The sequence below is a fragment of the Pseudomonas sp. TH07 genome, from assembly GCF_016651285.1.
Taxonomy (GTDB): Bacteria; Pseudomonadota; Gammaproteobacteria; order Pseudomonadales; family Pseudomonadaceae; genus Aquipseudomonas.
The window spans coordinates 2,551,143-2,666,485 of the sequence record NZ_JAEKED010000001.1; the positions used below are offsets into that span (position 1 = coordinate 2,551,143).

A 115,343-nucleotide genomic window follows, 5' to 3' on the forward strand; every position below is an offset into this window, starting at 1 on the left:
GAGGTGTGCAGCGCGACCTTGATCGGCTCGCCGCTGTCCTTGAGTTGCACCTTGCACACAAACAGCAGGAACTCCGCCAGCTCGTAGGTCCGCGCCGCGAGGGCCTGAACCTGTATCAGCATCTGCGGCTCATCCTTGAACAAGTCGGCGTAATGCTCGCGCAACATCCCGGCGCAGGAGCCGGACGGCACCACCACCGGATAGTCCCCGGCAAACAGCGCCAGTTGCGAGCGCGCCACGGCCCGTGCCTGCTCGGTATAGCCCGAGGTGTAGGCCGGTTGTCCGCAGCAGCTTTGTCCTTGCGGGTACTCGACGCGAATGCCTTCGCGCTCCAGCAGATGAATCGCGTCCATCCCCGCTTCGGGATAGAACAGGTCGACCACGCAGGTTCCGAACAGATAGACCTGCTGCGGTTTTTCGCTGGGGTACTGGCGTGGTTCGGCCAGCGGCGGTGCGACGCGGGTCGCATTGGGCACGGCGTTGTAAAAAAGCTCGCTCATCAGGCGTGTCTCCGGGTGGTCCCGGTTATCCGTCCGCTGAGGCTGCTGATAGTAAAGAGGCAAACTTTCAGCAGCCTTGCAGACCCGGTTGTGAATTGCTTGCGCCGGGGGCTGGCCCGGCGCAGGTTCTTGCGTCTACGTGTCGCGCTTAGTGCACCAGCATGCCGGTAAACCAGTAAGCCTGGGCCAGGGTGATGAGACCGACAATAGTGGCAAAAAACAGACTGTGCTTGAGGGTAAAGCGGAACAGGTCGGATTCCTTGCCCACCAGGCCGGTCGCGGCGCAGGCCACGGCGATCGATTGCGGGGAGATCATCTTGCCGGTGACGCCGCCACTGGTGTTGGCCGCCACCAGCAGGGTGTCATTGACCCCGATCTGGTGCGCGGTGGTGGCTTGCAGCGAGCTGAACAGGGCATTGGACGAGGTGTCCGAGCCAGTCAGGAACACACCGAGCCAGCCGAGGAACGGCGAGAAGAACGGGAAGGCCGCGCCGGTGCCGGCCAGGACCAGGGCCATGGTCGAGGACATGCCGGAATAGTTGGTGACAAAGGCGAAGGCCAGCACCATGCCGATCGACAGAATCGGCCAGCGCAGCTCGTAGAAGGTCTCTTTCAAAGTGGTAAGACCAGTTTTGAAATCGATCTTCAGCACCAGCATCGAGATCAGCGCCGAGAAGAAAATCGCGGTGCCGGTCGCGGAAATTGGGTCGAGCTTGAACACCGCCGGAATCGCGGTCGGGTTGGTGACGATCGGTGCGACCTTGATCACCATCTGATCCAGGTGCGGAATCGCGAAGTTGAACACCCAGCTGTACATCGAGCCACCCGCGGCGAACATGGCCTTGAAGGGCTTGAGGGTCCAGATGGTCACCAGCACGGTCAGGATCAGGAACGGCGACCAGGCCTTGAAGATTTCACCCAGGCTGTAAGGCGAGGCCACGGTGCTGCGCGGCAGGCCGAAGCCGCCGGCGCTGGCAGTGATTGCGGTGCCTGAGGTCGCGCCGGCGATTTGTGCGCCCGCGCTGCGTTTTGGCTGCCAGACCTTGAGGAACAGGGTCAGGGAAATCAGGCTGGCCAGGGCCGAGGTGATGTCCGGCAGTTCCGGGCCGATGAAGTTCGAAGTGAAGTACTGGGTGATGGCAAAGCTCAGGCCGGCGACCAGCGCGGCAGGCCAGGTTTCTTTGACCCCGCGCATGCCGTCCATCATGAATACCAGCCAGAACGGCACGAACAGCGACAGCAGCGGCAGCTGGCGACCGGTCATGGCGCCGATCTTGAACGCGTCGATACCCGTCACCTGGCCAGCGACGATGATCGGAATCCCCAAGGCACCGAAGGCCACGGGCGCGGTGTTGGCAATCAGGCACAAACCGGCGGCATACAGCGGGTTGAAGCCCAGGCCTACCAGCAGCGCGGCGGTGATCGCCACCGGCGCGCCGAAGCCGGCGGCACCTTCGAGGAAGGCACCGAAGCAGAAGCCGATCAGCAACACTTGTAGGCGCTGGTCGTCGGTGATCGACAGCACCGAGCTGCGGATGACTTCGAATTGGCCGCTTTTTACGGTCAGTTTGTAGAGGAAGACAGCGGCGACAATGATCCAGGCGATAGGCCACAGACCGTAGGCAAATCCATAGCCAGCGGCAGCGAGGGCCATGTCGACAGGCATCTGGAAGGCAAAGATTGCCACCAGAATCGACAAGGCCAGGGTAATGCTCCCGGCGACGTGTCCTTTGAGGCGGAACACGGCCAAAGCCAGGAAGAAGAACACGATCGGGATAACGGCGGCGAGGGCGGACAGGCCGAGGCTGCCAAGCGGACTATAGAGCTGTTGCCAGGTTTGCATATGGGGTGGCCCCTAATTGTTGTTGGTCAGGCACTTCGATGTGATGCGGTAAATTGGTAAGACCAATTTACAATCACTGTTGGCTAGGGTAAAAGCCTTGTGTGGGATGTGTCAATTTGCCGCCCTAAAACTTTTGTCGAATGCGCTATGTGGCGAGCATCTGATCGGTTCAATCGAGCAGCGTCTGGTAGGTGTCGGCCCGGCCTCAATAGGCCAGAATAGAGAGCCCGGCACATGGTCGGGATGGTGGAGAGTGGGTTATGGGGTTTGATCAGATACGTCAGCGCCGTTTGTCTGACGATATTGTCGAGCGGCTCGAGGGCATGATCCTTGAGGGCACTTTGACGTCAGGTGAACGCTTGCCGGCCGAGCGGGCCTTGGCCGAACAATTTGGCGTGTCACGTCCGTCATTGCGCGAGGCGATCCAGAAACTGACGGCCAAGGGCTTGCTGATCAGTCGCCAGGGGGGCGGTAACTATGTGGTCGATTCCCTCGGCTCGACCTTTAGCGATCCGCTACTACACCTGCTGGAAAGCAACCCTGAAGCCCAGCGCGATCTGCTGGAGTTTCGCCACACCCTGGAAGCCTCTTGCGCTTATTACGCGGCCTTGCGCGCCACCGAGGTGGACCGCGAGCGGCTGACGGCAGCGTTTGAGGAACTGCAGGACTGTTACAGCCGCCCAGGCGATACCAGCCGGATCGAAGAGGGCGCCGCCGATGCCAGGTTTCACCTGGCCATCGCCGAAGCCAGCCATAACGCGGTGTTGCTGCACACCATTCGCGGGCTGTTCGACCTGCTCAAGCGCAACGTTGTGACCAACATCGGTGGCATGTACAAGCAGCGCACGGAAACCCGCGACATGCTGATCAGCCAACACCGTGATTTGTATCTGGCGATTATCGAAGGGCGCGCGGAACAGGCGCGGGAAGTCTCCAGTCGCCACATTCTGTATGTGCAGGAAGTGCTGGAGGAAGTGCGTCAGGAAGTGCAGCGCATGGCGCGCGCGGAGCGGCGCAAGGGGATGTAGGCGGGGTAAACGCCGGCAGCCAGCTCCTGGATCAGGAGCCGGCATGCCGGTGGCAAGGGGTACAGGTCGAGGTCTTACTCTTCCTTGCCCTTGTTGCGCACGGCGCGATGCAGCTCACGATTGGAGTCGCGTTCGCGCTCAGTGTCACGCTTGTCGTATTCCTTCTTGCCCTTGCCCAGAGCGATCTCGCATTTGATCAAATGCTTGCTCCAGTACAGCGACAGGCAGACACACGCGTAACCCTTCTGCTGCACCGCGGCAAACAGCTTGGCCAGCTCGCGCTGGTTGAGCAGCAGCTTGCGCGTGCGTACCGGGTCGGCAATGACGTGGGTGCTGGCGGTGGTCAGTGGCGTGATATGGCTACCCAGCAGCCAGGCCTCGCCATCCTTGAGCAGCACGTAACTGTCGACCAGTTGCGCCTTGCCCGCCCGCAGACTTTTTACTTCCCAGCCGGCCAGGACCAGACCAGCCTCGAACCGATGTTCGATGAAGTAATCGTGTCGCGCCTTTTTGTTTTGCGCGATGGTCCCTGTTGGGTGTTTCTTCTGATTAGCCATAGGGGCGGCATTATAGGGAGTTGCAAGGCTGTCGGCTACGGTGAAGCTGCGTGCTTGAGCCCTATGAGTGAATCCCGGACAATGCGCCCTCTTTTTTATCGGTTGGGCGCGTTAACGATGTCGTCAGACAAGGTTTCTGTCCACGGCGGCTGGGCTAGCCGTTGGGTCTTCATACTCGCCGCGACGGGTTCTGCCGTGGGCTTGGGCAGTATCTGGAAGTTTCCCTACATGGTCGGCGTCTACGGTGGCGGTGCCTTTGTCCTGATGTTTCTGCTGTGCATTGCCCTGATCGGTATCCCGGTGATGCTGGCAGAAACCCTGATCGGCCGGCGCGCCCGACAAAGCCCGGCCAATGCCCTCAAAGTGCTGGCGACCGAAGCCGGGCACTCCGCCAAATGGTCCTGGGGTGCCTTTGCCGGGATGATCACGGCGCTGCTGATTCTTTCTTTTTATAGCGTGGTCGGTGGTTGGTCGCTGGACTACATCATTGATATGGGGCGCGGCGATTTCCAGGGCGTGACGCCTGACCAGGTCGGTGCCTACTTCGCCTCGGTCACGGCCGACCCCTGGCGCCTGACGCTCTGGCACAGCTTGTTTATGCTGCTGTCGGCCCTGGTGATCGCCAAGGGTGTGGTCGCGGGGCTGGAGCGCAGCCTGCGGATCATGATGCCGCTGCTGTTCGTGATGCTCCTGGTGCTGCTGGGCTACAGCATGACTACGGGGCATTTCATGCAGGGTGTGCACTTCATGTTCGACTTCAACCCGGAAAAGGTACTCGACGGGTTGCTGCCGGCCATGGGGCACGCGTTCTTTTCCCTGAGCGTGGGTGTCGGTTCGATCATGATCTATGGCGCCTACATGCCGAAGAATGCATCGCTGTCCGGTACTGTAGTGGGCGTCGCGCTGCTCGATACTTTTGTGTCGCTGGTGGCTGGGCTGGCGCTGTTTCCGATTGTGTTTGCCGCCGGGCTCAACCCCAGCGAGGGGCCGGGGCTGATGTTCGTCAGCCTGCCATTTGCCTTCGGTAATGTGGCGTTAGGCCAGTTGATGGGCGTAGTGTTTTTTGTCCTGGTGGCCATTGCTGCCTGGAGTTCGGCGATTTCCTTGCTCGAGCCCATGGTGGCTTATCTGGTTGAGAGGACTAAAATCCGCCGCGCCTGGGTAACATTCTGGCTGGCCTTTAGCTGTTGGTTCGTGGGATTGGGGACGGTTTTCTCCTTTAACATCTGGCAGCAGGCCAAATTTTTCGTGAACGAAGGCGGGGTTTTTCATCTCTACCAGTGGGGGGCGGCCAGCGGCCTGGACCTCTTTGGAGTGATCGACTTCTTCACCTCGCGGATCATGCTGCCTCTGGGTGGTTTGTGTTTCGTGGTGTTTGCTGGCTGGGTGATGGGGCGCGATGCGGTTCGTGATGAACTGTCGATGCGCAGCCCTGTGTTGTTCGCCTTGACCTTGTTTTTGATGCGCTATGTAGCGCCCATCGGCATTCTTGTAGTGTTTGCCGCCCAGCTGTGGAAATGACGCTGACATGACGACCCATATTCAACGCTCGGCCCTTTTGCCTTATCCGGCGCAGTTTCTCTATCAGCTGGTCAATGACGTGGCGCGTTATCCGGAATTCCTGCCCTGGTGCTCATCTGCCGAAGTGCTGGAAAGCAGTGATGAGCATATGCGCGCCAGCCTGGCGGTGGCCAAGGGCGGGCTCAGCCAGCATTTTGTAACGCGCAATATCCTGGTCCCGGGGCAGTCGATCGAGATGAACCTGGAGGAGGGGCCGTTCAATCAGTTGCACGGGGTCTGGGTTTTCAAACCGTTGGGGGAGAAGGCCTGCAAGATCAGTCTGGACCTGTCGTTCGACTATGCCGGGCCGCTGGTACGGGCCACCCTGGGCCCCTTGTTCAACCAGGCGGCGAATACCCTGGTTGATGCGTTCTGTCAGCGCGCAAAACAGTTGCATGCTTGAGTCAACCATCGAGATCGAGGTGGTGTATGCCGCCGTCGACCGCCAAGTGTTGCTCAAGGTATCGCTGCCAGCCGGCTCGACCCTTCGTGCGGGGCTGATGGCTTCCGGCATTGCTGCGCAGTTTCCCGAGCTGGATGTGCAGTCTTGCCCCGTGGGGATTTTTGGCAAAGTGATTGCCGATCCTGATCGGCACGTGCTGCAGGCGGGTGAGCGGATTGAAATTTATCGTTCGTTGCTGGCGGATCCGAAGGAGGTCAGGCGCCTGCGCGCGGCCAAGGCAGCACAGGCCCGCCTGCAGGATTAGCGCTCCAGGCCAGAAAACACGCAATAAAAAGCCCGGACATGCCGGGCTTTTTTATTTCGACACAACTTATTGTGGCGAAGTGTCCAGTGGCTCCGGTGTCGGAACCGGGACGGCTTTTACCCCATCCACGTCTTTCTGGATCTGATCCAGCAGAGAGCCAGGCTTGACTGGTTTCTCTGGTTTTGGCTTCTCGGTGTTCTCGGCCGGCGCGGTCACGGTGGTGCCGCTGTCCTTGCCCAGCAGGGCTTCGTCGCGGCTTACGCCAGGCATGAAGTCGCCCGAAAGGCTGACGAGTTGGTCATTGCCATTGAAGATAACGCTGACGCGTTCCTGTTGGCGCTCACCGCCCCCTGGTTGCAGGCTATACAAATAATCCCAGCGATCGGCATGGAACGTGTCGGTCAGCAGAGGGTTGCCCATAATAAACCGTACTTGCCGGCGGGTCATTCCCGGGCGTAACTGGTCTATCATGTCCTGCGTGACGACATTGCCCTGCTGGATGTCGATTTTGTAAACCCCGGGGAATGAACAACCGGCGAGTGCGAGCAGTCCCACGAAGGTGAAACTGGTTAGCAAGAGCTTGGTGTTTTGCATCGGTGGGCGACTTCCACTATCTTGGCTGGGACAACGTAAACCCCGATCATACCCGCATTAAGAGAAGCTGCGAAGCAGCATCCGCGAGAAAGCTGACCATGGTTGAAAATAGCGAACTACGTAAAGCCGGCCTTAAAGTGACTCTGCCACGGGTCAAAATTCTACAAATGCTCGATTCCGCCGAGCAGCGACACATGAGCGCCGAAGATGTTTACAAGGCGCTGATGGAAGCTGGCGAGGATGTCGGTCTGGCCACGGTTTACCGTGTACTGACTCAGTTCGAAGCTGCAGGCCTTGTGGTTCGCCACAATTTTGATGGCGGCCACGCTGTATTCGAACTGGCCGACGGCGGCCACCACGACCATATGGTCAACGTGGAGTCTGGCGAAGTGATCGAATTCTTCGACGAAGAAATCGAAAAACTGCAAAAGGCGATCGTCGAGAAGCATGGCTTCGAGTTGGTGGATCACAACTTGGTGCTGTACGTACGCCACAAGAAAAAGTAAGCATGTCGCGCGGGCCATGTCCGCGAAACGAACGAAGGCGACCCTAGGGTCGCCTTCGTGCTTTCTGGCTTTCGAGTAACGAGCGCTTAGATTTTTGCGGTCACCACCATCTTTTTCGCATGGGCCAGCGACTCTTTAGTCAGGTCGATGCCGCCCAGCATGCGAGCGACCTCTTCGACCCGCTCGGTCTTACCCAGTTTGGACACCGCCGTATGGGTGGCGTCGCTACCGCGCACCTTATGCACGAATAGATGCTGATGGCCCTGGGCAGCCACTTGCGGCAAGTGAGTGACGGTGAGTACCTGGCCTCGTTCGCCCAGCCGACGCAATAATTGGCCAACAATCTCTGCGGTCGGGCCACCGATACCCACATCCACTTCGTCGAATACCAAAGTCGGTACTCGGGAAGTTTGCGCGGTGATCACCTGGATCGCCAGGCTGATACGTGACAGTTCGCCCCCGGACGCGACCTTGGCCAGGGCCTTGAGCGGTTGCCCAGGGTTGGCGCTGACCAGCAATTCCACCTGTTCCAGGCCATAGGGCAGCAACTCATCGCTGGTGTTGGCGTGCAGCTCGATGGTGAAGCGCCCGCCGGGCATGCCCAGGCGCTGTATCTCCTGCTCGACCGCACTGGCCAGGGTGGTGGCGGCTTGCTGGCGCAGGCGGCTCAGTTCCTTGGCTTTCTCCTGGTAATGCCGGGCATATGACTTCAGCTCGTCACCAAGGCGCTCGATGGACTCGTCATTGGCGTCCAGCGCTTCGATTTCATCCAGCAGCTGTTGCTGCATGGCTGCCAGTTCGGTTGGCTGGATTCGGTGCTTGCGGGCCAGGGTATAGATAGCGTCGAGGCGCTCCTCCAGTTGTTGCAGGCGTGCTGGATCGGCATCGAAGTGGTCGAGAAAGCGATTCAGCTCGCCCACGGCTTCCTCGACCTGGATCTGAGCGCTGGCCAGCAGATTGGTGGCCTCACCCAGGGCGGTCGGCGAGTTGCCGACGCTCGACAGGCGATTGAGGCTGGCGGTCAGGGCATTGAGGACATTGCCGGAATCGCTTTCACTGCATTGCTCGACCACCTGTCGGCAAATGCCGAGCAGGGTTTCGGCGTTGGTCAGGTTTTTGTGTTCCTGTTCCAGTTGCTCCAGTTCGTTGTCGCCCAGGCCCAGGTTTTCCAGCTCTTCCATTTGATAGCTGAGCAGTTGATGGCGGGCGCGTTGCTCGTCGCCGGAGTTGGACAGGCGTTCAAGCTCCTGGCGCGTCTGGCGCCAGCGTTGCGCGGCAAGCTGTACCTGGCGCGACAGGTCGGTAGCGCCGGCGTACTCGTCGAGCAGGCGCCGATGGGTCTCGGCTTTCAGTAGCGACTGATGTTCGTGCTGGCTGTGGATATCGATCAACAGTTCGCCGAGGGCCTTGAGATCACCCAGCGGGCAGGGCGAGCCATTGATATAGCCGCGCGAGCGCCCCTCGGCCGTAATGACCCGGCGTAAAATGCACGGGCTCTCGCTGTCCAGGTCGCGTTCGGCCAGCCAGGTACGGGCTTCAGGGATATCCACAAGGTCGAACGTCGCGAGGATGTCGGCCTTGTCTGCGCCCGGACGCACCACGCCACTGTCGGCGCGATCCCCCAGGGTCAAGCCCAGGGCGTCGAGCATGATCGACTTGCCGGCGCCGGTTTCGCCCGTGATGACGCTCATCCCGCGATCCAGTTCCAGATCGAGATGTTCAACGATGGCGTAGTTGTGTACGGACAGGTGCACCAGCATGACGGCCGCTCCCAGGCTTTAAGTCTGGTTATTTATACAGTGTTTTGTTTCTGGCTGACAATGCCCTCCCTTAGCTCGATTTGCTTGGGTGGAAAACTTTTTTAGCGCAACCAGGAATGTCGAACCCAGGTGTGTTTCCAGTCTTGAAAGGTTTTGCCATGGGTCGAGCCCTTGAACCTGAGAAATGCGACCCCATATACCGGGACAGAAGCGTGAGTTGAGCTCACGGACGTTATTGAAAGGAGAATTTCATGGCTGACGAACAGACGCTGGATACGCAAAATCTAGACGCCAATCAGGCTCCCGAGACCTCGGGCGAAGACCTGGTGGCTCGTGTAAAAGTGCTCGAAGAGCAGCTGGCCGGCGCTCAGGATCAGGCTTTGCGTGTTGCTGCCGATCTGCAGAACGTCCGCCGCCGTGCCGAGCAGGACGTGGAAAAAGCGCACAAATTCGCGTTGGAACGCTTTGCTGGCGACCTGTTGCCAGTGATCGACAGCCTCGAGCGTGGCCTGGAGCTGTCCAGCGCGGATGACGAAAGCATTCGTCCGATGCGTGAAGGGATCGAGCTGACCCTGAAGATGTTCCACGACACCCTCAAGCGCTATCAGCTGGAAGCCATCGACCCGCACGGCGAACCGTTCAACGCCGAGCATCATCAGGCGATGGCCATGCAGGAAAGCGCCGATATGGAACCCAACAGCGTGCTCAAGGTGTTCCAGAAGGGCTATCAGCTCAATGGCCGCCTGCTGCGCCCGGCCATGGTCGTGGTCAGCAAGGCTCCGGCTCCGGTTTCGCCTTCTATTGATGAGAAGGCTTGAAATCAGCCGTAAGGCCCCCATTTAGAAGTCAAGCGTTTAAGTGCTACCGCAGTTGGCCACCACCGCTGCGGCAACAAAATCCAAAGTTTCGGGAGAGTTAACATGGGCAAAATTATCGGTATCGACCTGGGGACTACCAACTCCTGCGTCTCTATTCTTGAAAACGGCAACGTTAAAGTTATCGAAAACGCCGAAGGCGCGCGTACCACGCCGTCGATCGTTGCGTATGCCAACGATGGCGAAATCCTGGTTGGTCAGTCGGCCAAGCGTCAGGCAGTGACCAATCCGCATAACACCCTGTACGCGGTGAAGCGTCTGATCGGTCGTCGCTTCGAAGAAGAAGTGGTACAGAAAGACATCCAGATGGTCCCTTACAAGATCGTCAAGGCTGACAACGCTGACGCCTGGGTTGAAGTGAACGGCCAGAAAATGTCGCCGCCACAGATTTCGGCTGAAATCTTGAAAAAGATGAAGAAGACTGCCGAAGACTACCTTGGCGAGCCAGTGACCGAAGCGGTGATCACCGTTCCGGCCTACTTCAACGACAGCCAGCGTCAAGCCACCAAAGACGCCGGTCGTATTGCTGGCCTGGACGTAAAACGCATCATCAACGAACCAACCGCGGCCGCTCTGGCTTACGGTATGGACAAGGCCAAGGGCGATCACACCGTGATCGTTTATGACCTGGGTGGCGGTACCTTCGACGTTTCGGTGATCGAGATTGCCGAAGTTGATGGTGAGCACCAGTTTGAAGTGTTGGCCACCAACGGTGACACCTTCCTGGGTGGTGAAGACTTTGACATTCGTCTGATCGACTACCTCGTCGACGAATTCAAGAAAGAAAGCGGCATGAACCTCAAGGGTGACCCGCTGGCCATGCAGCGCCTGAAAGAAGCTGCCGAAAAAGCCAAGATCGAGCTGTCCTCGAGCCTGCAGACCGACGTCAACCTGCCGTACATCACTGCAGATGCCACCGGTCCTAAGCACTTGAACGTGAAGATTTCTCGCGCCAAGTTGGAAGCTCTGGTTGAAGACCTGGTTCAGCGCACCATCGAGCCTTGCCGCATCGCTCTGAAAGACTCGGGCATCGAAGTTGGCGCGATCAACGACGTGATCCTGGTCGGTGGTCAGACCCGTATGCCGCTGGTGCAGAAGCTGGTGACCGAGTTCTTCGGTAAAGAAGCACGTAAAGACGTCAACCCGGACGAAGCGGTTGCCATGGGTGCTGCTATCCAGGGTGCGGTACTGGCCGGTGACGTGAAAGACGTCCTGCTGCTCGACGTCAGCCCGCTGACCCTGGGTATCGAAACCATGGGTGGCGTGATGACCGCGCTGATCGAGAAAAACACCACGATTCCTACCAAGAAATCGCAAGTGTTCTCGACTGCCGACGACAACCAGGGCGCTGTGACCATTCACGTGCTGCAAGGTGAGCGTAAGCAAGCGGCCCAGAACAAGTCCCTGGGCAAGTTCGATCTGGCCGAGATTCCACCAGCACCACGTGGCGTGCCACAAATTGAAGTGACCTTCGACATCGACGCCAACGGCATTCTGCACGTAGGCGCCAAAGACAAGGCCACCGGCAAGACTCAGTCGATCGTGATCAAGGCCAACTCCGGTCTGTCCGAGGAAGAGATTCAGCAGATGATTCGCGATGCTGAAACCAACGCCGACGAAGACCGCAAGTTCGAAGAGCTGGCCAGCGCGCGTAACCAAGGTGACGCCCTGGTTCACTCGACTCGCAAAATGATCGCTGATGCTGGCGACAAAGTGACCGCTGAAGAGAAAACCGCAATCGAAGCGGCTGTGGTTGCCCTTGAAGCCGCCGTCAAAGGCGACGACAAAGCAGCCATTGACGCGAAGGTTGAAGAGCTGTCCAAAGTCTCGGCGCCGGTTGCTCAGAAGATGTACGCCGAACAGGCCCAGCCTGCAGAAGGCGCGGCTCAGCCAGGCGAGTCGGCTGAAAAAGCTGACGATGTAGTCGACGCTGAGTTCGAAGAAGTAAAAGACCACAAGTAAGACTGCTTGTTGGTCGGCCAGTTGACTGCCTTTGTGCGGTGGCTGGTAGGATGTCGCCGCGCGGGAGCTTGCTCCCGCGTTGGCGTGTCTGGAGCAAGCGAAATTTTTTACTCGGCGTGACCTGTCACGCGGGGTGGCGGTATGGCCGGAAATGCTCCTGCTTTCCGAGCGGGATTACCGCAATGGCCGGCCACTGCTGGCTGGTTTTTTCAAAGACCAGGATCGTTGAATTGACGTGAGTTGGGTCCGGGCCTGTATTGGGGCTCAACGAGTTTGGCGAGGCTCAGGAGAGCTTGGCCGGACGTCCTTAAGAGTGCAAAGACTTATGGCAAAGCGTGACTATTACGAAGTATTGGGTGTTGAGCGAGGCACCAGCGAGGCCGACCTGAAGAAGGCTTACCGGCGCCTGGCGATGAAGCATCACCCGGACCGTAATCCTGACGACAAAGCGTCGGAAGAACTGTTCAAAGAGGCCAACGAGGCCTACGAAGTACTCTCTGATTCGAGCAAGCGCGCCGCCTATGACCAATACGGTCATGCCGGTGTTGATCCGAGCATGGGTGGCGGCGGTGCTGGCTTCGGTGGTCAGAACTTCTCCGACATCTTCGGTGATGTCTTCAGTGATTTCTTCGGGGGCGGTCGTGGCGGTTCCCGTGGCGGCGCTCAGCGCGGCAGCGATTTGCGCTACACCCTGGAGTTGAACCTGGAAGAGGCGGTGCGCGGTACTACCGTGAATATCCGCGTTCCGACGCTGGTCAATTGCAAGCCGTGCGATGGTTCGGGTGCCAAGAAAGGCTCCTCGCCTATCACTTGCCCGACCTGTGGCGGTATTGGCCAAGTGCGCATGCAGCAGGGCTTCTTCTCGGTGCAGCAGACCTGCCCGCGCTGCCATGGCCAGGGCAAGATCATTTCCGATCCGTGCGACTCCTGCCACGGCGAAGGCCGTGTCGAAGAGTACAAGACGCTGTCGGTCAAAGTGCCGGCGGGTGTCGATACCGGCGACCGTATCCGTCTGTCGGGTGAAGGTGAGGCGGGTGCGCAGGGTGGGCCTACCGGCGACCTGTACGTGGTGATCAATGTGCGTGAGCACGCGATCTTCCAGCGCGACGGCAAGCACCTGTTCTGTGAAGTGCCAATCAGCTTTGTTGATGCGGCGCTGGGCGGCGAGCTGGAGATTCCGACCCTCGATGGTCGGGTCAAGTTGAAGATTCCCGAGGGGACTCAGACCGGCAAGCAGTTCCGCGTGCGTGGCAAGGGTGTGGCGCCGGTGCGTGGTGGCGGTGCGGGTGATTTGATGTGCCGCGTTGCGGTGGAGACTCCGGTCAATCTGGGGCGTCGTCAGCGTGAATTGCTGGAAGAGCTGCGCAGCTCCCTGGCCGATGACAATACCCATTCACCGAAAACCACTGGTTGGTTTGAAGGCGTGAAGCGCTTCTTCGGCGATCTGTAAGGAGCGACACATGCGACGTATAGCTGTGATGGGCGCCGCTGGGCGCATGGGCAAGATCCTGGTCGAGGCGGTGCAGCAACGTGCGCCGCTGACCGGCCTTACTGCTGCCATTGTGCGTCCTGGCAGCACGTTGATCGGGGTCGATGCCGGCGAGCTGGCTTCCCTGGGTCGTATCGGCGTGCCGCTATCGGGCAATCTCGAGGGTGTCGCCGATGAATTCGATGTCTTGATCGACTTCACCTTGCCGGAAGTGATGCTGAAAAACCTGGCCTTCTGCCGCAAGGCGGGCAAGGCGATGGTGATCGGCACGACTGGGCTTGATGCTGCGCAGAAGCAGGTGCTGGTCGAGGCGGGCAAGGATATTCCAATCGTGTTCGCGGCCAACTTCAGTGTCGGCGTCAACCTGTCGCTGAAGCTGCTGGACATGGCGGCGCGGGTGCTGGGTGATGATGCGGACATTGAAATCATCGAAGCCCATCACCGGAACAAGATCGATGCCCCTTCGGGCACGGCCCTGCGTATGGGCGAGGTTATTGCCGATGCGCTGGGGCGTGATCTGCAGAAAGTGGCGGTCTATGGCCGTGAAGGCCATACCGGTGTGCGTGATCGTGAAACCATCGGTTTCGCCACGGTTCGTGGTGGTGATGTGGTGGGCGATCACACGGTCCTGTTCGCTGCAGAGGGTGAGCGTCTTGAGATCACTCACAAGGCCTCCAGCCGCATGACCTTTGCCAAGGGTGCGGTGCGTGCGGCGTTGTGGCTGGACGGTCGCGAGCCAGGTCTTTACGATATGCAGGATGTACTCGACCTGCGCTGATGATGCACTCAAAACAGGGTTCAGCCATGTGCCTGAGCCCTGTTTTATCCCGCTAAGCGATGTTCTGTCGCATTCCTCTGCCTTTTAGGCTCATTAGCGGTGGACCAAAAAAGCCTTTTTCTGTAAGCTACAGCTTTAGTGTGTTCACTAAAAGCGCGCAGAATAATTCAGTGAATGAGCGGGGTGACGTGTCCATACGTCACTCCGCTTTTTTACACCTGCGATCGCCCTTTCAGGCTTTACTTACGGGAGGTCTTCTTGACTAAGCCAGCCATACTCGCCCTTGCTGATGGCAGCATTTTTCGCGGCGAAGCAATTGGAGCCGACGGTCAAACCGTTGGTGAGGTGGTATTTAACACCGCCATGACCGGCTATCAGGAAATCCTTACCGATCCTTCCTACGCCCAGCAGATCGTTACCCTGACTTACCCGCACATTGGCAACACCGGCACCACACCGGAAGACGCCGAATCCGACCGCGTCTGGTCCGCCGGCCTGGTCATTCGTGACCTGCCACTGGTTGCGAGCAACTGGCGTAACACAATGTCCCTGTCCGATTACCTGAAAGCCAACAATGTTGTGGCAATCGCCGGTATCGACACCCGTCGCCTGACCCGCATCCTGCGTGAGAAAGGCGCACAGAACGGCTGCATCATGGCCGGTGACAACATCTCCGAAGAAGCCGCCATCGCCGCCGCCCAGGGCTTCCCTGGCCTCAAGGGCATGGACCTGGCGAAAGTCGTCAGCACCCAGAAGCAATACGAGTGGCGCTCGACTGTCTGGGACCTGAAAACCGACAGCCACGCGACCATCGAGGCCTCCGAGCTACCGTACCACGTGGTGGCCTACGACTACGGCGTCAAGGTGAACATCCTGCGCATGCTGGTCGAGCGCGGCTGCCGCGTAACCGTGGTCCCTGCACAGACCCCGGCTGCCGATGTCCTGGCCCTGAAGCCGGATGGTGTATTCCTGTCCAACGGTCCTGGCGATCCGGAACCTTGCGACTACGCCATCAAGGCCATCAAGGAAGTGCTGGAAACCGAGATTCCGGTATTCGGTATCTGCCTCGGTCACCAACTGCTGGCCCTGGCCTCCGGTGCCAAGACTCTGAAAATGGGTCACGGTCACCATGGCGCCAACCACCCGGTCCAGGACCTGGATACCGGTGTGGTGATGATCACCAGCCAGAACCACGGTTTTGCGGTAGATGAAGCGACCCTGCCAGCCAACGTCCGGGCGATTCACAAGTCGCTGTTCGACGGCACCCTGCAGGGTATCGAGCGTACCGACAAGAGCGCCTTCAGCTTCCAGGGTCACCCTGAAGCCAGCCCAGGCCCGAACGATGTGGCGCCGCTGTTCGACCGCTTCATCAACGAGATGGCCAAGCGACGCTAAGCGCTCGCCTTGAGAATGTAGCGAGAAGTCGTCCGAGGGCGGCCCCGATCAACCCGGTGGCCCCCTTGGAGCTTCAGAAATTGATCAAGACGGCTTGCCGACTGACCTGCGGATTTGAGTGACAAACCCATGCCAAAACGTACAGACATTAAAAGCATCCTGATTCTCGGCGCTGGCCCGATCGTGATCGGCCAGGCCTGCGAATTCGACTACTCCGGCGCCCAGGCCTGTAAAGCCCTGCGCGAGGAGGGGTACCGCGTCATCCTGGTGAACTCCAACCCGGCCACCATCATGACCGACCCGGACATGGCCGACGCCACCTACATCGAGCCGATCAAGTGGCAGACCGTTGCCAAGATCATCGAGAAGGAGCGTCCAGATGCCCTGTTGCCGACCATGGGTGGCCAGACCGCTCTGAACTGCGCTCTGGACCTGGAGCGCGAAGGCGTTCTGGAGAAGTTCGGCGTAGAAATGATCGGCGCCAACGCTGACACCATCGACAAGGCCGAAGACCGTTCGCGCTTTGACAAGGCGATGAAATCCATCGGCCTGGACTGCCCGCGTTCGGGTATTGCCCACAGCATGGAAGAGGCCAATGCGGTCCTCGAAAAACTCGGCTTCCCGTGCATCATCCGTCCGTCCTTCACCATGGGCGGCACCGGTGGTGGTATCGCGTACAACCGTGAAGAGTTCGAAGAAATCTGCGCTCGCGGCCTGGACCTGTCGCCGACCAAAGAGCTGCTGATCGACGAATCCCTGATCGGCTGGAAAGAGTACGAGATGGAGGTTGTCCGCGATAAGAAGGACAACTGCATCATTGTCTGCTCCATCGAAAACTTTGACCCGATGGGCGTGCACACCGGTGACTCGATCACTGTTGCGCCAGCACAGACCCTGACGGACAAGGAATACCAGATCATGCGCAACGCCTCGTTGGCGGTACTGCGTGAGATCGGCGTTGAAACCGGCGGTTCCAACGTTCAGTTCGGTATTTGCCCGGACACCGGCCGCATGGTCGTGATCGAGATGAACCCGCGTGTATCGCGTTCGTCGGCACTGGCATCGAAAGCTACCGGCTTCCCGATTGCGCGCATCGCCGCCAAGCTGGCGATCGGTTACACCCTGGACGAGCTGCAAAACGAAATCACTGGCGGCGCTACGCCGGCGTCCTTCGAACCGTCAATCGACTATGTCGTGACCAAGCTGCCACGTTTTGCTTTCGAGAAATTCCCGAAGGCCGACGCTCGCCTGACCACCCAGATGAAGTCTGTCGGTGAAGTCATGGCCATCGGCCGGACCTTTCAGGAGTCTCTGCAGAAAGCCCTGCGTGGCCTGGAAGTGGGCGTTTGCGGTCTGGACGAGAAGCTCGACCTGAGCAACCCGGAAAGCATGAGCGTGCTCAAGCGCGAGCTGACCGTGCCGGGCGCTGAGCGTATCTGGTACGTGGCTGATGCTTTCCGCGCCGGCATGACCGTCGAAGACATCTTCGGCATGAACATGATCGATCCGTGGTTCCTGGTGCAGATTGAAGATCTGATCAAGGAAGAAGAGAAGGTCAAGACCCTCGGTCTGTCCTCCATCGACCGCGACCTGATGTTCCGCCTCAAGCGCAAGGGTTTCTCCGATCAGCGTCTGGCCAAGCTGCTGGGTGTGACCGAGAAGAACCTGCGCACGCATCGCCACAAGCTGGATATCTTCCCGGTCTACAAGCGCGTTGACACCTGTGCCGCCGAGTTTGCCACCGACACCGCGTACCTGTACTCCACCTACGAGGAGGAGTGCGAAGCTGCGCCGTCGGGCCGCGACAAGATCATTATCCTGGGCGGTGGTCCAAACCGTATCGGCCAGGGCATCGAGTTCGATTACTGCTGCGTACACGCCGCCCTCGCGCTGCGCGAAGACGGGTACGAGACCATCATGGTCAACTGCAACCCGGAAACCGTTTCCACTGACTACGACACTTCCGACCGTCTGTATTTCGAGCCGGTAACGCTGGAAGACGTGCTGGAAATCTGCCGCGTCGAGAAGCCTAAAGGCGTGATCGTCCAGTACGGCGGCCAAACCCCGCTGAAACTGGCGCGTGCCCTGGAAGCTGCTGGCGTGCCGATCATCGGCACCAGCCCTGATGCGATTGACCGTGCCGAAGACCGCGAGCGCTTCCAGCAAATGGTGGAGCGCCTGAACCTGCGTCAGCCACCAAACGCTACCGTGCGCAGCGAAGATGAAGCCATCCGTGCAGCCAGCAAGATCGGCTACCCGCTGGTGGTGCGTCCTTCCTACGTGCTGGGCGGTCGGGCGATGGAAATCGTCTACGAAGAAGAAGAGCTCAAGCGCTACCTGCGTGACGCGGTGAAAGTGTCCAACGACAGCCCGGTGCTGCTCGACCACTTCCTCAACTGCGCCATCGAAATGGACGTGGATGCGGTTTGCGACGGCACCGATGTGGTGATTGGCGCAATCATGCAGCACATCGAACAGGCCGGTGTTCACTCCGGTGACTCTGCCTGCTCCCTGCCGCCATACTCGCTGCCTGTGCATATCCAGGACGAGATGCGCGAACAGGTCAAGAAAATGGCCCTGGAGCTAGGTGTTGTCGGCCTGATGAACGTGCAGTTGGCGCTGCAAGGCGAGGACATCTACGTCATCGAAGTCAACCCGCGCGCTTCCCGTACCGTACCGTTCGTATCCAAGTGCATCGGTGTGTCCCTGGCCATGATCGCGGCTCGCGTGATGGCGGGTAAAACCCTGAAGGAAATCGGTTTCACCAAGGAAATCATTCCGAACTTCTACAGTGTGAAAGAGGCGGTGTTCCCGTTCGCCAAGTTCCCTGGCGTGGACCCGATCCTCGGCCCAGAGATGAAGTCCACCGGTGAAGTGATGGGTGTCGGTGACACCTTCGGCGAAGCCTTCGCCAAGGCCCAGATGGGTGCCAGCGAAGTGTTGCCGACTGGCGGTACCGCGTTCATCAGCGTGCGTGACGATGACAAGCCGCTGGTTGCAGGTGTGGCCCGTGATCTGATCAACTTGGGTTTCGAAGTGGTTGCCACTGCCGGGACTGCCAAGCTGATTGAAGCTGCCGGCCTGAAAGTGCGTCGTGTGAACAAGGTGACCGAAGGTCGTCCGCACGTGGTCGACATGATCAAGAATGACGAAGTCACCCTGATCATCAACACTACGGAAGGTCGCCAGTCGATCGCTGATTCCTACTCCATTCGTCGTAATGCCTTGCAGCACAAGATCTACTGCACCACGACCATTGCTGCTGGCGAAGCCATCTGCGAAGCGTTGAAGTTCGGTCCCGAGAAGACCGTGCGCCGCTTGCAGGATCTACACGCAGGATTGAAGGCATGATCAAATACCCGATGACTGTCCAGGGCGCTAAAGCCCTGGAAGAAGAGCACGCTCACCTGACCAAGGTCGTTCGTCCTAAGCTTAGCCAGGATATCGGAACGGCCCGCGAGTTGGGTGACCTTAAAGAGAACGCCGAATACCATGCTGCCCGCGAGCAGCAAGGTATGGTCGAGGCGCGGATTCGCGATATTGAAGGCCGCATGCAGAATGCGGTGATCATCGATGTCACGACCATTCCTCACACCGGTAAAGTGATTTTCGGTACCACGGTCGAGATCGCCAACGTCGAAACTGACGAAAGCGTGACCTATCAAATCGTGGGAGAGGATGAAGCGGACTTCAAGCTCGGCAAGATCTCCGTCGGTTCGCCACTGGCCCGTGCCTTGATTGCCAAGGAAGAGGGTGATGTGGTCGCCGTCAAAACGCCAGGTGGCGTTATCGAGTACGAGATTGTCGAAGTTCGTCACATCTGAGAGACGGCACCCGCTTCGCGCGGGTGCCATGCTTTGGCAACTGGCCCAGATGCTCTGGGTCGGTGGCTTGTGGCTTCTGCACATCGGTTTGCTGCCGGTGCTCGAGCAAATAGGCTTGGCACCGCTGCTGATCGACGATATCGGCAAAATGCTGGGTGCGTTGCTGGTGGGCTTTTCGGCGGCGTGCCTGGTGTTGCAGGTGCTGATATTGATTCGGTCCGAAGGACTGGCAAGCGTGTGGCGGGATATTCGCGGGCAGCTGCTGCTGATGGGGCTTTATGCGTGTGCGATGTATTTCGTGGTGCGCATGCTGTTGCCTGAGGCGCAACGCTGGCAATTGTTCAGCTATCTTGTGCTTGGGTTTTCCGGCCTGGTGCTGGTGCTGCAGCCAGTCCCTGGATGGGGTGGCAGGGTACGCGAAGCGCACCCTTGACCCTTGTCGACGTCAGTGGAAGCGATGGACGTTCGACAGTTGCTTGTTTACCTTGGCGTTTTTGCGGTAAATCAACGCCATTTTGCCGATGACTTGCACCAAGTCAGCCTTGCCCGCCTTGCACAGCTCGGCGATGACCGCCAGGCGAGACTCGCGCTCGAGGATGTTGAGTTTGATCTTGATCAGCTCATGATCGCTCAAGGCGCGTTCAAGTTCGGCTAATACACCTTCGGTCAAACCGTTGTCAGCCACAGTCAATACTGGTTTCAGATGGTGGCCAATGGATTTGTACTGTTTCTTCTGCTCTTGAGTGAGCGGCATAATCTGACCCCTGCGTCTGATCTTGTAAAAAGCGGCGGCCAGTTTACCCGAGCGAGTCCGGGACCGCCCAGTTAATCACTACCCGTTTTATTTGAGGTGGCCCGTGGCCCGTTCCAAGACAAGCCTTAAGTGGCTGCAAAGACATGTCAATGATCCCTATGTGAAGCAGGCGCAGAAGGATGGTTACCGCTCGCGTGCGAGTTACAAGCTTCTGGAGGTCCAGGAGAAATACAAACTGATCCGTCCAGGTATGAGTGTTGTCGACCTGGGAGCGGCGCCCGGTGGCTGGTCGCAGGTTACTAGTCGGCTGATCGGTGGTCAGGGGCGACTGATCGCCTCGGACATCCTGGAAATGGACAGCATTCCGGACGTGACTTTCATCCAGGGTGACTTCACCCGGGACGACGTGCTCGCTCAGATCCTTGAAGCTGTTGGTAATTCGCAGGTGGACCTTGTGATTTCGGATATGGCCCCCAATATGAGTGGTACGCCTGAGGTGGACATGCCGAAAGCCATGTTTTTATGTGAGCTGGCTCTTGATCTGGCGGCTCGGATACTCAAGCCGGGTGGTAATTTCGTGATCAAGGTGTTTCAGGGCGAAGGGTTTGATGCTTACGTGAAGGACGCTCGTCAGAAATTCGACAAGGTCCAGATGATAAAGCCGGACTCTTCCCGTGGCAGTTCCCGCGAGCAATACATGCTGGCTTGGGGCTACCGCGGCCGTAGTGAGTAAATCGAGGTTTTTTGGCGGGTCGATAGGTTTTTCGTATTTCGCCCCGTGAGCATTAGCGAATATTGTGTAGAAAGTGTTTCACAAAGGGTTACAGACGGCGCCTGCCAGAGCCGTAGGTAATGTAGTAAGTTAGGCCGGTGAATATCATGCGAAGCGCGCGCCAGTAGCGGAGCTTGCTTCAGAGGGTAGTTAATTGAACGATATGGCAAAGAATCTGATCCTGTGGTTGATCATTGCGGCTGTCCTGGTGACGGTAATGAACAACTTCTCCAGCCCTAACGAGCCGCAGACCCTCAACTATTCCGACTTCATCCAGCAAGTTAAGGATGGCAAGGTCGAGCGCGTAGCGGTAGACGGCTACGTGATCACCGGCAAACGCAACGATGGCGACAGCTTCAAGACCATCCGTCCTGCTATCCAGGACAATGGCCTGATCGGTGACCTGGTGGACAACCACGTGGTTGTCGAAGGCAAGCAGCCTGAGCAGCAAAGCATCTGGACCCAGCTTCTGGTCGCCAGCTTCCCGATTTTGGTCATCATTGCCGTGTTCATGTTCTTCATGCGGCAGATGCAGGGCGGTGCAGGCGGCAAGGGCGGACCCATGAGCTTCGGCAAGAGCAAGGCGCGCCTGCTCTCTGAAGATCAGGTGAAGACCACCCTGGGTGACGTTGCAGGTTGCGACGAAGCCAAGGAAGAAGTGGGCGAGCTGGTCGAGTTCCTGCGTGACCCGGGCAAGTTCCAGCGTCTGGGTGGCCGCATTCCTCGTGGTGTGCTGATGGTTGGCCCTCCAGGTACCGGTAAAACCCTGCTGGCCAAGGCTATTGCCGGCGAAGCAAAAGTCCCGTTCTTCACCATTTCCGGTTCCGATTTCGTCGAAATGTTCGTCGGCGTGGGCGCCAGTCGTGTTCGCGACATGTTCGAACAAGCCAAGAAGCACGCGCCGTGCATCATCTTCATCGATGAAATCGACGCCGTCGGTCGTCACCGTGGCGCCGGCATGGGCGGCGGTCATGACGAGCGCGAGCAGACGCTTAACCAGTTGCTGGTTGAGATGGATGGCTTTGAAATGAACGACGGCATCATCGTGATCGCTGCGACCAACCGTCCGGACGTACTGGATCCTGCGTTGCTGCGTCCGGGCCGTTTCGACCGTCAGGTTGTCGTCGGTTTGCCGGACATTCGTGGGCGTGAGCAGATTCTCAAGGTTCACATGCGCAAAGTGCCTATGGGTGAGGACGTCGCTCCGGCCGTGATCGCTCGTGGTACCCCTGGCTTCTCGGGCGCCGACCTGGCCAACCTGGTGAACGAAGCATCTTTGTTTGCAGCTCGTACCGGCAAACGCATCGTTGAAATGAAAGAGTTTGAGCTGGCCAAAGACAAGATCATGATGGGCGCCGAGCGCAAATCCATGGTCATGTCCGAGAAAGAAAAGCAGAACACCGCTTATCACGAGGCGGGCCACGCTATCGTCGGCCGTGTTGTGCCTGAGCATGACCCGGTTTACAAAGTGTCGATCATTCCGCGCGGTCGTGCGCTGGGTGTGACCATGTTCCTGCCGGAAGAAGATCGCTACAGCTTGTCCAAGCGTGCCCTTATCAGCCAGATCTGCTCCCTGTACGGCGGCCGCATTGCTGAAGAGATGACCTTGGGTTTCGACGGTGTGACCACTGGCGCCTCCAACGACATCATGCGGGCGAGTCAGATAGCACGGAACATGGTGACCAAGTGGGGTCTGTCCGAGAAGCTTGGTCCGTTGATGTATGCCGAAGAAGAGGGTGAAGTATTCCTCGGTCGCGGCGGTGGCGGTCAAAGCGCAAGTTTCTCAGGTGAGACGGCCAAGTTGATCGACTCCGAAGTGCGCAGCATCATTGATCAATGTTATGGCACGGCGAAGCAAATCCTGACGGATAACCGTGACAAGCTGGATGCCATGGCAGATGCGTTGATGAAGTACGAAACCATTGATGCCGAGCAGATCGACGACATCATGGCGGGTCGTACTCCGCGTGAGCCGCGGGATTGGGAAGGTGGCTCGGGCACTACTCCACCTGTTGTGCAGAATGAACGTCCAGAAACCCCGATCGGCGGCCCAGCTGCTGACCATTAAGGTTTGAAATGACTTCTGTGTCGTCCTCAACCCGGTTGCCTTGCGGCAACCGGGTTCTTGATTTGGCCCATACGCATGTTATGGGCATTCTTAATGTCACTCCTGACTCCTTCTCCGATGGCGGTCGTTTCAGCCAGCTTGACGCTGCCTTGCGGCATGCCGAGGCAATGGTTGCGGCCGGTGCTACGCTGATCGATGTTGGCGGTGAGTCGACTAGGCCAGGCGCACGAGCGGTTTCTCCCCTGGAGGAGCTGGAGCGAGTGGCGCCGATTGTCGAGCGGATTCATCGCGAACTGGATGTGATCATCTCTGTGGACACTTCCACGCCTGCGGTCATGCGAGAGACTGCGCGCCTGGGGGCTGGCCTCATCAACGATGTGCGCTCCCTTCAGCGTGATGGTGCGCTGGACGCGGCTGCAGCTACCGGCTTGCCGGTATGTCTGATGCACATGTTGGGTGAGCCTGGCGATATGCAGAATGATCCGCACTATCGCAACGTGACTGAAGAAGTGTGTGAGTTTTTGGCTGGGCGCATGGCTCAATGTGCGGCGGTCGGCATCGCAGCTGAGCGGATCGTGCTTGATCCGGGTTTTGGTTTCGCCAAGACCCTGCAGCATAACTTGAGCCTGTTCAAGCATATGGAGGCCTTGAATGTCTTCGGACGCCCCCTGCTGGTAGGGGTTTCCCGCAAGAGCATGATAGGTCACGCCCTGAATCGTCCGGTGGGAGAGCGCCTCTATGGTGGCCTGGCTCTCGCTGCGCTGGCCATGGGCAAGGGCGCGCGGATTTTGCGCGTCCATGATGTGGCGGAGACGGTGGATGTGGTGCGGATGATCACGGCAGTGGAAATGGCCGAATAAGAATGATGGAGCACTTATGACTAAAAAATACTTTGGCACCGACGGCATTCGCGGTCGTGTGGGCGTGTACCCGATTACCCCCGATTTCATGCTCAAGCTCGGTTGGGCCGCTGGTATGGCCTTCCGTAGCATGGGCGCTTGTCGTGTTCTGGTGGGTAAGGACACGCGAATTTCCGGGTACATGTTCGAATCTGCACTGGAGGCCGGTCTTTCCGCCGCAGGTGCCGATGTTTTGCTGCTGGGGCCTATGCCGACGCCGGCCATTGCTTATCTGACGCGGACGTTCCATGCCGAGGCCGGGATTGTGATCAGTGCGTCGCACAATCCGCATGATGATAATGGCATCAAGTTCTTCTCCGGTGAGGGCACCAAGCTTCCGGATGAAGTGGAATTGATGATCGAAGAGCTGCTGGACGCCCCCATGACCGTGGTGGAGTCGAGCAAGCTGGGCAAAGTGTCGCGGATCAATGACGCCTCTGGGCGTTACATTGAATTTTGCAAAAGCAGCGTACCTTCCAGCACCAGTTTTGCGGGTCTGAAAATCGTCCTCGATTGTGCTCATGGCGCTACTTACAAGGTGGCTCCAAGCGTGTTTCGCGAGTTGGGTGCCGACGTCACTGTCCTGTCGGCGCAGCCCAACGGCTTGAACATCAACGACAATTGCGGTTCGACCCATATGTCGCAGTTGCAGGCCGCGGTATTGGCTGAGCATGCCGACCTTGGGATTGCCTTCGATGGCGACGGCGACCGGGTGCTGATGGTCGATCACACCGGAGCGATTGTCGACGGCGACGAGCTGCTGTTTATCATTTCCCGTGATCTGCATGAACGTGATCGCCTGCAGGGCGGCGTTGTAGGGACTTTGATGAGCAATCTTGGGCTCGAGCTGGCCCTGGCTGATCTGGGGATTCCCTTCGTGCGCGCCAATGTCGGCGACCGCTACGTGATTGCCGAGCTGATCGAGCGTAAATGGCAGGTGGGCGGCGAGAATTCGGGGCATATCGTGTGTTTCCGGCATGCCACCACGGGTGACGCAATCATCGCTGCACTACAGGTGTTGATGGCGCTCAAGACGCGTAACGAGAGCTTGGCTCAGTCCCGTCAGGCACTGCGCAAGTGCCCGCAAGTCCTGGTCAACGTGCGTTTTTCCGGTGGCAAGAACCCGGTCGAGCATCCGGCGGTCAAGGAAGCGTGTGAGCGTGTTACGGCTGCCATGGCGGGGCGCGGTCGCGTGTTGCTGCGCAAGTCGGGTACCGAGCCTTTGGTGCGCGTCATGGTCGAAGGTGACGACGAGGCTGTGGTTCGTGGCTACGCCGATGAGCTGGCAAAACTGGTTGCTGAAGTTTCTGCCTGATTTCGGCTTGCCAGTGTTAACGCGGTTGGGTAACATCTGCGCCCACTTTGACCGACGAGGTACAGCATGCGTCGCCCTATGGTAGCTGGTAACTGGAAGATGCACGGTACCCGCGCCAGCGTCGCTGAGCTGATCAATGGCCTTCGTCATCTGGCCTTGCCTAGCGGTGTTGATGTCGCGGTATTCCCTCCTTGCCTGTATATCAATCAAGTGATTGATGGCCTGAAAGGAAAGTCGATTTCGGTCGGCGCGCAGAATTCTGCGGTGGAATCCATGCAAGGTGCGCTGACGGGTGAGATTGCTCCCAGTCAGTTGGTGGACGCAGGTTGTTCCCTGGTGCTGGTTGGGCACTCTGAACGCCGCCTGATCATGGGCGAGCGTGATGTGACTCTCAACCGCAAGTTCGCAGCAGCACAGGCATGTGGCTTGAAGCCGATCCTGTGTGTGGGGGAGACCCTGGAGCAGCGCGAAGCCGGTAAGACCCTGGAAGTTGTCGGGCGTCAACTGGGCAGCATCATCGAAGAGCTGGGTGTTGGCGCTTTCGCCAATGCGGTCATCGCTTACGAGCCGGTCTGGGCCATTGGCACCGGGCTGACTGCTTCACCGCAACAGGCGCAGGATGTGCACGCAGCCATTCGCGCGCAGTTGGCGGCAGAGAATTCTGAGGTCGCACGAGGTGTGCGGCTTCTATACGGCGGCAGCGTGAAGGCGGCCAATGCGGTCGAACTGTTCGGCATGCCGGATATCGATGGGGGGCTCATTGGTGGAGCTTCCCTGAATGCAGATGAGTTCGGTGCGATTTGTCGCGCCGCGGGAAACTGAAAAAATGCTGGAAACAGTCGTAGTCGTTTTTCATCTGCTGGGCGCTCTGGGCGTAGTTGCTCTGGTTTTGCTGCAGCAGGGTAAAGGTGCGGATGCTGGTGCGTCTTTCGGTGCAGGTGCTTCAAATACTGTGTTCGGAAGCCAAGGTTCCTCTACCTTTCTTAGTAAGTTTACTGCTATACTTGCCGCAGGTTTCTTCATAACCAGCTTGGGGTTAGGTTACTTTGCTAAAGAGAAAGCTCATGAGCTGACTCAAGTAGGTTTGCCAAACCCAGCGGTGTTAGAAGTTCCAAAGCAAAAGCCGGCTTCTGATGATGTACCGGTGCTTCAAGAGCAAAAGTCGGCTAACACTGCGACTGACGTACCTCCAGCTCAAGAGCAAAAGTAAGAAGGGTTTCACGCAGTAACGCAGTATTTGCCGAGGTGGTGGAATTGGTAGACACGCAACCTTGAGGTGGTTGTGCCCATAGGGTGTAGGGGTTCGAGTCCCCTTCTCGGTACCAATTATCAGGAGAGCCCGCTGTTGCGGGCTTTCTTGTAGGTGGAAGGTTACATTGACCCTTAAGGGGATCGGTCGTATACTTCCGCCCCAGCTTTGTCGCGGGGTGGAGCAGTCTGGTAGCTCGTCGGGCTCATAACCCGAAGGTCGTCGGTTCAAATCCGGCCCCCGCAACCAGTTTTAGCGGAGCCCCTTTTCAGGGGCTTTTTGTTAGCTGGACACTTTATAACGCCGCTATTCAACGGCGTTTCCGGGATGGGCGCTTCGCCCATTTTTTATTTGCACAAGCATGCACGAGGGGGTTCAGGTGTCGAGCAAGCTAGAACAGTTGCAGGCCTTGTTGGCCCCGGTGGTCGTGGCCCTTGGCTATGAATGCTGGGGTATCGAGTTTTCAGCTCAAGGCCGCCACTCACTGTTGCGCGTTTATATTGATAAAGAAGGCGGTGTGCTGGTGGACGATTGCGCCATCGTCAGCCGTCAGATCAGCGGTGTTCTGGATGTCGAAGATCCAATCACTGTTGAGTACACCCTTGAAGTTTCCTCTCCTGGCATGGAACGCCCGCTGTTCACTCTTGAACAGTTTGCCAAGTATGTCGGTGAACAAGTGAAGATCAAGCTGCGCTCGCCTTTCGAAGGTCGGCGTAATTTTCAGGGCCTTCTCCGCGGGATAGAGGAGCAGGACATCGTGGTGCAGGTAGAAGACCATGAGTTCCTGTTGCCGATCGATATGATCGACAAGGCCAACATAATTCCCAGTTTTGACTGAGACGCGGATCCCGCGGATCCAATGGCTTGCGAAAGGCGAGGCGTACGATGAGCAAAGAAGTACTGCTGGTTGTTGAGTCGGTATCCAATGAAAAGGGTGTACCGGCAAGCGTGATTTTTGAAGCGCTGGAGCTGGCTTTGGCCACGGCTACCAAAAAGCGTTTTGAAGACGAAGTTGACCTGCGTGTGGAAATCAACCGCCACACCGGTGCCTACGAGACTTTCCGTCGCTGGACTGTCGTCGAGGAAGCCGACCTGGACGATCCTGCGATCGAAACCTGGCCGAGCAAGGTTGCTGAAACGCATCCTGGCGCCAAGGTTGGCGACATCGTTGAAGAAAAGATCGACTCCATCGAGTTCGGCCGCATCGCTGCACAGACTGCCAAGCAAGTCATCGTGCAGAAGGTTCGCGAAGCTGAGCGTGCTCAAGTCGTCGATGCCTATCGCGAGCGCCTGGGTGAAATCATCTCCGGCACCGTGAAAAAAGTAACCCGCGACAATGTGATCGTCGACCTGGGTAACAACGCAGAAGCGTTGCTGGCCCGTGAAGACATCATTTCTCGCGAAACTTTCCGGGTTGGCGTGCGCCTGCGTGCGCTGCTCAAGGAAATCCGCACCGAGAACCGCGGCCCTCAGCTGATCCTGTCGCGTACCGCGCCGGAAATGCTGATCGAGCTGTTCCGTATTGAAGTGCCGGAAATCGCTGAAGGCCTGATCGAAGTAATGGCTGCCTCCCGTGACCCGGGTTCGCGCGCCAAGATCGCGGTCCGCTCCAAAGACAAGCGCATCGACCCGCAGGGCGCGTGCATTGGTATGCGCGGTTCGCGCGTCCAGGCCGTTTCCGGTGAGTTGGGTGGCGAGCGTGTGGATATCGTCCTGTGGGATGACAACCCGGCGCAGTTCGTGATCAACGCCATGTCCCCGGCTGAGGTTGCGGCAATTATCGTTGACGAAGATGCCCATGCCATGGACATCGCCGTTGGCGCAGACAATCTGGCCCAGGCCATCGGTCGCGGTGGTCAGAACGTGCGTCTGGCCAGCCAGTTGACTGGCTGGACCCTGAACGTCATGACCGAATCGGACATCCAGGCTAAGCAGCAAGCAGAAACCGGCGACATCCTGCGCAACTTCATTGACGAGCTGGAAGTCGACGAAGACCTGGCGCAGGTGCTGGTAGATGAAGGCTTTACCAGCCTGGAAGAGATTGCCTACGTACCGTTGGAAGAAATGCTCAACATCGACGGCTTTGACGAAGACACCGTCAACGAGCTTCGCGCTCGGGCCAAGGATCGCTTGTTGACTAAAGCCATCGCTACTGAGGAAAAGCTGGCAGACGCCCATCCGGCCGAAGACCTGCTCTCGCTTGAGGGTATGGACAAGGATTTGGCGATGGAACTGGCGGTGCGCGGCGTAATTACCCGCGAAGACCTGGCCGAGCAGTCTATTGACGACCTGCTCGACATCGACGGCATTGACGATGATCGTGCCGGCAAGTTGATCATGGCCGCCCGAGCCCATTGGTTCGAGTAATTAGGCGCGGCCTGAGGAGAGAAGTGCATGACGCAAGTCACGGTGAAACAACTGGCCGATGAGGTCAAAACACCGGTAGAGCGCCTGTTGCAGCAGATGCGTGAGGCAGGTCTGCCGCACACCGCCGCCGAGGAACATGTGAGCGACAGTGAGAAGCAGTCGTTGCTGACTCACTTGAAAAGCAGCCACAAGGCGAAAGTGGAAGAACCGCGCAAGATCACTTTGCAGCGTAAAACCACCAGCACCCTGCGTGTTGCTGGCAGCAAAAGCATCAGCGTTGAAGTACGCAAGAAGAAAGTCTTCGTACAGCGCAGCCCGGAAGAAATCGAAGCCGAGCGCAAACGCGAACTGGAAGAACGTCGCGCAGTAGAAAATGCTGCACGTCAGAAGGCTGAAGAAGAAGCCAAGCGTCGCGCCGAAGAAGAAGCGCGTCGCCAGCCTGCTGCTGCGCAAACCACGACTACCGAAGTTGCTGCAGCTCCTGCCGCAGTTGCCGAGCCTGTGCGTGAAAGCGCGCCGGTCGTGGCCGCTGCTCCAGCCCCTGCTGTCGACACTCGCAAGCGTGAAGAACAGCGCCGTCCTGACAAACCACGTGCCGACGATAACAATCGTCGTGGCAGTGGCGATGGTGAGCGCAAAAACGCTCCGCATCGTGCTTCGGTCAAGGAAAAGGCACCAGCACCTCGCGTTGCCCCACGTACTACCGACGAAGAAAGCGATGGCTTCCGTCGTGGTGGTCGCGGCAAGGCCAAGCTGAAAAAACGCAACGCCCACGGTTTCCAGAGCCCAACCGGCCCTGTCGTGCGCGAAGTGAAGATCGGCGAGACCATCACTGTGGGCGATCTCGCTCAACAGATGTCGGTCAAGGCAGCTGAAATCATCAAGTTCATGTTCAAGCTGGGCACTCCGGCCACCATCAACCAGGTACTGGATCAGGAAACTGCCCAACTGGTTGCTGAAGAGCTGGGCCACAAAGTGACCCTGGTCAGCGACACTGCCCTGGAAGATTCCCTGGCCGAGTCCCTGAAGTTTGAAGGCGAGACCTTCTCCCGTGCACCAGTCGTGACCGTAATGGGCCACGTTGACCACGGTAAGACCTCGCTGCTCGACTACATCCGTCGTGCCAAGGTAGCGGCCGGCGAAGCCGGTGGTATCACCCAGCACATCGGTGCATACCACGTTGAAACCGAACGCGGCATGGTCACCTTCCTCGACACCCCAGGTCACGCCGCGTTTACCGCCATGCGTGCCCGTGGTGCCAAGGCGACTGACATCGTGATCCTGGTAGTTGCAGCGGACGACGGCGTGATGCCGCAGACCATTGAAGCTGTCCAGCACGCCAAGGCCGCTGGTGTTCCACTGGTTGTTGCAGTGAACAAAATCGACAAGCCGGGCGCCGATCTCGATCGCATCCGTAGCGAGCTGTCGGTTCACGGCGTGACCTCGGAAGAGTGGGGCGGCGACACCCCGTTCGTATCGGTTTCGGCGAAAGTCGGTACTGGTGTGGACGAGTTGCTCGAAGCTGTTCTGTTGCAGGCTGAAGTCCTGGAACTGAAAGCGACTCCTTCGGCTCCTGGCCGTGGCGTCGTGGTTGAATCGCGTCTCGACAAAGGTCGTGGCCCGGTTGCTACCGTTCTGGTTCAAGACGGTACCCTGCGCCAAGGCGACATGGTGCTGGTCGGTTCGAACTATGGCCGCGTTCGCGCCATGCTCGACGAGAACGGCAAGCCAATCAAGGAAGCCGGTCCTTCCATCCCTGTCGAGATCCTCGGCCTGGACGGTACCCCGGACGCTGGCGACGAGATGAGTGTGGTTGCCGACGAGAAGAAAGCCCGTGAAGTGGCTCTGTTCCGTCAAGGCAAGTTCCGCGAAGTCAAGCTGGCCCGTGCTCACGCCGGCAAGCTTGAAAATATCTTCGAGAACATGGGTCAGGAAGAGAAGAAGACGCTCAACATCGTCCTCAAATCCGATGTCCGTGGTTCGCTGGAAGCGTTGAACGGTGCCTTGAACGGCCTGGGTAACGACGAAGTGCAAGTGCGTGTTGTGGGTGGCGGTGTCGGTGGTATCACCGAGTCCGACGCCAACCTGGCGCTGGCCTCCAACGCTGTACTGTTCGGCTTCAACGTGCGTGCCGATGCTGGCGCTCGCAAGATCGTCGAGCAGGAAGGTCTGGATATGCGTTACTACAACGTGATCTACGACATCATCGAAGACGTCAAGAAAGCCCTCACCGGTATGCTTGGCAGCGACGTGCGGGAGAACATCCTGGGTGTTGCTGAAGTCCGCGACGTGTTCCGTTCGCCGAAGTTTGGCGCGATCGCCGGTTGCATGGTTATCGAAGGTGTTGTGCACCGTAACCGTCCAATCCGTGTACTGCGTGAAGACATCGTTATCTTCGAAGGCGAGCTGGAATCCCTGCGCCGCTTCAAGGATGACGCTTCCGAAGTACGTGCCGGCATGGAATGCGGTATCGGCGTGAAGAGCTACAACGACGTCAAAGTCGGTGACAAGATCGAAGTCTTCGAGAAGGTTCAGGTTGCTCGCAGCCTCTAACTCGCGCACTTCAAGGGCCGCCATGGACTGCAGCATGAAACATGCTCGGACCATGGCAGGACTCTAAACGCAACGCCCGGTCTGGCTTCTGTCAGGCCGGGCGTTTGCCGCTTTCAGACCATGCGGGTTTCACCGCAGGGCAGTAACAGGTAACAAGACATGGCAAAAGAATATAGCCGTACCCAACGTATCGGCGATCAGATGCAGCGTGAGCTGGCACAGCTGATCCGTCGTGAAGTGAAAGACCCGCGCGTCGGCCTGGTGACCATCACCGCCGTGGAAGTCAGCCGTGACGTCGGTCACGCCAAGATTTTCATCACCGTGATGGGCCAGGACAGCGCTGAAGACATCGCTCAAAGCATCAAGGTGTTGAACTCGGCGGCAGGCTTCCTGCGCATGCAGTTGGCTCGTGAGATGAAGTTGCGCAGCGTTCCGCAGTTGCACTTCCACTACGACGAAAGCGTCGTGCGTGGTGCCCACCTGTCGGCCCTGATCGAACGTGCCGTGGCTGAGGACAATCAGCACCCGGTTGCGGCAGAACCCGAAGACACCAAGGAGTAATCGGTGGCTCAGGTCAAACGTATCCGTCGTAACGTCAGCGGCATCATCCTGCTCGACAAGCCGCTGGGGTTCACCTCCAACGCTGCCTTGCAGAAGGTGCGCTGGCTGCTGAATGCTGAAAAGGCCGGGCATACCGGTAGCCTCGACCCGCTGGCCACTGGCGTATTGCCGCTGTGCTTCGGTGAGGCAACCAAGTTCTCCCAGTACCTGCTCGACTCCGACAAGAGTTACGAAACCCTGGCACAACTGGGCAAGACCACTACTACGGCGGACGCCGAGGGCGAGGTTTTGCAGGAGCGCCCGGTGACCGTTGGTCGCACCGATGTCGAGGCGGCGTTGCCGAGATTTCGCGGGCAAATCAGTCAGATACCGCCGATGTACTCGGCCCTCAAACGTGATGGCCAGCCGCTGTACAAGCTGGCTCGTGCAGGCGAAGTAGTGGAGCGCGAAGCGCGTTCTGTTACTATTGCGCGCTTGGAATTACTGGCCTTCGAAAGCGATACTGCGCGGCTTGCGGTGGATTGCAGCAAAGGCACCTATATCCGCACCCTGGTGGAGGATATTGGTGAAGAGCTCGGCTGTGGCGCTTACGTTGCTGAACTGCGACGTACCCAGGCCGGACCTTTTACCCTGGCGCAGACGGTCACGCTGGAAGAGTTGGAAGCGGTACATGCCGAAGGCGGCAACGAAGCGGTCGACCGTTTCCTGATGCCATCGGACAGCGGCCTGCTGGATTGGCCGCTGTTGCAGTTCTCGGAGCACAGCTCGTTCTACTGGCTCAACGGCCAGCCGGTACGAGCCCCGGATGCCCCGAAGTTCGGCATGGTACGGGTACAGGATCACAACGGTCGTTTCATCGGTATCGGTGAAGTGAGCGAAGACGGGCGCATCGCGCCGCGTCGATTGATTCGGTCAGAATGACCGGACGAGGGTGGCTGTTAATAGGCATGGTCACTTCTCATTTTAAAATACGAGGGTTTGCCCTCGGCCTATTGAAGCGGTTCTCGCGAATCGTTTCCTGATAAAAGGATTGCCTCATGGCTCTCGACGTTCAAGAAAAAGCTCAAATCGTAGCTGACTACCAGCAAGCTGTTGGTGACACTGGTTCGCCAGAAGTGCAAGTTGCACTGCTGACCCACAACATCAACAAACTGCAAGGTCACTTCAAGGCCAACGGTAAAGATCACCACTCCCGTCGTGGTCTGATCCGCATGGTAAACCAGCGCCGTAAGCTGCTGGACTACCTGAAAGGCAAGGACGTGAGCCGTTACAGCTCGCTGATCGCTCGCCTGGGTCTGCGTCGCTAATAAGCGATTGCGCTAGAGGTTGGTTGTTTGCTGTGCGTCAGCGGGTTTCCCGCAGGCGCATGGCAGGCTCCCAGCCTCAAGTTTTATCTGGACAATAGTTTTACCTGGACAATGACAGCTGGGCCGATTCCCGGCGTTGCCCAAGAATTTCGCAAGAAGACAAGTTCCCCAAGAGCCACAAAGAAGGTAGGACACCGTGAACCCGGTAATCAAAAAATTCCAGTTCGGTCAGTCGACCGTTACCCTCGAGACTGGCCGTATCGCCCGTCAGGCCTCCGGCGCAGTATTGGTCACCGTTGACGACGACGTCAGCGTATTGGTGACCGTAGTCGGTGCCAAGCAAGCCGATCCAGGCAAGGGCTTTTTCCCTCTGTCCGTTCACTACCAGGAAAAGACTTACGCTGCCGGTAAGATCCCTGGCGGTTTCTTCAAGCGTGAAGGCCGTCCTTCCGAGAAAGAAACCCTGACCTCGCGTCTGATCGACCGTCCTATCCGCCCTCTGTTCCCAGAAGGCTTCATGAACGAAGTGCAGGTTGTCTGCACCGTGCTGTCCACCAGCAAGAAAACCGATCCGGACGTCGCTGCGATGATCGGTACCTCGGCTGCGCTGGCGATCTCCGGTATTCCATTCGACGGCCCGATCGGCGCCGCTCGCGTTGCTTTCCATGAAAGCACCGGCTACCTGCTGAACCCGACTTACGAGCAACTGAAAGCATCGAGCCTGGACATGGTCGTTGCCGGTACTTCGGAAGCCGTGTTGATGGTTGAGTCGGAAGCCAAAGAGCTGACCGAAGACCAGATGCTGGGCGCCGTACTGTTCGCCCACGACGAGTTCCAGGTGGTGATCAACGCCGTCAAGGAACTGGCCGCCGAAGCAGCCAAGCCAACCTGGACCTGGGCTCCACAGCCAGAAGCCACCGCACTGCTGGGCGCTATCCGCTCCGAGTTCGGCGAAGCCATCTCCCAGGCTTACACCATCACCATCAAGGCTGACCGCTATGCGCGCCTGGGTGAGCTGAAAGACCAGGTCGTCGCCAAGCTGTCCGGTGAAGAAGGCCAGCCGACTTCCAGCGAAGTCAAAGCTGCCTTCGGCGAAATCGAATACCGCACCGTTCGCGAAAACATCGTCAACGGCAAGCCACGTATCGACGGCCGCGACACCAAGACCGTACGTCCGCTGAACATCGAAGTCGGCGTTCTGCCAAAGACCCACGGTTCGGCTTTGTTCACCCGTGGCGAAACCCAGGCCCTGGTGGTTGCAACTCTGGGCACCGCCCGTGACGCACAGCTGCTGGACACCCTGGAAGGCGAGAAAAAAGACCCGTTCATGCTGCACTACAACTTCCCACCGTTCTCGGTAGGTGAGTGTGGTCGCATGGGTGGTGCCGGTCGCCGCGAAATCGGTCACGGTCGTCTGGCTCGTCGTTCGGTTCAGGCCATGCTGCCTGCTGCCGACGTGTTCCCGTACACCATCCGCGTGGTATCGGAAATCACCGAGTCCAACGGTTCCAGCTCCATGGCTTCGGTCTGCGGCGCTTCCCTGGCTCTGATGGACGCTGGTGTGCCGATGAAGGCACCGGTTGCCGGTATCGCCATGGGTCTGGTTAAAGAAGGCGAGAAGTTCGCCATCCTGACCGACATCCTGGGTGACGAAGACCACCTGGGCGACATGGACTTCAAAGTAGCCGGTACCGCCAAAGGTGTGACCGCGCTGCAGATGGACATCAAGATCAAAGGCATCACCGAAGAAATCATGGAGATCGCCCTGGGCCAAGCCCTGGACGCGCGCCTGAACATCCTCGGTCAGATGAACCAGATCATTGGTCAGTCGCGTAACGAGCTGTCGGAAAACGCTCCGACCATGATCGCGATGAAAATCGACACCGACAAAATCCGTGATGTCATCGGTAAAGGCGGCGCGACCATCCGTGCGATCTGCGAAGAGACCAAGGCTTCGATCGACATCGAAGACGACGGCTCGATCAAGATCTTCGGCGAAACCAAGGAAGCCGCAGAAGCCGCGCGTCAGCGCGTTCTGGGCATCACCGCGGAAGCCGAGATCGGCAAGATCTACGTCGGCAAGGTTGAGCGCATCGTCGACTTCGGCGCATTCGTCAACATCCTGCCTGGCAAAGACGGTCTGGTTCACATCTCGATGCTGAGCGACGCTCGCGTAGAGAAAGTGACCGACATCCTGAAAGAAGGCCAGGAAGTGGAAGTACTGGTACTGGACGTGGACAACCGCGGCCGTATCAAGCTGTCCATCAAAGACGTGGCAGCGGCCAAGGCTTCGGGCGTTTAATCGCACCCACGCCTGACGCTTCAGCGTTATGAAAATGCCCCGCAGTGAAAGCTGCGGGGCATTTTTTTGTCCGCCCGTTACCGAGACGGTGACGACGGTGGACGCGGATCAAAGCTGTGCTAGGTTTAGCTCACTGCCCGTGTAGCTCAGTCGGTAGAGCAGCGCACTCGTAACGCGAAGGTCGCAGGTTCGATTCCTGTCTCGGGCACCAGCGCCCCCCATCACTTCACTTTTCTGCTCAACTCCTCGACCGTGCGCTTGAGATCGTCCAGTTGTTTGCCGAGGTTCTTCAGGTCGCTTTCCTGCTCACGAACGGTGCGCTTGAGGTCGGACAGTTCACTCGCGTTCGAACTGGAACTCGAGCCGTTGTTGCGCTTGAGCTCTTCGATAAGGCGCGCCTGGTCCTTGATGGTTTTCTTCAGGGTTTCGATTTCAACCAAGTTGCTCTTGACCGTGCTCTGCAGCTTTTCCATCCCATCAATACTGAAGTCGCTTCGGACCACGACGTCCTTGCCGAACGAGTTGTGCACGGCAGCCAGTTTGTCCGAATACGAAGGGTGGTCAGAACTGAGTTCAACCCCTGCCTGAGCCGTGTTGGGCAGCACCATACTGCCAAGCAGCAGGGCAGCCATGCCGGTTGCAAACAGGGTGGCCGGGAGCTTCGAAAAATTGCGCATCACCTGAATTCCTTGTGAAGTGCCTAGATGGCACATCGCTATGACTTTGTGCTGTGGAACTTGTTCCTGGGCGCCTGCATAAATGGTCGACACCTGATGGCGTCGGCTTATTTGTAGATTTGATGTAACGACTCGTATAAATCGTCAGCCAAAGGTCCTATATTCGGACTTTGCACGAACACCCCCGTAGCAGTTTTCAGATGATCCCCGAATGGTTCTGAAGGCCAGACAAACCGGGCTTGTCACGGTTTTTTGCGTCAGAGAGATCCTTGATGATCCAGATCCATCTTCCATTCCCCAGATCAACGAGAACGACATGACCGCTAAAGCATTGACCCAAGAAGCCAGACACGAAGAAGCACTCAAGCAGTACCTGCTGGACTCGCCGCAGTTGGCGGAAGAGATCAAGGACCTGAGTGCCGACGATCAGAAAGACCAGATCCAATGGGCGTTTGAGGATGAGGCAGAAGCCCAGGGCTTGCAGCCGTGGGAACTGACGCTGAAGTACACCTCGACCCCGGAAGAGTTCGAGGCGGCGCGCCTGGTTCTGCACAAGGAGGCGGCAGAGGTATTGGGCGTGGATTGGGAAGAGTACTGCGAGATGAACAATCTGGTGGTTTAAAAGCAGCTACAAGCTGCAAGCCAAAGCAGATCAGCTTGCGGCTTGCAGCTTGTGCCTTGTCACTTAGATGCTGAGCCGCATCGACAGATCCACCGCTTTTACATCCTTGGTCATGGCACCAATCGAAATGTAATCAACACCCGTCTCGGCGATGGTGCGCAAGGTGCTTTCGTTGATCCCGCCGCTGGCTTCGAGCTTGGCCTTGCCGGCATTCAGACGCACCGCTTCGCGCATGTCATCCAGGCTCAACTCGTCGAGCATGATGATGTCCGCCCCGGCTGCCAGGGCTTCCTGCAGCTCTGCCAGGCTTTCCACTTCGATTTCGACCGGCTTGCCCGGGGCGATCTTGTGGGCGGCCTTGATGGCTTCAGGGATGCCCCCGCAGGCGGCGATATGGTTTTCCTTGATCAGGAAGGCGTCGTACAGGCCAATGCGGTGGTTATGGCAGCTGCCGCAGGTCACGGCGTACTTTTGTGCCAGGCGCAGCCCTGGAAGCGTTTTACGCGTATCCAGCAGCTTGACCTGGGTGTCGGCGACGAAGTCGGCATAGTACTGCGCGCGGGTGGCGACGCCGGACAACAGTTGCAGGAAGTTCAGCGCGCAGCGCTCGCCGCTGAGCAGGGAGCGTGCCGGGCCTTCGAGGTGGAACAGCGCCTGGTTGGGGCTGACCCGATCGCCATCGCGAACCTGCCAATGCACGGCAACCCGCGGATCCAACTGCCGAAACACCGCATCGACCCAGGCCGTGCCGCTGATGACCGCCGCCTCACGGGTAATGATGGTGGCTTTGGCCAGGCGCTCGGCCGGGATCAGTTGCGCGGTGATGTCGCCGCTGCCGATGTCTTCGAGCAACGCACGGCGCACGTTGGCTTCGATTTCGGCGGTCAAATCGGCGAGACGTAGATTCGGCATAACGGGCTCCACTAACAAAGTGGGGCCGATTATAGGGCCATGCCGTGAGTGAACCCAAGGCGCGCGCACGGCACTTATCGCGTGTGTCGTCGCCTTTTGTCGCATCAATCGAGTCATTTGCCGTTATTGACGGTCATAAATTGCGGGCTATTTCAAAGGATCAGCAGAGTCTGCTGGCACTCGGAACGCTTTTTGCCAGATAATCCGCCTTGTAATTGGCGTCATGGCTTTGACGTCCTCTTGTTTCCCCTGAAAATCCCCATGCAGTGAGTGCCTGCAGGTACTCGACTGTGAGCGGTCGGCGCCCGCCATTTTCACCTTGAAGCACAGCGACACCTTTCTGGAGGCTTGGATGCACAACGACGGGAATGTAGTGCCTTTGCACAAGGCGGCTACCGATCAGGCGACCGCGTCGCCGCTCGCCCGCCTGCCTGTGATTCTGCTCCAGGTGCGTGACAAGGCCGCACAGCAGCTGCGCCATGGCTTGCAGGAATTGTTCGATAACGCGGACGACACGCTGTTTGAAATGGCCGACAGGGCGCAAAACAATGTCGACCAGAACACCTTCTTCGAGGCCATGCGCGACTTGCGCCTCAAGCGCAAAAGCATCGAACGCGGCTTTCTCGAAATGTTCTTCGAGGCCTTTGTCGGCCTTGTGCAGTACGATCCGACTGCGGCGGCACACCAGGCGGTGAGCTACGACCCCGCAGCGCAGTCGAGCCGTGACGATCTGGAGCGGACCGTGGCCGTCGACGCCATGGTGGCCAAGGTGCTCAATCGCGATGGCCTGGCGTTGGGCCAGTTGCATGCACGCCTGGCTGCGCTGCTTGGCAAACGCCTGGATCAACGCAGCAATCCCCTGGGGCCGACTCTGCTCTGCGAGTACTTTATGCAGGCGGGGCGCAACCTGGGGGTGGAGATCAAGGTCAAGCTGATCATCCTCAAGCTGTTCGAGCGTTACGTGCTCAGCGAAGTCCACCAGCTGTACGCCGAAGCCAACCAGCTGTTGATTGCCACCGGCGTCCTGCCTGAGCTGATGCCCGCGCCGGCCCGTCGCAGCACCGATCGCACCGCCCCCGACACCCATGCCAGTGCCAGCGAGGCCGCAGTCAAATCGGGCGGGCCGCAGATCGACGACAGTGTCCAGGAAGTGTTTGCCGCCTTGCAGGAGCTGTTATTCCACGTGCGTGGCAGCGTTGCCCCGACCCTCGAGGCCAGCGCCGAAACCCAGCCAATCTCGACCCGCGACTTGCTGCGCCTGCTTTCGCACCTGCAGCAATATGTGCCGGCCGGCGCCCAGGATGACTTCGACCTGCGTAATCAGCTTGAGCAATTGCTCACTCGGGTCAGCGTCAAGAGTGGTAAATCCCGGGTGGTCGGGGTGGCCGATGAGGATGTGATCAACCTGATTGCCATGCTTTTCGAATTCATTCTCGATGACCGCACCGTGCCGGACTCGCTCAAGGCATTGATCGGCCGCCTGCAGATCCCGATGCTCAAGGTCGCGGTGCTGGATAAAAGCTTCTTCAGCCGTGGCTCCCACCCGGCCCGGCGCCTGCTCAATGAAATTGCTGCGGCCGCCCTGGGCTGGGGCGCCTGCGACGATCACCAGCGCGACAGCCTGTACCTGCGGATCGAGCAGGTGGTGCAACGGCTGCTGAATGATTTTGTCGATGATCCGGCGATTTTCTCCGAGTTGCTCGCGGACTTCCTGGCCTTTACCGCCGATGAGCGGCGCCGCAGCGAACTGCTCGAACAGCGTACCCGCGATGCGGAAGAAGGGCGGGCCAAGGCCGAGCTGGCGCGTCGGCGCGTTGAGCAGGTGCTGAACCACGGCTTGCTGGGCAAGGTATTGCCCCAGGTGGTGGTGGAGTTTGTGCAGCAGGCCTGGAGCAAGGTGCTGTTGCTGACCTGCCTCAAGCACGGCGAGCAGTCGTCGGAGTGGCAAGCCGCCGTGCAGACCATGGAAGAGCTGGTGTGGAGCGTTGAGCGCCACGATGAGCCCGATGCCGCCCTGCAACTGCTGAACCTGGTGCCGGGGTTGCTCAAGGGGCTGCGAGACGGACTGAGCAGCGCCGCATTCGATCCTTTTGCCACCAGTGAGTTTTTCAGCCAGCTGGAAGTCTTGCACCTTCAGGTTTTCGAGCGCCTGACCCCAAACCCCGAGCCCCGGGTTGTCGCCCTCGAAACCCAGGCACCAGCGATGGTTGCGGTGGAGCAGGAAATAGTCCTGGCGTCGGCCGAAGAGGGCCCCCTGGAAGCCGCGCCCGTGGCCCTGGCCGCCAACGACACCAGCCTGCTGCTGGTGGACCAGTTGCGCCTGGGCGCCTGGGTCGAGTTTCAAGAAGACGAGGAAAACACTGTGCGCTGCAAATTGGCGGCCATCGTCCAGCCCGGCGCCAAGTACATCTTCGTCAATCGCACCGGGATGAAGGTCCTGGAACGCACCCGCATGGGCCTGGCCCTGGAGTTTCACCGCGCCGCCGTGCGCACCCTCGACGATACCTTGCTGTTCGACCGGGCCCTGGAATCGGTGATCGACAACCTGCAGCGCCTCAATCGCGGCAAGTGATCGCAACCTGGGCCTGGATCGCGGCATACTGAGCCACCCAAGGCTCTAGTTGAAGGAATCTGTATGCAGTTGGACCCTGCCAGTGGTTGGTGTCACGGCGTGCGCCATTGCCCGTCGCCCAACTTCAATTTGCGCCCTTGCGATGAAATTTCCCTGCTGGTGATTCACAACATCAGCCTGCCTCCAGGGCAGTTTGCTACCGGCAAAGTGCAGGAATTCTTTCAAAACCGTCTGGATGTCACCGAACACCCTTATTTTTCCGGGATCGCCGAGCTGCGGGTGTCTGCGCATTTCCTGATCGAGCGTGATGGCAGCGTGACCCAGTTTGTCTCGTGCCTGGATCGCGCCTGGCATGCCGGAGTGTCCTGTTTCGAGGGGCGCGAGACCTGCAACGACTTTTCCCTGGGCATTGAACTGGAGGGCACCGACGAGTTGCCGTTCACCGATGCCCAGTACCACTCGCTGATTGCCCTGACCCGGCAGTTACAGGCTGTATACAGCGCTATCACCGTGCAGCGGATTTGCGGTCATAGCGATATCGCCCCGGGCCGCAAGACCGACCCGGGACCAGGTTTTGACTGGGCGCGCTATCGCGCAGCCCTGGAAAGGGGGGACGCACAATGAGTTTTCTGGTGTTGCTGCTGGCTGTCTGGGTCGAGAAGTTTTCCGCCCTGCGTCATCGCGTGCAGCGCGACGGTGCCTGGCTCGGGGAACTTGCCCGGTTGCAAGCCAGCCCGCGGTTGGGCAATCGACCCTGGTTGATCCTCACGTTGCTGGTGCTGTTGCCGGCAATCCTGCTGGGCATGCTGCTGTGGGTACTGGAGCCGGTGGCCTATGGCTTGCTGGCGCTGCCGGTGCATTTGCTGGTGGTGATCTACAGCCTGGGGCGTGGCGATCTGCTGGGGGGGCTCGGACCGTTTCGCGATGCCTGGCGCCGCGAAGACCTGCAGGCCGCGGCCCATGTCGCCCAGCGTGACTTGGGGATCTGCGCCGACAGCGGTGAGCAGTTGCTGGAGCGGGTGCAAGGGCATTTGCTGTGGCAGGCCTATCAAAGCTTCTTCGCGGTGATTTTTTGGTACTTCCTGCTGGGGCCGGTGGCGGCCTTGAGTTATCGCCTGCTGGCCCTGGCCGCCGAGCACGGCACGGCGCCAGCCCTGGTGGAGCGCGCCGGGCAATTGCGGCATGCCTTCGACTGGCTTCCGGTGCGTTTGCTGGCGGCGAGCTTTGCCCTGGTCGGCAACTTTGTCGCGGTCAGCCGGGTGATGCTGCATGAACTGCTGAACTGGAACATCAGCGCCGCACAGTTGGTGGAAAAGGTCGGCCTGGTGGCCGGCGAAATTCCCGCTCCGGTGGCGGGCGCCGATGGCGTCAATAGCCTGGACCAGCTCTGGGAGTTGCTGCTGCGCGCGGCGCTGTTGTGGTACGCAGGCTTTGCCCTGTGGACCGTGCTGGGCTGACTGACCCGGGTCGGGGCTGCCCGCCAGCCCTGACCCGATCCCCGCCTCAAACCCTTCTCGCATCCCCCAGTACCCGCGCCGGTTTCCCGCGTGCGGTTAACTTTAAGTTACAAACCCTTTCGCCGATTTGAGCTATACAGACGTGACGCTCAATAGTGGCACTCTGACCCTTTTGCGCGGCTGCCCATAACAATAAAAAGCCCGAAGGGAGACTACTTTTGAAGAGTTTGCTCTATCCCGCCGTCGCACTGATGAACCGCCTGAGCTTCGGCATGAAGTTCAGCCTGATCAGCGTGTTGTTCTTCCTGCCGATGCTGGTCACCAACTTCTACCTGGTGCGCGATTCCTATCGAGAGTTCCAGGGCACCCAGGTCGAGCTGCAAAGCCTCGACCTGCTGGGCAGCAGCCTGACCTTGCGGCGCGACCTGGAAACCCTGAACAACCTGGTGCAGATCAACGCCACCCTCGGCCAGTCCGCCAAGGGCGGCGATACCGAGAGCAAGATCAGCGCCCTGGAGCGCACCGTGCTCGAACGCCTGCAAGGCTTGCGTGCGGTGGCGGTCGATCCGGAGCAGATCGGGGTATTCGACGCCAAGCGCGATGAAATGATCGCGGCCTTCAAGGTCCAGCAAAGCGAGAGCTCGCTGCAGAGTAAAAGTGCGTTGATCGGCAAGCTGCTGGGCAGCGCGCAAATCTTCAGCCAGATCATCGCCAGCCAATCGGGCCTGAGCCGGGATGGGCAGAGTGATATCCGCCAATTGAGTGAACTGGTGACCAGCGTCACCCCGCAGATCACCCAGACCCTGGGCGAGGGGCGGGCGATGGGCGCCTACTCCCTGGGCCAGGGCTTTCTCAACTCCTCGGCCAGCACCCGCTTCGACGAGTTGCTGGTGCAGATTGAAAAACTCCAGGCCGAGTACGGCCTCAAGCTGCAAGACGCCCTGGGGTCGAGCAAGGCCGCCCACAGCGCACTGGACGGCCTGGCCAGCGCCAGTAAAAGCAGCCTGAAACAGGCCAGTGAGCTGTTCGAGGAAAAGGTGGTGATGGCCGACACCCTCGACACGCCGTGGCAGGGCTTTTACGACCAGGTCAGCGGCCTGATGGATCAGACCTACCAGCTCAACGAAGCGACCCTGAAGTTTCTCGGCGTCGAACTGCAACAGCGCCTGGGACAGAACCGCAGCCACATGGTGCTGCTGGTGGCGGCCCTGGCCGGGGTATTTTTGCTGATTGTCTACCTGTACGGCGGTTTCTACGCCTCGACCCGGACCACCCTCAGGCGCCTGGGGGCGGTGATGGACAAGGTCGCGGCGGGGGACATGACGGTCAGTTTCACCGCCCACAGCCGCGATGAGCTGGGGGAGCTGGGCAAAGTGTTCAACGGCACCGTGGCCAAGATCCACGACCTGATCGAGCTGGTGGGGCAGACCGTGGGCGAAGTCGAGCGCCAGGCCGGGCAAGTCGAGAGCGTGTCGGCGCAAAGCAACCAGGCGGTGGCCGGGCAGCGCAGCCAGATCGAACAGGTGGCCACGGCGATGAACCAGATGTCGGCCACCGCCCAGGAAGTGGCCCGCAGCGCAGCGGCGGCGGTCAGCAGTGCCCACAGCGTCAACGACGAGACCATCAATGGTCGAGGCCTGGTGGAATCGCAGCAGGACAGCATCGCCCTGCTTGCGGGGGAGATCGACCAGTCGGTGCGGGTGATCAACCAGCTGGCCAGTGACAGCCAGTCCATCAGCCGGGTCCTGGAAGTGATCAAGAGCATCGCCGAACAGACCAATCTGCTGGCGCTCAATGCCGCCATCGAGGCTGCTCGGGCCGGCGAGCAGGGGCGTGGTTTTGCGGTGGTGGCCGACGAGGTGCGGACCCTGGCCAAGCGCACCCAGCAATCCACCGAGGAAATCGACCAGATGATCGCCAAGCTGCATGGCGGCGTGGGCGCAGCGGTCAAGGCCATGGGCGTCAGCCATGAGATGGCCAGCGGCACCGTGGGGCAGTCGGAAAAGGTCCAGCAGGCCCTGGAGAACATTCTTGGCGCGGTGGGTATGATCGTCGACCAGAACCAGCAGATTGCCGCGGCGGTTGAGCAGCAGACCGCCGTGGCCCACGACATCGATCAGAACATTGTCGAGATCAACCGGGCCGGAGAGCGCACCGCCGAGGGCGCGCACCAGACCGAAGACGCCAGCCGCCGGTTGTCGGCGCAGGTGGTGCAGCTAAAGCAGCTGATCAGCGCGTTTCGCGTCTGACGGCCGCTACCGCCGGCCACTTCAGGCGGGTGGCCAGTTGAACAGCTCGCAGGCGTTGGCCGTGCTCGCAGCGGCCAGTTGTTCGGCGCTCAGGCCCATGATCTGCGCCAGGGCGGCGCAAATGGCCGGCAGGTGTTGCGGGCTGTTGCGCTGGCCGGGGTACATGGCCGGCGCCATGTCCGGTGAGTCGGTCTCCAGCACCAGCGCTTCCAGCGGCAAATCGGCCAGCACCTTGTGCATGCGCAGGGCCTGGGGCCAGGTCGCGGCGCCGCCGAGGCCCAACTTGAACCCCAGCTTGATGTATTCCCGGGCTTCCTCGCGGCTGCCGGCGAACGCGTGGATGATCCCCGCGCGCTTGAGCTTGAAGCGCTTGAGCGTGGCGATCACCGCGGCATGGCTGCGCCGTACATGGAGCAGGGCCGGGAGCTGGAAGTCGGCCGCCAGTTGCAGTTGCGCCTCGAACAGCTGCTGCTGACGCGGGCGGTCCAGGTGTTCAAGAAAGTAATCCAGGCCGATCTCACCCACCGCACACACCTGCCGATGGCCGGCCAGGCGTGTGAGCCAGTCGCCGAGTTCGGTGAGGTCGGCGGGCTGGTGCTGATCGAGGTACACCGGGTGCAGGCCGAAGGCGGCGTACAGCTCGCGGTCGCCTTGCACCAGGTCCCAGATCCGCTGCCAGTTGTCCCGGTACACCCCCAGCAGCACCATGCGCCGCACCCCGAGGGCGCGGCTGTCGGCGAGCAACGCCGTACGGTCGGGGTCGAAGTCCGGGAAGTCGAGGTGGGTGTGGGTGTCGATCAGCTCCACGTTCAGGCCTCGTGAATACGCTGCTTGAAGGTCCGGGGGATGGCGTGCACGCCAGGCTGGTAATGGGCTTGCTCGACGGCGGCCAGGGCCAGTTGCAGGGCCTGGTCGGCAATCAGCTGATGCTGCTGGGCCATCGCATTCACCGGCAGCGGCAGGAAGTCCAGCAACTGGGTGTCGCCGAAGGTCCCCAGGCGCAGCGGCCGCGACTTGAGCGGGAAGTCATGCAGGGCATCGAACACCCCCTGCAACAGCACATAAGAAGTCGTGACCAGCGCATCCGGCAGATGCCCCAGGCGCTGCAACAGCTCTTGCATCAATTGCCGGCCGCAATCGCGACTGAAGGCCTCGCCATGCTCCACCAGCACCTCGCCGGCGAAGCCCGCCAGCGCCTGCTGGAAGCCCGCGCGACGATCCTGGCTGATGCTCAGCTCGGGGCGTGCGCCGATCAGCACGATCTGCTTGGGCTGGGGCTGCAACAGGCTGCGGGTCAATTGCAGGCTGGCCTGCTGATCGTCGCTGATCACCGAGCAGAACAGCTCGGGCTGCATCACCCGGTCGATGGCAATGATTGGCAGGCCCTGGGCTTGCAGGGTGCGGTAGCTGTCATCGTCGGCGGGCAGGCAACTGGCGACGAACAGGGCGTCGCAACGCCGTGCGCGAAACAGCTGCAGCAGTTGCCGCTCGCTGTCCGGGGCATCGTCGGAGCTGGCGATCAGCAACTGATAACCACGGGCGCGGGCGCCTTGTTCCAGCAACTTGGCGATCCGGGCGTAACTGGGGTTTTCCAGGTCCGGCAGGATAAACCCGAGGGTGCGCGTGCGTCGGCTGCGCAGCCCGGCGGCCTGGGGGTTGGGGGTAAAGCCGTGCTCCTCGACCACCGCGCGCACCCGCTCGACGGTGGCGTTGCTGATGCGTTGCTGTTCGGCTTTGCCGTTGATGACGTAACTGGCGGTTGTCACCGACACACCGGCCAGCCTGGCTATATCACTGAGTTTCAACCCGGGATTTCCTTGTTTTTTTGGTGCTTGCCGGACATTTTCGTCAATCCTACCCGATAAGGGCAGGCGACCATTGTCGCAACATGCATTCGACCGGTAGGGCTTCAAGGATGAGAGATTATCGAGTAACGTGCCAAACATTCTAGATTAAACGTTTCAGCAAGCGTATTTTCTAGGCTTGAAGAAACGGCTGGAGGACCTGCCAAGCACCCTCGGCCGTTTGCGACAGCAAACACGCCTAAGCTTTGATTCATTCAAAACAATACCTAGCGCCGCCCCCCTGCGCTAAATAGGAGAAAGCATGCTCGAGCTCACCATAGAGCAGATATCCATGGGCCAATCGGCTGTGGATAAGTCCGCGGCGCTGCAGCTGCTCGCCGACAAACTGGTTGCCGACGGCCTGGTGGCCGAGGGTTACCTCGCCGGCCTCAACGCGCGCGAGGCCCAGGGCTCGACCTTTCTCGGCCAGGGTATTGCCATCCCCCACGGCACGCCGCAGACCCGCGACCAGGTGTTTGCCACCGGCGTGCGCCTGCTGCAATTCCCCGAGGGCGTGGACTGGGGCGATGGCCAGATCGTCTACCTGGCGATCGGCATTGCCGCCAAATCCGATGAGCACCTGCGCCTGCTGCAACTGCTGACCAGGGCCCTGGGCGAGACCGACCTGGGCCAGGCCCTGCGTCGTGCCAGCTCGGCCGAAGCCCTGCTGAAACTGCTGCAGGGCGCGCCACAAGAGCTCGCGCTGGATGCACAGATGATCGGCCTGGGCGTGGCCGCAGAAGATTTCGAAGAACTGGTATGGCGTGGCGCACGCCTGTTGCGTCAGGCGGACTGCGTGAGCAACGGCTTTGCCGCGGTGTTGCAGCAAGTCGAGGCGCTGCCCCTGGGCGATGGCCTGTGGTGGCTGCACAGCGAACAAACGGTCAAGCGCCCGGGGCTGGCCTTCGTCACCCCGGACAAACCCATCCGCTACCTCGGTCAACCGCTGAGCGGGCTGTTCTGCCTGGCCAGCCTCGGTGAGGCGCACCAGGCGCTGCTCGAACGCCTGTGTGCGCTGCTGATCGAAGGCCGGGGCCACGAACTGGGGCGCGCCACCAGCAGCCGCGCGGTATTGGAAGTGCTCGGCGGCGAACTGCCGGCCGACTGGCCCAGCGCCCGAATTGCCCTGGCCAACGCCCATGGCCTGCATGCACGCCCGGCCAAGGTCCTGGCGCAACTGGCCAAGAGCTTCGAGGGTGAGATCCGCATCCGCATCCTCGACAGCCAGGGTGCCTCGGTGTCGATGAAAAGCCTGAGCAAGCTGCTCAGCCTCGGTGCCCGGCGCGGCCAGGTCCTGGAACTGATCGCCGAGCCGACCATCGCCGCCGATGCCTTGCCGGCGTTGCTGGCGGCCATTGAGCAGGGCCTGGGTGAGGAGGTCGAGCCACTGCCGGCGGTCAGCGAAACCCCGGCCGCCGCCGAAGAAATCGAAGCGCCCCTCAGCGCCCCGGCTACCGGCAGCCTGATCCAGGCGATTGCTGCCGCCCCGGGGATCGCCATCGGCCCGGCACATATTCAGGTGCAACAGGCCATCGATTACCCGCTGCGCGGCGAGTCCACCGCCACCGAGCGCCAGCGCCTGCAACAGGCACTGGCGCAGGTACGCGGCGATATCGAAGGGCTGATCCAGCGCAGCCAGGCCAAGGCCATTCGCGAGATTTTCATCACCCACCAGGAGATGCTCGACGACCCGGAACTGACCGATGAAGTCGACACCCGCCTCAAGCAGGGTGAAAGCGCCGAAGCTGCCTGGATGGCCGTGATCGAAGCCGCCGCCCGCCAGCAGGAGTCGTTGCAGGACGCCCTGCTCGCCGAGCGCGCTGCCGATCTGCGGGACATTGGCCGCCGCGTGCTGGCCCAGCTGTGCGGCATCGAGACCCCGGCCGAGCCGGAGCAACCCTACATTCTGGTGATGGACGAAGTCGGACCGTCGGACGTGGCGCGCCTCGACCCGGCGCGGGTGGCCGGGATCCTCACGGCCCGGGGCGGTGCCACCGCCCACAGCGCCATCGTTGCCCGGGCCCTGGGCATTCCGGCCCTGGTCGGGGCGGGCGCGGCGGTGTTGCTGATCAAGCCTGGCACGCCGCTGCTGCTCGACGGCCAACGCGGGCGGCTGCATGTGGATGCCGACAGCAGCACCCTGCAACGGGCCGGCGAAGAGCGCGACAGCCGTGAGCAACGGCTCAAGGCCGCCGCCGAGCAACGCCATCAACTGGCCCACACCACCGACGGCCATCACGTTGAGGTGTTCGCCAATATCGGTGAAAGCGCCGGAGTCGCCAGCGCCGTGGAAAACGGCGCCGAAGGCATCGGCCTGCTGCGCACCGAACTGATTTTCATGGCCCACCCGCAAGCGCCGGATGAAGCCACCCAGGAAGCCGAATACCGCCGTGTGCTCGACGGCCTGGCCGGGCGCCCGCTGGTGGTGCGGACCCTGGACGTGGGCGGCGACAAACCGCTGCCTTACTGGCCGATCGCCAAGGAAGAAAACCCCTTCCTCGGCGTGCGCGGCATCCGCCTGACCCTGCAACGCCCGCAAATCATGGAAGCCCAGCTGCGCGCCCTGCTGCGCTCAGCCGACAACCGCCCGCTGCGGATCATGTTCCCCATGGTCGGCAGCGTCGACGAATGGCGCCAGGCCCGGGACATGACCGAGCGCCTGCGCCTGGAAATCCCGGTCGCCGACCTGCAACTGGGGATCATGATCGAAGTACCCTCCGCCGCCTTGCTGGCGCCGGTCCTGGCCAAGGAAGTGGACTTCTTCAGCGTCGGCACCAACGACCTGACCCAGTACACCCTGGCCATCGACCGTGGCCATCCGACCCTGTCGGCCCAGGCCGATGGCCTGCACCCGGCGGTGCTGCAACTGATCGACATCACCGTGCGCGCCGCCCATGCCCATGGCAAATGGGTTGGGGTCTGCGGCGAACTGGCGGCCGATCCGCTGGCGGTGCCGGTGCTGGTCGGGCTCGGGGTGGATGAACTCAGCGTCTCCGGGCGCAGCATTGCCGAGGTCAAGGCGCGCATTCGCGAGTTGAGCCTGAGCCGGGTCCAGGTTCTGGCGCAGGAGGCCCTGGCCGTCGGCAGCGCGGATGACGTGCGCGCCCTCGTGGAGGCCCTGTAATGGCCAAGATCCTGACCCTGACCCTGAACCCGGCGCTGGACCTCACCGTGCAACTGGTGCGTCTGGAACCGGGGGCCGTCAACCGCAGCCAGGCCATGTACACCCATGCCGCCGGCAAGGGCGTGAACGTCGCCCAGGTGCTGGCGGACCTTGGTCACCAACTGACCGTCAGCGGCTTTCTCGGCGCCGACAACCCGCAAGCCTTCGAAGCACTGTTTGCCCAGCGGGGATTTGTCGACGCCTTTATCCGCGTGCCGGGGCAGACCCGCAGCAACATCAAGCTGGCCGAAAGTGACGGCCGTGTGACCGACGTCAACGGCCCGGGACCGGAGGTCGACGAGGCGGCGCAACACGCGTTGCTGGAGCGCCTGGAACAGATCGCCCCGGGCCATGACGCGGTGGTCGTTGCCGGCAGCCTGCCCCGTGGCGTCAGCCCACAGTGGTTGCAGGCGCTGCTGGTACGGCTCAAGGGCCTGGGCTTGAAAGTCGCCCTGGACACCAGCGGCGAGGCCCTGCGCGCCGGCCTGGTGGCGGGTCCCTGGTTGATCAAGCCGAACACTGAGGAATTGACCGAGGCCCTGCTCAGCCCGGTGCTGTCGGTGGCTGAACAGGCGGCTGCGGCCCAACGCCTGCATGCCCAGGGCGTGGAGCACGTGGTGATCTCCCACGGCGCCGACGGGGTCAATTGGTTCAGCTCGGCCCCGGCGTTGCAGGCCGTGCCGCCCAAGGTCAGCGTCGCCAGCACTGTGGGCGCCGGCGACTCGCTGCTGGCGGGTGTGCTGCATGGCCTGCTCAGCGGCGATAGCGCCGAACAGACACTGCGCCGCGCCACGGCGATCGCCGCCATGGCGGTCTCGCAAATCGGTTTTGGTATCAGCGATGCGGCGCAACTGGCGCAGCTCGAACAGGGCGTGCGCGTGCGCCCCCTGACAGAACAATAAGAGGGTTGGACATGAAGTTAGCCATTGTTACTGCCTGCCCCAACGGCATGGTCACCAGTGTGCTGTGCGCCCGGCTGCTCGACGCTGCGGCGCAGCGCCAGGGCTGGAGCACCAGCGTCGAAGTGCACGACGAGGCGCACCCGGAACGCCAACTCTCGGCGGCCACCCTGGAAGCGGCCGAGTGGGTGCTGGTGGTCAGCACCGGGCCGCTGGATATGGCGCGTTTTGTCGGCAAGCGGGTTTACCGCAGCACACCGTCCCAGGCCTTGCAGGATGTGGACGCGGTGCTGCGCCGTGGCGCCGCAGAGGCCCAGCTGTACAGCGAGGCTGCGGCCAGCGTCGAGCCGGTTGCGACAGCCGCCAGCGCGCCGCGCATCGTTGCGGTCACCGCCTGCCCGACCGGGGTCGCCCACACCTTTATGGCTGCTGAAGCCTTGCAACAGGCGGCCAAACGCCTGGGTTACGAGTTGCAGGTTGAAACCCAGGGTTCGGTCGGCGCCCGTACTCCATTGAGCGCCGAGGCCATCGCCCAGGCCGACGTGGTGCTGTTGGCGGCGGATATCGAAGTCGCCACCGAACGCTTTGCCGGCAAGAAAATCTACCGCTGCGGCACCGGCATTGCCCTCAAGCAAGCGGAGGCCACGCTTAACAAAGCCTTGGCCGAAGGCCAGGTGGAATCGGCCGCAGGCGGTGCCCAGGCGCCGGCTCGGCAAGAGAAGACCGGGGTCTACAAGCACCTGCTGACCGGGGTCTCGTTCATGCTGCCGATGGTGGTGGCGGGCGGCTTGATGATCGCCCTGTCCTTTGTCTTCGGCATTACCGCGTTCAAGGAGCCGGGCACCCTGGCGGCGGCCTTGATGCAGATCGGTGGCGAGACCGCCTTCAAACTGATGGTGCCGCTGCTGGCGGGTTACATCGCCTACTCGATTGCCGACCGTCCGGGCCTGGCGCCGGGGATGATCGGCGGCTTGCTGGCCAGTACCCTGGGCGCAGGTTTTATCGGTGGCATCGTCGCCGGTTTCCTCGCCGGCTATGCGGCCAAGGCCCTCAGCCAATACGTACGTTTACCCCAGAGTCTGGAAGCGCTGAAGCCGATCCTGATCATCCCGTTGTTCGCCAGCCTGTTTACCGGCCTGGTGATGATTTACGTGGTGGGCAAACCGGTGGCGGGCATGCTCTCGGCCCTGACCCAGTTCCTCGACAGCATGGGCACCACCAACGCCATCCTGCTGGGCGTGGTGCTGGGGGCGATGATGTGCGTCGACCTTGGCGGGCCGATCAACAAGGCGGCCTATGCTTTTTCGGTGGGGCTGCTGGCGTCTCAGAGTTATGCGCCGATGGCGGCGGCGATGGCCGCGGGCATGGTGCCGCCGATTGGCTTGGGGATCGCGACCTTTATTGCGCGGCGCAAGTTTGCGCAAAGCGAGCGTGAGGCGGGCAAGGCGGCGTTTGTGTTGGGGTTGTGCTTTATCTCCGAGGGGGCGATTCCGTTTGCAGCCAAGGACCCGTTGCGGGTGATTCCGGCGAGTATTGCCGGGGGCGCGTTGACGGGGGCGTTGTCGATGTATTTTGGCTGCAAGCTGATGGCGCCCCATGGGGGGTTGTTTGTGATGCTGATTCCGAATGCGATTAATCATGCGTTGTTGTATTTGCTGGCGATTGTGGCAGGGAGTTTGGTTACGGCGTTGGTGTATGCGGTGGTGAAGCGGCCTGAAGTTGGGGAGTTGGCTTTGGCGCCGGCGGGGGGCGGGGCGGCCTGATAGCCGGCCCCGTTCTTTGGGGGGTAGGGGTGCATATCCGTTGCTGCGGTAACGGCGGCTTAGGGTTTCGCCCTTACGGCGAGGTACTTTTGGCAAACGCCCGGAATGCCGGCCCAGCCAAAAGTACCCAAAAGGTCTCGCCCCGAGCGTACGGCCCTCGCTGCGCTCGGGTTCCCTCGTTCCGGCGTCCCTCAGGGGGCATCGCTACTAGCGATGTCCTCGACTGCGTCGAGGGGCGCTACGCGCCAATCCCCTGATGAACACCTCCACTCGGCCTGCCGAAGGGGCGGGTAGATCAAAATCGGGCTGCCGCCAGCTGGCGCTGGGCGGGCATGTCTTCCCGCTACACCGTATAGGTATCAGGCCATCCCATCGCTCCCTGTAGCTGCTGCCGATAGGCTCGGGCCGCGGCGGGTCGGTTGTGGGGTTTTGTAATGTAAGTGCAGCCTTGGTTAGCGCTAAAAGAAGTGCATTTCTCTTTCTTTTGTAAGGGCTTTCCGAAAGGTTCTCTTTCGCTTGAGGTTGGAGACCTGCTGGCTAGACTCGGGTTGTCACTGCACTTCAGTGATCGGGTCTAGCAGCCCGGGTCAAGTCGCAAGCGGAGCCATCAGCACTGCATTTCATATGCAGCACCTTGTTATGGCGGTTGTACGTGGGGCGCCTTTGGGTGTGCCGGTGTCCTCGGATCGGTCTGCTAGCCGACGTGCAACCGCCTCCCTAACGTATCGCAACGTCAGTTCGTGATGGCTCCATCCCGAGAACTACGAGCGCGCCATTAGTATTGAGCGTTGGCAGATATGCATCGTTGATGTCTGCACAGGAGATGGCCGCTGGAGTGGTGGATTTCTTGTTCGCGGCAATTGTTGTTTCCCTAACTGAGACCCTTCTTTCGTGGCGAAGGCGCTTGCTTCCTCTCGGCCGCTATGCGGCCCAGCGGGAGCAAGTTCCCTCGCCACAGGTAGGGTATTGGGCCGGATAAGAAAGTCGCTTGATAAGTGTCCGATCAGATATTCCACTCCTTCATTTCTGGGGTGTATGACTTTATTTGGCAGGCCTAGCGCAGACTTTTTGAGCGGTTAAAGAAGGGCATTTCTCTTTCTTTTGTAAGGGGTTTCCGAGAGACTCTCTTTCGCTTGCGGCTGGGTACTTAGCTCACTAGGCTCGGTTCGTCACTGAATGTTCAGTGATCGGGTTTAGCAGCTCGATAAGTCTCAGACGTATAAGCGCTATCTCTTCCTTGGCCGGATTTCATTCTGGCCAGCTTGTTATGGCGGCTGTACGTGGGGCACCTTCGGGTGCGCCGGGTTCCTGAGCCCTGGTCTGCTAACCCGCGTCCAGCCGCCACCTTTCGTTTAGCAGCGGTGGGTGAAGGCTCTATTGCTCGGGAGCTACACCATGAAAAAGATCGTCCCCGATCCGCCTGTTACTCGCCCTTTCTCACGCCGAAATCCGGAACATGACCGGGCTAATGAAAGAGTGCGCCATGCCCTGGCCAATACCGGCTTAAACGGCTCGTTGATCTCAACTCTGCTACCCACCGCGGCCGGCCCAGCAGGCCCCGATAACCCCTTCAGCGTGCGCCCCGGTATCAGTGCTGAAGAAGCGTTGATCCATGTGTCCATGCTGCTCAAGTCTGCCGAGGAGGTGTCCGATGAGATCACCGAGCACGCCAGTGGTATCGAGCGTGGGTTGATCTGGTCGTTGGTGCATTCGGTGGAGATGGCGCGCGGTGTGGTGGAGGCGTTGTTGGATGGCAATCGCCGTTCGCCGAGTTGAAGTGAAACTCAGCGTGCAGTGAGCGGTTGTGGTGAGGGTGTTTGCTTTCGCTCGGGCAGCCAGCCTTCTAAATACTCAGTACCCGCAAGCCGGCCAATGCGGTGCGGCAGGTGTTTCGCGTTGGCCGGGTTGGGGCCGCTATGCGGCCCAGCGGGAGCAAGCTCCCTCACCACAGGGGGCCAGTTGCCAAGCCAGGAGCCTAAGGACCCCGCGCTGCTTTTGTGGCGAGCGAGCTTGCTCGCGCTGGGGGGCGTAGCCGCCCCAATGGCTGCACCGCCATTCCCGCCGGTCAACGGGCACTGGCTCGCGACCGTGCTCCCTCGCCCCTGGTGCGCTCGGTCAGTAAACATCCCGCCGATAGCGCCCTTGCTCGATCAGGCGCTCCACGGCTTCAGCCCCCAGCACCTCGTTGAGCACCTGATCCACCCCCGAAGCCATGCCCTGCAAGCTGCCGCAGATGTAGATCGCGGCGCCGTCGGCCAGCCATTTTTTCAGTTCCGGCGCGGCTTCGCGCAGGCGGTCCTGGACGTAGATTTTTTGCGCCTGGTCGCGGGAGAAGGCCAGGTCGAGGCGCGCCAGGTCGCCACCGGTCAGCCACTCCTGGAGTTCGTCCTTGCAGTAGAAGTCGTGTTCGGCATTGCGCTCGCCAAAGATCAGCCAGTTGGCTTGCTGGCCGTCGGCGATTCGCGCCTTGAGCAGGCTGCGCAAGCCGGCGAGGCCGGTGCCGTTGCCCAGCAGGATCAATGGGCAGGGTTCGGCCGGTAGGTGGAAGCCGCTGTTGCGCCGCACGCGCAGGCTGATGGCCGACCCCACGGCTGCGTGTTCGGTGAGCCAGCCGGAGCCCAGGCCCAGGCTGCCGTCGGGGTGGCGTTCCTGGCGCACCAGCAGTTCGAGCACGCCGTCGCTGGCGATCGAGGCGATGGAGTATTCGCGCAGGGTCACCGGCACCAGGGCATCCACCAGGGCCTGGGCGTGCAGGCCCACCAGGTGGCTGCGGTTTTCCGTCAGTTGGCGGTTGGCCAGGGCCTGGGACAGGGTTTCCTGAAGGCCGTCGATCTGTACGGTGCTCTCGCCATCCAGGCCCAGGCCGCTCAGGAAGAACTCCACGGCCCAAGGGCTGTTGCGTGGCATCACTTCCACCAGGTCGCCCGCCAGCCAACTGCTGGCACTGGGCGCCGTCAGCCCCAGTAAGTAGACGCCGGAGCCACGGCTTTCAGGGTTGAGCAGCTCGCGCCGGGTCAGGGTCCAGTTGTCGAAGGCCGGGGCCTGCCACAGGTCCACCGGCGCTTGCCCGGTCAGTTGCCCGAGTTGTTGCTGCCAGTGGCGCAGGGCGTAGCTGTCGCCGCTGTCGACTTCGATCGGGGCAAACAGGGTGCTGCCGCCGTGCTCCATCAGCCAGCCGTGCAGGCGCCGGGCAAAGCCGCAGAAATGTTGATACTGGCGGTCGCCCAGGCCCAGCACCGCGTAGTTCAGGTGGTCCAGCGACAGTGTGCGGCCCAGTACCTTGCGTTCGAAACCGCGAGCGCTGTCCGGCGCTTCGCCGTCGCCAAAGGTGCTGACCACGAACAGGGCATTGCTCGCACCTTGCAGGTCGTGTTCGCTGATGCTGGCCAGGGGCTGGACGTTCACCGGCAGCCCGGCGGCCTGCAATTGCCCGGCCGTCTGCCAGGCCAGTTGTTCGGCAAAACCGCTCTGGCTGGCAAAACCGATCAGCCACGCGGCGCTGTCGTCGCTGCTGTTGGCCAGGCCTTTGCGGGCCTCCTTGATCTGGCGTTTTTTACGTCGGCGGTCCAGGTACAGCAGCCAGCCGGTAATAAAGAACAACGGCATCAGCACCGAGGCCACGGCGAGGATGATGCGCCCGGCCAGGCCGAAATAGCTGCCGACGTGCAGGGCGTAGATGCTGGTCAGCAGTTGCGCTTTAAAGCTCTTGTCGGCGTAGCGCTCATGCAGGCTGACCGCGCCGGTGGCCGGGTCGATCTGCAACTGGTTCAGCGCGCGCTCGTGGGGCGAGGTCTTGAGCAGGTAGTAGACCGTGGCGGGTTGCCCGGCCACTGGCGGCATGCGGATGTTGTAGGCGTTGAGGTCTTTGCCGGCATTGCTGTAGAGGCTGCTCCACAGGGCGTTGTAGTCGGCCACCGGGGCTTCGCCCTTGGGCGGCGGCGCGCCACGGCCGCCGCGCTTGCGCTCGCTGTGGGGGGTGTCGGAGAGCAGTTTGTCCAGGCCGTTGCTGTACCACTCGTAGGACCACGACAAGCCGGTCAGTGCCGCCAGCAGGTACACCGCCAGGCACCAGGTGCCGGCCACGGCGTGCAGGTCCCAGTTGAAGCCCCGGCCTTTCTTGGCCCAGTCCAGGGTCAGCCAGGCGCGCCAGTTGCCGACTTGTCGTGGCCAGCGCAGGTACAGGCCGGACAGGCAGAAGAAAATCAGGATCAGGGTGCAGGCACCGGTGATTTGCCGGCCGGTATCGCCCATGGCCAGGAACCGGTGCAGTTGCATCATCAGGCCGAAGAAATCCTGGCCCACGGCGTCGCCCAGGAACTCGCCGGTGTAGGGGTCGAAGTAGCGCATCTGGCCACGGCGTTCACCCGGTGGCGGGGTGAAGAACACCCGCGCGGCATTGCCGCTGTCGGTCTCGACCCAGAGCATGGACACGGTCTTGCCTTCGGCAGCCTCGACCTTGGCCACCAGCTCGGCCGGTGGCAGCACGCCGGCAGGGCGTTTCTCGACCTGCAGCACCGAGGGGTTCATGAGCCGCAGGATTTCGTCCTGAAACGACATGCTCGCGCCAGTGATGCCCATCAGGGCCAGAACCAGACCCGCGCTGATACCGAAGAACCAGTGCAGCTGGAACAGGGTTTTCTTCAACACATCGACCTGCCTTGTTGCTCAAAAGTAAGAAACACGGCGCGCATTATGCCGTGAGTTGTCGAGAAGCATTCTTTTTTACACACAAAAACCCCACACATTGCCATGTGTGGGGTTTTTGCCTTTGGCCGAGTCTGCAGGCCAGGGAACCTGAGTGAACTCACGCCCCTGGTGCAGCCTGCGGCAGCGCCTACATCAGAAGTGAACGTTGGTGCTGAGCAGCGCGGTGCGCCCCGCCGCCTGGTTGGCGAAGTGGGTGCTGAACGCTTTGTCGTAATAGGTTTCGTTGGTCAGGTTTTGCACGTTGAGTTGCAGGTCGACGTTCTTGGTCAGCTTGTAGGCGGCCATGGCGTCGTAGCGCACGTAGGAATCGACCATGGTGGTGTTGGCCACGCTGCCGAAGACGTCGTCGACATAGAACGCACCACCGCCGACGGTCAGTTTTGGCGTCAGGCTGTAGGTGGTCCACAGGCTGGCGCTGTTTTTCGGCGTGTTGGGCAGTTGGTTGCCATCGTTGGCCTTGCCCAGTGGGCCGCCGTCGATTTGTTTGCCGTCCAGGTAGCTGTAGCCGGCGAACACCTGCCATTTGTCGGTGAGCTTGCCGCTGGCCGACAGTTCCAGTCCGTCGACCCGGGTGGTACCGACGTTCTCGTAGGACGTGGTGTTGACCTGGACTCGGGCGTTTTCCTTCTCGGTGCGGAAGATGGCGGCGGTCAACGACAGGCGATCATTGAGCAGGTCCCACTTGGTGCCCAGCTCGTAGTTCTTGGTGGTTTCCGGCTCCATGTCGCTGCTGAGCACGTTACGGCTGCGGTCGGTGGTGCCGCCCAGCGGGTTGCCTTCCTGACCTTCGCCCAGGGTCGCGCCCGGCGGGGTGGCCGAGGTGGCGTAGGAGGCATAGATGCTGCCGTGCTCGGTGGGCTTCCATACCAGGCCGAACTGGCCGGTGATGAACTCGCTGGTGTCCTTGCCTTTGGCCGGCACGCCGTTGTTTACCACGGTGGCACCGGCGTTGTCGTAGGTGCGGTATTGAGTGTCGAAGTGGTCGTAGCGCAGGCCCATGTTCACCAGCCACTGCGGCGACAGTTCCAGGGTGTCGAACACATACAGCGCGCGGGTGTTGCTGGAGGTGTCGGTGCCGGCGTAGTTGCGCGAGATCGCGCCATTCCACGGGTCATCCGGGTTCGGGTTGCTCAGCGAGGTGCAGTTGTAGTTGCTGGGCAGCCCGATGCTGCCCGGGGTGCAGACGCTGGGGTTGCCGGCGACCAACGGGGTGGTTTCGGTGTCGACGTTGTACGAGGATTTTTTGCTTTCCTCGTGGCTGAACTCGATGCCGGTGGCGAAGCTGTTCTTGAACCCAGCCACATAGAAGTCACCGAACAGATCGGTCTGGTTGGTGGTGGTGGCGGTGTTGCTCACCCGGGTGTTGGCCCGGCGCCATACGCTGCCGTTGTTGACGTTGCGCTGGCTGTCGTCGGGCTGGGTGAGGATGTAGTCCTGCATGCTGGTGCCGTGACGCAGGGTGTTCTTGATGGTCAGGGCGTCGCTCAGGTCGTGTTCGATGGCGAAGGTCGCGGTGTCGACCCGGCTCTTGCGGAAGTCACGATCGGTCAGGCCGTAGAAGTTGCTGCTGTCGCCCCCGGCGTAGGGTTTGTCCGGGTTGCTTTTGGTCCGCGCGTTGCCGCCCCCGGCCGGAATGGTGTACGGGATACCCGAGTCCGGCAGGTCGTCGCTTTGCAGGTGGTAGTAGTCGAGGTTGACCCGGGTATCGGTGCCCAGGCCAAAGGCCAGGGACGGGGCGATGCCCCAGCGGTCGTAGTTGACCTTGTCGCGCCCGGCGACGTTGCTTTCGTGGCTCATCAGGTTCAGGCGACCGGCGGCGCTGTCGCTGAACTGGTAGTTGCCGTCAAGGGTGTAGCGCTGGGTCTGGTCCGAGCCCCAGGTGAATCCGCCGTCGAAGCTGTTGCCCAGGTGGGCTTTCTTGCTCACCAGGTTGATGCTGCCGCCCGCGGCGCCACGTCCGCCGATGGCCGAGTTTGGGCCTTTGCTGACTTCAATCGACTCCACGGCGAAGATTTCGCGGCTCTGGGAACCGGTATCGCGCACGCCGTCCAGGTAGGTGTCGCCCTGGGCGTCGAAGCCGCGGATAAACGGACGGTCACCTTGTGGGTTGCCACCTTCGCCGGCTCCGAAGGTGATGCCGGGCACGGTGCGCAGCGCATCCTGCATGGAGAGGGCGCCGGTGTCCTTGAGAACCTGCTGGGGGATAACAGTGATCGAGCGCGGGGTGTCGATCAGCGGTGCGGTGTACTTGGGCGAGGAGGCTTTCTCGACCTGGTAGGAGGTGGGCTCCTGGGCTTCGCCGGTGATGGCGGTGGCGTCCAGGGAAATGGCATTGCCCGAGGTTTTCTTATTGGTGTCTTCAGCCGCCTGGGCCAGGTGGGCCGCAGAGCCGGCGCTGAGCGCCACGCCAATTGCAGAGGCAAGCAGACGCGGTGAACTGACAGCAGAAAGTGGTAGTTGGCGTGACATTTTATTCCCCTCCCCAAGGATTTGAGGCCGCGGAATATAGGAGAAACAAGTATCTGTATCAATTGCGAAATGTTTCCATTCGCACTAAATTTACATTCTTTACAATTTCCCTTTACGGTTTTTACGAACTCATCCGTCATGCCGGTTTTACAGCGTCAATAAGAATCAATATCATCGCTGATCCTCGACCTTCAGGTACCTCGCCATGTTGCTGCACATTCCCGGCTTGTTCACTCGCGAAGAAGTGCTGCGCATTCGCCAGGCCCTGGAGCAGGCCGATTGGGCCGACGGCAAGATCACCGCCGGTTACCAGTCGGCCAAGGCCAAGCACAACCTGCAACTGCCCGAAGGCCACCCCCTGGCCAAGGAGATCGGTGCGGCGATGCTCGAGCGGCTGTGGAGCAACCCGCTGTTCATGTCGGCGGCGCTGCCGCACAAGGTGTTCCCGCCGCTGCTCAACTGCTACAGCGCCGGTGGCAGTTTCGATTTTCATATCGACAACGCGGTGCGCCAGCCCAAGGGCAGCCCCGAGCGGGTGCGCACCGACCTGTCGTCGACCCTGTTTTTCAGCGACCCCGAGGATTACGAAGGCGGTGAACTGGTGATCCAGGACACCTTTGGCACCCAGCAGGTGAAGCTGCCGGCCGGTGATATGGTGCTGTACCCCGGCACCAGCCTGCACAAGGTCAACCCGGTGACCCGGGGCGCCCGCTATGCCTCATTCTTCTGGACCCAGAGCCTGGTGCGTGAAGACAGTCAGCGTGCGCTGCTGTTCGAGATGGACGGGGCGATCCAGGCGCTGACCCGGGACGTGCCTGATCATCCGTCGCTGATTCGCCTGACCGGCACGTATCACAACCTGTTGCGGCGCTGGGTCGAGGTGTAGGCCGTGAGTTATCAACTGCGGCGCGAGGAAGTCCTCGACGGCGAGCAACTGCGCGCCATGCTCGACCACAGCCCGGCCCGCGCGGCCCAGGCAGTGCTGATCGCGGCCAAGGCCGAAGTGCTCGACGCCCAGGCGTTGCTCGGGCAGATCCTGCTCGACGGCTTGGGCATCGAGCAGGATCAGGCGCTTGCCGTGCGCTGGTTTGAAATCGCGGCCCGGCGTGGGCACCTGATGGCGCGCAATATGCTCGGGCGTTGCGCGGAGCATGGCTGGGGCTGTACTGCCGACCTGTTGGCGGCTGCCGGCCATTATCGCCAGGCGGCCGATGCCGGGCTGGATTGGGGCTTGTACAACTACGCCAACCTGCTGGCCACTGGGCGCGGCGTGCCGCAGGACCAGGCGCAGGCCTTGGCTTGTTATCGCCGGGCCGCGGCGTTGGGGCATGCCAAATCCATGAACCTGCTGGGGCGGTACCTGGAAGAGGGGATTGTCTGCCCGGCCGACCCGGAACTGGCCCGAGACTGGTACCGCCGCTCGGCCGAGGGCGGCGATTTTCGCGGGCAGTTCAGCTACGCGGCGGTGCTGGCCGACGCCGGTCGTATCGACGATGCTCTGCATTGGCTGCGCCAGGCCCTGGCGGGTGGCAACCTGAAATTCCTCAGCGTCGCCCACCGCGCCCTGCTCAGCGCCACCCATCCGCAAATCCGCGCCCTGGCCACCGAGTACCAACAGCGCGCCGCCCAGCTAAGCCCGTAGCCGCTGCTGAGGCACGAGGCTGCGCTGGCCTGGTTAGGCGCTGAAGATCAGGCGTCGGCAAAAGCGACAGGCGAAAAAAAGCCCATGTCGATGCATGGGCTCCTCTCTTGCAGCTTGTCGCTTACAGCTTGCTACTGCTCTTAAACATAAAACGATTTCAGCGGCGGGAAGCCATTGAATTCCACCGCGCTGTAGCTGGTGGTGTAGGCGCCGGTGGACAGCCAGTACAGGCGATCGCCGATGGCCAGGTTCAGGGGCAGGCCGTACTTGTAATTCTCGTACATGATGTCGGCGCTGTCGCAGGTCGGGCCGGCGATGACCACTTCTTCCATCTCGCCTTTCTTCTCGGTCCAGATCGGGAACTTGATGGCTTCGTCCATGGTTTCGATCAGGCCGGAGAATTTGCCCACATCCGTGTACACCCAGCGCTCGACGGCGGTACGGGATTTACGCGCCACCAATACCACTTCACTGACCAGGATCCCGGCGTTGGCGATCAACGAACGGCCTGGCTCGAGGATGATTTCCGGCAGTTCGTCACCGAAGTCTTCCTTGAGGAAACGGATGATTTCTTCAGCGTAGGTTTCCAGGCTGTTGGTGCGGGTGATGTAGTTGGCCGGGAAGCCACCGCCCATGTTGATCAGCTTGAGGTGGATGCCGTCTTCTTCCTTCAGGCGCTCGAAGATCACTTTGACCTTGGCGATCGCCGCGTCCCAGACGCTGATATCACGCTGTTGCGAACCCACGTGGAACGAGATGCCGTAAGGCACCAGGCCCAGGTCACGGGCCAGGATCAGCAGGTCCATGGCCATGTCGGTCTGGCAGCCGAATTTGCGCGACAGGGGCCAGTCAGCCGTGGTCGAGCCTTCGGTCAGGATCCGCACATAGATTTTCGAGCCCGGCGCGGCCTTGGCGATGTTGCGCAGGTCGGCTTCGGAGTCGGTGGAGAACAGACGCACGCCTTTCTCGTAGAAATAGCGGATGTCCTTGGATTTCTTGATGGTGTTGCCGTAGCTGATACGGTCGGCGCTGACGCCACGGTCCATGACCTTGTCCAGCTCGTAGATCGAGGCGATGTCGAAGCTCGAGCCCTTGTCCTTGAGCAGGTCAATGATCTCGACGGCCGGGTTGGCCTTGACCGCGTAATACACCTTGGCGAATTCGAAACCGGCGCGCAGGTCATCGTAGGCCTGGCTGATCATCGCGGTGTCGATCACCACGAACGGGGTTTCTTGCTTGTCGGCGAACGCCTTCATTTTGTCAAAAGTGGCGCGCGCGAAATAGTCTTCGACGTTGATCGACATGCTGGGAACTCCTACTGGCAAACTAAATTGATCAATGGGTGCAAATGAACGTCCTCCGTATCCCCACTTTGGTTCGCCTACTTCCCAAGGCATGTCGCCGAAAGCAAAAAGGCCATGGGGCGCTGCCCTTGGCCTTGCTGTCTCGTCGTCAGTACTTGAGCCGGATGGATCGTTTCCAGCATGGACGTTCGGCGCGAACTTTAGGGCGTGAGGGGCCTGAGATCAACTAAAAATGTCGCGTTTTTGCACGCGTCTGACCTGCGTAATCGATATCACTCTTTGTAGCCGACCGAGATGACGGACAGATGTTCCCCAGGATTTTTCCAGTGTTAAAAATACCTGCACGTTCGAAGCTTTTGTGCGCTAAGTCGCAGGCAAGTGTGATGGCGTCAACATCGGCGACGTTGGCGGCGAGAGGGTGGCGTGAGGCGTATTTTGGCTGTTTTGCACAGTACGGTCGGTCTGTTTTTACGGGTGGCGCTGTTGATATTTTTTTCCGGCTGCGAGTGCCGATGAAGTTGCATGAGGCCTATGGCAGAGGGCTAGTTCGCGAAGGCATTTTTACCGTCACATCATTGCTGAGTGACATTTCGCTTTCGCGAGCAAGCCCGCTCCCACCGTTTTTGTATTTTTACGCGACTACAGCCTCAGCCGGCGAGACGATATTGGTCTTCATCCCGCGTGATCGCCCCGAACTCAGATAAGCGGCAATCGACTCCTGGGTCACTTCACCCAGGAACACGCGATCAGCGTCCATCACCGGCAACCACGAACGGTTGAACTCATACATCCGCGACAACAGGATGCGCAGGTGTTCGTCATAGGCCGCGGTGGCGTTGAACTCGCGCAGGTATTGGGCACAGGTGCCGGTCTGGCGGTGCAGGTCGCGGCGACGCACGTAACCCATGGCTTTGTTCTCGCCGTCGGTCACCACCACGTAGCGGCGGTCGTGTTCGTCCATCAGCTCCAGGGCATCGGCCACCGGGGTTTCCGGGCTGACTGACGGCGCGTTGTCCGCCGCGTCCTCGGCCTTGACCAGCAGCAGGCGCTTGAGGGTGCTGTCCTGGCCGACGAAGTTGCTCACGAACTCGTCCGCCGGGTGCGCCAGCAAGGTGTCCGGATGGTCGATCTGCAGCAGCTTGCCGGCACGGAAGATCGCAATCTTGTCCCCCAGCTTGATCGCTTCGTCGATGTCGTGGCTGACCATGATCACGGTCTTGTTCAGCGCGCGCTGCATCTCGAAGAACTCGTTCTGGATCATCTCGCGGTTGATCGGGTCGACCGCGCCGAACGGCTCGTCCATCAACAGCAGCGGCGCATCGGCGGCCAGGGCGCGGATCACGCCGATCCGTTGCTGCTGGCCACCCGAGAGTTCACGCGGGTAGCGGTGCAGGTACTGCTTGGGTTCGAGCTTGATCATGCTCATCAGCTCGCGGGCGCGGTCGTGGCATTTCTGCTTGTCCCAGCCCAGCAGCTTGGGCACGACCACGATGTTTTCTTCGATGGTCATGTTGGGGAACAGGCCGATCTGCTGGATCACGTAGCCGATGTTGCGACGCAGGGTCACTTCATCCAGGTCGGTGGTGTCTTCGCCGTTGATCAGGATCTTGCCCGAGGTCGGCTTGATCAGGCGGTTGATCATTTTCAGCGTCGTGCTTTTACCGCAGCCCGACGGGCCGAGGAATACGCAAATTTCGCCTTCGTTGACGGTCAGGCTCACGGAATCAACGGCGGTGATGGTCTTGCCGTTGCTTTGGAAGGTCTTGGTCAGGTTTTGAAGTTCGATCATTTGAGCAGTCCTTTTGGAGTCAGCGTGCGTTGCAGCCATTGCAGAAGCAGGTCGGCGAAGATGGCCAGGAGACTGACCAGCACGGCGCCGACGATCAGCATCGACATATCGCTGCGGCTGATGGAAGCCAGAATAAGTACACCCAGGCCGCCGGCGCCGATGGTGGCGGCGATGGTCATCACGCCGATGTTCATCACCACGGCGGTGCGCACCCCGGCGAGGATCACCGGTACGGCGATGGGCAGTTCGACCATGCGCAGGCGCTGGCCGAAGGTCATGCCGATGCCCTTGGCCGCTTCGCGGATGCCGGGTTCGACCCCGGTCAGGGCCAGGTAGGTGTTACGCATGATGGGCAGCAGGGAGTAGAGGAACACCGCGGTGATGGCCGGCATCGGTCCCAGGCCCTGGCCGAACTTGGAGTAGAACGGCAGCAGCAGGCCGAACAGGGCGATGGACGGCACCGTCAGCAACACCGTGGCGCTGGCTTGCAGCGGGCCGGCCAGGGTCGGGAAGCGGGTCATCAGCACGCCCAGGGGCACGCCGACCACGATGGCCAGGATCACGGCGATGCCCACCAGGGTGATGTGCTGCCAGGTCAGGTGCAGCACCTGTGTCCAGTCAAGATGGGAAAAGGCGTTCAGAAATTCCATGTCTTCTCCTCTTTATTGGGTGATCGGGTGTTGGCGCAGGAAATCTGCGGCCACGGCGGACGGGCTTTCATGGTCGACGTCGACCCGTGCATTCAGCTGGCGCATGGTTTCGTCGTCGAACAGGGCGGCCAGCGGCTTGAGCTCCGCGGCGAGTTGCGGGTGGGCGTCGAGATAGACCTGACGCACCACCGGCGCTGCGGTGTAGTCGGGGAAGTAATGCTTGTCGTCTTCCAGCAGCTTCAGCTTGAACGCGTTGAGGCGCCCGTCGGTGGTGTAGACCAGACCGGCAAACACCTGGCCATTGCGCAGGGCGGTGTAGACCAGGCCGGCGTCCATCTGCCGGGTGTTTTTGCGGGTCAGGTTCATCTCGTACAGCTTGACCATGCCGGCCATGCCGTCGGAGCGGTTGGCGAACTCGGTGTCCAGGGCCACCAGGCGGTTTTCCTTGGTCTTCTCGGCCAGCGCAGCGGTCAGGTCGCTGATGCTGTTGATCTGCGGGAATTCCTTGGCCACGTTCTCTGGCAGCGCCAGGGCGTAGGTGTTGCTGAATTTCGACGGAGAAAGCCAGACCAGGCCTTTTTTCGCATCGAGTTCCTTGACCCGGGCGTAGGACTGTTCGCTGTCGAGTTTCTCGTCGACGTGGTTGTAGGCCACCAGCGACACGCCGGTGTATTCCCAGATCAGGTCCAGCTGGCCACTTTCCTGGGCACTGCGCGCCAGGTTGCTGCCCAGACCGCCGGTGACGCGGGTGTCATAACCCTTGGTGCGCAGGTACTGCGAGGTGATTTCCGCCAGCAGCGTCTGCTCGGTGAAGACTCGGGCGCCGATGCGGATGACCGGCTTTTCAGCCGCTTGGGCGACGCCTGCGAACAGCAGGACGCAGCCCAGTATCAAACTTAGCTTTTTCATAAGGATTCCTTTGCTCGGCCTGGCGATTAAGACGGGCGCAGACCGCGTTCCAGCCAGAGGCGGCTGGCCATGGTCACGATGCCGTCAAGCAGCAGTGCCAGCAGTGCGGTACAGGCCGCTCCCAGTAGCAGTTGCGGCTGATTGTTCAGGGCGATCCCCGGGAAAATCAGGCTGCCCAGGCTGTTGGCGCCAATCAGGAAGGCCAGCGGCGCGGTACCGACGTTGATCGCCAGGGCCACGCGCACGCCGCCGATGATGATCGGCACGGCATTGGGCAATTCGACTTTCCACAGCACTTGGCCCGGGGTCATGCCGATGCCGACGGCGGCTTCCTTGAGCGAGCCCTGGACGTTTTTCAGGCCTTCGTAGGTGTTGCGCACGATCGGCAGCAGGGAGGCGAGGAACAGGGCAAAGATAGCGGGGCCGCTGCCGATGCCGAGAATCCCCAGGGCGATGGCCAGTACGGCCAGAGGAGGGACGGTGTTGCCGATGTTGAAGATCTGCATGAAGCGTTCAGCGCGTCCCACCATGTGCGGGCGACTGAGGTAAATGCCGGCCGGGATGCCTACCACCAGGGCAGCGAGCATCGACACCAGGACCAGAATCAAATGAGCTTGCAGGTAGAACAACAAATCGTCGCGGTACATTTCGATGGTATTAATGCCGATCCAGTGGACCAGCAGGGCCAGGAGAGCGACGACAACCGCTCCTCCTATCAGCCCTTTGCCATAGCGAATAGCCACAGGCGGACTCCTTTATGTCAGTCGGCGCACACATTTCCGGGCGGCATTGCCATTCCTGGCTGCCGGTGAATGTGGTCGCGAAAAGCAGCTCGCCAATGCCGGCAAAACGGCATGAGGTCGAGCCATGAGCGCAGCCTCGTCAGGCTAACTTGCTGATATTTCAGCCCCTGATGAAAGCGTGTAGCAGGGGAGTGGACGTCTGCACCTTTTAAAAGGTTCCATAGTTGACAGCATTTAGCCATCGCCAATTGCCCAACGGTCCCCGTCCAAACCCTCTCTTGTAGCCGCTGCCTCCGGCTGCGCTGTCCCTCGAAACCGCCTCCACTGCCTCGAATGTAAGTTGGCGTCTGGTCCGAACGGCGCAGCCTGCGGCCGCGGCTACAGGGGCGTCGACGGCAGGCCGAGCGGTGGCCTGGAAGGCTTGCTTTACGCTATACTCGCCGCCCTTTTTTGAATCACCGCCAGGCGATTTCCCATGACCAAACAGGCCGCCGAAGTCGCGAAACGCCGCACTTTCGCCATTATTTCCCACCCGGATGCGGGTAAAACCACCATCACCGAGAAGCTGTTGCTGATGGGCAAGGCGATTGCGGTCGCCGGTACCGTGAAGTCGCGTAAGTCCGACCGTCATGCCACTTCCGACTGGATGGAGATGGAGAAACAGCGCGGGATTTCCATCACGACCTCGGTCATGCAGTTCCCTTATCGCGAACACATGATCAACCTGCTCGACACCCCGGGCCACGAAGACTTCTCGGAAGACACCTACCGCACCCTGACTGCGGTCGACTCGGCGCTGATGGTGCTCGACGGCGGTAAGGGCGTAGAGCCACGGACCATCGCCCTGATGGACGTCTGCCGCCTGCGCGATACGCCGATCGTCAGCTTTATCAACAAACTCGACCGCGACATCCGCGACCCGATCGAGCTGCTCGATGAAATCGAAGCAGTCCTGAAGATCAAGGCCGCGCCGATCACCTGGCCGATTGGTTGCTACCGCGACTTCAAGGGTGTGTACCACCTGGCCGACGACTACATCATTGTCTACACCGCTGGCCACGGCCACGAACGCACCGAAGTGAAAATCATCGAGAAGCTCGATTCCGATGAGGCACGGGCTCACCTGGGCGACGAGTACGACCGCTTCGTCGAGCAGTTGGAGCTGGTGCAGGGCGCTTGCCACGAATTCAACCAGCAGGAATTCCTCGACGGCCAGTTGACCCCGGTGTTCTTCGGTACGGCCCTGGGTAACTTCGGGGTCGATCACGTGCTCGACGCCGTGGTCGATTGGGCTCCCAAGCCTCTGGCCCGGGTCGCCAACGAGCGCACCGTGGAACCGGTTGAAGAGAAATTTGCCGGCTTCGTGTTCAAGATCCAGGCGAACATGGACCCGAAACACCGCGACCGTATCGCCTTTATGCGTATCTGCTCCGGCAAGTACGAGAAAGGCATGAAGATGCGCCATGTACGTACCGGCAAGGACGTGCGCATCGGCGACGCCCTGACCTTCTTTTCCTCCGAGCGTGAACAACTGGAAGAAGCCTTCGCTGGCGACATCATCGGCCTGCACAACCACGGCACGATCCAGATCGGCGACACCTTTACCGAAGGCGAGGCCTTGGGTTTCACCGGTATCCCGCACTTCGCCCCGGAACTGTTCCGTCGCGTGCGCCTGAAGGATCCGCTCAAGTCCAAGCAACTGCGCCAGGGCCTGCAACAGCTGGCCGAAGAGGGCGCGACCCAGGTGTTCTTCCCGGAGCGCAGCAACGACATCATCCTCGGCGCCGTCGGTGTGCTGCAGTTCGATGTGGTCGCCAGCCGCCTGAAAGAGGAATACAAGGTCGAGTGCTCCTACGAGCCGATCACCGTGTACTCCGCGCGCTGGATCGAGTGCAGCGACAAGAAAAAGCTGGAGGAATTCTCCAACAAGGCCGTGGAAAACCTGGCCATCGATGGCGGCGGTCACCTGACCTACCTGGCCCCGACCCGGGTCAACCTGGCATTGATGGAAGAGCGCTGGCCGGACGTGAAATTCCGCGCCACCCGCGAACACCACTAACACTGCCGCACCCCAAAGCCCCGCTGTTGACCCAGCGGGGCTTTTTCATGGGTGACGGATTGGTGGGAGTGGCGCCAGGTCGGCGTACATAACCACTGGCTGTAGGACCTAGTCGAAAGCAATCTACCCATGTGGCGGCTTCCGGGTGGCTCATCTGGAAAACCCCATCCATCACGACTAGTTTCACAGCAGTGCCACAGGCCCGAAGACTCAAGGCCTGTGGCCATCAATGGTGCACCTACGAACGGATGGGATCGGTCATGAGCGTCTTTCAACGCGTGGTGTTGTTGATCAAAGTGCTGGTGCTGTTATCGGTGGGGACTTCGGCGGCCTGGGCCCATGCCGGAGTGCAGCAGGAACCTGGCGCGTGGGCGGCAAAAAGCCCCCATGGCAGTGCGCTGATGCTGGCCAAGTCCGACTCGGAAGCCGGGGATCAGGGGCAGGGCGGGAGCAAGGGCGACGATGATTCGACCACCGACGACCCGGATCCTGACAGCGATGATGACGGCGATAACGACAGCTGACAGATAGACGCCTCCCTGGCTGCGGGTGCTATGCACCCATGCCCTGGGAGGTTTGAGCGAAACCGGCGCCCCCGGATTGATTCCGGGGGCGTTTTTTTGTGGCTCAGCCGAGAAACTGTTCGGCGTAGTGGCAGGCGACCTGGCGGTTGTCGAGGAGGCGCAAGGCCGGCTCTTCAGTGCTGCACAGTTCAGTGGCGTAAGGGCAGCGTTTGTGGAAGGCGCAGCCGGAGGGCGGGTTCAGCGGGTTGGGCAACTCGCCGACGATCTTGATTTTCGGTTTGTCCGGATCCGGGTGAATGGTCGGCGTGGCCGAGAGCAGGGCCTGGGTGTATGGGTGCAGAGGCCTGCTGTAGATCTCCTCCTTGGGACCCATTTCCACCGGCCGGCCGAGGTACATCACCATTACCTGGTCGGCGACGTGCCGCACCACCGCCAGGTTGTGGGAGATAAACACGTAGGCGGTGTTGAACTCCTGCTGCAGGTCCATGAACAGGTTGAGCACCTGGGCCTGGATCGATACGTCGAGGGCCGAGGTCGGTTCGTCCGCCACCAGCACCTTGGGTTGCAGCATCATGGCTCGGGCCAGGGCGATGCGCTGGCGCTGGCCGCCGGAAAACATATGGGGGTAGCGCTGGTAATGCTCGGGGCGCAGCCCGACCTGTTTCATCATCGCCTGGACTTTTTCGCGGCGCTCGGCGGCAGACAGCTTGGTGTTGATCAGCAGCGGTTCGGCCAGTTGGTCACCGACCTTCTGCCGTGGATTGAGCGACGCGTACGGGCTCTGGAACACCATCTGCACGTCTTTGCGCAATTGCTTGCGCTGCGCCTTGTCGGCCCCGGCCACTTCCTGCCCGGCGATTTTCAACGAGCCGGAGGAGGGCTCTTCGATCAGAGTCAGGGCGCGGGCCAGGGTCGACTTGCCGCAACCGGACTCGCCCACCACGGCCAGGGTCTTGCCGGCTTCGAGTTCGAACGACACCCCATTGAGGGCGCGCACCAGGGCGGTGCCCTTGAACAGGCCACGGGACACTTCGTAGTGACGGGTCAGGTCGCGGGCGGTAAGAACGACGGCCATTACGCCACCTCCTGATTCAGCGGGTAGAAGCAACGGGCGAGGCTGGCGGCTTTCGGGTCCAGGCCTGGGCGTTGCTGCCGGCAGTGGTCCTGCACGTACGGGCAGCGCGGCGACAGCAGGCAGCCCTGGGGCCGGTCATACCGCCCGGGGACAATGCCCGGCAGGGTCGAGAGACGCGCCGCGCCCATGCTGTGTTCGGGAATCGCCGCCAGCAACGCTTCGCTGTAGGGGTGAGCGGGAATGTCGAACAGCTCCGGCACCTGGCCGACTTCTACCGCCTGGCCGGCGTACATCACGCACACCCGCTGGGCGGTTTCGGCCACCACCGCGAGGTCGTGGGTGATCAGCACCAGGCCCATGTTCTGTTCCCGTTGCAGGTTGAGCAGCAGGTCCATGATCTGCGCCTGAATGGTCACGTCCAGGGCCGTGGTCGGCTCGTCGGCAATCAGCAGCTTGGGCTCGCCGGCAATGGCCATGGCGATTGCCACGCGCTGGCTCATGCCGCCAGACAGTTGATGGGGGTAGGCGTTCATGCGGCTGGCGGCGCCGGGAATTTCGACTTTTTCCAGCAGCTCGATGGCACGCTTGCGGGCCGCCTTGCTCGACATTTTCAGGTGCAGGCGCAGCACTTCCTCGATCTGGAAGCCCACGGTGTAGCTCGGGTTCAGCGCGGTCATCGGGTCCTGGAAGACCATGGCCAGGTCCTTGCCGACAATCTGTCGGCGTTGCCGCGCGCTGAGCTTGAGCATGTCCTTGCCGTCGAAGTGCAAGGCGTCGGCGGTGACGATGCCCGGGTGCTCGATCAGCCCCATCAGCGCCATCATGGTCACCGACTTTCCGGAGCCCGATTCGCCGACGATGGCCAGGACTTCGCCCTTGTCCACGCTCAGGTCGAGGCCATCGACCACGGGGACGGCCTGGGCGTCGCCGAAGCGCACGTTGAGATTCTTGATTTCTAGCAGTGACATGGGAATCTCCTCAGGCGGCGTTTTTGAGTTTCGGGTCCAGCGCATCGCGCAGGCCGTCGCCCATCAGGTTGATTGCCAGCACGCTGAGCAAAATGGTCAGGCCGGGCAGGCTGACGACCCACCAGGCGCGCTCGATATAGTCGCGGGCCGAGGCCAGCATGGTGCCCCACTCCGGGGTTGGCGGTTGTACGCCGAGGCCGAGGAAGCCCAGGGCGGCGGCATCGAGAATCGCCGAGGAAAAGCTCAGGGTCGCCTGCACGATCAGCGGTGCCATGCAATTGGGCAGCACGGTGATGAACATCAGGCGCGGCAGGCCGGCACCGGCCAGGCGCGCGGCGGTCACGTAGTCGCGGTTCAATTCGCCCATCACTGCGGCGCGGGTCAGGCGCACATATGACGGCAGGGACACGATGGCGATGGCGATCACGGTGTTGATCAGGCCAGGGCCGAGGATGGCGACAATCGCCACCGCCAGCAGCAGCGAAGGCAGGGCCAGCATGATGTCCATCAGACGCATGATGGTCGGGCCCAGCAGGCGCGGGAAGAACCCGGCGAACAGGCCCAGCATCACCCCCGGGATCAGCGACATGACCACCGACGACAAGCCGATGATCAGCGACAGTCGCGAACCCTGGATCAGCCGTGACAGCAGGTCACGCCCCAGTTCGTCAGTGCCCAGCAGGAACTGCAGTTGCCCGCCTTCGAGCCAGGCCGGCGGGGTCAGCAGGAAGTCGCGGTATTGCTCGCTGGGGTTATGGGGCGCGACCCAGGGGGCGAAGATTGCACAAAAAATGATCAGCAGCATGAACAGCAGCCCGGCCACGGCGCCTTTGTTGCGCGAGAAAGCGTGCCAGAACTCTTTGTACGGGGAGGGGTAGAGCAGGCTTTGATCGACTGCTACCGAGGAGGTTGGAGTGCTCATAGGTCTTGATCTCAGCGCTGGTGGCGGATGCGTGGGTTGGCAAAGCCGTAGAGGATATCCACCACGAAGTTGACCAGAATCACCAGGCAGGCAATTAACAGGATGCCGTTTTGCACCACGGGGTAGTCCCGGGCGCCGATGGCTTCGATCAGCCACTTGCCGACCCCGGGCCAGGAGAAGATGGTCTCGGTCAGGACCGCGCCGGCCAGCAGTGTGCCGACTTGCAGGCCGACCACCGTCAGTACCGGAATCAGCGCGTTGCGCAGGCCGTGGACAAACACCACCCGTGCTGGCGACAGGCCTTTGGCCCGGGCCGTGCGAATGTAGTCTTCGCGCAGCACTTCGAGCATCGAGGAGCGGGTCATCCGCGCGATCACCGCCAGGGGAATGGTGCCGAGCACGATGGCCGGCAGGATCAGGTGATGCAGGGCGTCGAAGAAGGCCCCCGTGTCATCGGCCAGCAGCGTGTCGATCAGCATGAAGCCGGTTTTCGGCTCGATGTCGTAGAGCAGGTCGATGCGCCCGGAAACCGGGGTCCAGCCCAGGCTGACCGAGAAGAACATGATCAGGATCAGGCCCCACCAGAAGATCGGCATCGAGTACCCGGCCAGGGAGATGCCCATGACCCCATGGTCGAACAGGGACCCTCGTTTCAAGGCCGCGATCACCCCGGCCAGCAGGCCGAGGATGCCGGCGAACAGCAGGGCGGCCATGGACAGCTCCAGGGTCGCCGGGAACAGCGAGGTGAACTCGGTCCAGACACTGGTGCGGGTACGCAGGGACTCGCCCAGGTCGCCATGGGCCAGTTTGCCGATGTAGTCCAGGTACTGGGCGTACAGCGGTTTGTTCAGGCCAAGGCGCTCCATTGCCTGGGCATGCATCTCGGGGTCGACCCGGCGTTCGCCCATCATGACTTCCACGGGGTCGCCGGGAATCATGCGAATCAGGGCAAACGTCAGCAAGGTGATGCCGAAGAAGGTGGGGATCAACAACCCCACGCGGCGGGCGATAAAACTAAACATCTTCTGGAGTACCTCATCAGCCGGTTAGGCGTACCCGGCCTCCTTGGGGTCAAGGGGGCCAGGCGTTTCTTAGAACCTGGTCACGATCTGCGGCGCTGGGCTCATGGCGCGTCAAACATGGCCGGGCGTTGCTTGCTGGAGCGTGAACAGGTTCATTTCTACTTCACCTGGGTCGTGGCGAAGTTGTTATTGGTCAACGGGTTCTGGTGGTAACCCTCGACGTTCTTGCGCATGGCCGTGAACATTTTTGGATAGGCCGTGGGTATCCAGGGTTGGTCTTCAGCGAAAACCAGCTGGGCTTGTTCATAGAGTGCCGCGCGTTGCGTCGGTTCGGTGTCGGCACGGGCCTGATCGATCAACGCTTGAAAGGCCTTGTTGCACCAGCGGGCGTAGTTTTCGCCGTTTTTCGCCGCATCACAACTCAAGTTCGGTGTGACGAAGTTATCCGGGTCGCCGTTGTCGCCAGCCCAGCCGGCCGTCACCAGATCGTGTTCGCCATTCTTGGCCCGTTTGAGCATCTCTCCCCATTCCATGACGCGGATGTCGAGCTTGAGTCCGATCTGGGCCAGGTCGGACTGCATCATTTGCGCGCCCAGCAACGGATTGGGGTTGGTCGGGCCGCCGCCGTTGCGGGTGAACAGGGTCAGCACGGTGCCTTCGGGAACCCCGGCTTCCTTGAGCAGCGCCCGGGCCTTGTCGAGGTCGCGCGCCGGGTTTGTCAGGCTCCGGTTGAAGCCTAGCAGGGTCGGCGGGTAAGGCCCGGTGCCGAGTATGGCGTTGTCCTTGCCGTACAGGCTGTCGACGTAGGCCTGTTTGTCGAAGGCGATATCGATGGCCTTGCGTACCCGGACATCGCTGATATAAGGGCGGGTGGTGTTCATCGCGGTGTAGCTGGTGATCATCGCCGCCAGCTCGGCGAGCTTGAGGTTGGGATTGGTCTTGATGCTGGGGATGTCATCGGGCTTGGGGTAAAGGGCGATCTGGCATTCGTTGGCCTTGAGCTTTTGCAGGCGCACGTTGTTGTCGGTGGTGATGGCGAAAATCAGCGGATCAGCCGGGGGCGCACCACGGAAGTACTCCGGGTTGGCCTTGAACCGGACCTGGGCATCCTTGGCGTAACGGTTGAAGACGAAGGGCCCGGTGCCGATCGGTTTGCTGTTGAGCTCGGCGGTTTTGCCGGCCTTGAGCAACTGGTCGGCGTATTCGGCCGGGTAGATCGAAGCAAAGGCCATGGCAATGTCGGCGAGAAAGGGCGATTCACGCCGGGTCAGGGTGAAGACCACGGTGTGCTCGTCGACTTTCTCGACGCTCTTGAGCAGCTCCTTGAAGCCCATGCTCTCGAAGTAGGGGAAACCCACGCTGGATTTGTCATGCCAGGGATGTTTCGGGTCCAGCTGGCGCTGGAAACTCCAGAGCACATCGTCGGCGTTCAGGGTGCGGGTCGGCTTGAAGTAATCGGTGCTGTGGAACTTCACCCCTTGGCGCAGGTGAAAGGTGTAGCGCAGCCCATCTGGGCTGATCTCCCAGGACTCGGCCAGGGCGGGCTGGATGTCTACGGTGCCGGGCTTGAAGTCCACCAAACGGTTGAACAGGGTTTCTGCCGCCGCATCGGCGGTGACTGCGGTGGTGAATTGGACGATATCGAAGCCTTCCGGGCTGGCTTCGGTACAGACCACGAGGGGCTTGGCCCAGGCGCTTGTGGCAAGGGTCAGCAGGGCGGCGGCGATGGCCGCTTTCAGGGGAAGCAATTTCATCAGGAACCCTCTGCAATTAGTTGAACCAGATTAGCTTGAATGGCGGACTCTTCCTGAGTCCGCCCTCCGACTGGCGGCCTAGAGAATGTTGAATGGAATGGTGGTCACCAGGCGGAACTCGTTGAGGTTGCCGTCGGGTTGTTCGGAGCTGGCGCGGTGCGTGGTGTAGGTCGCGCGGATCGCGGTGGCCTTGAGCGGGCCGCTCTGCACCGCATATGAAGCGCCGACGCCGTACTCCTGGTGCTTCTCGCCGTCCATCAGGCGCAGGTCGCTGCGCGATTTACCCGATGTGCCATAGCCGATGCCGGTGTACTTGTAGTTCGTACCATCGATACCCCAGCCACGCGCGCTGTATACGTTGAACTTGAGACCCGGTACGCCGTATTGGGCCAGGTCGAGGCCATAGGCGATCTGGAACGATTTCTCGTTCGGGGCGTTGAAGTCCGACAGCAGGGAGTTGGCCAGGTAGATGCCGTTGGTGTCGTGCAGGTAGTCGAAGTATTCGTCGCCGTTCACTTCCTGGTAGGAGAACGTCAGGGTATGGGCCTGGTGGGTCAGCCCCAGGGACAGGCTGTAGGTGTCGTTGTCGATGCCGCCGATCTTGGCTTTGCCGCTGTCGGTGGTCTTGTAGTAGTTGAGGCCGGTGGTCAGGCTCAACACCGAGCTGTCACCCAGTTGGTGGGTGGCGCCGAAGTAGTACTGGTTCCAGAAGTCTTCGACGTGGCTGCCGTAGAGGCTGGTCTTCAGGCTTTTGGTGGGTTGGTAGTTGAGGCCGGCGATGTTGACGTGGTCGGTCTCTGCCCGTTGCTGATACTCGGAGACGAACTTGGTCACGCTCTGCTCTGAGCGTGGCGATACGCGGTCGTAGGTGCCGAGGTCGAACGACAGGTTGTTGAATTCTTCGCTGTGCAGGCTCACCCCCTGGAAGCTGGAGGGCAGTGGCCGGTTACCGATGACGTCGACCACTGGCGTGCTGACGTTCTGGCGCCCGGCAGTCAGGGTGGTGTTGGAAATCCGTGCCTTGACGTTGGCCAGGCCGAGCTTGCTCCACTGGCCCACTGCGTCGCCGTCGGCATGGGTCAGGGTACGGTTGTTCGGGCCGGCGATGTCCTTGCGGTCACGGTCCAGGGCAATCGCGTTGTAGACCGCGACTTCGGTGCTGAAACCGACGGTGCCCTGGGTAAAGCCCGAGCTGTAGTTGAGGATGGTGCCCTGGACCCAGTTGATACGGCGCGCGGTCGGGGTCGCCACGTTGTTGTGGTTGTAGGAGAAGCGATCATCGCGGCGGCGCAACTCGTTGGCGTACCAGTTGCGGGTGGTGCCCGAAAGGCTCTGCCCTTCGACGAACCCTTTGCTTTCGGCCTGGGCGCTGGTGTCGCTGAGCGTGGTCGGCACGAATTGCTGGCTGACGGTTTCGGCATGGGCCACAGCGCTGACGCTGCTGATAGCCAGGGCCAATAATGCAATCTTGCTTGGTTTCATCGGTGAGGCTCCTTTGCTTTTTATGTGCCGGTCTTCAGTGATCCGGCTATCGGTTTGGAACTCATTCAGGTCATCGCAAACGTTTGCATCAGCCGCGTTAGCCGAATTCAGGCAACAGGCCTGCATGAGGGCGAATAACGCCCCCAGGCTTTGGGTTTTCAATTATTGGTCGAGGCTGACGCCCGAGAACACGTTACGGCCGAAGGGGCTGACCTTGAACCCTTCGACTTTGGCGCTCAACGGCTGGTTGACCGTCGAGTGAGCGACAGGCGTGATCGGCACCTGCTGCTTGAGCAACTGCTGGGCCTGTTTGTAGAGCACGGTGCGTTGCTCGCGGTCGGTGATCAGCTTGGCCTGCTTGATCAGCGTGTCGTAGGCCGGGTCGCACCACATGGAGTAGTTGTTGCCGCCAATGGCGTCGCAGCTGTAGAGGGTGCCGAGCCAGTTGTCCGGGTCACCGTTGTCGCCGGTCCAGCCGATCAGGCTGATGTCATGCTCGCCGTTCTTGGTGCGCTTGATGTACTCGCCCCATTCGTAGCTGACGATTTTCACCTTGAGCCCGATCTGCGCCCAGTCGGCCTGAAGCATCTCGGCCATCAGCTTGGCGTTGGGGTTGTAGGGACGCTGCACGGGCATGGCCCAGAGGGTGATTTCGGTGCCTTCCTTGACCCCGGCGGCCTTGAGCAGCTCACGGGCTTTTTCCGGATTGTAGGCAGCATCCTTGATGCTCTCGTCGTAGGACCACTGGGTCGGCGGCATGCCATTGACCGCCAGTTGCCCCGCGCCCTGATACACCGCGTTGAGGATGCTGGCCTTGTTCACCGCCATGTCCAGCGCCTGGCGCACTTCGAGCTGGTCGAACGGTTTGTGGCGCACGTTGTAGGCGATATAGCCGAGGTTGAACCCGGGCTTTTCGATCAATTGCAGTTTCGGGTCCTGCTTGAGCGCGGCCACATCGGCGGGGCGCGGGTGCAGGGTGACCTGGCACTCGCCGGCCTTGAGCTTCTGCACCCGCACCGAGGCGTCGGTGTTGATGGCGAAGATCAGGTTGTCGAGCTTGACCCGGCTCGGGTCCCAGTAGTGTTTGTTGCCGGCGTAGCGGATTTGCGAGTCTTTCTGGTAGCGCTGGAACACGAAGGGCCCGGTGCCGATCGGCTTCTGGTTGATCTCGTTGGGCTTGCCGGTCTTGAGCAATTGCTCGGCGTATTCGGCGGAGAGGATCGCGGCAAAGCTCATGGCGATGTTCTGGATGAACGCGGCGTCCACCGAGTTCAGGGTCATGACCACGGTCAGCGGCCCGGTCTTCTCGACCTTGGCGATGTTCTTGTTCAGGCTCATCCCGTCGAAGTAGGGAAACTCGGTGGGGTAGGCCTTGCGGAATGGGTGCTCGCTATCGAGCATGCGGTTGAAGGTGAACAGCACGTCGTCGGCATTGAAGGTGCGGCTGGGTGTGAAGTACGGGGTGGTGTGGAACTTCACCCCCTCACGCAGGTGGAAGGTGTAGGTCAGGCCGTCCGGGGAAATATCCCAGCGCGTGGCCAGCCCGGGCACCACGGTGGTGGCGCCTTTTTCAAACTCCACCAACCGGTTGTACAGCGGTTCGGCGGCATCGTTGTCGGTGGCGGTGGTGTACTGCGCGGTATCGAAGCCTGCCGGGCTGCCTTCCGAGCAGAACACCAGGCTGTTGCCAGCGGCCAGGCTGATGGTGCTGGCGGCCAGCAGGCCGGTGCCGAGCAGTGCCGATAAAACCAGGGTATGACGCATGACGGTGCCTCTCCTTTTTATGTGTGTGATCAATGCGCAATAGCTCCTTCCTGGAACGTGGACGCGTCATTGATATTCAACCATCGCTTGCAGCAAACGCCGGCTCACGGATACAGATTCACCCAGCCTTGACGGTAGAGGTCATCGGCGAAACCGTAAATGCGCGGGAGCCTTAACGTCTCGTAGGAAACCGCTGAAAATCCCGCAGTCTGCTGCCTGAAAAGAGCAGCGATTCCGGAGATGGCGGGTGACCCGTGACGTGGCAGGGCTGGTGGCGACGTCGTTGAACGTCGCCACCTGGCCTTATTTGCTGATGCTGACACCGTAGAAGGAGTTCAAGCCGAACGGGCTGATCTTGAAGTCCTGCACGGAGTTGCGCATGGGTTGAAACACCGTCGAGTGTGCGATAGGTGTCATTGGAACCTGGTCTTTGATGATGTGTTGCGCCTGCTTGTACAGCTCGGTGCGCTTGGCCACATCCGGCGTGGCCTTGGCTTGCTTGATCAGTGCGTCATAGGGCTTGTCGCACCACTTGGAGAAGTTGTTGCCGTTCATGGCATCGCAGCCGAACAGGGTGCCGAGCCAGTTGTCCGGGTCACCGTTGTCGCCGCTCCAGCCGATGATCATCGCCTGCTGCTCGCCGCCTTTGGAGCGCTTGATGTACTCGCCCCACTCGTAGCTGACGATGTTCACTTTAAGACCGATCTTGCCCCAGTCGGATTGCAGCATTTCCGCCATCAGCTTGGCGTTCGGGTTGTAGGGACGCTGTACCGGCATGGCCCACAGGGTGATCTGGGTGCCTTCCTTGATGCCGGCTTCCTTGAGCAGTTGCTTGGCCCTCTCGGGGTCGTACTTGGCGTCCTTGATGGTGGTGTCATAGGACCATTGGGTCGGCGGCATGGCGTTGACCGCCAACTGGCCGGCGCCCTGGTAGACCGAGTCGATGATCTGGGCTTTGTTCACCGATATGTCCATGGCCTGGCGCACCTTGAGGTTGGCCAGCGGATTGGGTTCGGTGCCGCCCTTGAGTACCGGCATCACGTTGTAGGCCACATAGCCCAGGTTGAAGCCTGCCTGCTCCGGCATCTTCAGGTCTTTGTCTTCCTTGAGTGCCTTGAGGTCGGCCGGACGCGGAGAGAGGGTGACCTGGCATTCGTTTTTCTTCAGCTTCTGGACTCGCACCGACGGGTCGGTGGTGATGGCGAAGATCAGGTTGTCGATCTTCACGTCTTCAGGCTTCCAGTAGTCCTTGTTGCCGGTGTAACGGATGTTGGAGTCTTTCTGGTAGCTTTTGAACACGAACGGTCCGGTGCCGATCGGCTTCTGGTTGAGGTCGCTGGCCTTGCCTTCCTTGAGCAGCTTGTCGGCGTACTCGGCGGACTGCACCGAAGCGAAGCTCATGGCGATGTTCTGGATAAAGGCGGCGTCGACGCTCTTGAGGTGAAACTTGACCGTCTTGTCGTCGATCTTCTCGACCTGGGTGATGTTGGTGTCCATCCCCATGTCGGTGAAGTAAGGGAATTCGGTGGGGTAGGCCTTACGGAACGGCATGTCCTTGTCGATCATGCGGTTGAAGGTGAAGAGCACGTCGTCGGCGTTGAAGGTACGGGTCGGGGTGAAGTACGGCGTGGTGTGGAATTTGACCCCTTCGCGCAGATGGAAGGTGTAGGTCAGGCCGTCGTCGGAGATATCCCAGCTGGTGGCGAGGCCCGGAACGACGGCGGTGCCGCCACGTTCGAACTGGCTGAGGCGGTTGTAGATGGTTTCTGCCGAGGCATCGAAGTCGGTTCCGGTGGTGTACTGGCCAGGGTCGAAACCGGCCGGGCTCCCTTCAGAGCAGAACACCAGGTTAGTGGCCGCGTGGGCGAAGGGTGCGCTGGCAAGCAAGCCTGCGCCGAGTAAAAACGGAATGACCGCGTGTTTAAGCATGGTGGCCTCATGATTTGTTGTCATTTTTGGTTAGAGGACGACCTCGTGAGTCGACCTGCCGATACTTATGCAGGCCTCATACCCAATGCAAGATGCAGAACTGCCGCAGGTCTTAAACAGTGGAACGAACGTACATGAATGTCGCATATGTATAAAATTTGACGCATTTGATCGTTTGCGCAGGCAATTTTTGCTGTTTTTACGGCCAAAACAGCACAACCGGGGCGTCTGACGCACCCGGTTGGTTCACGCTCGCGGGTTATTTATTCAGGCTGACGCCATAGAACGGCGTGAGGCCGAACGGGCTGATCTTGAAGTCCTGCACTTCCTTGCGCAGCGGCTGGAACACCGTGGAGTTGGCGATCGGAGTGATCGGCACTTGCTGTTTGAGGATCAGTTGCGCCTGCTGGTAGAGCTTGATGCGTTCGTCACGATCGCTGCTCAGCTTGGCCTTTTGCACTAACTGGTCGTAGGCCGGGTCGCACCATTTGGCGTAATTGCTGCCTTTGACCGCCGCGCAGCTGTAGAGCACGCCGAGCCAGTTGTCCGGGTCGCCGTTGTCGCCGGTCCAGCCGTAGATCATCACGTCATGCTCGCCGTTCTTGGCGCGCTTGATGTACTCGCCCCATTCATAGCTGACGATATTGGCCTTGATCCCGACCTTGGCCCAATCCTCCTGGATCATTTGTGCCGACATCCGCGCATTGGGGTTGGACGCCCGCTGCACGGTCATGGCCCACAGGTTGAGGGTCGTACCCGGTGCCACTCCGGCTTCCTTGAGCAGGGCGCGGGCCTTGGCCGGGTCGTGGGGCGCGTCTTTGATGTTCGGGTCGAATGACCATTGCGCCGGTGGCAGGGCGTTCTGCGCCAGTTGCCCGGCGCTCTGGTACACCGCCTTGATGATGGCCGGCTTGTCGATGGCCATGTCCAGGGCCTGGCGCACCTTGAGCTGGTCCAGCGGTGGGTGGGTCACGTTGTAGGCGAGAAACCCTAGGTTGAAGCCGGGCTGCTGGAGCACCCGCAGGTTGGGGTCTTTTTCCATCACTTCGATATCGGCCGGGCGCGGGTAACCGCTGACCTGGCATTCACCGGCCTTGAGCTTCTGCAAACGTACCGCCGCGTCGGGGGTGATCGAGAAGATCAGGTTGTCGAGCTTCACGTCCTCGGGTTTCCAGTAGGCGGTGTTGCCGGTGAAGCGAATCTGCGAATCCTTCTGATAGCGCTTGAACACGAATGGCCCGGTGCCGATCGGTTTCTGGTTGAGGTCGGCGGCCTTGCCCTGCTTGAGCAACTGCGCGGCGTATTCGGCGGACTGGATCGAGGCAAAACTCATGGCCAGGTTTTGCACAAAGGCGGCGTCGACGTTGTTCAGGCTGAAGCGCACGCTGTGCTCGTCGACCTTGTCGATGCTCTTGATCGTGGTGTTCAGGCCCATGTCGGTGAAGTACGGCGACTCCGAGGGGTAGGCCTTGCGGAACGGGTTTTCAGGGTCGAGCAGGCGCTGGAACGTAAAAAGCACGTCGTCGGCGTTGAAGTCGCGGCTGGGGGTGAAGTAGTCGGTGCTGTGGAATTTCACCCCTTCGCGCAGGTGAAAGGTGTAGCTCAGGCCGTCCTTGGACACATCCCAGGAGGTGGCCAGGCCCGGCTCGACCTCGGTTGCGCCGCGCTTGAACTGGGTCAGGCGGTTGAACACGGTCTCGGCCGAGGCGTCGAAGTCGGTGCCGCTGGTGTATTGGCTCGGGTCAAAGCCGGCCGGGCTGGCTTCCGAGCAATAGACCAGGGTCGAGGCGGCCTGGGCGAGGGGCGCACAGGCCAGCAGGCTGGCGGCGAGCAGCAGCGGTTTAAAGACAATCGTGTCCATGAAGTCCCCTAGTGATGACCGGGCCAGAGCGGCCAGGGCGAAAAAGGCAGGCATGAGATTACCGCTGCCGGGTTGAATCAGAAACAGCGGGTTGGTTAGCAGCTCATAACCAAAACCAGCGCATCGTTATTCCAGACCAAGCCTAGTAAAGTTGCGCGCTCCCAGGGAGCAAGGGGGAAAAGGGGAGCTGGACGCTGCCAGGTTATGGATAGACCGGTTTGCTGATCACGGCCCGGGGCAGGCATTTTTCGTCATAGGGACAGGAGCAGGCAGGATCATGGGTGTTAGAGGGTGGATGGTGGCTGGGTGCCTGCTGCTGGCAGGTTGCAGTGAAGAGAAGTCGCCGCCCGTTGCGTGGTTTCTTGAGGACACTTCTCGCCTATTCAGCACGCTTCGGGCGTGCGACTCGGTCAAGAACAAACCGCATTACAGCTGGTGCAACAACGCGAATCTGGCCGCCATGACGCTGCGGCAGCGGTCTGAGGAAAGAGAGCGGAGGGAGCGTCTGGAACGCCTCAACCAGGCACCCTACCGAGTGAAACTGATTTATTGGTACGGGCTGAATCCCGACGCGTTGAGCGCGGTGCTCGAGGTGTGCCGCAACGCGATGGAGCGTCAGATGCTGGAATCTGATTTCGCCATGGGCTGCACCCTGGCCAGCCAGGCTCGGCTCAGCAATATCATGCGCAAGCTGCAGTAAGCCGCCCGAGCCGCAGGCGGCTTGTGTGGTGAGCCGGACCCGCCGGGCGGCAGGTCCGGCAACCGCTTATTGCATCAAGACTTCAATCGAGCCATCGGCGGTCATGCTGACCTGGCTGGTGCCGGCCTCGACTTCCGGGGTCACCGGTGCCGAATCCATGCTGGCCGCTTTCATCATCATCGGTGCGCGCATGTACGGCTGTGGATAACCGTTGCTGTTGAGGTTCAGGTTGACGATTTTGTAACCCTTGCCGCCCAGGGCGTCGGTGGCCAGTTGGGCGCGGGCCTTGAAGGCGTTGACCGCGTCCTTGAGCAGGGCGTCTTCGCTGGTCTTGCGGGTCGGGTCGGCGATGGCGAAGTCCATGCCGGCCATTTTCAGGTCGCCGAGCATCTCGCCGGTGAGCTTGGACAGGGCGGCGAAGTCCGAGCTTTCCAGGCGCAATTCAGCGCGCTCGCGCCAGCCAGTGATTTTCTGGCCCTTGGTGTCATAGATCGGGTAGCTGTTGCGGCTGCCCTGGCGCAAGGTGATGTCCTTGACCTGACGAGCCTGGCCCAGGGCCTTGTTCATGGTGGTGGTGATCTGCGCCGCCAGCTTGGCTGGATCGGCATCCTGGGCTTCGCTGTACAGGGTGACGATCATCAGGTCGCGCGCCACTTCCTGGCTGACTTCGGCGCGCAGGGCGATCTGGTTGTAATGCAGTTCATCGGCGGCCAGCGCCGGCAGGCTGGCGATGGAGCCGATGCTGAGGGCGAGAAGGGCGGCGCTGCGACGGAATGTATGCATGAAAACTCCTTGAGTACGGTCCACAGGTGACGGTCCCGTTCCTGCGTGAAACCATCAGACAGTATTGGGCAGCGGCAAGTTTCAAGCGCCAGGCTGCCAGTTGAGAACCCCTAGGCTTGTAGCTTAAAACTTGGCGCTTGCCACTGCTTTTCTGTGACGCTTTGCCGCAGTTTTGCCTGCGGGGCGTGCTGCTTGGTTATACTCGTCGCGATCCGCCTGGAGCGCTCATCAGGAGAGCTCATGCTCGCCCCCGTACAATTGCTTTCCGCCACTCGCCAGAACCTCTGGCGCCTGACCTTTATCCGCACCCTGGTCCTGGCTGCCCAGGCCGGTTCGGTGGGGCTTGCCTACTGGTTTGACCTGCTGCCGCTGCCCTGGCTGCAACTGGCGGTGACCCTCGGTTTTTCGATGATCCTCTGCGCCTTCACGGCGATTCGGCTGCGTACCTCATGGCCGGTCACTGAGCTGGAGTACGCGGTGCAGCTGGCCTGCGACCTGTTTATCCACAGCGCGCTGCTGTATTTCTCGGGGGGGTCGACCAACCCTTTCGTCTCCTATTACCTGGTGCCGCTGACCATCGCCGCCGTGACCCTGCCATGGCGTTACTCGGTGATTCTCTCCGGTATCGCGCTGACCATGTACACCCTGCTGCTGGCGCAGTTCTACCCGCTGCAGACCTTCCCCATCGCCCGGGAAAACCTGCAGATCTACGGCATGTGGCTGAGTTTTGCCCTGGCCGCGGCGGTGATCACCTTTTTCGCCGCGCGCATGGCCGAAGAGTTGCGCCGTCAGGAAGAGCTGCGGGCGATCCGTCGTGAAGAGGGCCTGCGGGACCAGCAATTGCTGGCCGTGGCCACCCAGGCCGCCGGTGCCGCCCATGAGTTGGGTACACCGTTGGCGACCATGAGCGTGTTGCTCAAGGAAATGCGCCAGGACCATCCCGATCCGCTGTTGCAGGACGACCTGAGCGTGCTCCAGGACCAGGTCAAGCTGTGCAAGGAAACCCTGCAGCAACTGGTGCGCGCCGCCGAAGCCAACCGGCGCCTGGCGGTGGAGATGCAGGAAGTCACCCAGTGGCTGGATGAAGCCTTGAACCGCTGGCACCTGATGCGCCCCGAAGCCAGTTATCGCTTCCTGCTGCTGGGCCAGGGACCGGTGCCGCGCCTGGCGCCGCCGCCGGACCTGACCCAGGCCTTGCTCAATCTGCTGAACAATGCCGCCGATGCCTGCCCCGAAGGGCTGGAAGTCCGCCTGGACTGGGACGAGGAAAACCTGACCATCAGTATTCGTGACCACGGTCCCGGCGTACCCTTGGCCATCGCCGAGCAGATCGGCAAGCCGTTTTTTACCACCAAGGGCAAAGGTTTCGGCCTGGGCCTGTTTTTGAGCAAGGCCAGCGTGACCCGCGCCGGTGGCTCAGTGAAACTCTACAGTCATGAGGAAGGTGGCACGCTTACCGAGCTGCGCCTGCCCCGTGTCGCCCGAGGAGACCAAGATGAGTGACGAACCCCAAGTCGAAGGCGAAGAGCTGCCGCATCTATTGCTGGTGGACGACGACGCTACTTTTACCCGCGTAATGGCCCGCGCCATGAGCCGTCGCGGTTTTCGCGTCAGCACCGCAGGTTCTGCCGAAGAAGGCCTGACCATCGCCCAGCAGGACTTGCCGGACTATGCCGCGCTGGACCTGAAAATGGACGGCGACTCCGGCCTGGTGCTGCTGCCCAAGCTGCTTGAGCTGGATCCGGAAATGCGCGTGCTGATCCTGACCGGCTATTCGAGCATCGCCACCGCTGTCGAGGCGATCAAGCGCGGTGCCTGCAATTACCTGTGCAAGCCGGCGGATGCCGACGATGTGCTGGCCGCGCTGCTCTCCGAACACGCCGACCTGGACACCCTGGTGCCGGAAAACCCGATGTCGGTGGACCGCCTGCAGTGGGAGCACATCCAGCGTGTGCTGACCGAGCATGAAGGCAACATCTCCGCCACTGCCCGCGCCCTGGGCATGCATCGGCGCACCTTGCAGCGCAAGTTGCAGAAGCGCCCGGTACGCCGCTGAACCGCGCCTGAACGAATGTCCGCAAGGCATCGTGAAAAAGCCAGCCGATCAACTATGATCGGCTCAGAGCTTGCCCCTTCCCTACCGAGCCACAACGATGAATCAGAACGCTGAATATTCCGCGGTCAACGATACTGTGCGCGGGCAGTTTTTCCGACGGGTCTGGGCGATGGTCACGCCATACTGGCGCAGCGAGGAGAAGGGCAAGGCCTGGCTGCTGCTGATTGCAGTGATCGCCCTGTCGCTGTTCAGCGTGGCGATCTCGGTGTGGATCAACAGTTGGTACAAGGATTTCTACAACGCCCTGCAAAAGAAGGACGAAGCGGCGTTCTGGCACCTGATCCTATATTTCTGCGGGATTGCCGCCGTGGCGATTCTCGGTGCGGTGTATCGCCTTTACCTGACCCAGATGCTGACCATTCGCTGGCGGGCCTGGCTGACCGAGAAACACTTCGCCCGCTGGCTCGGCAATAAAAACTACTACCAACTGGAGCAGGGTGGTTACACCGACAACCCTGACCAGCGGATTTCCGAAGACCTCAACAGCTTCACCAGCAATACCCTGAGCCTTGGCCTGGGGCTGATCCGCACGGTGGTCAGCCTGGTGTCGTTTTCCATCATCCTCTGGGGCGTTTCGGGCAGCATCGAGGTCTACGGCTACACCATTCCCGGCTATATGTTCTGGTGCGCGCTGGTGTACGCCGCCGTCGGCAGTTGGCTGACGCACCTGATCGGTCGACGCCTGATCGGCCTCAATAACAATCAACAACGGTTTGAAGCCGACCTGCGTTTCTCCATGGTCCGGGTTCGTGAAAACGCCGAGAGCATTGCCCTGTACAACGGCGAGAGCAACGAGAACCGGCGCCTGAGCGCACGCTTCGGCATGGTCTGGCATAACTTCTGGGACATCATGAAGGTCTCCAAGCGTCTGACCTTCTTCACCGCCGGCTATGGCCAGATTGCCGTCATCTTCCCGTTTATCGTCGCAGCCCCACGTTACTTCGCTGGGAAGATCGAGCTGGGTGAGCTGATGCAAATCAACTCGGCGTTCGGCAATGTGCAGGAGAACTTCAGCTGGTTTATTTCGGCGTACTCCGACCTGGCCGCGTGGCGCGCGACCTGTGATCGTCTGTTGAGCTTCCGCCAGGCCATGAGCGAAAACGAAGAGCGCACCCCGGCCATCGATGTGCAAAACGAAGGCGGCGAGCTGAAGGTGCATGACCTTGGGCTGGACTTGGCAGATGGCCGCAACCTGCTGGAAGGGGCCGAAATGAGCGTTGCCCCCGGCGAGCGCCTGATGCTCAGCGGTCGTTCCGGCAGTGGCAAAAGCACGTTGTTGCGGGCGATGGGGCGCCTGTGGCCTGCGGGTCACGGCAGTATTCGCATGCCGGACCAGCGTTATCTGTTTTTACCGCAAAAACCTTACTTGCCCATTGGTAGCCTGCGTGAAGCCTTGAGTTATCCACAGTCGGGCGACACCTACCCTCACGAACGCTACGTGCAAGTGTTGGAAACCTGCCGCCTGCCGCACCTGGTATCACGCCTGGACGAAAGCAATCACTGGCAGCGCATGTTGTCTCCCGGCGAGCAGCAGCGCCTGGCCTTTGCCCGTGCATTGCTCTATGCGCCGACCTGGCTGTACATGGACGAAGCCACATCCGCCATGGACGAAGAAGACGAGGCGACGCTCTACCAGGCGCTGATTGATCAACTGCCAGGCTTGAGTATTGTCAGCGTTGGTCACCGCAGCAGCCTCAAGCGCTTCCATCCTCGGCACATCCGGATCGAGCACGGACAACTGATCGAACAGTCGGTGCTGGCCTAGCATCGCCTGCGCCGGTCGGCACCCAGGTGCTGGCCGGCTTGCTTGACCTCAACGGCTGTCCTTTTTCCTGTCGAATAAGACAGGGTTTACGCTGGACGGTGATCGTACAACTAAGCTGAGCTATGATGCGTTCTCAGTTGCCTAAAAAGATGCCCACCATGGAAAACCTCAACACCGCGCCCCGCCTACCCCGCAAGCGCCGTAGCCTGGCGCAGGAGCTGGTCACGGTGCTGTCCGAACAGATCCGTGATGGGCTGCTCAAGCGCGGTGACAAGTTGCCGACCGAGTCGGCGATCATGGAAGCCCACGGCGTCAGCCGGACCGTGGTCCGCGAGGCGATCTCCCGCTTGCAGGCGGCGGGGCAGGTGGAAACCCGCCACGGTATCGGTACCTTTGTTCTGGACACCCCAAGCCCCAGCGGTTTTCGAATCGACCCGGCCACCGTGGTCACCCTGCGTGATGTGCTGGCGATCCTCGAGCTGCGCATCAGCCTCGAAGTGGAGTCGGCAGGGCTCGCCGCACTGCGTCGCAGCGATGAGCAACTGGCCGCCATGCGCGCGGCACTGGATGCGTTGAATGAAAGCGCAGCCCATGACAGCGATGCTGTCGCCTCTGACTTCCAGTTTCACCTGCAAATCGCGCTGTCCACCGGCAACCGCTATTTCACCGACATCATGACCCACCTGGGTACCAGCATCATTCCGCGGACCCGGCTCAACTCGGCGCGCCTGGCCCACGATGACCAGAAGCACTACATGGGGCGCCTGAGCCGCGAGCATGAAGAGATTTATGAGGCCATCGCCCGCCAGGATTCGGATGCAGCCCGTGCGGCGATGCGTTTGCACCTGACCAACAGCCGCGAACGCCTGCGTCATGCCCACGAGGAGGCAGAAGCGCAGCGCGGCTAGGCCGTTTCTCCAGCAGGCGCCGCTGATCAAGCTTCGGGCGCAATGACATCGCGGGCAAGCTCGCCCCCTACCGGTTGTAGGGGGCGGCCTTGCCCGCGATGCTTTTTAGCGGATCAAGCGCTTTGCAGAATCGAGCGGTCGACTCTCACGGCCAGTTGGCCCTCGTGGGCTGAGGTGTCGAACGTCACTTTGCCGTCGGCGGCCACCTGCGCGCGGGCAATCGCTACGCCGTTGGACAGCAGTTCCAGGGGCGCGCCCTGGAGAGATTGGCCGGAGGCCAGTTGCAGTGTCAGGTTGATACTCATGGTGAGGTCCTTGTCAGGCAATGCGGTCGATAAAGGTGGTGGAACTGGCGTCGATACTGGCGATCAGCTCGGGCGAACCCCCAAGAAATTGCCGGTAAACGTTGCGTGTCAGGCTGCTGCCTGAGGCTGCGGCAATGCCCAGGGTCGGCTGGAAACGGTCGCTGAGTTGGGCATAGGCCGACCAGGGTCCGGTGTACGACTCGCTGAGCCCCTGGCTTTCGCTGATGGCGTAGCGCACGGCATTGCCCGGTAGCCAGTTGGGTTCGCTCGGCGTCTGGCTTTGCCAGCCGTCGGCCAGGATGGTCGGCGCTGCCGTTGGCGCTTCGAGGTAGCCGGCGGGTTTGTTGGGTGTGTAGTGGGTCAGCAGCAGATAGGTGCTCCAGCCCCACCAGTTGTCGACGGTCTTGCTGTCGTTGAGGTTATTGACGTCGCTGCGGCGCAGCACCTTGTCGCCCTGGGTCACGAACAGGGGCGAGAAGTTGGCACCAGGGCTGGAGACCGCTTGCAGGTCCGGCAGCCCTTGCAGCGCGGCGAAGCTGGCAGGCGCCGCTGGGTTGCCACTCTGGTAGCAGGCGAAGATTTCATCGGCCGAGCTCTGCACGGCCCGTTGCACCTGCTGGCGATTGCGCTGGTCGACGGTGTCGAAGTAACGCTTGTCGCCATAGGCGTGCCATTGCTCGCCTCGGGCGTTGCGGACATTGAGGCCGAACTTGCTGTCTTCGTCGTGCATGAAGCGGGTAATCAGCGAACCCAGGTCACTGGGGGTGACCACCGCCGCCAGTTGTTTGCGCGGCACCCGCAGGTGGCCTGCGGAGAACAGGTCGGTGAGGTAGTGATCGGCAAAGGCGCTCATTGCATAGGCCAGCTCCAACGGTTGGGTGTCGGCGCTGCCATGAGCCAATCGCGCCTGCTCCAGTGCCGCGCTGTGCCCGGCGATGTAGGCAAGCTTTGCCCACTCGCCAAAGTGGTCGGCGTTGTTCGCCGCCAACTTCAGGTAGCGCCCCAGGGGCAGCATCGGCGAGACCACGCTGCCACCGCCGGTAATCCGGTTCCACTCTTCAGACAACGTATCTCCAAGGGCGTCATACGCCTCATGGGGCTGCTTGCCATCGCGGATCGCCTGGTGAGTGGCGACGATTTCTTTCTGCATCACCGCGAGGATCTGCCGCGCTTCGTCTTTCGACGCCGGCAGGACCGCCAGGGAGTTGAAGGCCGCGCTGAAACGCTGCACGCGCTCCACCGCCGAAGCGCCTTCGCTGATCGGTCGGTCGGGGATGCCGTAGAAGTCACCGCCCAGCGCCACTACCTGGCCATAGGTCAGTGCCAGGCCATTGGGCAGGTGCAATTCGACCTGGGAGGCAGCAATCGGCGGGGCATCCGCGGCGAAGCGCAACCAGGTGTTGTCGCCGATAACGGTGTGCTCGCCACCTTCGAAACGCAACTGGGGCTTGGGTTTCAGCGGGTTTTCCGGTGGTGTGCCCGGCGGCCTGGGAGGCGAATATTTGCGGCTGTGGTGAGGGGCGACGCGCAGCAGCAGGCTGTCGCCATCGCCGTTGATGGCCAGGCCCTGTTCGCTGAACAGCTGGTCGAGATCGGCCGCGATTTTGCCGGCAAGCGATGCTTGTTGCGGCAGGGGGGTTGAGAGTGCTGACATTTCTAGCTCCTTGATATGTCATCGTTCAGGTCATTATTTAACTGTATGTATATACAGTTAAATCGAGCTTAGATGAAATCATTGGCCCGTCAAGGAGCCGCAGGCGAGCCGATCAATTTTCTTTGTAACGACGAAATGCAGTTGACGATTATATTTTTAGTTGTACGATGACCTACAACTTCAGCCAAGCCTGAGGTCTTTTCCATCACAATGTTTCCCAGGGTGTTCGAATAATGAATCCACAAGAACTGAAGTCCATCCTCTCCCATGGCCTGTTGTCTTTCCCGGTCACCGACTTCAATGCTCAGGGCGACTTCCATCGCGCGGGCTACATCAAGCGTCTCGAATGGCTCGCCCCTTACGGCGCCTCGGCGCTGTTCGCCGCGGGCGGCACTGGCGAGTTCTTCTCCCTGGCAGCCAGTGAGTATTCGGAAGTCATCAAGACTGCGGTCGATACCTGCGCCACCAGCGTGCCGATTCTTGCCGGCGTTGGCGGTTCGACCCGCCAGGCCATCGAATACGCCCAAGAGGCCGAGCGCCTGGGGGCCAAGGGCCTGCTGTTGCTGCCGCACTACCTGACCGAAGCCAGCCAGGACGGGGTTGCGGCCCACGTTGAGGCCGTGTGTAAATCGGTAAAAATCGGCGTCGTGGTCTACAACCGCAACGTCTGCCGCCTCAACGCGCCGCTGCTGGAGCGCCTGGCCGAGCGTTGCCCGAACCTGATCGGCTACAAGGACGGCCTGGGCGACATCGAGTTGATGGTGTCGATCCGCCGTCGTCTGGGCGATCGCTTCAGCTACCTCGGCGGCCTGCCGACCGCTGAAGTCTATGCCGCGGCCTACAAGGCCCTGGGCGTGCCGGTTTACTCCTCGGCGGTGTTCAACTTCATCCCGAAAACCGCGATGGATTTCTACCACGCCATTGCCCGTGATGATCACGCCACGGTTGGCAAGATCATCGACGACTTCTTCCTGCCTTACCTGGATATCCGCAACCGCAAAGCCGGTTACGCAGTGAGCATCGTCAAGGCTGGGGCGAAAATCGTCGGTCACGACGCAGGCCCGGTACGGGCCCCGCTGACCGATCTGCTGCCGGAAGAATACGAAGCACTGGCGGCGTTGATCGACGCTCAGGGTGCGCAGTAATTGATCCGGGGCCGCTGAGTAATCAGCGGCCTTTTACGTACAGAATTTTGTGTGAGGAGTGACTTCGTGGCAGAGGCAAAACGATTCGATAACTACATCGGTGGCCAATGGGTTGCCGGCGCCGACTACTCCACCAATATCAACCCGTCGGACCTGTCCGAGGTGATCGGCGAGTACGCCAAGGCCGACCTGACCCAGGTGCATGCCGCCATCGACGCTGCGCGTGCGGCGTTCCCGGCCTGGTCGACCTCGGGCATCCAGGCGCGCAGCGACGCGCTGGACAAAGTCGGCAGCGAGATCCTCGCCCGCCGTGAAGAGCTCGGCACCCTGCTGGCCCGGGAAGAGGGCAAGACCCTGCCCGAAGCCATCGGTGAAGTGGCGCGTGCCGGTAACATTTTCAAGTTCTTCGCCGGTGAGTGCCTGCGCCTGTCGGGCGATTACCTGCCCTCGGTGCGCCCGGGCGTCAACGTCGAAGTGACCCGCGAAGCCCTGGGTGTGGTGGGCCTGATCACGCCGTGGAACTTCCCGATCGCGATCCCGGCCTGGAAGATCGCCCCGGCCCTGGCCTACGGCAACTGCGTGGTGCTCAAGCCTGCCGACCTGGTGCCGGGTTGCGCCTGGGCCCTGGCGGAAATCATTTCCCGCGCCGGCTTCCCGGCTGGCGTGTTCAACCTGGTGATGGGCAGCGGCCGCCTGGTGGGCGACGCCATCGTCAACAGCCCGAAAGTCGACGGCATCAGCTTTACCGGCTCGGTGGGCGTAGGGCGGCAGATCGCCGTCAACTGCGTGGTGCGCCAGGCCAAGGTGCAGCTGGAGATGGGCGGCAAGAACCCGCAGATCATCCTCGACGACGCCGACCTCAAGCAGGCGGTGGAGCTGGCGGTGCAGAGCGCGTTCTATTCCACCGGCCAGCGTTGCACGGCGTCGAGCCGGCTGATTGTCACCGCGGGCATTCACGATAAGTTCGTTGCTGCGATGGCCGAGCGCATGCAGTCGATCAAGGTCGGCCATGCCCTGAAAGCCGGCACCGATATCGGCCCGGTAGTGTCCCAGTCGCAACTGGAGCAGGACCTGAAGTACATCGATATCGGCCAGTCCGAAGGTGCACGCCTGGTCAGTGGTGGCGCGCTGGTGACCTGCGACACCGAAGGCTACTTCCTGGCCCCGACTCTGTTTGCCGACAGCGAGGCCTCGATGCGCATCAGCCGCGAAGAGATCTTCGGCCCGGTGGCCAACGTGGTGCGTGTCGCCGACTACGAGGCGGCGCTGGCCATGGCCAACGACACCGAATTCGGTTTGTCGGCAGGCATAGCCACCACCTCGCTGAAGTATGCCAATCACTTCAAGCGCCACTCCCAGGCGGGGATGGTGATGGTCAACCTGCCGACCGCCGGCGTCGACTACCACGTGCCGTTCGGTGGTCGCAAAGGTTCGTCCTACGGTTCCCGCGAGCAGGGTCGCTACGCGCAGGAGTTCTACACCGTGGTCAAGACGGCTTACATCGGATCGTAAAGGCTGGATCTGCAGGGGCCGCTTCGTCGGCGCCTGCAGCACAACGTGATTACCCGCATAAAAATAAATAGTGGGAGTACATCCAAATGCAAGCGACCAAGCCGACTCACGTCCGCTATTTGATCCTGCTCATGCTGTTCCTGGTGACCACGATCAATTACGCCGACCGTGCCACTATCGCCATCGCGGGTTCCAGCCTGCAAAAAGACCTGGGTATCGACGCCGTCACCCTGGGCTACATCTTCTCTGCATTCGGTTGGGCCTATGTGGCCGGGCAAATTCCCGGTGGCTGGCTGCTCGATCGTTTCGGCTCGAAAAAAGTCTATGCCCTGAGCATTTTCACCTGGTCGCTGTTCACCGTGCTGCAAGGCTATGTCGGTGAGTTCGGGGTTTCCACTGCGGTGGTGGCGCTGTTCATGCTGCGCTTCCTGGTGGGCCTGGCCGAGGCGCCATCCTTCCCCGGCAATGCGCGGATCGTTGCCGCCTGGTTTCCCACCGCCGAACGCGGTACGGCGTCGGCGATCTTCAACTCGGCGCAGTATTTCGCCACGGTGCTGTTCGCGCCGTTGATGGGCTGGATCGTCTACCGCTTTGGCTGGCAGCACGTGTTTATCGTGATGGGCGGGATCGGCATCGTGTTTTCGCTGATCTGGCTGAAAATTATCCACAGCCCGCGCCAGCACCCGATGATCAACGAGGCCGAGTTCAAGCACATCGCCGACAACGGCGGCATGGTCGACATGGACCAGGACAAGGTCGCAGGCAAACGCAGCGATGGCCCGAAATGGGACTACGTGCGCCAGTTGCTGACCAACCGCATGATGCTCGGGGTGTACCTGGGCCAGTACTGCATCAACGGCATCACCTACTTCTTCCTGACCTGGTTCCCGGTGTACCTGGTGCAGGAGCGCGGCATGACGATCCTCAAGGCAGGTTTCATCGCTTCCCTGCCGGCCATCTGCGGCTTTATCGGAGGTGTGCTGGGTGGGGTGACCTCCGATTACCTGCTGCGCAAGGGGCACTCGCTGACGTTCGCGCGCAAGGCGCCGATCATTGCCGGGCTGCTGGTGTCCAGCAGCATCGTGGCCTGCAACTACGTGGACATCGAATGGATGGTGGTCGGCTTCATGGCCCTGGCGTTCTTCGGCAAGGGCGTGGGCGCCCTGGGCTGGGCAGTGGTGTCGGACACCTCGCCAAAACAGATCGCCGGCCTGAGTGGCGGACTGTTCAATATGTTCGGCAATATCGCCTCGATCACCACGCCGATCGTGATTGGCTACATCATCAGTTCCACCGGTTCGTTCAAGTGGGCCCTGGTGTTTGTCGGCTGCAACGCGCTGGTGGCGGTGTTCAGCTACCTGGTGATCGTTGGCCCGATCAAACGAGTGGTGCTCAAGGAGCCGCCAAGCGACGGCCCCGAGTTGAGCAAACTTTCCCACGCACATTCCTGAAGGGGCGGCGTCATGCAGTTGATTGAACATTCAGACTCGCCGCGCTACATCCGCCTGCACGAGCTGGACAACGTTGTGATTGTGGTCAACGACCAGGGCGTGCCGGCCGGCACCGAGTTTGCCGATGGCCTGGTGACCGTGGATTTTGTACCGCAGAGCCACAAGGTGACGCTGGTGGATATCCCCGAAGGCGGCCAGGTGATTCGCTATGGCCAGACCATCGGTTATGCCTTGCAGCCAATCCCCCGCGGCAGTTGGGTCAAGGAAGACCAACTGCGCATGCCGACCGCGCCGCCCCTGGACAGCCTGCCGCTGTCCACCGAGGTGCCGCCGGCCCAGGCTGCGCTGGAAGGGTTCACCTTCGAGGGTTATCGCAACGCCGACGGCACGGTCGGCACGCGCAATATCCTGGGAATCACCACCACCGTGCAGTGTGTGACCGGGGTCCTGGACCATGCGGTCAAGCGCATCCGCGAAGAGCTGCTGCCCAAGTACCCCCATGTCGATGATGTGGTGGCCCTGACCCACAGCTACGGCTGCGGCGTCGCCATTACCGCCACCGATGCCTATATCCCGATCCGCACCGTGCGCAACCTGGCGCGCAACCCCAACCTGGGGGGCGAAGCGCTGGTCATCAGCCTGGGCTGCGAGAAGTTGCAGGCCGGCCAGGTGATGCATGAAAACGACAGTTCGGTGGACCTCAGCGAGCCCTGGCTGTATCGCCTGCAGGACTCCAGCCACGGCTTCACCGAGATGATCGAGCAGATCATGGAGCTGGCCGAAACGCGCCTGAAGAAGCTCGACCAGCGGCGTCGGGAAACCGTGCCTGCTTCCGAGCTGATCCTGGGCATGCAGTGCGGCGGCAGTGACGCGTTTTCCGGGATCACCGCCAACCCGGCCCTGGGCTATGCCTCGGACCTGCTGCTGCGAGCGGGGGCAACGGTGATGTTTTCCGAAGTCACCGAAGTACGAGATGCCATCTACCTGTTGACCTCGCGCGCCGAGACCGAAACCGTGGCCCGCGAGCTGGTACACGAGATGGACTGGTACGACCGCTACCTGGCCAAGGGCGAGGCGGATCGCAGCGCCAACACCACGCCGGGCAACAAGAAGGGCGGTCTGTCGAACATCGTTGAAAAATCCCTGGGCTCCATCGTCAAGTCCGGCAGCAGCGCGATCAATGGCGTGCTGGGCCCGGGCGAGCGTTTCAGCCGCAAGGGCCTGATCTTTTGCGCGACGCCGGCCAGCGATTTTGTCTGCGGCACCTTGCAGCTGGCTGCCGGGATGAACCTGCACGTGTTCACCACCGGACGCGGTACGCCCTATGGCTTGGCGATGGCGCCAGTGGTCAAGGTCTCGACCCGCACCGAGCTGGCCCAGCGCTGGCCGGACCTGATCGACATCGACGCCGGGCGCATCGCCACCGGCCGCGCCAGTATTGAAGAGCTGGGCTGGGAGCTGTTCCACTTCTACCTGGACGTGGCCAGCGGCAAGAAGCAGACCTGGGCCGAGCAGCACAAGCTGCACAACGACATCACCTTGTTCAACCCCGCACCTATTACCTGAGGCCGATGGCCTGTCGCGGCGGGTGCCGGATACCCGCCGCGACCCCGGTTCTTGTCACCCACAACAATAAAAGCAGGAGTGCATGGCAGTGAAAATCGCCAGCATCGAAGTCATTCGGCTGAGTATTCCCTTCAGCACCGGCGCGACCCAGCGCAGTAACAGCGGGCCGGTCCAGGACGACGACGCCTTCAACGCCGCCTCGACCCGCCATCGGCGCATGGAAAGCCTGATGCTCAAGGTCAGCACCGACAGCGGCCTGGTGGGCTGGGGTGAAGCCTTCGGCCACGGCAGCAACCCGGTGACCTACAAGGCCCTGACCGACCTGGTGGCGCCGCAGTTTCTCGGCAGCGACGTGGCGAATTTCCAGGACACCCTGGAAGCCGCGAGGCGCGCCCTGCATGGCTTTGGCAGCAGCGGACCGGTGACCTACGCCTTGTCGGCAATGGACATCGCGCTCTGGGACCTGGCTGCACAGCGCGCTGGCCAGCCGCTATACAAGCTGCTCGGCGGCCGAGACCGGCCCCTGGAGCTGTACGCGAGCCTGGTCAGCTACGGCAACGACCCCGAGGAAGTGGCGCGCCAGGTACGCCGTGCGCGCGGCCAGGGATTTCGCAAGATCAAGCTCCACGAAACCACCTACGCCGCCATCGCTGCTGCCCGTGAGGCGTTGCCGGTGGAGGAGGGCGAGCTGATGGTCGACGTCAATTGCCCCTGGAGCGTGAGCCAGGCCAGCGATATGGCCGGACAACTGCGCCCGCTGCAATTGGCCTGGCTCGAAGAGCCGGTCTGGCCGCCGGATGACGCCCATGGCCTGGCCCAGGTGCGCAGCCACGGCGTGCCCATCGCTGCCGGGGAAAACGCCGCCGGGGTCCAGGGCCTGCGGGCGATGTTCGAGCAGGGTGCGCTGGATATCGCCCAACCGAGCGTGGCCAAGATCGGCGGTATCAGCGCCATGGTCCAGGTCTTCGAGCTGGCCCGGCGCTACCAGGTCAAGGTCGTTCCCCATTGCTTCTACTTCGGTCCCGGGCTGTTGGCGGTGGCGCATCTGTGCAGCCTGCTGCCGGCGGATATCAGCCTTGAGGTGCCCTTTATCGAGCTCGAGCGCCTGCTGTACCCGCAGCTCGCGTTCACCCCGCAGATGAGCCTGCCGCAGCAGCCGGGGCTGGGCTTCGCGCCTGACGCCGAGGTGCTCGGCGCTTACACCGTGGAATCTGTAGTGCTGTCCTGACAACAATAAGGGTCGACAAAAATGTTAGGTAAATACCGCTGGAAAATCGCCGGCCTGCTGTTCTTCGCCGGGATGCTCAACTACCTCGACCGCGCTGCGTTGTCGGTGGTGGCGCCGCTGCTCAAGGGCGAGCTGAACATCAATGACGCGCAAATGGGCTTTATCTTCAGCAGCTTCTTTATCGGCTACTGCGCCTTCTGTTTTATCGGCGGCTATGCGGCGGATAAATTCGGGCCCAAGCGCGTGTTCGCCTGGGCCGCGGGCGGCTGGTCGGTGTTTTGCGGCCTTACGGCGCTGATCACCGGGTATGTGCAGTTGCTGATCTGTCGGATCTTTTTCGGCATGGGCGAAGGCCCGATGGGCACCACCACCAACAAGGCGATCACCAACTGGTTCCCCCGTGAGGAGGCTGGCCGCGCGATCGGTTTCACCAACTGCGGCCAGCCCCTGGGCGCGGCACTGGCGGGGCCGATTGTCGGCCTGGTGGCGTTGAATTTCGGCTGGCGGATTTCCTTCGTGGTGATCGCGGTGCTGGGGGGGCTGTGGCTGCTGGCGTGGCTGAAGTTCTTCAAGGACACCCCCGAGCAGCATCCGCGAGTGTCCGAGGCCGAGCGCGAGCTGATTCGCCAGAGCCGCGCCAACATCATTGTCGAGAGCGTCGAAGAGGGTCGCAGCCTGACCCATTACATATTCTCGGTGCCGGTACTGGCCGTGGCCATGGCGTTTTTCTGCTTCAACTACGTGCTGTATTTCTTCCTCACCTGGCTGCCCAGCTACCTGATGGATTACCAGCACCTGGACATCAAGAGCATGAGCATCATCGGCGTGATCCCGTGGCTGGGCGCGGCGGTGGGCTTTCTTGGCGGCGGCTTTTTCGCCGATGGCCTGGGCCGGCGCCTGGGGAATGTGATCCTGGCGCGCAAGATCGTGCTGGCCCTGGGCCTGGGCGTGGCGGCGGTCTGTGTGCTGCTGACCACCCAGGTCGCGTCCCTGGGGATGGCGGTGGCCTGCATCACCGTGTCCAGCGTGTTTCTGTTCATGACCCCGCAGATCTGCTGGGCGCTGATCCAGGACATCGTGCCGAAGAACCGCGTGGGCGGCACCGGTGGCTTCGTGCATTTGCTGGCGAACCTGGCGGGTATTGCCGCACCGTCCCTGACCGGCCTGCTGATCCAGTACGGTGGCGGCTACAACTCGGCGTTCTTCCTGGCCGCAGCGGTCTCGGCGGTGGGCATGGTGGTGGTCGTGTTGGCGGTGCGTTCCCGGCAACCCGAGGCGGGTGTTGCGCAAATGGCCTGATCCACCTGCCGGGGTGAAGGGTTTTGGTCCGGTGGTGGCGCCGGGCCTGAGACCGGGCCGGGAAACTGGCTTATCATTGGCGCCCTGACCACGGGCTCAAGGTTCACCCCGCATGCTGGCTATTTTTCTTCAAACACTGAGCATCACCGCCCCCGTGTTTGCGATGTTGTTTCTTGGCGTACTGCTCAAGCGCGTGGGCTGGATCAACGACAATTTCATTCATACCGCGTCGGCCCTGGTGTTCAACGTCACCATGCCGGCGTTGTTGTTTCTGGGCATCCTCCATGCCGACCTGCATTCGGCGCTCAAGCCCGGACTGCTGATCTATTTCGCCGTGGCCACCCTGCTCAGTTTTATCGGTGCCTGGGGCTGGGCGATCTGGCGCTGCCCGCGGGAAGACCGGGGCATCTATACCCAGGGCGCGTTTCGCGGCAACAACGGCGTGATCGGCCTGGCCCTGGCGGCGAGCATGTATGGCGCGTACGGGATCTCCCTGGGGGCGGTGCTCGCGGCGCTGGTGATTCTGTTCTACAACACCCTGTCGACCATTGTCCTGGCGGTCTACAGCCCGGTGATCAAGTCCGATCCGTGGAGCATCTGCAAAAGCGTGGTCAGCAACCCGCTGATTATCAGCGTGCTGCTGGCGGCGCCCTTTGCTTATTGGCAGATCAGCTTGCCGGGCTGGCTCGAAAGCTCCGGCCAGAACCTGGCGCAGATGACGCTGCCCCTGGCCCTGATCTGCATCGGCGGCACCTTGTCGCTGGAAGCCTTGCGCAAAAGTGGCGACCTGGCACTGAGCTCGAGCCTGGTGAAAATGGTCGGGTTGCCGGTGCTGGCGACCTTGGGCGCCTGGTTGTGCGGCTTTCGCGGGGCGGAGCTGGGGATTCTGTTTCTGTACTTCGGCAGCCCCACGGCGGCCGCCAGTTTTGTCATGGCGCGCGCTGCCAATGGCAACCATGAATTGGCGGCGGCGATCATTGTCATCACCACGCTGATGGCGGCCGTGACCACCAATATCGGGATCTTCCTGTTGCAGTGGGGCGGCTGGATCTGACGCCGGCAACGGACTGATCGCCAGCCCATTGCCGAGTCCGGCGAGGCCTCAGTCGGGCTTCTGATAGGTATCGATCACTTCCTGCGCTGCACGGAAGGCATCGATGGCCGCCGGCACTCCGGCATACACCGCGCAATGCAGCAGCGCCTCGCGAATCTCTTCGACGCTGCAACCGTTGTTCAATGCGCCACGCACATGGCCCTTGAGCTCCTGCGGGCACTTGAGCGCGGTCAACGCGGCCAGGGTGATCAGGCTGCGGGTCTTGAGCGGCAAGCCCTCGCGGTTCCAGACGCTGCCCCAAGCGTGTTCATTGACGAAGTCCTGCAGCGGTTGGGTGAAGTCGGTGGCGTTGCCCAGGGCGCGATCGACGAACTCATCGCCCATGACTTGGCGCCGCACTTCAACACCGGGCTTCTTTGGGTCGGTCATTGTGCTTCTCCTTTCTTGTGTTGGCGGCGCCAGGCACGCAGCGAGCTGAATAGCAAAAAGGCCACCAGCGCCGGCAGGACGAAAAACAGCATCAGGTTTTCCAGCTTGCCGGCCAGGGGCATGCCGGTGGTGAAGGACACCACGTGCAGCCCATAGGCCAGGTACAAGCCCAGAAACAGCAAGCCCTCGGCCCGGGTCACCCGGTAACCGGAATAGAACACCGGCAGGCACAGCACGGCGACACCTAGCATCACCGGCAAGTCGAAATCCAGGGCGTTGGGCGAGACCGACAGTGGCATCGGTGCCACCAGGGCGGTGAACCCCAAGACCCCCAGCAGGTTGAACAGGTTGCTGCCGATGACGTTGCCTACGGCGATATCCCGCTGCCCGCGCAAGGCGGCGATCAGCGAGGTGGCCAGCGCCGGCAGCGAGGTGCCGACCGCAATCACGGTCAGGCCGATGATGCGCTCGGACAAGCCCAGGTCGGAGGCCACTTCCACCGCCGCCTGCAACAGCAGGTGCCCGGCGAAGGCGAGCAGGCCCAGGCCCAGCAGCATCGACAGCAGGCTGCTGACCCAGGGTGGGTTGCTGCTGGCAGGGGGCAGGCCTTGGCCGGTGTGGTCGGCGCCGGCCTGGGGGCGGGCGCTGTGGCGCGACTGGCGCAGCAGCAGGCCCAGGTACAGCAGCAGGGCGGCCAGCAGGATCAGGCCATCGACCGGGGTCAGTTCTTCGTTGTAGGCCAGGACGAACACCAGCAGGCTGGCGCCGATCATCAGCGGGATATCCAGGCGCACCAGTTGCCGCGAGACCCGCAGCGGGATGATCAGGGCCGACAGACCTAGGGTGACCAGGATGTTGAAGATGCTGCTGCCGATCACGCTGCCCACGGCGATATCGGTGTTTTCAGCCAGGGTCGCCTGCAGGCTGACCGCCATCTGCGGGGCGCTGCTGCCCAGGGCGACGATGGTCAGGCCGATGATCAGTGGCCGCACATGCAGGCGCGCCGCCAGGCGCACGGCGGCACGCACCAGCAGCTCGGCGCCGGCCACCAGCAGGATCAGGCCGCTGACAAGCTGCACCAGGCTGAGCAGGGGTAAATCGGCTAATCCGAAAATGGTCAGGGCTCCGTCGGTCAGTCGCTGAGGGCTTGCACGCGCACCCGCGCGGTGCCGCTGCGCAGCATGCCCAGTTGCTCGGCCGCGGCGCGGGACAGGTCGATCAGGCGGCCACGGGTGTGGGGCCCGCGGTCGTTGATGCGCACCACCACGGTCTTGTCGTTGCTCAGATTGGTGACTTGCACCCGAGTGCCGAAGGGCAGCTCGCGATGGGCGGCGCTCAGGCCGTGCTGGTCGAAGGGTTCGCCGCTGGCGGTACGCTTGCCATGGTGGCGGGCACCGTAATAGGAGGCGGTGCCGGTTTCGTCATAACCGCGTGGGTCGATGACATGGCTGGTGGCGCAGCCGGCAAGCAGGGAGAGCAGGGCACAGGCACCAAGCAGACGCTTCATAAACCGGGCTCGCATAATAAATGTGGCGAGGGAGCAGGCTCCGTCGCCACAGGGGCGTGTGCCATGACCGGGGTCAGGCACACGCTCGATAAACCGCTATCAGCCTTCAAGCTTGCTTTTCAGCAGCTCGTTGACCTGTTGCGGGTTGGCCTTGCCTTTGGAGGCTTTCATGGCTTGGCCGACGAAGAAGCCGAACATCTTGCCGCGCTTGGCTTCATCGGCGGCGCGGTACTGCTCGACCTGCTCGGCGTTGGCCGCGAGCATTTCGTCGAGCACGGCAGAGATGGCGCCGCTGTCGGTGACTTGCTTGAGGCCACGCTTGTCGATGATTTCGTCAGCGCTGCCTTCGCCGTTGGCCATGGCTTCGAACACGGTCTTGGCAATCTTGCCGGAGATGGTGTTGTCCTTGATCCGCAACAGCATGCCGCCCAGTTGCTCGGCCGAGACCGGAGCCTCGTCGATTTCCAGGCCCTGCTTGTTCAACAGGCTGCCCAACTCGACCATGACCCAGTTGGCGGCCAGTTTGGCGTCACCGGCAATCTTCACCACCTTCTCGAAGTAGTCCGCCTGCTCACGACTCGACGCCAGCACGCTGGCATCGTAGACCGACAGGCCGAACTGCTCCTGGAAGCGCTCGCGTTTTTGCGGTGGCAGTTCCGGCAGGGTGGCGCGCACGGCATCGAGGAACGAGTCTTCGATCACCACCGGCAGCAGGTCCGGATCGGGGAAGTAACGGTAGTCGTTGGCTTCTTCCTTGCTGCGCATCGGACGGGTTTCGTCCTTGTTCGGGTCATACAGGCGGGTTTGCTGGATGACCTTGCCACCGTCTTCGATCAGCTCGATCTGGCGGCGGACTTCGCTGTTGATCGCCTTCTCGATGAAGCGGAACGAGTTGACGTTCTTGATCTCGCAGCGGGTGCCGAATTCGACCTGGCCCTTGGGCCGGATCGACACGTTGCAGTCGCAACGCAGGGAGCCTTCGGCCATGTTGCCGTCGCAGATGCCCAGGTAGCGCACCAGGGCGTGGATCGACTTGACGTAGGCCACGGCTTCCTTGGCGTTGCGCATGTCCGGCTCGGAAACGATTTCCAGCAACGGCGTGCCGGCACGGTTCAGGTCGATGCCGGTGGCACCGTTGAACTCTTCGTGCAGGCTTTTGCCGGCGTCTTCTTCCAGGTGCGCGCGGGTGATGCCCACGCGTTTGACCGTGCCGTCTTCCAGCGGAATATCCAGGAAGCCCTTGCCCACGATCGGCAATTCCATCTGGCTGATCTGGTAGCCCTTGGGCAGGTCCGGGTAGAAGTAGTTTTTACGCGCGAACACGTTGTGCTGGCCGATCTCGGCGTCGACCGCCAGACCGAACATCACCGCCATGCGTACCGCTTCCTGGTTCAGCACCGGCAGCACGCCGGGCATGCCCAGGTCGACCAGGCTGGCCTGGGTGTTGGGCTCGGCACCGAAGGCGGTGGAGCTACCGGAGAAAATCTTCGATTGAGTGGTGAGCTGGGTATGAATCTCCAGCCCGATCACGACTTCCCATTGCATGTGTGTCTCCTCAGAAGCCGGTTGGGGTGCGGGTGTGCCAGTCAGTGTTGAGCTGATACTGGTGGGCAACGTTCAACAGGCGACCTTCCTGGAAATAAGGAGCGAGCAACTGCACGCCAACCGGCAGGCCGTCGACGAAACCGGCGGGCATGGACAAGCCCGGCAGGCCGGCAAGGTTGGCGGTGATGGTGTAGACGTCTTCCAGGTACGCAGCGACCGGGTCGCTGCTCTTGGCGCCGATTTTCCAGGCCGGGTTGGGCGTGGTCGGGCCGAGGATGATGTCGACTTCATTAAAGGCAGCCATGAAGTCGTTCTTGATCAGGCGGCGGATTTTCTGCGCCTTCAAGTAGTAGGCGTCGTAGTAACCGGCAGACAGGGCGTAGGCGCCGACCATGATCCGGCGTTGAACTTCAGTGCCGAAGCCTTCGCCGCGGGAGCGTTTGTACAGGTCTTCAAGCTTGGTCGGGTTTTCGCAGCGGTAGCCGAAGCGCACGCCGTCGAAACGCGAGAGGTTGGAGGAGGCCTCTGCCGGGGCGATCACGTAGTAGGCGGGAATCGCGTGCTGCATGTTCGGCAGGCTGATTTCCTTGATCACCGCGCCGAGCTTTTCCAGCTCCTTGACGCTGGTGTGGATCAGCTCGGCGATGCGCGGGTCGAGGCCGGCGCTGAAATATTCCTTGGGCACGCCGATGCGCAGGCCCTGCAGCGAGCCGTTGAGGCTGGCGCTGTAGTCCGGGACCGGTTCGTCGATGCTGGTGGAGTCGTTAGGGTCGAAGCCGGCCATGCCTTGCAGCAGGATCGCGCAGTCTTCGGCGGTGCGCGCCAACGGGCCGCCCTGATCGAGGCTGGAGGCGTAGGCAATCATGCCCCAGCGCGAAACGCGACCGTAGGTCGGTTTCAGCCCGGTGAGGTTGGTCAGCGCAGCGGGCTGGCGGATCGAGCCGCCGGTATCGGTGCCGGTGGCGGCAGGCAGCAGGCGCGCGGCAACTGCTGCGGCCGAACCGCCGGACGAGCCGCCCGGCACGCATTCCAGGTTCCACGGGTTTTTGGCCGGGCCGTAGAAGCTCGACTCGTTGCCCGAACCCATGGCGAATTCGTCCATGTTGGTTTTGCCCAGGGTCACGGTGCCGGCGGCGGCCAGTTTGGCGACCAGGGTGGCGTCGTAGGGGGCCTTGAAGTTGTCGAGCATCTTCGAGCCGCAGCTGGTGCGGATGCCCTGGGTGCAGAACAGGTCTTTGTGGGCGATCGGCGCGCCAAGCAGGGCGCCGTTCTCACCATTGGCGCGACGTGCGTCGGCAGCCTTGGCCTGGCTCAGAGCCAGGTCCTGGGTGAGGCTGATGAAGCTGTTGAGCTGCGGATCGAGCTGGGCGATGCGCGCCAGCAGGGTCGTGGTCAGCTCTACGGAAGAAAACTTTTTATCGGCGAGTCCGCGGGCGATCTCGGCCAGAGTCATGTGATGCATTGCAGGCTCTTTCCCTTTAGTCGATGACTTTCGGAACCAGATACAGGCCGTTTTCGACCGCTGGCGCGATGGACTGATAAGCCTCGCGGTGATTGGACTCGGTCACAACGTCTGCGCGCAGGCGCTGGCTGGCTTCCAGTGGGTGGGCCAGGGGTTCGATACCGTCGGTATCGACTGCCTGCATTTCATCCACCAGCCCGAGAATGCTGTTCAGGGCGGAGGTGATGTGTGGAAGATCGGCTTCATTGAGGCCCAGACAGGCCAGATGAGCGATTTTTTCCACGTCGGAGCGTTCAAGCGCCATGGGATTCTCCAGTGGAAAACAGAACGGAGGTCGTCCGTGTGTTAGATTGTCGGAACACTACCGCATTTCTACGGTCATAAGGCCGCGATTGTGGGGGTTGGTGCACAGAAAAGCGGCCAATTTAACATATTGGCGCCTTGCCCAAAATCCCTGTCGTTGTTAGAGTTTGCCGCACTTTTTTACCCACGCGTTGCCTAGGGTCCCTTTCCCATGTTCAAGAAACTGCGTGGCATGTTTTCCAGCGATCTTTCCATTGACCTGGGCACTGCCAACACCCTTATTTACGTGCGCGAGCGCGGTATCGTCCTGAATGAACCATCGGTTGTGGCCATTCGGACCCACGGTAATCAGAAAAGTGTCGTTGCCGTCGGCACCGAGGCCAAGCGCATGCTGGGCCGTACACCGGGCAACATTGCTGCCATTCGTCCGATGAAAGATGGCGTTATCGCCGACTTCAGTGTCTGCGAAAAGATGCTGCAATACTTTATCAACAAGGTTCACGAAAACAGCTTTCTGCAGCCTAGCCCTCGTGTGCTGATCTGCGTTCCATGCAAGTCCACCCAGGTTGAGCGTCGTGCCATCCGTGAATCGGCCCTTGGCGCCGGTGCCCGTGAAGTGTTCCTGATCGAAGAGCCGATGGCTGCTGCGATCGGTGCCGGCTTGCCGGTTGAAGAAGCCCGCGGTTCGATGGTCGTGGATATCGGTGGCGGTACCACTGAAATCGCGCTGATCTCCCTGAACGGTGTGGTTTACGCCGAATCCGTACGTGTGGGCGGCGACCGTTTCGACGAAGCCATCATCACTTACGTGCGTCGCAACTACGGCAGCCTGATCGGCGAATCCACCGCCGAGCGCATCAAGCAGGAAATCGGTACAGCCTACCCGGGCGGCGAAGTCCGTGAAGTCGACGTTCGCGGCCGCAACCTGGCCGAAGGCGTACCACGTGCATTCACCCTGAACTCCAATGAAGTGCTGGAAGCTCTGCAAGAGTCCCTGGCCACCATCGTTCAGGCAGTGAAGAGCGCCCTGGAGCAATCGCCTCCGGAACTGGCTTCGGATATCGCCGAGCGTGGCCTGGTGCTGACCGGTGGTGGCGCTCTGTTGCGTGATCTCGACAAGCTGCTGGCCCAGGAAACCGGCCTACCGGTGATTGTTGCCGAAGACCCGCTGACCTGTGTTGCTCGCGGCGGCGGCCGTGCATTGGAAATGATGGACAAACACACCATGGACCTGCTCTCCAGCGAATAACTTCGCCGGATGCATCTATGCTGTTCCGCTCGCAGGTAGCACTTTGCAGTGCTGCCTGTTGGCGTTTATCTTCTGTCAATCTGCATCCAGGCCGGTTTGATGCCGTATGAATAACGAGAACATTTGCCTGGGAGGAGCGGCTTATTAAACCGCTTTTCGCCAAGGGCCCCTCACTGGGCGTACGCTTGTTGGTGCTGGTCGTGTTATCGGTCGCGCTGATGGTGGTCGATGCCCGCTTTACCCTGCTCAAGCCTGTGCGCAGCCAGATGTATGTGCTGATGGAAGCGTATACGGTCACCGATCTGCCTGATCGGTTCTGGCAGTTCGTGTCCAGCCAGCTGGGCAGCCGTACCGAACTTGCTGCTGACAACGAAAAACTCAAGACCGAAAACCTGCTGTTGCAGGGGCGCATGCAGAAGCTTGCCGCCCTGACCGAGCAGAACGTTCGGCTGCGCGAGTTGCTCAACTCCTCGGCGCTGGTCAATGAGAAGGTCGAAGTGGCCGAATTGATTGGCATTGATCCCAACCCGTTCACCCATCGCATCATCATCAATAAAGGTGAGCGCGACGGTGTGGTCCTCGGTCAGCCGGTGCTCGATGCCCGTGGCCTGATGGGGCAGGTGGTCGAGCTGATGCCCTACACCTCTCGCGTGCTGTTGCTGACCGACACCACCCACAGTATTCCGGTGCAGGTCAATCGCAACGGCCTGCGTGCCATCGCCAGCGGCACCGGCAACCCGGAGCGCCTGGAACTGCGCCACGTGGCCGATACCGCCGACATCAAGGAGGGCGACCTGCTGGTCAGCTCCGGCCTGGGCCAGCGTTTCCCGGCGGGCTACCCGGTGGCCACGGTCAAGGAAGTCATTCATGACTCCGGCCAGCCGTTTGCCATTGTCCGTGCGGTCCCGACCGCCGCCCTCAACCGCAGTCGCTACCTGCTGCTGGTGTTCAGTGACAGCCGTACCCCTGAAGAACGTGCCAATGACGCGGCCAAGGCCGAAGAGGCTCTGCATCAGCCTGGCGGCGTCGGTGACGCCCCGGTCAAACCCGCTGTAACGCCGGCACCGGCGACAGCCCCAGCGGTTGCGCCTGCCGCAGCAACCCCGGCTGCCGCGACACCTGCCAAACCGCCTGCCCATGCAGCGCCGGCCAGGCCGGCTGCCGCCAAACCACCTGCAACCACCACCCGGGCGCGAGAATAATGGCCAGTGCGCAATCCCAGAATGGCTGGATCATCTGGCTGACCTTCTTTATCGCGTTGCTGCTTGGCATCGTGCCGTTTCCGCATTTTGAAATCCTGCGTCCGTTGTTTATGGCGTTGCTGCTGGCCTTCTGGGCCCTGGAGCTGCCGCAGCGGGTGGGGATGGTCACTGCCTGGTGCCTGGGGATTGCCCAGGACGTGCTCGACGGAACCTTCCTCGGGCACAACGCGCTGATCCTGACCCTGATCACCTTCCTGGTGCTGTCGTTGCAGCAACGGGTGCGGATGTTCCCGATGTGGCAGCAAAGCCTGGTGGTGCTGGTGATCTTCGGGCTCGCGCAGTTGCTCCAGCTGTGGCTCAGCGCCCTGACCGGCAATCGCGAAACCCTTGCCGTGCTGCTGCCGGCCTTGATCAGCGCCTTGCTCTGGCCGTGGGTCAGCTTTGGTCTTCGCGGGTTGCGCCGACGCTTCAAAATCAATTAATTCGGTCAGGCATTGACCCGCACCTCGACAGGGAGATGTCTTGATGAATCCGCTTTACCTCGCCTCTGGCTCGCCGCGTCGCCGTGAATTGCTCACGCAGATCGGCGTGCCCTTTACCGCCATCAGCGCGGATATCGACGAAACCCCTCTGCCCAATGAAGCCCCTGCGGCCTATGTCGAGCGCCTGGCGCGGGGCAAGGCCGAGGCCGGGCGTGGCCTGATCACCAGCAGCGAATCCCAGGCGCCGGCCTGCGTGCTGGGGGCCGACACGGCGGTGGTGCTCGATGGGCGGATTCTTGGCAAGCCCCTGGATCAGGCCGATGCGCAATCCATGCTCCTGGCCCTGTCGGGGCGTGAACATGAAGTACTGACCGCCATTGCCCTGCTCGATGGCCAGCGCTGTGAGTCACGGGTAGTGCGCAGCCTGGTGCGTTTCCGGGAGATTGGCCGCGATGAAGCCACGGCCTACTGGCACAGTGGCGAGCCCCAGGACAAAGCCGGCGGCTATGCGATCCAGGGGCTTGCGGCGGTGTTTGTCGCCGGGCTCAATGGCAGTTATTCCGCCGTGGTGGGTCTGCCTGTTTGCGAAACCGCAGAACTGCTGGGCCATTTCGGCATACCCTGTTGGCAAAACCTTACAGTGCGCTAAGCGCCGTACCTGACTGATGCGGCCATCTATAGTGAACATGCCTGAACGAGACCCTGCCATGAGCGAAGAGATTCTGATCAACATCACGCCGATGGAGTCGCGCGTGGCGGTGGTCGAAAACGGTGTTCTGCAAGAAGTGCATGTCGAGCGCACTCAGCGCCGCGGCATCGTCGGCAACATCTATAAAGGCAAGGTAGTCCGGGTATTGCCGGGCATGCAGGCCGCTTTTGTCGACATCGGCCTGGATCGCGCGGCGTTTATCCACGCCTCGGAAATCTCCCTGCGCGAAGGCTCGACGGTCGAAAGCATCAGCGCCCTGGTGCACGAAGGGCAGAGCCTGGTGGTGCAAGTCACCAAGGACCCCATCGGTTCCAAGGGCGCACGCCTGACCACCCAGCTGTCGATCCCGTCGCGCTACCTGGTGTATATGCCGCGCACGGCCCATGTCGGTATTTCCCTGAAGATCGAAGACGAAGCCGAGCGCGAGCGCCTGAAAAAGGTGGTCAGCGACTGCGTGGCCCAGGAAGGCATCAAGGAAGCCGGCGGGTTTATCCTGCGCACCGCTGCCGAAGGCGCGGGTGCTGACGAAATCATGATGGACATCCGCTACCTGCGCCGGTTGTGGGATCAGATCGCAACCCAGATCAAGACCATCGGCGCGCCGAGCGTGATCTATGAAGACCTGGGCCTGGCGCTGCGGACCTTGCGCGACCTGGTCAGCCCGAAGATCGAGAAGATCCGCATCGACTCCCGGGAAACCTTCCAGAAGACCACGCAGTTCGTGGCCGAGCTGATGCCGGAAATCGCCGACCGCCTGGAGCACTACCCGGGGGAACGGCCGATCTTCGATCTGTACGGGGTCGAAGATGAAATTCAGAAAGCCCTGGAACGCAAGGTGCCGCTCAAGTCCGGCGGCTACCTGGTGGTCGATCCGGCCGAGGCCATGACCACCATCGACGTCAACACCGGGGCTTTCGTCGGCCATCGCAACCTTGAAGAAACCATCTTCAAGACTAACCTTGAAGCCGCGACCGCCATTGCGCGCCAGCTGCGCCTGCGCAACCTGGGCGGGATCATCATCATCGACTTCATCGACATGGAAGATGAAGAACACCAGCGTCAAGTATTGCGGACCCTGGAGAAACAGCTGGAGCGGGACCACGCCAAGACCAACATCATCGGCATCACCGAGTTGGGTCTGGTGCAGATGACGCGCAAGCGCACCCGCGAAAGCCTGGAGCAGGTCCTGTGCGAGCCCTGCAGCAGTTGCCAGGGCCGGGGCAAGTTGAAGACTCCGGAAACCGTCTGTTACGAGATTTTCCGCGAGATCCTGCGTGAGGCACGGGCCTATCAGGCTGAAGGTTATCGAGTACTGGCCAACCAGAAAGTGGTGGATCGCTTGCTCGACGAGGAGTCGGGCAACGTGGCCGAGCTCGAGGGGTTTATCGGTCGGACCATTCGTTTTCAGGTCGAAACCATGTATTCCCAGGAACAATACGACGTGGTGCTGCTCTGAGTCCGCGTGTTTCAACTTATTGGCAACGGCTGGCTTCAGCTTTTTGCATGACTATTGCCTTGGGAGCCCACTGACATGGAGCGGTTGATCCGCCTGTTCGCCGCACTGATTCGCTGGGGGCTTGGGCTTTGCGCGGTGCTGCTGGTGCTGGCTGCGCTGTACGTCAGTCTCGGCCGCGAGCTGACCCCGCTGGTCGCCGAATACCGTGCCGAAGTCGAGGACAAGGCGCAGCAGGCGCTGGGCCTGCCCGTGCACATCGGCGCCCTGGAAGGCAGCTGGAACGGTTTGTCACCGGTGCTGGTGGCCCGTGACGTGATGGTTGGTGAAAGTGCCAATGCCTTGCGCCTGGACCAGGTGCGGGTCGCGCCGGACGTGCTGGCCAGCCTGCTGGCGTGGGAAGTGCGCATCGGCCGCCTCGAGCTCAACGGCCTGAACCTGAATCTCAAGGAAAACTCCGACGGCCGTTGGCAGCTGGAAGGCTTGCCGATGCAGCAGGACCAGCCGCTGGACCCCGAGCAACTGCTCAATCGCATGCAAATGGTCGCCCGGCTGTCGGTGCTCGACAGCCAGGTCACTCTGCAGCCGCTCGATCATGGGCCGATCAGCCTGACCTATGTCGGCCTTGAGCTGAGGACCGGCGCTAGCCGTCAACGCCTGGAGGCGCGCCTGACCCTGCCTGACGGCCAGCCGGTGGCGCTCAACCTGCAAACCCGGATCCGGGCTAGCCAGTGGCGCGATGGGCAGGCCGATGCCTACTTGAGCCTGCCGCAAAGTGACTGGGCGCGCTGGTTGCCGGCCCGCTTGACCGAACAGTGGAAGCTGTCCGAGCTCAAGGCGGGCGGCGAGTTCTGGCTGAGCTGGGGCGAGGGAACCGTGCAAAGTGCCGTGGTGCGCCTCAATGCTCCTCAGGTCAGCGGCGCCTACGCCGAACGCAAGCCGGTGACCCTGAAAAACCTGGCGCTCAATGCCTACTTCCAGCGCAGTGATAAAGGTTTCAGCGTACTGCTCGATTCCCTGGCCCTGAACCTGGGCGAGACGCGCTGGCAGTCGCGCATCCAGTTGCAACAGACCCATGCGGCGGAGCAGGTGCAGGAGCTGTGGCACCTGCAGGCCGATCGCCTGGACCTGACCCCGCTGACCCCGCTCATCGATGCCCTGGCGCCGTTGCCGGAAGGGGTGGCCAAGGCGGTCGATGCGCTGAAGGTCACAGGTGTCATGCGCAATGTGCTGCTCGACTACCGTCCGCAAGAAACCGGCGATCAACGCCTGAGCTTTGCCGCCAACCTGGAGCGGGTCGGGTTCGATGCCTACTACGGGGCACCGGCGGCGCGTAACGTGAGCGGCAGCATCAGCGGCGACCTGGGCCAGGGCGAGCTGCGCATGGACAGCAAGGATTTTTCCCTGCACCTCTACCCCATCTTCGCCAAACCCTGGCAGTACATTCAGGCCAATGCCCGGCTGACCTGGAAGCTCGACAAACAAGGTTTCACCCTGGTTGCGCCGTACCTCAAGGTGCTGGGCGAGGAGGGCAAGATCGCCGGCGACTTCCTGATCCGCCTGCATTTCGACCACACCCAGGAAGACTACATGGATCTGCGGGTCGGCCTGCTGGAGGGGGATGGGCGCTACACCGCCAAGTACCTGCCGCAGGTGTTGAGCCCGGCGCTGGACGAGTGGTTACGGACCGCGATCCTCAAGGGCGCGGTCGACGAAGGCTTCTTCCAGTACCAGGGCTCGCTGAATCACGGCGCCCTGGATACCGCCCGCAGTATCAGCCTGTTCTTCAAGGTGCATGACGCCGAACTGGCGTTCCAACCGGGCTGGCCCCATGTCGGCAAAGTCAGTGGCGATGTGTTTATCGAAGACAGCGGTGTGCGCATCCTGGCCAGCAAGGGGCAGTTGCTCGACACCCAGGTACGTGATGTCTACGTCAACATCCCCCATGTGCCCAGCGGGCAGATCAGCCATATGTACCTCGATGGCGAGTTTGCCGGTGGGCTGGGCGACGGCCTGAAAATTCTCCAGGACGCACCGATCGGTACCGGTTCGACCTTTGCCGGCTGGCAAGGCGAGGGCGACCTCAAGGGCAAGCTGAAGCTGGATATTCCCCTGGCCAAGGGTGACGAGCCGAAGATCCTGGTGGACTTCAAGACCGATAAATCCCGCTTGAAACTCAGTGAGCCGGAGCTGGAGCTGACCCAACTCAAGGGCGACTTCCGCTTTGACAGCAGCAAGGGCCTGAGCGGCCAGGACATCAGTGCCCAGGCGTTCGAGCGTCCGGTGACGGCGCAGATCTTCGCGGACGGCAAGGGCGGCAAGCTCAGTACACGGGTGGTCGCCAAAGGTCAGGTCGCGGTCAAGAAACTCACCGACTGGCTGAAGGTCGGCCAGCCGTTGCCGGTGTCCGGTGAAGTGCCCTATCAACTGCAATTGACCCTGGATGGCGCCGACAGCCAGATGATGGTCAGTTCCAGCCTCAAAGGGCTGGCGGTGGATCTGCCGGCACCCTTCGGCATGCCTGCCAGCATGGGTCGCGACAGCGTGTTCCGCATGACCTTGCAAGGCGCCGAACGGCGTTACTGGTTCAAATACGGCGAGCTGGCCGACTTTACCTTTGCCGCGCCTGGCAGCAATTTCGCCGCCGGTCGTGGCGAGCTGTTCCTGGGCAGTGGCGAGGCGATCCTGCCGGTCGCCAAAGGCCTGCGGATTCGCGGGGTGTTGTCCGAGCTGGACGTGGAACCGTGGAAGGCCCTGGTCGATCGTTACGCCGGACAGGACCCTGGCGGCAGCGCCAAGCAACTGCTGAGCGGAGCAGAGTTCAAGGTCGGCAAACTCAGTGCATTCGGTACCACCCTGGATCAGGTCAGCCTGCAGTTGCAGCGCAAACCGGCGGCCTGGGCCTTGCAGATCGACAGCCAGCAGGCCAAGGGCAATGTCGGGATTCCCGATGCCAAGTCCGCACCGATGGCGATCAACATGCAGTATGTGCGACTGCCGGCGGCGGACCCGACGGCGCAGGCCGACGAAAACGCCCCGGACCCGCTGGCCTCGGTCGACCCCAAGCAAGTCCCGGCGCTGGATATTTCCATCGCTCAGTTGTTCCAGGGGCCCGACCTGATCGGCGCCTGGGCGCTCAAGGTTCGGCCAACGCCCAAGGGCATGGCCTTCAACAGCCTGGACCTGGGCCTCAAGGGCATGGTGTTGCAGGGTGACGGCGGCTGGGAAGGCCAGGCCGGTGCCAGCAACAGCTGGTTCAAGGGGCGCCTGGGGGGCAAGAACCTGGCAGACGTGCTCAAGGGCTGGGGCTTTGCACCGACGGTGACCAGTGAGGATTTCCATCTGGATGTCGACGGTCGCTGGCCGGGTTCGCCGGCCTGGGTCGGCCTCAAGCGCTTCTCCGGCACCCTCGACGCGACCTTGCGCAAGGGCCAGTTCGTGGAAGTCGAAGGGGGCGCGCAGGCGCTGCGGGTATTTGGCCTGCTCAACTTCAACTCCATCGGCCGGCGCTTGCGCCTGGACTTCTCCGACCTGTTCGGCAAGGGCTTGAGCTACGACCGGGTGAAGGGTTTGCTGGTGGCGAGCAACGGTGTCTACGTGACTCGCGAGCCCATCACCTTGGCCGGGCCGTCGAGCAACCTGGAGCTCAATGGCACCCTGGACATGGTGGCTGACCAGGTGGATGCCAAGCTGCTGGTGACCTTGCCGGTGACCAACAACCTGCCGATTGCAGCTTTGATCGTCGGGGCGCCGGCGATCGGTGGTGCGCTGTTTCTGATCGACAAGCTGATCGGTGACCGTGTGGCGCGCTTCGCCAGCGTCAAATACAACGTCAAAGGGCCATGGAAAGAGCCGAAAATCACCTTCGACAAGCCCTTTTGAGAAACCACGGCCCAGGCCCATGGAGTAGCATGGCCGCATCCCCCATTCGGAGTGCGCCATGTCTCTTGCGGTGATTCAAATGGTCAGCCAGAGCGATGTGCTGGCCAATTTGCAGGCGGCTCGCCGCCTGCTCGAACAAGCCGCCGCCGGTGGCGCAAAGCTGGCGGTGCTGCCGGAAAACTTCGCCGCCATGGGCCGCCGCGACGCCGCAGCCATTGGGCGCGCCGAAGCCTTGGGCGAAGGCCCGATCCTGCCCTGGTTGAAACAGACCGCTTGCGACCTCAAGTTATGGATAGTCGCCGGCACGTTGCCCCTGCCGCCGGTGGATCAGCCGCAGGGCAAGGCCAATGCCTGCTCGCTGCTGGTGAATGAGCACGGTGAGACGGTGGCGCGCTACGACAAGCTGCACCTGTTTGATGTCGACGTGGCCGACAATCGTGGGCGTTACCGCGAGTCGGATGACTATGCTCATGGAGAGCGAGTGGTGGTGGCCGATACCCCGGTCGGTCGTGTAGGCCTGTCGGTATGTTACGACCTGCGTTTCCCCGAGCTGTACAGCGAACTGCGTGCGGCCGGGGCCGAGCTGATCACCGCGCCGTCGGCCTTTACCGCAGTCACCGGGGCCGCGCATTGGGAGGTGCTGATACGGGCCCGGGCCATCGAAACCCAGTGCTACCTGCTGGCGGCCGCCCAGGGTGGTACTCATCCGGGGCCTCGGGAGACCCATGGCCATGCCGCCATCGTCGACCCTTGGGGACGGGTGCTGGCACAGCAGGATCAAGGCGAGGCCGTGCTGCTGGCCGAACGCGATAGCAGCGAACAGGCGTCCATACGGGCGCGGATGCCGGTGGCCAGTCACCGGCGCTTTTTCTCGCAAGGCGCGCAGCGACTTGCATAAGAACGACGAATTTAAGGCCAAAACATATGAGCGGGTTGTTGTCCTCAGTCAGTGAACACCTTTTAGCCCCCGGCGGCGTGACCATCGAAAGCCTGCAAGGCGTGCTTGGCGATCTGGCCGGCCCGGGCATCGATGCGGCAGATCTGTATTTCCAGGGTCAGATCTCCGAGTCCTGGTCCCTGGAAGACGGCATCGTCAAGGAAGGCAGCTTCAATCTCGACCAGGGCGTTGGCGTGCGGGCGCAGTCCGGTGAAAAAACCGGCTTTGCCTACAGCAATGCCATCACCCTGGAAGCCCTGGGCCTGGCCGCCCGCGCCGCGCGTTCGATTTCCCGGGCCGGACAAAACGGCAGCGTGCAGGCGTTCAGCACCCAGGATGTGGCCCAGTTGTACGCGCCGGACAACCCCCTGGAAGTCATCAGCCGCGCCGAAAAGGTCGAGCTGCTCAAGCGCATCGATGTGGCGACCCGGGCTCTGGACCCACGGATCCAACAGGTCAGCGTGAGCATGGCCGGGGTCTGGGAACGCATTCTCGTTGCGTCCACCGATGGCAGCCTGGCGGCGGATGTGCGTCCGCTGGTGCGCTTCAACGTCAGCGTGATCGTCGAGCAGAACGGCCGTCGCGAGCGCGGCGGCCACGGCGGTGGTGGGCGTACCGACTACCGTTACTTCCTCGCCGAAGACCGTGCCATGGGCTACGCCCGTGAAGCACTGCGCCAGGCCCTGGTCAACCTGGAAGCCATCCCGGCTCCGGCCGGCACCTTGCCGGTGGTCCTGGGTTCAGGCTGGTCGGGGGTGCTGCTGCACGAAGCGGTCGGCCACGGCCTGGAAGGCGACTTCAACCGCAAGGGCAGTTCAGCCTACAGCGGGCGCATGGGCGAAATGGTTGCCTCCAAGCTTTGCACCATCGTCGACGACGGCACCCTGGCCGGGCGCCGCGGCTCGCTGACCGTGGATGACGAAGGCACGCCGACCGAGTGCACGACCCTGATCGAAAACGGCGTCCTCAAGGGCTACATGCAAGACAAACTCAATGCCCGGTTGATGGGCGTGGCCCGCACCGGCAACGGTCGCCGTGAGTCTTACGCGCACCTGCCGATGCCACGCATGACCAACACCTACATGCTGGCTGGCGAAAGCGACCCAGAAGAAATCATCGCCTCGGTCAAACGCGGCATCTACTGCGCCAATTTGGGGGGCGGCCAGGTGGATATCACCAGCGGCAAGTTTGTGTTCTCCACCAGCGAGGCGTACCTGATCGAAGACGGCAAGATCACCGCACCGGTCAAAGGCGCGACCCTGATCGGCAATGGCCCGGAAGCCATGAGCAAGGTGTCGATGGTCGGTAATGACCTGTCACTGGATAGCGGGGTAGGGACCTGTGGCAAGGATGGGCAGTCGGTACCGGTAGGTGTCGGTCAGCCAACCTTGAAAATCGACGCGATCACCGTGGGTGGCACGGGGTCCTGATAGCGACGCTT

94 protein-coding genes and 3 tRNA genes (1 of these 97 only partly in view) are annotated in these 115,343 nt (G+C 61.3%); 62 read left to right on the forward strand and 35 right to left on the reverse strand.

Going from position 1 to position 115,343, the window contains the following annotated elements:
- Window positions 1-500: the 5' portion of a (Fe-S)-binding protein gene (locus JFU57_RS11895; RefSeq protein ID WP_078469770.1), read on the reverse strand. 325 nt of this gene lie to the left of the window's left edge; only the first 500 of its 825 coding nucleotides appear in the window; the start codon lies at window positions 498-500; its stop codon lies off the left edge, out of view.
- Between the two features lie 148 nt (window positions 501-648).
- Complete coding sequence (locus JFU57_RS11900) at window positions 649-2,343, reverse strand: lactate permease LctP family transporter (protein WP_078469771.1); 1,695 nt, start codon at window positions 2,341-2,343, stop codon at window positions 649-651.
- 260 nt (window positions 2,344-2,603) lie between these two features.
- Between JFU57_RS11900 and JFU57_RS11905 the strand changes: the two genes are divergently transcribed.
- On the forward strand, window positions 2,604-3,371 hold the full coding sequence (locus tag JFU57_RS11905; protein WP_201129413.1) for an FCD domain-containing protein: 768 nt from the start codon (window positions 2,604-2,606) through the stop codon (window positions 3,369-3,371).
- A 74-nt stretch (window positions 3,372-3,445) separates the two neighbouring features.
- On the opposite strand, the gene smpB is transcribed toward JFU57_RS11905, so the two are convergent.
- A complete protein-coding gene (gene smpB / locus JFU57_RS11910) occupies window positions 3,446-3,928 on the reverse strand; it encodes an SsrA-binding protein SmpB (RefSeq protein ID WP_020299934.1) in 483 nt (160 codons plus the stop codon).
- Window positions 3,929-4,045: 117 nt separating this feature from the next.
- Between smpB and JFU57_RS11915 the strand changes: the two genes are divergently transcribed.
- From JFU57_RS11915 to JFU57_RS11925, 3 genes are read left to right on the forward strand one after another with little or no spacing between them, the layout of a single operon-like run.
- The gene (locus tag JFU57_RS11915; protein ID WP_201132101.1) at window positions 4,046-5,449 is read left to right on the forward strand and encodes a sodium-dependent transporter; all 1,404 of its coding nucleotides are present in this window, start codon (window positions 4,046-4,048) and stop codon (window positions 5,447-5,449) included.
- 7 nt (window positions 5,450-5,456) lie between these two features.
- Entirely contained in the window at window positions 5,457-5,891 is a 435-nt protein-coding gene (locus tag JFU57_RS11920; RefSeq protein ID WP_201129414.1) for a type II toxin-antitoxin system RatA family toxin, read from the forward strand.
- The gene (locus JFU57_RS11925; protein ID WP_201129415.1) at window positions 5,884-6,195 is read left to right on the forward strand and encodes an RnfH family protein; all 312 of its coding nucleotides are present in this window, start codon (window positions 5,884-5,886) and stop codon (window positions 6,193-6,195) included. The genes JFU57_RS11920 and JFU57_RS11925 overlap by 8 nt, the downstream gene beginning before the upstream one ends.
- A gap of 66 nt (window positions 6,196-6,261) precedes the next feature.
- Here the strand turns inward: JFU57_RS11925 and JFU57_RS11930 are convergent, their stop codons facing one another.
- The gene (locus JFU57_RS11930) at window positions 6,262-6,789 is read right to left on the reverse strand and encodes an outer membrane protein assembly factor BamE (RefSeq protein WP_020299930.1); all 528 of its coding nucleotides are present in this window, start codon (window positions 6,787-6,789) and stop codon (window positions 6,262-6,264) included.
- A gap of 98 nt (window positions 6,790-6,887) precedes the next feature.
- Here JFU57_RS11930 and fur point away from each other — a divergent pair, with 98 nt between their 5' ends.
- The gene (fur, locus tag JFU57_RS11935; RefSeq protein WP_020299929.1) at window positions 6,888-7,295 is read left to right on the forward strand and encodes a ferric iron uptake transcriptional regulator; all 408 of its coding nucleotides are present in this window, start codon (window positions 6,888-6,890) and stop codon (window positions 7,293-7,295) included.
- Between the two features lie 86 nt (window positions 7,296-7,381).
- On the opposite strand, the gene recN is transcribed toward fur, so the two are convergent.
- The gene (gene recN, locus JFU57_RS11940) at window positions 7,382-9,055 is read right to left on the reverse strand and encodes a DNA repair protein RecN (RefSeq protein ID WP_201129416.1); all 1,674 of its coding nucleotides are present in this window, start codon (window positions 9,053-9,055) and stop codon (window positions 7,382-7,384) included.
- Window positions 9,056-9,306: 251 nt separating this feature from the next.
- Here recN and grpE point away from each other — a divergent pair, with 251 nt between their 5' ends.
- The 8 genes from grpE (at window position 9,307) to JFU57_RS11980 (ending at window position 19,811) form a co-directional block, all read left to right on the forward strand.
- A complete protein-coding gene (gene grpE, locus JFU57_RS11945; protein ID WP_020299927.1) occupies window positions 9,307-9,873 on the forward strand; it encodes a nucleotide exchange factor GrpE in 567 nt (188 codons plus the stop codon).
- 102 nt (window positions 9,874-9,975) lie between these two features.
- Window positions 9,976-11,892, forward strand: a complete 1,917-nt coding sequence (gene dnaK, locus JFU57_RS11950; protein WP_078469777.1) for a molecular chaperone DnaK — start codon at window positions 9,976-9,978, stop codon at window positions 11,890-11,892.
- Between the two features lie 325 nt (window positions 11,893-12,217).
- Window positions 12,218-13,342 carry a molecular chaperone DnaJ gene (gene dnaJ, locus JFU57_RS11955; RefSeq protein WP_020299925.1) on the forward strand — a complete coding sequence of 375 codons (1,125 nt, stop codon included), beginning with the start codon at window positions 12,218-12,220 and terminating at the stop codon, window positions 13,340-13,342.
- 10 nt (window positions 13,343-13,352) lie between these two features.
- The gene (gene dapB / locus JFU57_RS11960) at window positions 13,353-14,159 is read left to right on the forward strand and encodes a 4-hydroxy-tetrahydrodipicolinate reductase (RefSeq protein WP_078469778.1); all 807 of its coding nucleotides are present in this window, start codon (window positions 13,353-13,355) and stop codon (window positions 14,157-14,159) included.
- 258 nt (window positions 14,160-14,417) lie between these two features.
- Window positions 14,418-15,554 (forward strand): glutamine-hydrolyzing carbamoyl-phosphate synthase small subunit, encoded by a 1,137-nt coding sequence (gene carA, locus JFU57_RS11965; protein WP_201129417.1) that lies wholly within the window; start codon window positions 14,418-14,420, stop codon window positions 15,552-15,554.
- Window positions 15,555-15,683: 129 nt separating this feature from the next.
- Entirely contained in the window at window positions 15,684-18,905 is a 3,222-nt protein-coding gene (carB, locus tag JFU57_RS11970) for a carbamoyl-phosphate synthase large subunit (protein WP_201129420.1), read from the forward strand.
- The gene (gene greA / locus JFU57_RS11975; RefSeq protein WP_020299921.1) at window positions 18,902-19,378 is read left to right on the forward strand and encodes a transcription elongation factor GreA; all 477 of its coding nucleotides are present in this window, start codon (window positions 18,902-18,904) and stop codon (window positions 19,376-19,378) included. Before carB ends, greA begins: the two co-directional genes overlap by 4 nt.
- Window positions 19,379-19,406: 28 nt before the next feature.
- Window positions 19,407-19,811, forward strand: a complete 405-nt coding sequence (locus JFU57_RS11980; RefSeq protein WP_201132102.1) for an MFS transporter — start codon at window positions 19,407-19,409, stop codon at window positions 19,809-19,811.
- Between the two features lie 12 nt (window positions 19,812-19,823).
- Here JFU57_RS11980 and yhbY read toward each other — a convergent pair whose 3' ends face one another.
- A complete protein-coding gene (yhbY, locus tag JFU57_RS11985) occupies window positions 19,824-20,132 on the reverse strand; it encodes a ribosome assembly RNA-binding protein YhbY (protein ID WP_201129421.1) in 309 nt (102 codons plus the stop codon).
- A 103-nt stretch (window positions 20,133-20,235) separates the two neighbouring features.
- On the opposite strand from yhbY, the gene rlmE reads away from it, so the two are divergent.
- The 16 genes from rlmE to JFU57_RS12065 all read left to right on the forward strand — a co-directional run bounded on the left by rlmE (window position 20,236) and on the right by JFU57_RS12065 (window position 35,736).
- The gene (gene rlmE, locus JFU57_RS11990; RefSeq protein ID WP_020299918.1) at window positions 20,236-20,865 is read left to right on the forward strand and encodes a 23S rRNA (uridine(2552)-2'-O)-methyltransferase RlmE; all 630 of its coding nucleotides are present in this window, start codon (window positions 20,236-20,238) and stop codon (window positions 20,863-20,865) included.
- Between the two features lie 202 nt (window positions 20,866-21,067).
- Entirely contained in the window at window positions 21,068-22,972 is a 1,905-nt protein-coding gene (gene ftsH / locus JFU57_RS11995; RefSeq protein WP_078469783.1) for an ATP-dependent zinc metalloprotease FtsH, read from the forward strand.
- A gap of 8 nt (window positions 22,973-22,980) precedes the next feature.
- Window positions 22,981-23,832, forward strand: coding sequence for a dihydropteroate synthase (gene folP, locus JFU57_RS12000; protein ID WP_201129422.1), 852 nt, complete (start codon window positions 22,981-22,983; stop codon window positions 23,830-23,832).
- A gap of 16 nt (window positions 23,833-23,848) precedes the next feature.
- Entirely contained in the window at window positions 23,849-25,186 is a 1,338-nt protein-coding gene (glmM, locus tag JFU57_RS12005) for a phosphoglucosamine mutase (protein ID WP_078469785.1), read from the forward strand.
- 66 nt (window positions 25,187-25,252) lie between these two features.
- Window positions 25,253-26,008 carry a triose-phosphate isomerase gene (gene tpiA / locus JFU57_RS12010; RefSeq protein WP_020299914.1) on the forward strand — a complete coding sequence of 252 codons (756 nt, stop codon included), beginning with the start codon at window positions 25,253-25,255 and terminating at the stop codon, window positions 26,006-26,008.
- A 4-nt stretch (window positions 26,009-26,012) separates the two neighbouring features.
- Window positions 26,013-26,396 carry a preprotein translocase subunit SecG gene (gene secG / locus JFU57_RS12015; protein WP_078469786.1) on the forward strand — a complete coding sequence of 128 codons (384 nt, stop codon included), beginning with the start codon at window positions 26,013-26,015 and terminating at the stop codon, window positions 26,394-26,396.
- 29 nt (window positions 26,397-26,425) lie between these two features.
- Window positions 26,426-26,511, forward strand: a tRNA-Leu gene (locus JFU57_RS12020).
- Between the two features lie 96 nt (window positions 26,512-26,607).
- Window positions 26,608-26,684 (forward strand) — tRNA-Met (locus JFU57_RS12025).
- Between the two features lie 130 nt (window positions 26,685-26,814).
- Window positions 26,815-27,273, forward strand: coding sequence for a ribosome maturation factor RimP (gene rimP, locus JFU57_RS12030; RefSeq protein WP_020299912.1), 459 nt, complete (start codon window positions 26,815-26,817; stop codon window positions 27,271-27,273).
- Between the two features lie 47 nt (window positions 27,274-27,320).
- A complete protein-coding gene (gene nusA / locus JFU57_RS12035; RefSeq protein ID WP_078469787.1) occupies window positions 27,321-28,802 on the forward strand; it encodes a transcription termination factor NusA in 1,482 nt (493 codons plus the stop codon).
- A gap of 27 nt (window positions 28,803-28,829) precedes the next feature.
- Window positions 28,830-31,355: a translation initiation factor IF-2 gene (gene infB / locus JFU57_RS12040; RefSeq protein ID WP_020299910.1), complete on the forward strand. Its 2,526-nt coding sequence runs from the start codon at window positions 28,830-28,832 to the stop codon at window positions 31,353-31,355.
- Window positions 31,356-31,514: 159 nt separating this feature from the next.
- On the forward strand, window positions 31,515-31,916 hold the full coding sequence (rbfA, locus tag JFU57_RS12045) for a 30S ribosome-binding factor RbfA (RefSeq protein ID WP_078469788.1): 402 nt from the start codon (window positions 31,515-31,517) through the stop codon (window positions 31,914-31,916).
- Between the two features lie 3 nt (window positions 31,917-31,919).
- Window positions 31,920-32,837: a tRNA pseudouridine(55) synthase TruB gene (truB, locus tag JFU57_RS12050; protein WP_020299908.1), complete on the forward strand. Its 918-nt coding sequence runs from the start codon at window positions 31,920-31,922 to the stop codon at window positions 32,835-32,837.
- Window positions 32,838-32,953: 116 nt separating this feature from the next.
- On the forward strand, window positions 32,954-33,223 hold the full coding sequence (gene rpsO / locus JFU57_RS12055; protein WP_020299907.1) for a 30S ribosomal protein S15: 270 nt from the start codon (window positions 32,954-32,956) through the stop codon (window positions 33,221-33,223).
- Window positions 33,224-33,419: 196 nt separating this feature from the next.
- Window positions 33,420-35,525, forward strand: coding sequence for a polyribonucleotide nucleotidyltransferase (pnp, locus tag JFU57_RS12060; protein WP_020299906.1), 2,106 nt, complete (start codon window positions 33,420-33,422; stop codon window positions 35,523-35,525).
- A gap of 135 nt (window positions 35,526-35,660) precedes the next feature.
- Window positions 35,661-35,736 (forward strand) — tRNA-Thr (locus JFU57_RS12065).
- 10 nt (window positions 35,737-35,746) lie between these two features.
- On the opposite strand, the gene JFU57_RS12070 is transcribed toward JFU57_RS12065, so the two are convergent.
- The gene (locus JFU57_RS12070; RefSeq protein ID WP_201129423.1) at window positions 35,747-36,202 is read right to left on the reverse strand and encodes a hypothetical protein; all 456 of its coding nucleotides are present in this window, start codon (window positions 36,200-36,202) and stop codon (window positions 35,747-35,749) included.
- Window positions 36,203-36,518: 316 nt separating this feature from the next.
- Between JFU57_RS12070 and JFU57_RS12075 the strand changes: the two genes are divergently transcribed.
- Window positions 36,519-36,824, forward strand: a complete 306-nt coding sequence (locus tag JFU57_RS12075; protein WP_201129424.1) for a DUF6388 family protein — start codon at window positions 36,519-36,521, stop codon at window positions 36,822-36,824.
- Window positions 36,825-36,887: 63 nt separating this feature from the next.
- On the opposite strand, the gene nadC is transcribed toward JFU57_RS12075, so the two are convergent.
- Window positions 36,888-37,736: a carboxylating nicotinate-nucleotide diphosphorylase gene (nadC, locus tag JFU57_RS12080; RefSeq protein WP_078469790.1), complete on the reverse strand. Its 849-nt coding sequence runs from the start codon at window positions 37,734-37,736 to the stop codon at window positions 36,888-36,890.
- Window positions 37,737-38,088: 352 nt separating this feature from the next.
- Between nadC and JFU57_RS12085 the strand changes: the two genes are divergently transcribed.
- The 4 genes from JFU57_RS12085 to JFU57_RS33650 all read left to right on the forward strand — a co-directional run bounded on the left by JFU57_RS12085 (window position 38,089) and on the right by JFU57_RS33650 (window position 44,014).
- On the forward strand, window positions 38,089-40,308 hold the full coding sequence (locus JFU57_RS12085; RefSeq protein ID WP_201129425.1) for a DUF1631 domain-containing protein: 2,220 nt from the start codon (window positions 38,089-38,091) through the stop codon (window positions 40,306-40,308).
- Between the two features lie 63 nt (window positions 40,309-40,371).
- Window positions 40,372-40,932, forward strand: a complete 561-nt coding sequence (gene ampD, locus JFU57_RS12090; protein WP_078469792.1) for a 1,6-anhydro-N-acetylmuramyl-L-alanine amidase AmpD — start codon at window positions 40,372-40,374, stop codon at window positions 40,930-40,932.
- Window positions 40,929-41,765, forward strand: coding sequence for a regulatory signaling modulator protein AmpE (gene ampE / locus JFU57_RS12095; protein WP_201129427.1), 837 nt, complete (start codon window positions 40,929-40,931; stop codon window positions 41,763-41,765). Before ampD ends, ampE begins: the two co-directional genes overlap by 4 nt.
- Window positions 41,766-43,309: 1,544 nt before the next feature.
- Entirely contained in the window at window positions 43,310-44,014 is a 705-nt protein-coding gene (locus JFU57_RS33650; RefSeq protein ID WP_443217306.1) for a methyl-accepting chemotaxis protein, read from the forward strand.
- 21 nt (window positions 44,015-44,035) lie between these two features.
- On the opposite strand, the gene JFU57_RS12105 is transcribed toward JFU57_RS33650, so the two are convergent.
- Together JFU57_RS12105 and cra are read right to left on the reverse strand one after the other, a co-directional pair.
- Window positions 44,036-44,821, reverse strand: a complete 786-nt coding sequence (locus tag JFU57_RS12105; protein WP_201129429.1) for a TatD family hydrolase — start codon at window positions 44,819-44,821, stop codon at window positions 44,036-44,038.
- 2 nt (window positions 44,822-44,823) lie between these two features.
- On the reverse strand, window positions 44,824-45,819 hold the full coding sequence (gene cra, locus JFU57_RS12110) for a catabolite repressor/activator (RefSeq protein WP_078469796.1): 996 nt from the start codon (window positions 45,817-45,819) through the stop codon (window positions 44,824-44,826).
- Between the two features lie 301 nt (window positions 45,820-46,120).
- On the opposite strand from cra, the gene ptsP reads away from it, so the two are divergent.
- The 4 genes from ptsP to JFU57_RS12130 all read left to right on the forward strand — a co-directional run bounded on the left by ptsP (window position 46,121) and on the right by JFU57_RS12130 (window position 53,459).
- A complete protein-coding gene (ptsP, locus tag JFU57_RS12115; protein ID WP_201129431.1) occupies window positions 46,121-48,982 on the forward strand; it encodes a phosphoenolpyruvate--protein phosphotransferase in 2,862 nt (953 codons plus the stop codon).
- Complete coding sequence (pfkB, locus tag JFU57_RS12120; protein WP_201129433.1) at window positions 48,982-49,923, forward strand: 1-phosphofructokinase; 942 nt, start codon at window positions 48,982-48,984, stop codon at window positions 49,921-49,923. Before ptsP ends, pfkB begins: the two co-directional genes overlap by 1 nt.
- Window positions 49,924-49,934: 11 nt before the next feature.
- Window positions 49,935-51,683 carry a PTS fructose-like transporter subunit IIB gene (locus JFU57_RS12125; protein ID WP_201129435.1) on the forward strand — a complete coding sequence of 583 codons (1,749 nt, stop codon included), beginning with the start codon at window positions 49,935-49,937 and terminating at the stop codon, window positions 51,681-51,683.
- Window positions 51,684-53,078: 1,395 nt separating this feature from the next.
- On the forward strand, window positions 53,079-53,459 hold the full coding sequence (locus JFU57_RS12130) for a DUF6124 family protein (protein ID WP_201129436.1): 381 nt from the start codon (window positions 53,079-53,081) through the stop codon (window positions 53,457-53,459).
- Between the two features lie 339 nt (window positions 53,460-53,798).
- Here JFU57_RS12130 and JFU57_RS12135 read toward each other — a convergent pair whose 3' ends face one another.
- Both JFU57_RS12135 and JFU57_RS12140 read right to left on the reverse strand, forming a co-directional pair.
- On the reverse strand, window positions 53,799-56,330 hold the full coding sequence (locus JFU57_RS12135) for a PepSY domain-containing protein (protein ID WP_201129437.1): 2,532 nt from the start codon (window positions 56,328-56,330) through the stop codon (window positions 53,799-53,801).
- Window positions 56,331-56,522: 192 nt separating this feature from the next.
- Window positions 56,523-58,859 carry a TonB-dependent receptor gene (locus tag JFU57_RS12140; protein ID WP_078469802.1) on the reverse strand — a complete coding sequence of 779 codons (2,337 nt, stop codon included), beginning with the start codon at window positions 58,857-58,859 and terminating at the stop codon, window positions 56,523-56,525.
- A 205-nt stretch (window positions 58,860-59,064) separates the two neighbouring features.
- Between JFU57_RS12140 and JFU57_RS12145 the strand changes: the two genes are divergently transcribed.
- Complete coding sequence (locus JFU57_RS12145; protein ID WP_201129438.1) at window positions 59,065-59,745, forward strand: Fe2+-dependent dioxygenase; 681 nt, start codon at window positions 59,065-59,067, stop codon at window positions 59,743-59,745.
- A gap of 3 nt (window positions 59,746-59,748) precedes the next feature.
- Entirely contained in the window at window positions 59,749-60,501 is a 753-nt protein-coding gene (locus JFU57_RS12150; protein WP_078469804.1) for a tetratricopeptide repeat protein, read from the forward strand.
- Between the two features lie 140 nt (window positions 60,502-60,641).
- On the opposite strand, the gene JFU57_RS12155 is transcribed toward JFU57_RS12150, so the two are convergent.
- The 5 genes from JFU57_RS12155 to JFU57_RS12175 all read right to left on the reverse strand — a co-directional run bounded on the left by JFU57_RS12155 (window position 60,642) and on the right by JFU57_RS12175 (window position 65,896).
- On the reverse strand, window positions 60,642-61,805 hold the full coding sequence (locus JFU57_RS12155) for a type III PLP-dependent enzyme (RefSeq protein WP_020297087.1): 1,164 nt from the start codon (window positions 61,803-61,805) through the stop codon (window positions 60,642-60,644).
- Window positions 61,806-62,436: 631 nt separating this feature from the next.
- Window positions 62,437-63,594, reverse strand: coding sequence for an osmoprotectant ABC transporter ATP-binding protein OsmV (locus JFU57_RS12160; RefSeq protein ID WP_078469805.1), 1,158 nt, complete (start codon window positions 63,592-63,594; stop codon window positions 62,437-62,439).
- A complete protein-coding gene (locus JFU57_RS12165) occupies window positions 63,591-64,244 on the reverse strand; it encodes an ABC transporter permease (protein WP_078469806.1) in 654 nt (217 codons plus the stop codon). The genes JFU57_RS12160 and JFU57_RS12165 overlap by 4 nt, the downstream gene beginning before the upstream one ends.
- A gap of 12 nt (window positions 64,245-64,256) precedes the next feature.
- On the reverse strand, window positions 64,257-65,153 hold the full coding sequence (locus JFU57_RS12170; RefSeq protein ID WP_201129439.1) for a glycine betaine ABC transporter substrate-binding protein: 897 nt from the start codon (window positions 65,151-65,153) through the stop codon (window positions 64,257-64,259).
- Window positions 65,154-65,179: 26 nt separating this feature from the next.
- The gene (locus JFU57_RS12175) at window positions 65,180-65,896 is read right to left on the reverse strand and encodes an ABC transporter permease subunit (protein WP_201129440.1); all 717 of its coding nucleotides are present in this window, start codon (window positions 65,894-65,896) and stop codon (window positions 65,180-65,182) included.
- 475 nt (window positions 65,897-66,371) lie between these two features.
- On the opposite strand from JFU57_RS12175, the gene JFU57_RS12180 reads away from it, so the two are divergent.
- Together JFU57_RS12180 and JFU57_RS12185 are read left to right on the forward strand one after the other, a co-directional pair.
- A complete protein-coding gene (locus tag JFU57_RS12180) occupies window positions 66,372-67,955 on the forward strand; it encodes a peptide chain release factor 3 (RefSeq protein ID WP_078469809.1) in 1,584 nt (527 codons plus the stop codon).
- 260 nt (window positions 67,956-68,215) lie between these two features.
- A complete protein-coding gene (locus tag JFU57_RS12185) occupies window positions 68,216-68,479 on the forward strand; it encodes a hypothetical protein (RefSeq protein WP_078469810.1) in 264 nt (87 codons plus the stop codon).
- 103 nt (window positions 68,480-68,582) lie between these two features.
- Here the strand turns inward: JFU57_RS12185 and JFU57_RS12190 are convergent, their stop codons facing one another.
- The 9 genes from JFU57_RS12190 to JFU57_RS12230 all read right to left on the reverse strand — a co-directional run bounded on the left by JFU57_RS12190 (window position 68,583) and on the right by JFU57_RS12230 (window position 81,256).
- The gene (locus JFU57_RS12190) at window positions 68,583-69,554 is read right to left on the reverse strand and encodes a peptide ABC transporter ATP-binding protein (RefSeq protein WP_078469811.1); all 972 of its coding nucleotides are present in this window, start codon (window positions 69,552-69,554) and stop codon (window positions 68,583-68,585) included.
- Window positions 69,554-70,522: an ABC transporter ATP-binding protein gene (locus JFU57_RS12195; protein WP_201129441.1), complete on the reverse strand. Its 969-nt coding sequence runs from the start codon at window positions 70,520-70,522 to the stop codon at window positions 69,554-69,556. Before JFU57_RS12195 ends, JFU57_RS12190 begins: the two co-directional genes overlap by 1 nt.
- 10 nt (window positions 70,523-70,532) lie before the next feature.
- Window positions 70,533-71,444 carry an ABC transporter permease subunit gene (locus JFU57_RS12200; RefSeq protein WP_078469813.1) on the reverse strand — a complete coding sequence of 304 codons (912 nt, stop codon included), beginning with the start codon at window positions 71,442-71,444 and terminating at the stop codon, window positions 70,533-70,535.
- An 11-nt stretch (window positions 71,445-71,455) separates the two neighbouring features.
- Complete coding sequence (locus JFU57_RS12205) at window positions 71,456-72,466, reverse strand: ABC transporter permease subunit (RefSeq protein WP_078469814.1); 1,011 nt, start codon at window positions 72,464-72,466, stop codon at window positions 71,456-71,458.
- 158 nt (window positions 72,467-72,624) lie between these two features.
- Window positions 72,625-74,220, reverse strand: coding sequence for an ABC transporter substrate-binding protein (locus JFU57_RS12210; RefSeq protein WP_201129442.1), 1,596 nt, complete (start codon window positions 74,218-74,220; stop codon window positions 72,625-72,627).
- 78 nt (window positions 74,221-74,298) lie between these two features.
- Entirely contained in the window at window positions 74,299-75,702 is a 1,404-nt protein-coding gene (locus JFU57_RS12215; RefSeq protein ID WP_078469816.1) for an OprD family porin, read from the reverse strand.
- A gap of 162 nt (window positions 75,703-75,864) precedes the next feature.
- Window positions 75,865-77,466 carry an ABC transporter substrate-binding protein gene (locus JFU57_RS12220; protein ID WP_201129443.1) on the reverse strand — a complete coding sequence of 534 codons (1,602 nt, stop codon included), beginning with the start codon at window positions 77,464-77,466 and terminating at the stop codon, window positions 75,865-75,867.
- Window positions 77,467-77,769: 303 nt separating this feature from the next.
- Complete coding sequence (locus JFU57_RS12225) at window positions 77,770-79,395, reverse strand: ABC transporter substrate-binding protein (protein ID WP_078469818.1); 1,626 nt, start codon at window positions 79,393-79,395, stop codon at window positions 77,770-77,772.
- Between the two features lie 259 nt (window positions 79,396-79,654).
- The gene (locus JFU57_RS12230; protein WP_201129444.1) at window positions 79,655-81,256 is read right to left on the reverse strand and encodes an ABC transporter substrate-binding protein; all 1,602 of its coding nucleotides are present in this window, start codon (window positions 81,254-81,256) and stop codon (window positions 79,655-79,657) included.
- 277 nt (window positions 81,257-81,533) lie between these two features.
- Here JFU57_RS12230 and JFU57_RS12235 point away from each other — a divergent pair, with 277 nt between their 5' ends.
- Window positions 81,534-81,956 (forward strand): hypothetical protein, encoded by a 423-nt coding sequence (locus tag JFU57_RS12235; RefSeq protein ID WP_201129445.1) that lies wholly within the window; start codon window positions 81,534-81,536, stop codon window positions 81,954-81,956.
- 66 nt (window positions 81,957-82,022) lie between these two features.
- Here the strand turns inward: JFU57_RS12235 and JFU57_RS12240 are convergent, their stop codons facing one another.
- Window positions 82,023-82,739, reverse strand: coding sequence for an SIMPL domain-containing protein (locus JFU57_RS12240; protein ID WP_078469821.1), 717 nt, complete (start codon window positions 82,737-82,739; stop codon window positions 82,023-82,025).
- Between the two features lie 240 nt (window positions 82,740-82,979).
- On the opposite strand from JFU57_RS12240, the gene JFU57_RS12245 reads away from it, so the two are divergent.
- From JFU57_RS12245 to JFU57_RS12260, 4 genes are all read left to right on the forward strand, one after another.
- Window positions 82,980-84,242: an ATP-binding protein gene (locus JFU57_RS12245; RefSeq protein ID WP_020297105.1), complete on the forward strand. Its 1,263-nt coding sequence runs from the start codon at window positions 82,980-82,982 to the stop codon at window positions 84,240-84,242.
- Window positions 84,235-84,795, forward strand: a complete 561-nt coding sequence (locus JFU57_RS12250; RefSeq protein WP_020297106.1) for a response regulator transcription factor — start codon at window positions 84,235-84,237, stop codon at window positions 84,793-84,795. The genes JFU57_RS12245 and JFU57_RS12250 overlap by 8 nt, the downstream gene beginning before the upstream one ends.
- 97 nt (window positions 84,796-84,892) lie before the next feature.
- On the forward strand, window positions 84,893-86,620 hold the full coding sequence (locus tag JFU57_RS12255) for an ABC transporter ATP-binding protein/permease (protein WP_201129446.1): 1,728 nt from the start codon (window positions 84,893-84,895) through the stop codon (window positions 86,618-86,620).
- A gap of 158 nt (window positions 86,621-86,778) precedes the next feature.
- Window positions 86,779-87,528 carry a FadR/GntR family transcriptional regulator gene (locus JFU57_RS12260; protein WP_078469823.1) on the forward strand — a complete coding sequence of 250 codons (750 nt, stop codon included), beginning with the start codon at window positions 86,779-86,781 and terminating at the stop codon, window positions 87,526-87,528.
- 113 nt (window positions 87,529-87,641) lie between these two features.
- On the opposite strand, the gene JFU57_RS12265 is transcribed toward JFU57_RS12260, so the two are convergent.
- Window positions 87,642-87,833: a hypothetical protein gene (locus JFU57_RS12265; RefSeq protein WP_078469824.1), complete on the reverse strand. Its 192-nt coding sequence runs from the start codon at window positions 87,831-87,833 to the stop codon at window positions 87,642-87,644.
- A gap of 13 nt (window positions 87,834-87,846) precedes the next feature.
- Window positions 87,847-89,487 (reverse strand): phospholipase, encoded by a 1,641-nt coding sequence (locus JFU57_RS12270; protein WP_201129448.1) that lies wholly within the window; start codon window positions 89,485-89,487, stop codon window positions 87,847-87,849.
- Between the two features lie 233 nt (window positions 89,488-89,720).
- On the opposite strand from JFU57_RS12270, the gene kdgD reads away from it, so the two are divergent.
- From kdgD to JFU57_RS12305, 7 genes are all read left to right on the forward strand, one after another.
- Entirely contained in the window at window positions 89,721-90,632 is a 912-nt protein-coding gene (kdgD, locus tag JFU57_RS12275; RefSeq protein WP_020297111.1) for a 5-dehydro-4-deoxyglucarate dehydratase, read from the forward strand.
- A 66-nt stretch (window positions 90,633-90,698) separates the two neighbouring features.
- The gene (locus JFU57_RS12280; RefSeq protein ID WP_201129449.1) at window positions 90,699-92,144 is read left to right on the forward strand and encodes an aldehyde dehydrogenase family protein; all 1,446 of its coding nucleotides are present in this window, start codon (window positions 90,699-90,701) and stop codon (window positions 92,142-92,144) included.
- Window positions 92,145-92,230: 86 nt separating this feature from the next.
- Complete coding sequence (locus JFU57_RS12285) at window positions 92,231-93,595, forward strand: MFS transporter (protein ID WP_201129451.1); 1,365 nt, start codon at window positions 92,231-92,233, stop codon at window positions 93,593-93,595.
- A gap of 12 nt (window positions 93,596-93,607) precedes the next feature.
- A complete protein-coding gene (garD, locus tag JFU57_RS12290; protein ID WP_201129453.1) occupies window positions 93,608-95,161 on the forward strand; it encodes a galactarate dehydratase in 1,554 nt (517 codons plus the stop codon).
- An 82-nt stretch (window positions 95,162-95,243) separates the two neighbouring features.
- Window positions 95,244-96,389, forward strand: coding sequence for a mandelate racemase/muconate lactonizing enzyme family protein (locus JFU57_RS12295; RefSeq protein ID WP_207202181.1), 1,146 nt, complete (start codon window positions 95,244-95,246; stop codon window positions 96,387-96,389).
- Between the two features lie 21 nt (window positions 96,390-96,410).
- Window positions 96,411-97,688, forward strand: a complete 1,278-nt coding sequence (locus JFU57_RS12300; RefSeq protein WP_201129455.1) for an MFS transporter — start codon at window positions 96,411-96,413, stop codon at window positions 97,686-97,688.
- 112 nt (window positions 97,689-97,800) lie between these two features.
- On the forward strand, window positions 97,801-98,742 hold the full coding sequence (locus tag JFU57_RS12305) for an AEC family transporter (protein WP_078469829.1): 942 nt from the start codon (window positions 97,801-97,803) through the stop codon (window positions 98,740-98,742).
- A 48-nt stretch (window positions 98,743-98,790) separates the two neighbouring features.
- Here the strand turns inward: JFU57_RS12305 and JFU57_RS12310 are convergent, their stop codons facing one another.
- From JFU57_RS12310 to gatC, 6 genes are all read right to left on the reverse strand, one after another.
- Entirely contained in the window at window positions 98,791-99,171 is a 381-nt protein-coding gene (locus tag JFU57_RS12310) for a carboxymuconolactone decarboxylase family protein (protein ID WP_078469830.1), read from the reverse strand.
- A complete protein-coding gene (locus tag JFU57_RS12315; RefSeq protein WP_201132104.1) occupies window positions 99,168-100,253 on the reverse strand; it encodes a calcium/sodium antiporter in 1,086 nt (361 codons plus the stop codon). The genes JFU57_RS12310 and JFU57_RS12315 overlap by 4 nt, the downstream gene beginning before the upstream one ends.
- A gap of 50 nt (window positions 100,254-100,303) precedes the next feature.
- Window positions 100,304-100,678, reverse strand: a complete 375-nt coding sequence (locus JFU57_RS12320) for a septal ring lytic transglycosylase RlpA family protein (protein WP_078469832.1) — start codon at window positions 100,676-100,678, stop codon at window positions 100,304-100,306.
- A 99-nt stretch (window positions 100,679-100,777) separates the two neighbouring features.
- Window positions 100,778-102,223, reverse strand: a complete 1,446-nt coding sequence (gene gatB / locus JFU57_RS12325) for an Asp-tRNA(Asn)/Glu-tRNA(Gln) amidotransferase subunit GatB (protein WP_078469833.1) — start codon at window positions 102,221-102,223, stop codon at window positions 100,778-100,780.
- Between the two features lie 10 nt (window positions 102,224-102,233).
- Window positions 102,234-103,685 carry an Asp-tRNA(Asn)/Glu-tRNA(Gln) amidotransferase subunit GatA gene (gene gatA, locus JFU57_RS12330; protein WP_201129457.1) on the reverse strand — a complete coding sequence of 484 codons (1,452 nt, stop codon included), beginning with the start codon at window positions 103,683-103,685 and terminating at the stop codon, window positions 102,234-102,236.
- Window positions 103,686-103,701: 16 nt separating this feature from the next.
- Entirely contained in the window at window positions 103,702-103,989 is a 288-nt protein-coding gene (gatC, locus tag JFU57_RS12335) for an Asp-tRNA(Asn)/Glu-tRNA(Gln) amidotransferase subunit GatC (RefSeq protein ID WP_020297123.1), read from the reverse strand.
- Between the two features lie 210 nt (window positions 103,990-104,199).
- Between gatC and mreB the strand changes: the two genes are divergently transcribed.
- From mreB to tldD, 8 genes are all read left to right on the forward strand, one after another.
- On the forward strand, window positions 104,200-105,237 hold the full coding sequence (gene mreB / locus JFU57_RS12340; RefSeq protein WP_002555108.1) for a rod shape-determining protein MreB: 1,038 nt from the start codon (window positions 104,200-104,202) through the stop codon (window positions 105,235-105,237).
- Between the two features lie 143 nt (window positions 105,238-105,380).
- The gene (gene mreC, locus JFU57_RS12345; protein ID WP_078469835.1) at window positions 105,381-106,439 is read left to right on the forward strand and encodes a rod shape-determining protein MreC; all 1,059 of its coding nucleotides are present in this window, start codon (window positions 105,381-105,383) and stop codon (window positions 106,437-106,439) included.
- The gene (gene mreD / locus JFU57_RS12350) at window positions 106,439-106,921 is read left to right on the forward strand and encodes a rod shape-determining protein MreD (protein WP_020297125.1); all 483 of its coding nucleotides are present in this window, start codon (window positions 106,439-106,441) and stop codon (window positions 106,919-106,921) included. Before mreC ends, mreD begins: the two co-directional genes overlap by 1 nt.
- Before the next feature lie 43 nt (window positions 106,922-106,964).
- Window positions 106,965-107,570: a Maf family protein gene (locus JFU57_RS12355; protein WP_201129459.1), complete on the forward strand. Its 606-nt coding sequence runs from the start codon at window positions 106,965-106,967 to the stop codon at window positions 107,568-107,570.
- A gap of 58 nt (window positions 107,571-107,628) precedes the next feature.
- Complete coding sequence (rng, locus tag JFU57_RS12360; protein WP_020297127.1) at window positions 107,629-109,086, forward strand: ribonuclease G; 1,458 nt, start codon at window positions 107,629-107,631, stop codon at window positions 109,084-109,086.
- 75 nt (window positions 109,087-109,161) lie between these two features.
- Window positions 109,162-112,965: a YhdP family protein gene (locus JFU57_RS12365; protein WP_201129461.1), complete on the forward strand. Its 3,804-nt coding sequence runs from the start codon at window positions 109,162-109,164 to the stop codon at window positions 112,963-112,965.
- A gap of 58 nt (window positions 112,966-113,023) precedes the next feature.
- Window positions 113,024-113,863: a carbon-nitrogen hydrolase family protein gene (locus JFU57_RS12370; RefSeq protein ID WP_078469838.1), complete on the forward strand. Its 840-nt coding sequence runs from the start codon at window positions 113,024-113,026 to the stop codon at window positions 113,861-113,863.
- A gap of 26 nt (window positions 113,864-113,889) precedes the next feature.
- Window positions 113,890-115,332 (forward strand): metalloprotease TldD, encoded by a 1,443-nt coding sequence (gene tldD, locus JFU57_RS12375; RefSeq protein ID WP_020297130.1) that lies wholly within the window; start codon window positions 113,890-113,892, stop codon window positions 115,330-115,332.
- Window positions 115,333-115,343 lie beyond the last annotated feature (11 nt).

Bases quoted from the DNA above. Each gene is read 5' to 3' on its own strand.
- JFU57_RS11900 (WP_078469771.1), bottom strand. From the start codon at position 2,343: ATGCAAACCTGGCAACAGCTCTATAGTCCGCTTGGCAGCCTCGGCCTG.
- JFU57_RS11905 (WP_201129413.1), top strand. From the start codon at position 2,604: ATGGGGTTTGATCAGATACGTCAGCGCCGTTTGTCTGACGATATTGTC.
- smpB (WP_020299934.1), bottom strand. From the start codon at position 3,928: ATGGCTAATCAGAAGAAACACCCAACAGGGACCATCGCGCAAAACAAA.
- JFU57_RS11915 (WP_201132101.1), top strand. From the start codon at position 4,046: ATGTCGTCAGACAAGGTTTCTGTCCACGGCGGCTGGGCTAGCCGTTGG.
- JFU57_RS11920 (WP_201129414.1), top strand. From the start codon at position 5,457: ATGACGACCCATATTCAACGCTCGGCCCTTTTGCCTTATCCGGCGCAG.
- JFU57_RS11925 (WP_201129415.1), top strand. From the start codon at position 5,884: ATGCTTGAGTCAACCATCGAGATCGAGGTGGTGTATGCCGCCGTCGAC.
- JFU57_RS11930 (WP_020299930.1), bottom strand. From the start codon at position 6,789: ATGCAAAACACCAAGCTCTTGCTAACCAGTTTCACCTTCGTGGGACTG.
- fur (WP_020299929.1), top strand. From the start codon at position 6,888: ATGGTTGAAAATAGCGAACTACGTAAAGCCGGCCTTAAAGTGACTCTG.
- recN (WP_201129416.1), bottom strand. From the start codon at position 9,055: ATGCTGGTGCACCTGTCCGTACACAACTACGCCATCGTTGAACATCTC.
- grpE (WP_020299927.1), top strand. From the start codon at position 9,307: ATGGCTGACGAACAGACGCTGGATACGCAAAATCTAGACGCCAATCAG.
- dnaK (WP_078469777.1), top strand. From the start codon at position 9,976: ATGGGCAAAATTATCGGTATCGACCTGGGGACTACCAACTCCTGCGTC.
- dnaJ (WP_020299925.1), top strand. From the start codon at position 12,218: ATGGCAAAGCGTGACTATTACGAAGTATTGGGTGTTGAGCGAGGCACC.
- dapB (WP_078469778.1), top strand. From the start codon at position 13,353: ATGCGACGTATAGCTGTGATGGGCGCCGCTGGGCGCATGGGCAAGATC.
- carB (WP_201129420.1), top strand. From the start codon at position 15,684: ATGCCAAAACGTACAGACATTAAAAGCATCCTGATTCTCGGCGCTGGC.
- greA (WP_020299921.1), top strand. From the start codon at position 18,902: ATGATCAAATACCCGATGACTGTCCAGGGCGCTAAAGCCCTGGAAGAA.
- JFU57_RS11980 (WP_201132102.1), top strand. From the start codon at position 19,407: ATGCTTTGGCAACTGGCCCAGATGCTCTGGGTCGGTGGCTTGTGGCTT.
- yhbY (WP_201129421.1), bottom strand. From the start codon at position 20,132: ATGCCGCTCACTCAAGAGCAGAAGAAACAGTACAAATCCATTGGCCAC.
- ftsH (WP_078469783.1), top strand. From the start codon at position 21,068: ATGGCAAAGAATCTGATCCTGTGGTTGATCATTGCGGCTGTCCTGGTG.
- folP (WP_201129422.1), top strand. From the start codon at position 22,981: ATGACTTCTGTGTCGTCCTCAACCCGGTTGCCTTGCGGCAACCGGGTT.
- glmM (WP_078469785.1), top strand. From the start codon at position 23,849: ATGACTAAAAAATACTTTGGCACCGACGGCATTCGCGGTCGTGTGGGC.
- tpiA (WP_020299914.1), top strand. From the start codon at position 25,253: ATGCGTCGCCCTATGGTAGCTGGTAACTGGAAGATGCACGGTACCCGC.
- secG (WP_078469786.1), top strand. From the start codon at position 26,013: ATGCTGGAAACAGTCGTAGTCGTTTTTCATCTGCTGGGCGCTCTGGGC.
- nusA (WP_078469787.1), top strand. From the start codon at position 27,321: ATGAGCAAAGAAGTACTGCTGGTTGTTGAGTCGGTATCCAATGAAAAG.
- infB (WP_020299910.1), top strand. From the start codon at position 28,830: ATGACGCAAGTCACGGTGAAACAACTGGCCGATGAGGTCAAAACACCG.
- rbfA (WP_078469788.1), top strand. From the start codon at position 31,515: ATGGCAAAAGAATATAGCCGTACCCAACGTATCGGCGATCAGATGCAG.
- rpsO (WP_020299907.1), top strand. From the start codon at position 32,954: ATGGCTCTCGACGTTCAAGAAAAAGCTCAAATCGTAGCTGACTACCAG.
- JFU57_RS12070 (WP_201129423.1), bottom strand. From the start codon at position 36,202: ATGCGCAATTTTTCGAAGCTCCCGGCCACCCTGTTTGCAACCGGCATG.
- JFU57_RS12075 (WP_201129424.1), top strand. From the start codon at position 36,519: ATGACCGCTAAAGCATTGACCCAAGAAGCCAGACACGAAGAAGCACTC.
- nadC (WP_078469790.1), bottom strand. From the start codon at position 37,736: ATGCCGAATCTACGTCTCGCCGATTTGACCGCCGAAATCGAAGCCAAC.
- JFU57_RS12085 (WP_201129425.1), top strand. From the start codon at position 38,089: ATGCACAACGACGGGAATGTAGTGCCTTTGCACAAGGCGGCTACCGAT.
- ampD (WP_078469792.1), top strand. From the start codon at position 40,372: ATGCAGTTGGACCCTGCCAGTGGTTGGTGTCACGGCGTGCGCCATTGC.
- ampE (WP_201129427.1), top strand. From the start codon at position 40,929: ATGAGTTTTCTGGTGTTGCTGCTGGCTGTCTGGGTCGAGAAGTTTTCC.
- JFU57_RS33650 (WP_443217306.1), top strand. From the start codon at position 43,310: ATGTCGGCCACCGCCCAGGAAGTGGCCCGCAGCGCAGCGGCGGCGGTC.
- ptsP (WP_201129431.1), top strand. From the start codon at position 46,121: ATGCTCGAGCTCACCATAGAGCAGATATCCATGGGCCAATCGGCTGTG.
- pfkB (WP_201129433.1), top strand. From the start codon at position 48,982: ATGGCCAAGATCCTGACCCTGACCCTGAACCCGGCGCTGGACCTCACC.
- JFU57_RS12125 (WP_201129435.1), top strand. From the start codon at position 49,935: ATGAAGTTAGCCATTGTTACTGCCTGCCCCAACGGCATGGTCACCAGT.
- JFU57_RS12130 (WP_201129436.1), top strand. From the start codon at position 53,079: ATGAAAAAGATCGTCCCCGATCCGCCTGTTACTCGCCCTTTCTCACGC.
- JFU57_RS12140 (WP_078469802.1), bottom strand. From the start codon at position 58,859: ATGTCACGCCAACTACCACTTTCTGCTGTCAGTTCACCGCGTCTGCTT.
- JFU57_RS12145 (WP_201129438.1), top strand. From the start codon at position 59,065: ATGTTGCTGCACATTCCCGGCTTGTTCACTCGCGAAGAAGTGCTGCGC.
- JFU57_RS12155 (WP_020297087.1), bottom strand. From the start codon at position 61,805: ATGTCGATCAACGTCGAAGACTATTTCGCGCGCGCCACTTTTGACAAA.
- JFU57_RS12160 (WP_078469805.1), bottom strand. From the start codon at position 63,594: ATGATCGAACTTCAAAACCTGACCAAGACCTTCCAAAGCAACGGCAAG.
- JFU57_RS12165 (WP_078469806.1), bottom strand. From the start codon at position 64,244: ATGGAATTTCTGAACGCCTTTTCCCATCTTGACTGGACACAGGTGCTG.
- JFU57_RS12170 (WP_201129439.1), bottom strand. From the start codon at position 65,153: ATGAAAAAGCTAAGTTTGATACTGGGCTGCGTCCTGCTGTTCGCAGGC.
- JFU57_RS12180 (WP_078469809.1), top strand. From the start codon at position 66,372: ATGACCAAACAGGCCGCCGAAGTCGCGAAACGCCGCACTTTCGCCATT.
- JFU57_RS12185 (WP_078469810.1), top strand. From the start codon at position 68,216: ATGAGCGTCTTTCAACGCGTGGTGTTGTTGATCAAAGTGCTGGTGCTG.
- JFU57_RS12190 (WP_078469811.1), bottom strand. From the start codon at position 69,554: ATGGCCGTCGTTCTTACCGCCCGCGACCTGACCCGTCACTACGAAGTG.
- JFU57_RS12195 (WP_201129441.1), bottom strand. From the start codon at position 70,522: ATGTCACTGCTAGAAATCAAGAATCTCAACGTGCGCTTCGGCGACGCC.
- JFU57_RS12200 (WP_078469813.1), bottom strand. From the start codon at position 71,444: ATGAGCACTCCAACCTCCTCGGTAGCAGTCGATCAAAGCCTGCTCTAC.
- JFU57_RS12205 (WP_078469814.1), bottom strand. From the start codon at position 72,466: ATGTTTAGTTTTATCGCCCGCCGCGTGGGGTTGTTGATCCCCACCTTC.
- JFU57_RS12210 (WP_201129442.1), bottom strand. From the start codon at position 74,220: ATGAAATTGCTTCCCCTGAAAGCGGCCATCGCCGCCGCCCTGCTGACC.
- JFU57_RS12215 (WP_078469816.1), bottom strand. From the start codon at position 75,702: ATGAAACCAAGCAAGATTGCATTATTGGCCCTGGCTATCAGCAGCGTC.
- JFU57_RS12220 (WP_201129443.1), bottom strand. From the start codon at position 77,466: ATGCGTCATACCCTGGTTTTATCGGCACTGCTCGGCACCGGCCTGCTG.
- JFU57_RS12225 (WP_078469818.1), bottom strand. From the start codon at position 79,395: ATGCTTAAACACGCGGTCATTCCGTTTTTACTCGGCGCAGGCTTGCTT.
- JFU57_RS12230 (WP_201129444.1), bottom strand. From the start codon at position 81,256: ATGGACACGATTGTCTTTAAACCGCTGCTGCTCGCCGCCAGCCTGCTG.
- JFU57_RS12235 (WP_201129445.1), top strand. From the start codon at position 81,534: ATGGGTGTTAGAGGGTGGATGGTGGCTGGGTGCCTGCTGCTGGCAGGT.
- JFU57_RS12240 (WP_078469821.1), bottom strand. From the start codon at position 82,739: ATGCATACATTCCGTCGCAGCGCCGCCCTTCTCGCCCTCAGCATCGGC.
- JFU57_RS12245 (WP_020297105.1), top strand. From the start codon at position 82,980: ATGCTCGCCCCCGTACAATTGCTTTCCGCCACTCGCCAGAACCTCTGG.
- JFU57_RS12250 (WP_020297106.1), top strand. From the start codon at position 84,235: ATGAGTGACGAACCCCAAGTCGAAGGCGAAGAGCTGCCGCATCTATTG.
- JFU57_RS12255 (WP_201129446.1), top strand. From the start codon at position 84,893: ATGAATCAGAACGCTGAATATTCCGCGGTCAACGATACTGTGCGCGGG.
- JFU57_RS12260 (WP_078469823.1), top strand. From the start codon at position 86,779: ATGGAAAACCTCAACACCGCGCCCCGCCTACCCCGCAAGCGCCGTAGC.
- JFU57_RS12265 (WP_078469824.1), bottom strand. From the start codon at position 87,833: ATGAGTATCAACCTGACACTGCAACTGGCCTCCGGCCAATCTCTCCAG.
- JFU57_RS12270 (WP_201129448.1), bottom strand. From the start codon at position 89,487: ATGTCAGCACTCTCAACCCCCCTGCCGCAACAAGCATCGCTTGCCGGC.
- kdgD (WP_020297111.1), top strand. From the start codon at position 89,721: ATGAATCCACAAGAACTGAAGTCCATCCTCTCCCATGGCCTGTTGTCT.
- JFU57_RS12285 (WP_201129451.1), top strand. From the start codon at position 92,231: ATGCAAGCGACCAAGCCGACTCACGTCCGCTATTTGATCCTGCTCATG.
- garD (WP_201129453.1), top strand. From the start codon at position 93,608: ATGCAGTTGATTGAACATTCAGACTCGCCGCGCTACATCCGCCTGCAC.
- JFU57_RS12295 (WP_207202181.1), top strand. From the start codon at position 95,244: ATGGCAGTGAAAATCGCCAGCATCGAAGTCATTCGGCTGAGTATTCCC.
- JFU57_RS12300 (WP_201129455.1), top strand. From the start codon at position 96,411: ATGTTAGGTAAATACCGCTGGAAAATCGCCGGCCTGCTGTTCTTCGCC.
- JFU57_RS12305 (WP_078469829.1), top strand. From the start codon at position 97,801: ATGCTGGCTATTTTTCTTCAAACACTGAGCATCACCGCCCCCGTGTTT.
- JFU57_RS12310 (WP_078469830.1), bottom strand. From the start codon at position 99,171: ATGACCGACCCAAAGAAGCCCGGTGTTGAAGTGCGGCGCCAAGTCATG.
- JFU57_RS12320 (WP_078469832.1), bottom strand. From the start codon at position 100,678: ATGAAGCGTCTGCTTGGTGCCTGTGCCCTGCTCTCCCTGCTTGCCGGC.
- gatB (WP_078469833.1), bottom strand. From the start codon at position 102,223: ATGCAATGGGAAGTCGTGATCGGGCTGGAGATTCATACCCAGCTCACC.
- gatA (WP_201129457.1), bottom strand. From the start codon at position 103,685: ATGCATCACATGACTCTGGCCGAGATCGCCCGCGGACTCGCCGATAAA.
- gatC (WP_020297123.1), bottom strand. From the start codon at position 103,989: ATGGCGCTTGAACGCTCCGACGTGGAAAAAATCGCTCATCTGGCCTGT.
- mreB (WP_002555108.1), top strand. From the start codon at position 104,200: ATGTTCAAGAAACTGCGTGGCATGTTTTCCAGCGATCTTTCCATTGAC.
- mreD (WP_020297125.1), top strand. From the start codon at position 106,439: ATGGCCAGTGCGCAATCCCAGAATGGCTGGATCATCTGGCTGACCTTC.
- JFU57_RS12355 (WP_201129459.1), top strand. From the start codon at position 106,965: ATGAATCCGCTTTACCTCGCCTCTGGCTCGCCGCGTCGCCGTGAATTG.
- rng (WP_020297127.1), top strand. From the start codon at position 107,629: ATGAGCGAAGAGATTCTGATCAACATCACGCCGATGGAGTCGCGCGTG.
- JFU57_RS12365 (WP_201129461.1), top strand. From the start codon at position 109,162: ATGGAGCGGTTGATCCGCCTGTTCGCCGCACTGATTCGCTGGGGGCTT.
- JFU57_RS12370 (WP_078469838.1), top strand. From the start codon at position 113,024: ATGTCTCTTGCGGTGATTCAAATGGTCAGCCAGAGCGATGTGCTGGCC.
- tldD (WP_020297130.1), top strand. From the start codon at position 113,890: ATGAGCGGGTTGTTGTCCTCAGTCAGTGAACACCTTTTAGCCCCCGGC.